Raw genomic sequence first — 113,727 nt, 5'->3', positions numbered from 1 at the left:
GGCGAAGTCGCCGGCCAGCTCCTTTCCGGCGCCATCAAGGTGGTCGACCTGACGGCGCCGCTCGGACCGGACACACCGCTGATCAAGCTCCCGCCGGAGCTCGCCGTCGACACGCCGAAGGTCGAGATCCACTCGATCTCCCGCTACGACAAGAACGGTCCGTGGTGGGCGTGGAACTGGCTGAAGCTCGGCGAGCATTCCGGCACGCATTTCGACGCGCCGCAGCATTGGATCAGTGGTAAGGACTATCCGGACGGCGCCACCGACACCATTCCAGCGCAGAATTTCATCGGTCCGGTCAATGTCATCGACTGTTCGAAAGAGGCCGCCGCCGACCCTGATTTCCTGCTCACCGTCGACCACATCAAGGCCTGGGAAGCCAAGCATGGCGCCATCAATGCCGGCGAGTGGGTGGTGATGCGCACCGACTGGTACAAGCGCAACGGCTCGGAAGCCGAGTTCCTCAACGCCAACGAGACCGGCCCGCACACGCCCGGCCCGACGGCTGAAGCCATCCAGTTCCTGATCAGCAAGAATATCAAGGGCTGGGGCTCGGAGACCATCGGCACCGATGCCGGCAAGGCCGGCGGCATGGAGCCGCCATTCCCGGCGCACACGCTGATGCACAAGGCCAACCGCTATGGATTGGCCAGCCTCTGCAACCTCGACCAGTTGCCGCCGAAAGGTGCCATCCTGATCGCGGCACCGCTCAAGATCGAGCACGGCACGGGCAGCCCGATCCGCGCACTCGCGCTGGTGCCGGGGAAATAGGGCGAAGGCGGTCTTCGGGAGAAGATCATGGTTGCAGCAGATGTTGTAGTGATGGGTGGGAAGGGGCAGCCTGGCAAGGCCGCCGCTCTACGGCGCCCCCCTCTGTCCTGCCGGACATCTCCCCCACGAGGGGGGAGATCGGCTGTCATCGTTGCCTTCGCCAATTTCCAACGTTGCAAGAACGAGCGGGGCGCCAAAGCTGCCAATCTCCCCCCTCGTGGGGGAGATGTCCGGCAGGACAGAGGGGGGCGCCGTAGAGGGCTGACCTCGCATGCCTACCAGCTGGCCCCGGGGAATCATCAATGAACGCCCCCGATCACATCATCGTCGGCAGCGGCATCAATGGGCTGGTTTGCGCGGCGATGCTTGGCGGCAATGGCGCCAGGGTGCTCGTGCTGGAGCGCAATGACCGCATCGGCGGCTGCATGCGCACCGAGGAGATCACCGCGCCCGGCTTCATCCACGACGTGATGGCGACGACCTTCGTGCTGTTCATCACCTCGCCGGCCTTCGCAGCACTGGGCGCCGACCTCGCCCGGCACGGGCTGGAATTCTGCCACACCGGCACGCCAACGGGCGTGCTGCGGCCGGATGGCAGCCACGCGGTGCTCACCACCGACCGCGCCGCCAACATCGCTGCGTTCAACGCGATCGCGGCCGGCGACGGTGACCGCCATGCGGAAGATGTCGGCGGCATCGAGCGCAATGCCGGCCTGCTGTTCGGCTTGCTCAGCGGCAGTCTGTGGTCCTATCCGACGGCCAAGCTGCTGGCCGGCGACGCCTGGCGGCGTGGTCCGCGCGGGCTTGCCGCCTTTCTCGGTGACGCCCTTGTGTCGGCGCGCGGCTGGCTGGAAAGCGCTTATCAGTCCGAGACCGTCCGCGCGCTCTGGGCGCCGTGGGTGCTGCATGCCGGGCTTGGCCCGGAAGACGGCTTTTCCGGCCAGATCGCCAAGGTGATCGCCTTCGCGCTGGAGGCTGCCGGCGCGCCGATCGTCAAGGGCGGCGCGAAGAACCTGCTGTCGGCTTTCGAGGCGCTCATCAAGGAGCGTGGCGGCGTCATTTCCACCGAAGCGGACGTTGCCTCCATCCTCCTGACCGGAGGTCGCGCCACAGGCGTACGGCTGGCCTCGGGCGAAACCGTTCACGCCACCAAGAGCGTCATCTGCTCGGTCACGCCGACGCAGCTTTATGGTCGCCTGCTCGGCACGGACGCTCCGAAGGACGACGTCGAAGCGACGCGGAAATACCGCTATGGCAAAGGCAACTTCCAGATCCACTACGCCCTCGACAAGCCACCGGCCTGGCGCGGCGGCGAGGGCCTCGACAAGGTGGCGCTGCTGCATCTGACGCCTGGCCTGGATGGTGTCTCGAAAGCCTGCAACGAGGCGGCGCGCGGCATGCTGCCTGATGTGCCGACCATCTGTGTCGGCCAGCCGCATGCGCTCGACCCGTCGCGCTGCCCGGAAGGCAAGGCGATCCTGTGGCTGCAATTGCCCGAGGCGCCGCGCCACATCAAGGGCGACGCTGCCGGCAAGCTGCAGGCGCCGGCTGACGGTCAATGGACCGAGGCGCTGCGAGAAGCCTATGCCGACCGTGCCGAAGCGATCCTCGCCAGCCATATCGACGGCTTCAAGGACAGCATCATCGCGCGCCGCGCCTATTCGCCGGCCGATCTCGAGGCGATGAACGTCAACCTGGTCGGCGGCGATCCCTACGGCGGCTCCTCGACCATTGACCAGTCCTTCCTGTGGCGGCCGTTCAAGACCAGCCGCAACCACCAGACCGGCATCAAGAACCTCTACCATATCGGTGCCTCGACCCATCCCGGTGCTGGCCTTGGCGGCGGCTCCGGTTTCCTGCTGGCGGGGAAACTGTGATGGAACAGAAGGTCGCCGAAAAACGCCAACGCATTTCGACCCTCGGTCAGATCGGCCTGCAGCAATTCGCGCCCTATCTGATGAACCGCATCATGGGCCGCTACAACGCCACCTTGCGTGAAGATTTCCGCAAGCAGGGCCTGACGATTTCACAGGTGCGCACGCTGGCCGTGCTGTCGGTCACCGACGGCGTCACCGTCAACGACCTCTCGGTCTATACCGTCATCGAGCAGTCGACCTTGAGCCGCACGCTGGACACGCTGGAGGGGCAAGGGTTCGTGCGGCGTGAGCAAGGTGTCACCGACAGCCGCATCCGCCACGTGTTCCTGACCGACGAAGGCCGCGCCGAGTTCACCCGCGCCTGGCCCGCCATGCATGACGCCTTCGAGGCGATGTTCGACGATATCGACGACGCCGAATATGCAGCACTTATCGCCACGCTTTTGAAGATGCTGAAGAACATTCGCAAGCACGACATCTAATGCATGTCGCCCAAAAGTGGACCCGGCTTTGGGGAAACGACATGCATAAACAAGGATTCTAGAATGCACGCGCCGCCGGCTGTCGGCGGCAACGGAAGGAGGCAGAGATGGCCGAACGGTCTTTTGCCAAGGAAGTCGAAAAACTCAGGCTCGGCGCCGGCGAGGAATTTGCCGGCGAGGGCATCCTCGCCATCACCAAGGCGCTGCTGCAATGCGGCGTCGGTTATGTCGGCGGCTATCAGGGCGCGCCGATCAGCCATCTGATGGACGTTCTGGCCGACGCGCAGGACATTCTGGGCGAGCTCGGCGTGCATTTCGAGGCCAGCGCCTCGGAAGCCACCGCCACCGCCATGCTCGCCGCCTCGGTGCACTACCCGATCCGAGGTGCCGCGACCTTCAAGTCGACGGTCGGTACCAACGTCGCCTCCGACGCGCTGGCCAATCTCGCCTCCGGCGGCGTCACCGGCGGCGCGCTGATCATCGTCGGCGAGGATTATGGCGAGGGCTCCTCGATCATGCAGGAGCGCAGCCATGCCTTCGCCATGAAGAGCCAGGTCTGGCTGCTCGACCCGCGCCCCAATCTGCCATCTATAGTCAAAGCGGTGGAGGACGGTTTCGAGCTGTCGGAAATCTCCAACACGCCGGTCATGTTGCAGGTGCGCATCCGTTGCTGCCATGTGCATGGCCATTTCATCGCCAAGGACAACAAGCGCCCGCCGATGACGGTCGCCGATGCGCTGGACGCACCGCGCCGCGACACCGGCCGCATCGTGCTGCCGCCCGCCTCCTTCCTGCACGAGAAGGAGAAGGTGGCGAAGCGCTGGCCGGCGGCGGTGGATTTCATCACCAGGAACAAGATCAACGAGTTCTTCGGCTCGGACCACGGCTCGGTCGGCATCGTCATGCAGGGCGGCATGTACAATTCGGTCATCCGCGCGCTGCAGCGGCTCGGCCTTGCCGACACCTATGGCGACACGGATGTGCCGCTCTACGTGCTCAACGCCGTCTATCCCCTGATCGACGACGAATTCCTGTCTTTCTGCGAAGGCAAGCAAGCGGTGCTGGTGGTGGAGGAAGGCCAGCCCAACTATATCGAACAGGCCTTTGCCGCGATGCTGCACAAGGCCGGGCGCGGCACCCGCCTGGTCGGCAAGGAGCATCTGCCGATGGCCGGCGAATATACCGGCCAGGTCATGCTCGACGGCATCGGCGCCTTCCTGCGCGCCGAGGCGCCGCATCTGTTGCCGGGCGAGGTGCGCGCGCCCAACAAGGTTGGCGACGGCGTCGACACGGCTGACCTGATCAACGTCGTGCCGGGCCGGCCGCCGGGCTTCTGCATCGGTTGCCCGGAACGGCCGATTTTTGCCGCGACCAAGCTGGTCGAGCAGGAACTCGGCAAGCACCACATAGCCTCCGACATCGGCTGCCATCTGTTCTCGATCATGCCGCCTTTCGAACTCGGCGCGACAACCATGGGTTACGGGCTGGGTCCGGCCTCGGCCTCGGCGTTCAATTCGCCCGACGCCAAGCGCCGCTCGATCTCCTTCGTCGGCGACGGCGGCTTCTGGCACAATGGCCTGACCTCCTCGATCGGCAATGCGGTGTTCAACAAGAATGACGGCGTCATCGTCATCGTCGACAATTTTTACTCCGCGGCCACTGGGGGGCAGGACATCCTGTCGTCGCGCGCCGGCAACAAGACGAAGTCGACCAAGCATCCGATCACCGAGGCGGTGAAAGGCATGGGCGTCAAGTGGCTGCGCCACGTCGACCGCACCTACGATGTCGGCAAGATGCAGGACACCTTGCGCGAGGCGCTGACGACGGACGAAAAGGGGCCAAAAGTCATCGTCGCCTCGTCGGAATGCATGCTCAACCGCCAGCGCCGCGAAAAGCCGCTGGTCGACAAGGCGATCAAAGGCGGCGAGCGTGTCGTCAAGCCGAAATTCGGCGTCGACGAGGACATCTGCACCGGCGACCATGCCTGCATGCGGCTCTCCGGCTGCCCGTCGCTGTCGGTGAAATCGCTCGACGATCCGCTGCGCGACGATCCGGTCGCATCGATCGACCAGAACTGCGTCGGCTGCGGCAATTGCGGCGAGGTGGCGGATGCGGCTGTGCTCTGCCCGTCCTTCTACCGCGCCGATGTCGTACACAATCCAAGCCGCTGGGATCGTTTCCTCGAAGCCACGCGCCGCGCGACGATCGGCTTCCTGCAGAGGCGGCGCGAAAGCCGTCGCCTGACATTCGCCGATGCTTGAGCCTGTCCCCTCCCTGCGTCCCAGCTCCGGTGCTGCCGATGAGCAGGTGATCAAGCTCGCCGTGCTGGCGGTTGGCGGCCAGGGCGGCGGCGTGCTCGCCGACTGGATCACCGATGTCGCCGAGCGCAATGGCTATGTCGCGCAATCGACCTCGGTCGCCGGCGTCGCCCAGCGCACCGGCGCCACCATCTATTATATCGAAATGGCCCGCGACACGGGCCGCCTGCCGGTCTTCGCCCTGTCGCCCTCGCAGGGCGATGTCGACATATTGATCGCCGCCGAACTGATGGAAGCCGGCCGCGCTATCATCCGGGGGTTCGTCACCCCCAACCGCACGACGCTGATCGCTTCCTCGCATCGCATCGCCGCCGTCTCGGAAAAGATCGAACCGGGCGACGGCCGAGCCTCGTCGTCCAAGGTCCAAGCCACGGCGGAAGCCGCGTCGAAGCGCTTCATCGCCTTCGACATGGAGAAGATCGCCGCCGACAACGGCTCGATGATCTCGGCCAGCCTGCTTGGCGCGCTGGCCGGCTCCGACGCACTGCCGTTTACCCGCGAGAGCTATGAGCAGGCAATCGGCAACGGCGGCCGTGGCGTCAAGGCCAGCCTCGCCGCCTTCGGCGTGGCGTTCGATCGCGCGCGCGGCGTGGCGATGCCGGCGCCGAAACCGGCGGAGCCAGCGATTGTCGAATCCGCCTTGGGTGCCGGGCACGTGAGTGGCCCGCAAAACATGTTGCAGGGATGGCTGGCGCTGGCCGCCCGCATCGACCAGATGCCGGTGGCGGTGCGCGACATGGCGCTTCGGGGTCTGAGAAAGGTCGTCGACTATCAGGACATCGCCTATGGGCGCGAATATCTCGATCGGCTGGACAAAGCCGTCGCGCTGGACAGCGCCGGCCACGCCCATGCACTGACAATCGCCGCCGCCAAGCATCTGGCCAATGCCATGTGCTACGACGACATGATCCGCGTCGCCGATCTGAAGACGCGCTCGACCCGCGACAGGCGCGTACGCAAGGAGGTTGGCGTCAAGGACGGTTCGGTCCTGCAGGTGACCGAGTACTTCCATCCGCGCATCGAGGAGTTCTGCGGCACGCTGCCGGCGGGGCTCGGCAGCTACATCGAGAACCGGCCCAAACTCGCCGGCTTCCTCGACCGCCGCATCAACCATGGCCGCCGCATCCGCACTGACAGTTTTGCCGGCTTTGCCGCCCTGTGGTTCATCGGCGGCCTGCGCCGCTGGCGTCGTGGCCTGCTGCGCCACAAGGTCGAGCTTGCCCATCTAGATCGCTGGTACGCACTAGCGCTCGACCATGTTGGGCAAGACTATGCGCTTGCCGTCGAAATCCTCAACTGCCGCCGGCTGATCAAGGGCTACAGCGACACGCATGTGCGCGCCCAGTCGAAATTCGACCGCGTACTCTCTGCTCTCGACCTGCTCGAGGGCCGCGACGACGCCGCCGACTGGATCCGCCGCTTGCGCGAGGCGGCGCTCAAGGACGAGAAGGGCGACATGCTCGACGGTGCGCTGAAGACCGTGGCGACGCTGGGATCATCTTCAGTCATCTGAGTTTCAACGGGCGGCCTCCGCCGATTGCGCCGCCAATCGCCTCCGTGACTCTAGCCACGGCAACACGGCTGGCCGCCACCGTTGCATCTTCTCTCCCATCAATCCGCTCTTCGTGAACGTCGTTCATTTTTCTCTTGAACACTGTTCACATTGTGGTACGTTGGCACCATGAACATTGTTCATAGGGAGAAGCGGAAATGTTGAACAACTCCACGTTGACGCGGGGCAGGGTCGCTGGCCGGAACGAGCCTGGGCCTGCGATCCCGGGGAAGATCTGACCGGTAAGAAGTTTAACCAGCTCACGCTATTACAACGATTGAAACAGCGCATGAACCCGCGGGGATCACCGGAGCATCGCCGCGTGGTTCCGCCAAATGGGAAATCGCCATGAACACGCATCTCATGCTTTCGCGGCGCTTCGCGCCGCTTTTCTGGACGCAGTTCCTGTCCGCCTTCAACGACAATTTCCTCAAGAACACGCTGGTGTTCCTGATCCTCTTCACACTTGCCGCCGATCAGGCGGCCTCGCTGGTCACTTTGGCCGGCGCCGTGTTCATGGCTCCGTTCCTGCTCCTGTCGGCACTGGGCGGCGAGATTGCCGACCGCTTCGACAAGGCGCTCATCGCCCGCCGGCTGAAATTTGCGGAGATCGGCGCCGCCGCCGTCGCGGTCGTCGGCATCGCGCTGTCCTCCATTCCCGTGCTGATGACGGCGCTGTTGATGTTCGGCGTCATCTCGGCACTGTTTGGGCCGATCAAATACGGCATCCTGCCCGATCATCTCGAACGCAAGGAGTTGCCCCGCGCCAACGCCTGGATCGAGTCGGCGACCTTCGCCGCCATCCTCGGCGGCACGATCGTGGGCGGCATCGTCTCCGCCGACGGCATTGGTGTCGCCGTCTTCGGCCCGATGATGATGATCCTGGCGGTCGGCTGCTGGGTCGTCAGCCGTTCCATCCCTTCGACCGGCTCGGCCGCGCCGAACCTTGTCATCGACTGGAACATCTTCCGCTCGACATGGCGGCAGGTCAGCGAATTGCGCACCGACACGCGCATCTGGCGCGCCGGATTGATGACCTCGTGGTTCTGGCTGATCGGCGCCATCGTGCTTTCGATCCTGCCGACGCTGATCAAGGATCAGCTCGGCGGCAACGAGATCGCGGTCACCGCCTATCTCGCGGTGTTCGCCGTCTCCATCGCCATCGGCTCGGCGATCGCCGCCTGGATGTCGCAGGGCCGCATGGTGCTGCTTCCGGCGCCGGTCGGCACGGCGCTGCTGGCGCTGTTCGGCTTGCACCTTGCCTGGACGATCTGGAGCATGCAGCCTTCGCCCAAGGCCGAAACCCTTGGCCTCTTCTTCGCCGGGCCGAACACGATCCGTGTTGCGATCGACCTTGCCGGCATGGCCATTTCCAGCGCCTTCCTGGTGGTGCCGACCTTCGCTGCCGTGCAGGCCTGGTCGCCCGAGGCGCGCCGCGCCCGCGTCGTCGCCGCTGTCAGCATCGTCAACGCCGGCTTCATGACGCTGGGCGGCATCCTCGTCGCCGCCATTCAGGCCGCCGGCGTCTCCATTGCCAGCGTGCTGTTCGGGCTTGCCGCCTTCAATGCCGTGGCCGCCTGGCTGATGTTGAAATATCTGCCGACCAACGCCTTCCGCGACTTCGTCTCCATTCTCTTCCGCGCCTTCCATCGTCTGGAAGTGGAAGGCCTGGAGAACCTCAAGGCCGCGGGCCCGGCACCGATCCTGGCGCTCAACCATGTCAGCTTCCTCGACGGCCCGCTGGCGCTGACACTGACCGATGAAGAGCCGGTCTTCGCCATCGACTACACGATCGCGCAGGCCTGGTGGATGAAGCCGTTCCTCAAATTGACCCGAGCCCTGCCGCTCAATCCGGCCAAGCCGATGTCGACGCGCACGCTGATCAAGATCGTGCAGAACGGCGACCCGCTGGTCATCTTCCCGGAGGGCCGCATCACCGTCACCGGCGGGCTGATGAAGGTCTATGACGGCGCCGCCATGGTGGCCGACAAGACCGGCTCGATGGTGGTGCCGATCCGTATCGAGGGGCTGGAGAAAAGCCCCTTCTCGCGGCTGACGGCGCAGCATGTCCGCCACCGCCTGTTCCCGAAGGTCAGGGTGACCATATTGCCGCCGGTCAAGCTCAAGGTCGACGACGAGCTGAAAGGCCGCAAGCGCCGGGCCGCCGCCGGTGCCGCACTCTACCAGGTGATGTCCGACCTCGTCTTCCGCACCCAGCATATCGACAAGACCGTGCTCGAAAGGATCATCGAGACGGCGACCGAGCGCGGCATGAAGCAACTCGCCGTGCAGGATCCGGTCGCCGGTTCGCTGAGCTACGGCAAGCTGCTCACTGGTGTCGCCGTGCTCGGCGAGAAGTTCGAAACGCTCTATGGCGGACAGGACACGCTCGGCATCATGCTGCCCAACGCCAATGGCGCCTGTGCTGCGCTGCTCGGCGTCATGTCGGCCGGCAAGGTCCCGGCGATGATCAACTTCACAGCCGGTGCCGCCAACATCCTGTCCGCCTGCAAGGCGGCGGAGGTAACCACCATTCTGACCTCTCGGGCTTTTGTCGAGCAGGCCAAGCTCGGCGCGACGGTCGAGGAGGTCGGCCGGTCGGTGAACATCGTCTGGCTCGATGATCTGCGTGCAACCATCGGCCTCAAGGACAAGCTGCTTGGCCTGTTGCGCAAGAGCACGCCCAGGGTTGCCCGCAAGGCCTCCGACCCGGCCGTGATCCTGTTCACCTCAGGCTCCGAAGGCACGCCGAAGGGCGTGGTGCTCACCCATCGCAACATCCTGGCCAATGCCGCGCAGGCCGCCTCGCGCATCGATTTCCACTCGGGCGACAAGGTGTTCAACGTGCTGCCGATCTTCCATTCCTTCGGGTTGACGGCGGGCACGGTGCTGCCGCTGGTGTCGGGAGTCCCCGTCTATTTCTATCCGTCGCCGCTGCACTACCGCATTGTGCCGGAACTGGTCTATGCCTCGAACGCGACGATCATTTTCGGCACCGACACCTTCCTCAACGGCTATGCACGCACCGCGCATCCCTATGATTTCCGCTCGGTGCGCTATTGCTTTTCCGGCGCCGAGCCGGTCAAGGCCTCGACCCGCGAAACCTATATGGAGAAGTTCGGCCTGCGCATTCTCGAAGGCTACGGCGTCACCGAGACGGCGCCGGTGATCTCCATCAACACACCGATGTACAACAAATCAGGCACGGTCGGAAAAATCATGCCCGGCATGGAATACCGCCTGGAACCAGTGATCGGCGTCGAAGGTGGCGGACGGTTGTTCGTGCGCGGCCCCAACGTCATGGCGGGCTATCTCAGGGCCGAAAAGCCTGGTGTGCTCGAACCCCTGCACGACGGCTGGCACGACACTGGAGACATCGTCAGCATCGACGAGGCCGGTTTCGTCAGCATCCGTGGCCGCGCCAAGCGCTTCGCCAAGATCGGCGGCGAGATGATTTCGCTGGCTGCCGTCGAAGCATTGGCGGGCGAGCTGTGGAAAGGCTCGCTCTCGGCGGTCGCGACCGTGCCGGATCCGCGCAAGGGCGAAAGACTGGTGCTCATCACCGAAGCCGAAAGGGCGACGCGCGCCGAGTTTCTGGCCTTCGCCAAGGCGAACGGCGCCATGGACCTGATGGTGCCGGCCGAAGTGCGAGTCGTGTCGCATGTGCCGGTGCTTGGCTCGGGCAAGATCGACTTCGTCGGCGTGACCAAGCTGGTGCGCGGCGAAGACTTCGCGCCCGCCAAGGTCGAGGCCGCCTGATCACCGGCAACAGCGAGGCGACGCCGCGTCAGGAAACGCGGCGTTGCCAGAGCCTCAGGCGATCAGGTTCATCATCGGCTTCACCGCACCCGAGTCCGGAAACACCTTCTCGCCGAGCACGGCGGCCGAAAGTCCGAACTGGTCGGCGAGCAGGCCTTTCAGCACCGCCCTGACATCGCTGGTCGGCGCAAGGTCGCGCTGCTGGTAAAGTTGCGCCGGCTTCAGCCCCGGCCAGTCGGCGATGACGCGGCCGCCCTTGATCGCGCCGCCGGCGAGCAGCACCACGGTGCCGGTGCCGTGATCGGTGCCGACCGTGCCGTTGATCCGCGCCGTGCGGCCGAATTCGGTGATGGCGACGATCGCCGTATCCTTCCAGCGCTCGCCGAGACCTTTTTCGAATTCCTCGAAGGCACCGTCGAGGCCGCCGAGCAAAGTGGCGAGCCGGCCGGTCGCGCCGCCCTCGTTGACATGCGTGTCCCAGCCGTCGAAGGCGAGTGCCGCGACGCGCGGCCCGTCATCGGCCGCGATCAGCCTGGCCGCACCTTGCGCGGCTTGCCGCATGCCGGCGGCGCTGTCGAGGCCGCCTCTAGGCTTCATCGCCTTGGCGCCGATCTGGTCGTCGAGCGCCATGCGGTCGGCGTCGAGGCCCTTTTGCAGCGCCACCGCCAGAACCGGGTCGCGGTGCTGGTAGAGATCGAGAACACGCGTCACGAGGTCGCCGGCGGGCGCCGGTAGCGATTGCGGCGCCCAGCCGAGTACTGGTGCAGCGCCACGGATCACCAGCGGCGTCGACGGCCCGACGGCCAGGCCGCCAAGCGTCGCCACGCGGTCGCCCGCCGGCAGGTTCTCGAGCGCCCGGTTGAGCCAGCCGGTAGCGACATGGCCGGGACCGGCAAAGCCGCTTTCCAGCACATCCTGTCCGTCGAAATGCGAGCGCTCGCGATAGCCGGTCGCCGCCGCATGCACGACCGCCGCCTGGTTCGCCTTGAACAGGCGCGCGAACTCCGGCATCGCCGGATTGACCGCGAAGAAACCATCGAGCGGCAGCGCCGCATGCGGGCCGGAAAGCGATAGCGCGATGTCACCATGCAGGCCGGCATAGTCGGGATCGCCGACCGGACCGATCGCCGACAGGCCGTCCAGCGCGCCGCGCAGTACGATGACGATCAGGCGCGGGTCGCGATTGTCGGCGGCGCGGGCGAAGCGCGGCAGATAGGCCCAGGCGAACAGCGAGCCGCCGGTCATCAGCACGGCGCGGCGGGAAGGATGAGGTGTTTCACACAGCAGGCTCATGACATTGTCTCCATTGTCCGCGCTGGCGCTATCGGCGCTGGAATTCGGGCGCCATCAGCAACAGCGCCAGGCCTTGCTGCTTGGACTCGGCGCGGGCGACCGCCTGGCGCGTTTCCGGCGAGGCGGAGGGACCGATGACCGCGTCGAGCATGTCGTTGGGATTGCCGATGTCTTTCACTTGCCTGGCAGCCTGCCAGGCGATGTCGAGCCGTGTCTTCATGCCCTCCGCCGATGCCCAGCTGTCCGCCTGGTCGGAAAAGCCGTTCGGTCCCGGCGGCCGCCAGAGCGGCTCGCCCAGCGCGTTGAGCCAGTTGAGCGACTGGCCGGGATCGTTCGGTCCCGGGCCGGCCGCCCGCCTGATGGCGGTGACATAGTCGAGGGGCGAGCGCATCTTGGCCAATGGTGTCGACCACGCCTCCGGCAGGTCGATGAGCGCCGCCGCCAGTGCCCTGAGATTGCCGTCGTTCTTGATGAACACCTTGGCGAGACGGGCGACCACCGCCGGCGGCGGGGCGTCGGCTATGAAATGGCGGGCAAGTTGCGTGGCGATGTGTTGCGCGGTCGCCGGATGACGGGCGATGTCATCGAGCGCGGCCTCGGCCTGGCCCATGCCGCCGGCCGGATAGGTCTTGCCGAGCAGCATCGCGTCGCCCGGCTCGTGCGCATTGGCGTTGAAGACGAAACTGCCGGGTTCGCCCAGCCGTCCTTCCCGTCCGGCCATCGTCCAGCCGGTCAGGATGCGCGCGAAGCTGGTGACGTCGGCCTGGCTATAGCCGCTGCCGACACCGAGCGTGTGCAGTTCCAGGATCTCGCGGGCGAGGTTCTCGTTGAGGCCGCGCTGGCGGTTCTTGCCGGCGCGCGAATTCGGGCCGATAGAGTGCTGATTGTCGAGATAGAACAGCATCGCCGGATGCCGCTCCACCGCCATGAGCATGTCGGCGAAACGCCCGAGCACGAAGGGCCGGATGGCTTCCCGTTCGAAGGCCCCGGCGCTGGCGCGCACGATGTTGCCCTTCGCCACGGAGACGCAGAAATGGTTCGACCAGAAATAGACCAGACGCTCGACGAAGCCGGCCTCGGCCCGCAAGGCTTTGTCGAAGCGCGCCTGTGCCTCGGCCCGGAACAAGGTGACCTCGACAGGCGGCACGGCGGGTTTGGCCTTGGCAGCGGGCGACGACACGCCCGATGCGGCCGGTGGCGGCATAGCCGAGGCCGAGGCTGGCGTGCCCGTTGCCGTTGCCGGCTGCTCTGTCGCCATCCGCTCCCGGTCCAGCTTGCGCTGGAGGTTTGCCGCCATGCTGGCCTGGATGGCAGACGTGCTTCCCTCGAGATCGGTGTAGGCCGGATCGTCAGGCGAGATCATGGCGACGTCCGGCCGTCGCAGTTCCGCCTTGAGATAGCCGCGAGGATCGTCCGCCAGCCCGTCGCGGTCGCCGGGCCGGGCCCCGAGCCCGAAGCGATTGAAGGCAATCAGGGCTGGATCCAGCAGGGCGGAACCTTTAGCCGGGGCTGCCATGTCAGCTCTCCATGGTTGGATATCACGGGAGGCGCGCGACGCCCGACTGGGCTGTTTCCCAGCTCAAGTTGGGAATAGGCGGCCGGGCCGGCGTGTGTCGCCCGGCCCTCCACGCGCCTACCAGCGATGCCAGCGATGCCAGTGGCGGTGCGGATGCCAGCCGTAATAGGCCGGGCCGTGCCAATAGCGGTAGCGCGGATACACCACGACACGGTTGGGAACGCAGCGCCCCCAGTGATTGGGATGCCAGCCGGGCCCGCAGCCCCAGGCCACATGCTCGATCAGCGCCGGGGCGGCCGGTTGCACCGTCATCGGCATGGCGGCGGAGGTCGCGACGGTTGCGCCGGTTCCGGTCAAGGCGAGGACGGCTGCTGCCGCGTATTGTGTCAGACGGTTCATGACGTTACTCCGAATGTTGTCCGAGAATGAAAACCTGTTCGTACCGATTGGTCCGGCAGGTCTGCCCTTCCCCTAGTTAAACGGCCTTGCGAGCGTTTTCCGTCGGTCGTCACGGCGATTTTTTTGGTGCTACGGCCGCGCGGCGTTCCACATGGCGCATCAGTGCCGCGGCCAGCGCGCTCCGGTTCTGCGGCGATGTGTCCGCCGCGAAGTCGACAATGGCCTGTTCAAGCCGCGTGCGCACGGTCACGTCAGCGTTGCGCGCCCGCTCCAGGGCGGCGGACAAAGCCACGGTGTCCACAACGGGTTGGCGCAACAGGTCCGCCGCCTCCTGCCTTGACTGCTGGCCGTCAAGAATAGTCTGGCGGGCTTCAATGCGTACTTGCCGCAGCGCCTTGCGAAAGGACTTGCGATCTTTTTCGGGAAGCTGTCCGCCAACCGACTCCAACGAGTACCCGGCGCCTGCCCTGGCATTTCTCAGCCAGACGGCCCCGCTGACAAATGCCCCGGCAAGAAAGACGTTCAGCACGACCGAGGCGATGACCAGACCACGAACCCAGCGCGCGCTCATAGGCTCTCCTCACCATTTTCGGCATCGGGGCCGGCATCGCCGAACGCCGTCGCGTTGGCATCCAGCACATAGTGATCCGATCCGGTTTCCGGCGTGACAACGCTCACCAGCGCCAATCCGGCAACGGCGCCCGCCAGGCCAATGCCGGCGAGACCCAGGCCCAACCACCAGAACCGATGGTGTCGGCGCTGGACGAGGTGCCGGTCGGCCGCGCGCAGGATGCTGCCGTGCAGCGCCTTGCCGGGATGCTGGACCCGATAGCTGTCGAGCAGGGCGTCAAGTCTGCCGGCGTGTCGCGAAATGGCCTGGCCCGCTTCGCTTGACGCAAAGGCCCAGGCGGCTTCGCGTTCCGCATCCGGCCAGCGGCGCACATCGCCGCCATAGGCTTCCGCCAGCGCCGCGAAACGCTTGGCATCCATTGCCGGCCCGTCTTCGATGTCTTCAGCCATTTGTTTTCCCCTTGCCCCTTGGTGCCGGGTGCCCACGCGGGTTGGAAACGACGCAGACCACCCGGACACCCGTAAGGCGGGTTGAATGTACAGTATTCGGGCGCGCGCCTTTCTCAGTCATCGCAGCCATCCCTGGCCAGCATCGCCTGCAGCGCCCGCCGGCCGCGCGACAGCAGGCTCTCCAGGGCATCGACACTGATCTCCAGGGTCGCGGCCGCCTCGATGTTGGACATCTCCTGGTAGTAGACCAGGATGATCGCCTCGCGCTGGCGTGGCGCGATTGCCTGCAAGGCCCGCTCGACCCGATGCGCCTCGTCGCCAGGATGGGAATCGGGAAGCGAGGCGGGATCGACAATGTCCGGCACTTCGTCGGTCACCCATTCGCGGCGCCGACGCAGCCGGTCGTAGCAAAGGTTGAGCGTGACGCGGTGGATCCAGGTGTCGAAGCGTGCATTGCCACGCCGCCACTTCGAGGCATGACGCCAGATGCGCATAAAGGTTTCCTGCGCGACATCCTCGGCCTCCGCCGCATCGCCCAGCATGCGCACGGCAAGCGAAAGGATGCGCGGCAACTTCCGCGCGACGAGCGCCTGCACCGCCGCGGGATCGCCAGCACCGACCCGACGAACCAACTCCTCGTCCGGATCGCCGCTCATCGGCTGGCGCACTTCCGATATCCATCACACGTCATAGCCTCTTGGTCACTGCTCCGGCTTGGGAGCGGATTTGTGGCCCGGCATCTCGTCGGCCGTCAGCATGCCGTCGCCATTCTTGTCGAGCCGGGCAAAGCGCTTGGCGAAGAACGCATCGAGCTCGGCCCGGTCGATCAAGCCGTCATGATTGGAATCGATGCGCGCGAAGGATTTGGCCGGATCGCCCTTGACGTTGCGCTTGGCCTGAAAAGCCTCCCACTCCAGCAGGCTGATCTTGCCGTCGCCGTCCGTGTCGGCGGCCATGATCGCCTTCTCCCGCCGTTTCTGGAACTTGGCCAGTGTGATGTCGGACTTGGCGGCCGACGATGTAGCAGCGGGCGACGCGGCGGCCGGTGGCGTCGCGGCCGGTGGCTGTGCCGCTGTCTGGGCCGGAGCCGCGGTGGTCAGCAGGCTCAAGGCAGCGGCAAGGATCGAACGGCGTATCATGGCTTTACGTCTCCGGTTGGCGCATGCCATGGCCCAATGCCATGGTCACGCTTCAACCGTTAAACGTCGCGATCGGAGAAATCCGTCGGTCACCCATGCCGATCACGCCGCTTGCCGGCGATGACGGACCTTCGCGGCCCGGGGAGCAGCAGAACACCTCCTCCGGCGCGTCTGGATACGCCCGGGCCGGCCATTCCTTGGCGAAAGCGGGAATTACGTCGATTGGTCGGCGGCTACCAGCTGCTCCTGCTTGAAGCCGGCATGCTGCGGCGTCCACACCTCGCCCTCTTTGTTGAACCAGTGGCACAGATACATGCCGGAAGCGGCGCCGTCGCTGACCGTCATCTTCGGGCCTCCCGACCTCAGCTTGACGACGTCTCCGGTCTTGAAAGTGTTGGGCATTTGGACCTCCCATGCTGACGCCTGTTATTTCATACCAAAACCGGTGTCCCGACAATGGCATATGGGTCTTCTGGGTTGCCGCCTTATGCGGCAACGCGGATCGCGCTCCAGGGGCGAACCGGCGACCTCCGCGGATCAGTCCACCTCGATCACACGCCGCGCCGGCTTCCTGACCGGCTCGCGTCGGCGCGCAGGCGGAGACTTGTCCGCCAATGCCTCCTGCTGCAGTCTCTGCTCCCTCAGGCGAGTTGTCTTGGCGTCCCTTGCGTGACGCTCGGCATCCAGCACCCGCTTCGCCTCGCGGTCCGCCCTTTCGAGCCTTTCCTTGTCGACACGCCTTGGCAATTTGAAACCTCCTGTCCGTAGAAACCACGGCAGGAAATGTGCGACCCAAGCGTCTGTTCCAAAAAACAAGCGTCTGTTCCAAAAAAATAGAAATGCGCGGTCCGCTATTGTGATTTGAAAAAGGCCCCATCGCACCTTGTCGACGCGTTTATAGGGCCCGAGGATCTCGCGCCTGGGCCGGTATCTGCAAGTCGCACGACTATCCGGCCTGGCAGAAGCAAACGGCCAGGATTCGGGCCATCTTCTGCGCATCCAAGCTGCTTCGACCATCGGCTTGAAAAACTGGTGCCGCTTAGGTGACTCGAACACCTGACCCCATCACTGCGAATTACGAAAACAGGCGTAGGACAGCGTGTCGGCTAGGTAGAGAGACTGGTAGTTGTCACCAAAACGGTTACTGGTTGGCAGTGTAACCAAAATGGTTACTTGATTGTCAGTTGTAACCAAAATGGTTACACTGCATTTGCGAAGGTAAACCCAACCATATTGGATTGTTTTTATTTGGCGGCGTGATAGGAATCAAGGCAGACTCTTCAGTAAGGGATTCGCACGATGACGTCCGTCCAAATTTCCCACGTGATGCTCGCACTCGCCCATTTGGCAGCAGCGTATGCGCTCTACTGGTCGCACTAGGCGCCGCACAGCAGCAAGCCGCGTGCCACCCGCACACTTGGGGCGAAGCGCATGCTTGTCGTGTTACAGGCGGCGGCTTTGGCCGAGCACCATAGCAAAAGGGCACCCCGTTGCCGGGATGCCCTTCCGTTCAGAACAACCGGGTCATGAGTAGGAGAACCGAAGCCCACCTAGGATGCATGAAGCATCCCATCTCAAGTCGGTAGCATGAGCTACCACCCGACTGGCTGGCCTCGATCGCGAAGAAAATGCTCACGGCATTCTCCGTTGCTATCGTGTGCGAGGACCCTTGGTGTAGCCGCCATCGCACATTTGACCATCGTCTGAGGGTTCTCTCCGTAAGCCATCTAAGGAACCCACAACCCGTGCGGCTATTTCGTAGTTGGTGGTGAAGTGGCTACGCGCTCACGCCACGTCAAGGCCGGCCACGAAACTTTCCACGTCGTCCAATGTGTCCGTGTACTCGCGACCGTGGATACCGCTCACCACGGTATTGTTTTTGGTGATCATATAGCCGGGGCCATAGTAGGCACGGAGCCATGAGCGAGCCGGCGTCTTGCGAAGCCCAATAAGTTTTGTCTACCATAACGGCGCAACATATTGTTTTTATTGGAGTTTTTGGTGCCGCTTAGGTGACTCGAACACCTGACCCCATCATTACGAATGATGTGCTCTACCAACTGAGCTAAAGCGGCCCGGGAGGCCAGGACCTCCAAGATGGGCAGGGTGATAGACTCAACGGGCCGCGAATTCAAGATGCGACTTGGCAAATCATGCGAAGAGCGCCGCCGCAATCGAAACCGGGGTTCTAGCGCCCCTGCATGCTGGAATCGGCGCCATGTCCGATTTTGTTTGCCGGAACATCGCGAAGATGGACTTTGGACGGCACGTCGAGGCAGAATGCGGCCGCCCGCCCGTTGATTGATTGGTCGCCTGCCGCTAACCATCGTGAAAGCTTGTGGCAATTTGCAGAGGGATCTCGCTTGGACGCGATCGAAAAAGCGATCCGGAACGCCTTGGAAAAGGGCAATGCCGAGAACCGAGCGTTCCGCGAGAGGGTCTATCGGTCGGCCTTCGCCGCGCTCGACCGTGCGCTCCAGGCCAATCCCGGCGTGACGGTGGAAGTCGCCATCAAGCGCCGCAAGGCGATTCAGGCGAAAATCACCGAAATCGAATCGGAGTACCTGCCGGCGGTGCCCGGCGTCGCCCCGCAGATCGACGCGCCGGCGGGCGAGGCCGAGGGCGGCGCAGCGCCTGCGGTCGAGGCCGGCCCGAGGGCGCCATCGCCCGCTGTCACCGTCGACGGCCCCGTGCAGCCCGCCTCCGATGCACCGCGCTCGCGCGTGCTGCCGGTGGTTCCCGACATCATGCCCGACGCCAACCTTCCCGGCGCGCCAGCCATCGACATGTCGGCTCCCGCAGCGCCGGGAGCCGCGACGGAAGTGACCCCAGACCGCGATGAGCGGCGCATTCGCGGCCGGCGCCTGCCGCTGACCGCCATTTTCTTCACGGTCACGCTGCTCGCGGCGATTGGCATCGGACTGTACTTCGCCATGCAGACCGGTGTGTTCAAGACGGCCGCGCAGCTCAACACCGCGCCGCCGGAAGCGCCTCCGACGGTCGAGGACCCCGATTTCACCCCGGCCGACGGCGCCAACGCGCCGGCAAAGCCCGGTGCCGCGGACCAGTCGCGCGCCTGGATCAATGTGTTTTCACCGACAGATCCGACCCATGTCGCCGCCCCGTCGGACGCCAAGGCCGAGGCCGTGAAGGATGACAGTGGGCCGTTCCTGCGCATCCAGTCCGGCGCCTCCGGCTCGGCGATCGCCTTCGATGTCGGGCAGGGCGTGCTGGAAAAGCTCGCCGGCAAGCATGCCGTGTTCGACATCATCGCCCGCGCCGAGGACGGCAAGGACACGCAGATCTCCGTCGACTGCAATTTCGGCGAACTCGGCGACTGCGGCCGCAAGCGCTACGCGGTCGGCCAGCAGAAAAACGAATATCTGTTCGACGTGAAGTTCCCCGACAAGCATCCGGGCTCGGCCGGAACCATCGCCATCAATTCCGATTTCGACAAGCAGGGCAAGGCGGTCAACATCTACGAGATCCGCGTGTCGATCGAGCCTTGAACTGAATCGCGACCGACATATCGACGGTCCTTAGAGCGGTTCAGTGTTTGTTGGAATCGCCGAACCGCTCTAACTCTTTATTTTCACGCAATTCCCTAGGGAAAGCGCTACGCGCTTTTCCCGGGAAAGCCGCTACGCACTTTTCCTGGAATTGCTCTAGCGGTCGAGCAGCGCCTGCAGGGTTTCTATGCGGTCGGCCTCGTTGGCCGGCTTGTCCCAGCGCAGCCGTGAAATCCTGGGGAAACGCATGGCCACACCCGATTTGTGCCGGGTCGAGCGGTTGAGCCCCTCGAAGGCGACTTCCAGCACCAGGCCATTGTCGCGATCGGCGCGCACCGAGCGCACCGGTCCGAAGCGCTCGACGGTGTTGTCCCTGACATATTTGTCGATCTGCTTCAGCTCCTCGTCGGTGAAGCCGAAATAGGCCTTGCCGACCGGCACCAGTTCCTCCTCGCCCGTGGCTCCGGACCAGACGCCGAACGTGTAGTCGGAATAGAAGCTCGAGCGCTTGCCGTGGCCGCGCTGGGCATACATCAGCACGGCGTCCACCGTGTGTGGATCACGCTTCCATTTGAACCACGGCCCCTTCGGCCGGCCAGCGACATAGGGCGAATCCCAGCGCTTCAGCATCACCCCTTCGATGATCGGATGCGGCGGCGCGCGGCGCAGGTCCTCGAGCGCCTGCCAGTCCGTGAAGTGGACGAAGGGGGAAAGATCGAAGCGGCTGGGGTCGAGCGTCCCGACGAAGGCTTCGAGGCGGCCGCGCCGCTCGCGGAAGGACAGTGGGCGCAGATCCTCCGCGCCGATCTGCAGCAGGTCGTAGCAGCGCATGAAGGCCGGATACTGCTGCTGCATCTTCGGCGTCACCGTCTTGCGGTTCAGCCGCTGCTGCAGGTCCGAGAAGGTGCCCGTCGCCTCTCGCGGATCGCCGACGAGCAATTCGCCATCGAGCGTCGCGGAAAAGTTCATGGCGTCGGCGAGATCTGGAAAGGCGCCCGAGACATCGTCGCCGGTGCGCGAATAGAGCCGGCGGATGCCGCCTTCGGCCACCGCCTGGACGCGAATCCCGTCCCATTTCCATTCCGCCGCATAGTCCAAGGGATCGAGCTTTTCGAGATCGCCGTCGCCGATCGGATTCGACAGCATGACCGGGCGAAACAGCGCCATCGCCGTGTTGCGCGGTTTTTCGGCCTTGCCTTCCAGCCAGGCGAACAGCGCCGTGTAGGGCGGCGATAGCCCATGCCAGAGCTCCTCGATCTCGGCCACGTCGACCTTGCCGAAATCGGCCAGCGCCTGTTTGGCCAGCCGCGCCGAGACGCCGATGCGCAGGCCGCCGGTGACCAGCTTGATGATGGCAAAACGTGCCGAGATGCCGGCGCTGTCGAGCAGCCCCGCCAGCACCTTCGGCCCATCGGAGCGGCTCGCCGCCTGCAGCTTCGCCACAACTTCGCCAAGCGTCGGCTCGCGGTTCGCGATCCCGCCAGGCGTTTGCGGCCAGACCAGCGACACCGTCTCGGCGAGGTCGCCGACATAGTCGTAGGAATAGCCGAACAGCACCGGGTCCATGCGTTCGATGACCAGCGTGCGCAGCATGGCCGGCTTGACCGCGGCAATCTTGGGATCGCCGGTGATGGCGGCCAGCGCCAGGCCGCGATCGGGATCCTCGACGCTGCGGAAATAGTCGGTCAAAAGGGTCAACTTGCCGTTGCGTGATGGCATCAGCACCAGGCGGTCGAGAAGCTCGGCGAAGCGGTTCATGGCTGGACGCACCACGCCAGTAGTGAAAGCCGGCGCGAGGCGCCCCCCTCTGTCCTGCCGGCCATCTCCCCCTCGAGGGGGGAGATCGGATGTCGCGACGGCTTTCGCCAATCTTCAACGCAGAAGCAAGGGCGCAGCCGCCAAAACTGCCAATCTCCCCACTCGAGGGGGAGATGGCCGGCAGGCCAGAGGGGGGCGCCGAAGGGCGCGGCATCGATGGGTGTCATCCTCAGTCGCCCTCGTCCTCATAGCCCACCAGATGCAGTGGCCTGGCCGCTATCCCTTCCAGTTCGCACCAGCGCACCAGCGCTTCCTCTCGGCCGTGCGTGACCCAGATTTCCTCGGCGCCGGTCTGCTTGATGGTGACGATCAGTTCGTCCCAGTCGGCATGATCCGAGATGATGAGCGGCAGTTCGACGCCGCCTTGCTTGGCGCGCTGGCGGATGCGCATCCAACCCGACGCAAAGCACGAGATCGGATCGGGAAAGCGCCGAGCCCAGCGGTCGGCGAAGGCCGATGGCGGGCCGACCACGATGGCCCCGGCGAAATCCTGCTTGCCGCCGCTCTCCACCGTCGCCGGCTCGAGTTCGCCGAGATCGATGCCCTGGCTTTGGTAATACGCGCTGAGCTTGGCCAGCGCGCCATGGATGTAGAGCGGCTTGTCGTAACCGGCGTCGCGTAGCAGCCGCATCACGCGCTGCGCCTTGCCCAGCGCATAGGCGCCGACCAAGTGCGAGCGCTCCGGAAATTGCGCCGCCGATTTCAAGAGGCGGGCGATCTCTTCCGTGTCGGGTGGATGGCGAAACACCGGCAGGCCGAAGGTTGCCTCGGTGATGAAGACGTCGCAGCGGATCGGCTCGAACGGCGCGCAGGTCGCATCCTTCTGCCGCTTGTAGTCGCCGGAGGCGACGATGCGCCTGCCCTGGTGCTCGACAGCAATCTGCGCCGAACCCAGCACATGGCCCGCCGGATGAAAGGTGACATCGACGCCGTCGATGGCAATCGTCTCGCCGAGCATGGCTGCCTGCGTCGTCCCGGCAAAATCCTCGCCATAGCGAAGTCCCATGATATCGAGCGTCTGCTGCGTCGCAAGCACCGAGCCGTGGCCGGAACGAGCATGGTCGGAATGGCCGTGGGTGATCAGCGCCCGGTTCACCGGCCGCACCGGGTCGATGAAGAAATCGCCCGGCGGGCAGTAGAGGCCTTCGGGCCGGGGATGAAGCAGGTCGCTGGCGCGCATGGTCCCAAGATAGGATATAATTCCGCTGCGAGAAGCCCGTTGCCCCAGACTGCTGACTCCCCGGGCAAAGCCAGCTCAATTCGGTTCAGCTTCGGCATGCTTTGCTCTACAGAGATGGCGGCTGGCTACCCTGCCGGTGGAACCATCATCATGAAACCGCTTCAGACCTCGTCGGGCGACCCGAACGCCGATCGCCGTGCAGATTATGCCGAAATGCTCTTTGCCTCAGGCGATCATACTGCTGCGGCCGAGTTGCTGCTCGGTGCGCTGGAACTGGCGCCGCAATGGGCAATGGGCTGGTTTCGGCTCGGCGAGATGCAGGAGGCATCAGGCAGGCTCGACCTGGCGGCGCAAGCCTGGACGACATCGCTGAGACTCGATCCGGCCGATCGCCAGGGCGCGGCCCTCAAATTGCAGCTGATCGGCAAGGGTCCGGTCTCCATGGCGCCGCCCAGTGCCTTTGTCGAAACGCTGTTCGACCACTATGCGGAGACATTCGAGGAGATGCTGGTCGGTAAGCTCGACTACCGGCTGCCCGAGGTACTCGACGCCGCCATCCGCAAGGCAAGGCCGGGCCGCTTCCGCCTTGCGCTCGACCTGGGCTGCGGCACCGGATTGATGGGCGAGAGGCTGAGGCCGATCGTCGACCGGCTGGAGGGGGTCGATATCTCGGCAAGGATGCTGAGGAAGGCGCGGGCAAAAGGTATTTATGACGCGCTGACAAAAGCGGATTTGCAGGACTTTTCCTATTCCGGCGACATGGCCGATCTGGTGATGTCAGCCGACGTGCTGATCTACATCGGCGGGCTCGAAGGTTTTGTGGGAACGGTCGCCGGCCTGCTCGCCGAGGGCGGCCTGTTTGCCTTTTCCGTCGAGAGCTTGGCGGATGGCGGCGACTTCGCGCTGCAGCCGTCGCGGCGCTATGCCCATTCGGAGGGCTATGTTGGACGGACCCTCGAGGCCAATGGCTTTTCAATTGTGGCATTGGAGCCAACCACCATCCGGCAGGATCGCCGCGAGCCCGTCAAAGGCCTGGCCGTCGTGGCACGGAAAGCTCATGCCATGTGAGGGCAGCCCTTTGTACTGCTGCGAAAAAGTCCGATTTGCGTGCGCGACTGATATTTGCGATCTGGTCGCGTCAGGGCGGGATACCAGGAGGAGCACTTCGATGCGCTGGAACATGATGATCTTGGCGTCTTGCCTGGCAACCACCGGCTGCGTCGGCAATTCAGCGTCCGAGCGGCAGGACGCCAACGTAGAGTCCTCGCTGCAATATGACAGCGTGCCATGCGATCAGTTGCTGGCGCAACGCAACGGGCTGGCGCAGCAATACAACCTCCCGACGACCGCCAAGCCGGCCTTCTCCAATCCCGCCATGGGCTTCGGCCCGTTCACGCCCGACATGCGCTCCAAGGCCCAGCGCGACAGCGACAAGGCGTCAGGCGAGATCGATGCCATGAACCGGTCCATCGATCGCCGCGACTGCGGCAAACCGGACAAGCAGAAGAAGTTCGCTCTGCCCGGCTGATGATCCAATCGTCCGTCTAATATCCCGCCTTGCGGTCCACCAGATTGTCGAGCTTCTCGCCGCGCTCGAAAGCGTCCATCTGGCGCAGCATGATCGGCGCCAGGTGCACGGGATCGGAGGTCGCCGCGGCATGCGGCGTCACGAACACTTTCGGATGGCGCCACAGCGGATTGGTCTTCGGCAGCGGCTCGACTTCGAACACGTCGAGGCTGGCTTCCTTCAGCGTGCCGTCATCCAGTGCCCGCACGATGTCGGCGTCCTTCTGCAACCGCCCACGCCCGGCATTGATCAGCACCGAGCCGCCAAGCCCGTTGCGCTTGCGCAACTCCTTCAGCACGCCGTAATTGATGATGCCTTGCGTGTCCGGAGTGAGCGGCAGGAGCACCACCAGAATGTCGGTGGCGTTGAGGAACGGGATCAGGCCCGCTTCGCCGGAATAGGTCGCCACCCCCTTCATCGGCCGGTCGCTCCGCGACCAGCCATTGACCGCGAAGCCGAGCGACAGAAGAACCGAGGCCGCGGCCCGGCCGAGACTGCCGAGACCCATGATGCCGACGGAAATGTCGCCGGCCGGCCTCTGTTGCGGTTCGTGCCAGATCTTCTTCAGCTGCTGCGACCGGTAGAGCAGGCCCTGGCGATGATGGTCGAGCACCCGCCAGACGACGTACTCGGTCATGTACTGCGTCAGGTTATCGGCGACGACCTTGACGATCGGCACGTCGGGCAGGCCGGGATCGGCGAAGATATGGTCGACGCCGGCGCCGATCGAGAAGATGGCGCGCAGATTGGGCAGCGACGACATCAGATTGGGCTTGTGCTTCCACACCACCGCATAGGTGATCGAGGGATCCTTGGCGCCGTCCGGCTCCAGCACCACCTCGCGCTCGGCCGACAACAGGTCGCGCCAGCGCTGCGGATGAAAGCCGGTGACGGCAAGCAGGATACGGCCTTTTTCCATCGCGGTTCGTTCAGTCCTTCCTTGTGCGGATCACTCGCTGACCACGCCTGTCGGCGCCGTCTCGATCTTGAAGGCGGCCGATATCAGCGCCCGAGTATAGTCGGTTTGCGGATTTCCAAAAATCTGTTCGGACGTGCCGGCTTCGACGATCCGGCCGTTGCGCATGACGATGACGTCGTTGGCCAGCGCCCGGATGACCTTGAGGTCATGGCTGATGAAGAGATAGGCGAGGTCGTGCTTGGCCTGCAAATTGCGCAGGAGATCGACGACCTGCGCCTGCACGCTCATGTCGAGCGCCGATGTCGGCTCGTCCAGCATGACGAAGCGCGGGTTGAGAACCATGGCGCGCGCGATGGCGACACGCTGGCGCTGGCCACCGGAAAATTCGTGCGGATAGCGGTTGCGGGTCGCCGGGTCGAGGCCGACTTCCTTCAGCACGGCGGCGACCTTGTCGTCGCGCTCGTCGGGTGACAGTTTCGGCTCGTGGATCTTCAGGCCTTCCTCGATGATCTCGGCGATCGACATGCGCGGGCTGAGCGAACCGAACGGATCCTGAAAGACGATCTGCAGTTCGCGCCTGAGCGGCCGCATGGCGTTGAAGGTGAGCTGGTTGATGTCGCGGCCGTTGAACTGGATGGCTCCGGTCGACGAGATCATGCGCGCCAGCGCCAGGCCGAGCGTCGTCTTGCCCGAACCGGATTCCCCGACCACGCCCAGCGTCTGGCCGGCGCGCACCGTGACATCGATGCCGTCGACCGCCTTCACGTGATCGACGACACGCCGGAAGAAGCCCTGCTTGATCGGAAACCAGACCTTGATGTCCTTGCCGGTCATGACAGGCTTGGCGCCGGCATTGGCGGCCGGCGGCTTGCCTTTCGGCTCGGCGGCCAGAAGGTGGCGCGTATAGGGGTGCTGCGGGTTGGCGAAGATGTCCTTGGTCGGTCCTGTCTCGACGATCTTGCCCTTGGTCATCACGCAGACCCGGTCGGCGATCTTGCGTACGATGCCGAGGTCATGGGTGATGAACAGCATCGACATGCCCTTGCGGCTTTTGAGGCCCGCGAGCAGTTCGAGGATCTGCGCCTGCACGGTGACATCGAGCGCCGTCGTCGGCTCGTCGGCGATCAACAGTTCCGGCTCGTTGGCGAGCGCCATGGCGATCATGACGCGTTGGCGCTGGCCGCCCGAAAGCTGGTGCGGATAGGCGTCGAGCCGTTTCTGTGGATCGCGGATGCCGACCTCGTTGAGCAGGGCCAGCGTCCGCGCCTTGGCCGGACGATCGCCCATGCCCTGATGCAGCTTCAGGATTTCGACGATCTGGTGCTCGATCGTGTGCAACGGATTGAGCGAGGTCATCGGCTCCTGGAAGATCATCGTGATCTTGTTGCCGCGCACCTGCCGCAATTGCTTCTCGCTCATGGCCAGCAGGTCGGCGCCCTGGAACAGGATCTTGCCCGAGGGATGGCTGGCGCTGGGGTAGGGCAGCAGCTTCAGCACCGACAGTGCCGAGACCGATTTGCCGGAGCCGGATTCGCCGACCAGCGCCACCGTCTCGCCCCTGGCGATGTCGAACGAGATGTGGTCGACGGCGACAGACTGGCCGCCGTCCTGGCTGAAGCCGACGCTGAGGTCCTGGACGCTGAGCAAGGTGGTTTCGCTCATTTGAACGTCTTGCGCGGATCGAAGGCGTCGCGCGTGGCCTCGCCGACAAAAACCAGCAGCGACAGCATCAGCGAGATGACGACGAAGCCGGAAATGCCGAGCCAAGGCGCGTTGAGGTTGCGCTGCGCCTGCTTGAGCAGTTCGCCGAGCGAGGCCGAACCCGGCGGCAGGCCGAAGCCGAGATAGTCGAGCGAGGTCAGCGTCGAGATCGAGCCGCTCAGCAAAAAGGGCAGGAACGTCAATGTCGCCACCATCGCATTGGGCAGCAGATGCCGGAACATGATGGTGCGGTTGCGCACGCCGAGCGCGCGCGCCGCGTTGACATATTCGAAGTTGCGGGCGCGCAGGAACTCCGCCCGCACCACGCCGACCAACGCCACCCAGGAGAACAGCAGCATCAGGCCGAGCAGGATGAAGAAGCCCGGCGGCAGGATGGCGGCGACGATGAGCAGCAGATAAAGCACGGGAATGGCCGACCAGATCTCGATGAAGCGCTGGAACAGCAGATCGGTCCAGCCGCCGAAATAGCCCTGCAAGGCACCGGCGCCGACGCCGATCAAGGCCGAGCCCGCGGTCAGGATCAGGCCGAACAGCACTGAAATGCGGAAGCCGTAGATGACGCGCGCCAGCACGTCGCGCGCCTGGTCGTCGGTGCCGAGCCAGTTCCAGTTGCCGACATTGCAGGCCGGGTCATCGGCTCCTTGCGGATACTGGTTGCAGCGCGTCTTGGCGTCATATTCCCAGGACGGCTTGGCGGGTGCTGCTTCCGGGATGGCGTTGTTGACGGTCTGGTAGGAGTAGCGGATAGGCGGCCAGACCATCCAGCCATGGGCGTTGATCTCGTCCTGGATCACCGGGTCGCGGTAGTCCGTGACGGCATAGAAGCCGCCGAATTTTTCTTCCGGGTAGGCGACCATCACCGGGAAAAGGATTTCGCCCTTGTAGGACGCGATGATCGGCTTGTCGTTGGCGATGAACTCGGCAAACAGCGACAAAACGAACAAGACGAGGAAAATCCACAAAGACCAGAAGCCGCGTTTATTAGCCTTGAAATTCTGCAGACGGCGCTTGTTGAGCGGCGACAGGAACGGCCGTGGGAGCCGCTCCGGCAAGACACCGGCGGTAACGCTTGCCTCCGACATCAGACGTCTCTCCGCTCGAAATCGATACGCGGATCGACCCAGGTGTACATCAGGTCGGACAGGAGCCCGATGAACAGGCCGAGAAGCGAGAAGATGTAGAGATTGGCGAACACCACGGGATAGTCGCGCTCGACAACGGACCTGAAGCCGAGCAGGCCGAGGCCATCGAGCGAAAAGATGTTCTCGATCAGCAGCGAGCCGGTGAAGAAGGCCGAGATGAAGGCGCCCGGGAAGCCGGCGATGACGATCAGCATGGCATTGCGGAACACATGGCCGTAAAGCACCTGCCGTTCCGACAGGCCCTTGGCGCGCGCCGTCACCACATACTGCTTGCGGATCTCCTCCAGGAACGAGTTCTTGGTCAAAAGCGTCGTCGTGGCGAAGGCCGACAGCACCAGCGCCGTCAGCGGCAAGGTCATGTGCCAGAAATAGTCGGCGATCTTGGCCGGCCACGACAACTGGTCCCAATTGTCCGAGACGATGCCGCGCAACGGGAACCAGTCCCAGAACGAGCCGCCGGCGAACAGCACCATCAAAAGGATGCCGAACAGGAAGCCCGGAATGGCATAGCCTACGATGACGACGCCGCTGGTCCAGACGTCGAAGGGGGTGCCGTCCTTCACCGCCTTGCGGATGCCGAGCGGGATCGAGATCAGATAGGACAGGAGCGTGATCCAGAGCCCGATCGAAATCGAAACGGGCATCTTCTCGAGGATCAGGTCGAGCACCGAAATATCGCGGAAATAGCTGTTGCCGAAATCGAACCTGGCGTAATTCCACAGCATCATGCCGAAGCGTTCGAGCGGCGGCTTGTCGAAGCCGAACTGCTTCTCCAGCTTCTTGATGAATTCCGGATCGAGGCCCTGGGCGCCGCGATATTTCGAACCGACATCGCCGGCGGCGTCGAAATTGGAGCCGCCGGCGTCACCGCCACCACCGCCGAGGCGGTCGCTGCCGCCCTGGTTGGTCAGCTTGGCGATGACCTGCTCGACCGGGCCGCCAGGCGCGAACTGGATGACGGCGAAGGAGATCGCCATGATGCCGAACAGGGTCGGGATCATCAAAAGGATACGGCGCAGTATATAGGCGCCCATCAGATGGTATCCTCCTCAAGGAGAGCCACCGTGTCCGGCGGCACCCCCAAGGCAGTCGCCTCAGTCCAATTGTCGACGCTGGCGCCGCCCCTCATTGTCCTGCCGGACATTTCTCCCCGTATAGTGACGGGGAGAAAGGCCGCAGCCTCGGCGCTCTTATCGCGACGTTTGCTGTTGGCGAAATCACCGATGAGAGCGCCCTTCTCCCTGTCACTATACGGGGAGAGGATGCCGGCAGGCAGGTGAGGGGCAGCGCCAACACCCGCAAGAAATTCAGCCTTTGCCAATTTTTGCCGCCTTGCCCTTGTCGAACCACCACAGCGTCTCGACCGGAAAGCCGAAATCGGGCTTTTGCTCGACAAAGCCGAACATGTCCCAATAGGCGACGCGGTGATTCGCCAGATAGTATGTTGGTATCCAGTCTAGCCGCGCGCGCAAGACCCGGTCGAGCGCCCTGAGCGCGGTGACCAGTTCTACGCGGCTTTGTGCCTTGCCGGCCGCCACGATCAGCGCATCGATGGCCTTGCTTTTCGTACCCGGATAATTGCGCTGCCCCGGTATGTCAGCCATCCGGGAATCATAGAGCATTTCCAGCCCGTCATCGGTCGGTGTCGCTCCGATCGACCAATGCAGCATGTCGAGATCGAAGTCGAAATCGCTCTGCCGCTGTTCATATTGCGCTGAATCGACTTGCCGGATCGATGCGTCGATTCCGATCGCCTTCATATTCTCGGACCACGGGGTGTAGATGCGAACGATGCCGTCATCCTCCGCCAGCATTTCAACCCGCAGCCGCTCACCCTTGTCGTTGACGAGGAAACTGCCGGCACGTTTCCAACCGGCCTGCGCAAGCAATCGCGAAGCCTCGCCCAGCTGCTTGCGGTCATGGCCCGAACCGTCGGAGAGGGGCTGCGTCACCGCTTCACCAAAGACTTCTGGCGGCAACTCGGCCCTGAACGGCTCCAGCAGGGCCAATTCCTCGGGCGAGGGCGGCCCTTCTGCCTTGTAATCCGACCGTTCGAAATTCGACTGAGCACGTTCGTAGGAGCCGTAAAACAGAGCCCGCTTCATCCATTCGAAATCGAAGCATCTGGCGATCGCCCGTCGCACCCGTTCGTCGCGAAATTGCGGACGACGCTGGTTCAGAGCGACGCCCTGCATGTCCGGCGTCTTCTCGCCGGGAAATTCCCGTTTGACGACCTTGCCGTCCTTCAACGCTGGAAAGTCGTATCCGGTCGCCCATACGCGCGCGGTGAATTCCTCGCGAAAATGCGTGTCGCCTTTTTTGAACGCTTCGAAGGCCGCCTGCCGGTCGAGGTAGAAATCGATGCGGATGCGGTCGAAATTGTACAGGCCGCGGTTCACAGGGAGATCGCGGCCCCAATAGTCGGCCACGCGCTCATATTCGACAGTCTGTCCGGCCGCCACGCGCCCAATCTTGTAAGGCCCGGAGCCGAGCGGCGGTGTCATCGTCGAGGCGTCGAATTTATTGGCCGTATAAAAGGCCTTGGACACGATCGGCATTACCACGACCGCCAGGATGTTTTGCGCCGACTGCTCGCCATTGAAGGTCAGCTCGAGCGTGGTCGGATCGACCGCGACCGCTTCCGTCATATGCCGCAGTGCCTTGGAAAGGTTCGGGTGACCTTGGTCCTTGTAAAGCTTCAGCGCGAAGGCGACGTCCTCTGCGGTCAGCGGCGAGCCGTCGTGGAAACGCGCTTGCGGCCGAAGCACGAAGCGGAAGCCGTTGCGGTCTTGCGACAGCGTGACGGACTCGGCAAGCAGGCCGTAGACCGCATCCGGCTCATCGAGGGCGCTTGTCATCAGGGAATCGAAGCAGAGTTCGGCGCGCGGCGGCGCCTCCCCCTTCAACACCAGGAAATTCAGCGTGTTGAAAGTCAGGAAGCTCTGATTGAGGGTTGCGTTGGGCGGCGCGAAATTCATCTGGCCGCCCTTGGGCGCGTCAGGATTGACATAGTCGAAATGCGGGAAATCAGGCTTGTATTTGAGGTCGCCGTAGGCGGACAGACCGTGCAGCTTGGTCCCGGTCGCAATGCTTGCGAAGGCTTTGCCCGGCATCAGGGCGGCGGCAGCGGCGGCGCCGCCCAAAGCCAGGAAATCGCGGCGGGGTAGCACCGCCATCAATTGCCGCCCTTGTATCTGGCCGCCAGCGCTTTTTCCTTGTCGAGATCGACCCACCAGGAATCGATGTCAACGCCCACATAGGCAGGCTGCTTGTCGGGGAACTTGAACTTGTTCCAATAGGCCAGCCAGACCGCGGAACGGTAATATTGCGGCACCACGTAGAAGTTCCACAGCAGGACGCGGTCGAGCGCATGGGTGGCGGCGACCAGATCATCGCGGTCGGTGGCAAAGATGATGCGATCGACCAGCGCGTCGACGATTGGATTCTTGATGCCCATCAGGTTGCGCGAACCAGGCGCATCGGCGGCTTTCGAGCTCCAGAAATCGCGCTGCTCGTTGCCGGGCGAATCCGACTGGCCGAACAGACCCGTCACGACATCGAAATCGAAGTTGTTGACGCGGTTGATGTACTGCGTCTGATCGATGATGCGCAGAGTAGCGTCGACGCCGATCTTGCGCAGGTTGGCAATGTAGGGGCTGGCGATCACCTGGTCTGTGTCGTTCCACCCGAGGATCTCGAACTTGAACGGTGCGCCTGTCTTGGCGTTGACCATCTTGCCGCCCTTGATGACCCATCCGGCCTTTGCGAACAGATCGACGGCCTGCTTTAGGTACTTTCGCTCCGCTTGCGGAGAGTCGTAGACAGGCAGCTTGAATTCCTGTGTGAAGAGTTCCGGCGGCAGCTTGTCGCGATATTTTTCCAGGATCTCCAGTTCCTTGCCTTGCGGCAATCCACTGGACGCCAGTTCGGTGCCCTGGAAATAGCTCGATGTGCGGGTATTGAAACCGAAGAACAACGTACGATTCATGCTTTCGAAATCGAACGGCATGGTCAGTGCCTCACGCACCAGCCGGTCCTGGAACAGCGGCCGCCGCTGGTTGAGAACGAAGCCCTGCATCGGCTGCGGCGACTGGGTCTGGAAGTCCTTCTTGATGACATCACCGGCTTGGACAGCCGGAAAATTGTAGGCCGTCGCCCATTTACGCGAGCTGTTTTCGCGGTGGATGTCTTCCAGCCCGCCCTTGGTGAAGGCCAGCCAGGCGGCATTGTCGTCGAGGATGTAGGTGTATCGGCGCGTATCGAAATTCTCGCGGCCGACCTTCACCGGTAGTTTGGCAGCCCAATAGTCCGGCACGCGCTGCCAGATGATTTCGGAGCCAGGCTTGAAGCTGGCGATCTTGTAGGCAGCCGAGCCGAGTGGAATTTCCAGCGTCGACTTGGTGATGTCGCGCTTCTTGCCGTTGGCATCGGTACCCTCCCACCAGTGCTTCGGCAGCACGGCAAGATCGCCCATGATCTTGGGCAGTTCGCGGTTGCCCTTCTGGTTGAAGTGGAATTCGACCTCGCGGTCGGAAACCGCCACCGCATCGGTGACATTCTCGAAATAGCGGTTGTATTGCGGGCTGTTCGCCTTCAGCACCTGGAACGACCAGATCACGTCGTCGACGGTGATCGGCTGGCCGTCATGCCATTTGGCGCGCGGATCGAGCCGGTAGGTCGCCGAGGAGTAGTCGGCCGGATATTTATAGGCGTCGGCGATCAGCGGATGGCTGACGCTGCCCTCATCGGTCGCCTGCTCCATCAGGGTGTCGTAGAGCAGGCCGCCGCCGAATCCGACGAGACCTGCCGCCGGCGTTCCCTGGACGATGTAGGGGTTGAAACTATCGAAGGTGCCGAGCACCACTGAATTCAGTGTGCCGCCCTTGGGCGCGTTCGGGTTGACGTAGTCGTAGTGCTGGAAATTGTCGCCGTATTTGGAGTCGCCGATCAGCGATGAGGTGGTGCGCCACTCGTCGGCCAGGGTCGTCTGCAACCCCGCCGCCAGCAGGGCCGCCGCCAGCAACGACATGAGAAGCGTTCGGCCAACCGTCATGCACTATCCTCTTCGCCATGCCTGCGGATCATCCAGACGCAATCTAGATGATTTGGCGCTCGTGAAAACCGCCATGCGCGGCTTTGTCGCCGCATCGGAGCTTTTCCTAACGAAAAAGCCGGGCAGAACCCGGCTTTTTCAAGATGATCACCGCATTTCCGGTTATTTTGCCGGTGCGGCCGGCGCAGGCGCGGCGGGAGCCGCGGGTTTGGCCGGTGCGGCGCCGTCAGCCGGTTTCGCCGGAGCGGCCCCATCGGCCGGCTTGGCGGGCGCGGAGGCGTCCGCGGCGGCACCCGGTGCCGGCAGCGGCTTGGGGTTGTCCGACAGCGTGCGCAGATAAGCGATGACGTTGGCGCGATCTTCTTCCTTGGGCAGGCCGGCAAAGCCCATCGCCGTGCCCTTCACGAATTTCTTCGGCGAGGTGATGAAGTGGTTGATGTTGTCATAGGTCCACTTCTCGGTGCCGCCCTTGGAGAATTCCTTCATGCCGGCCGAATAGGCGAAGCCTTCATGCTCGGCGACCGGGCGGTCGACGAGGTCCCAGAGATCCGGACCGACCTTGTTAGGGCCGCCCTTTTCGCCGGAATGGCAGGCCTGGCACTTCTTGAAGATGGCAGCGCCCTTTTCGACGCTGGCGCTGGCCAGGAGGTCGGCGATCGGCTTTTCGGCTGCTGCCGGAGCGGCGGGGCCACCTTCGGCGGGCTCCGCGGCCTCGATGGCGAAGCCGGGCTTTTCCGGGGCCGGCGAGGCAAACAGCGCGTCCGATACCAGCCCGACCGAGAAGACGACGAAAACGGTTCCGAGCAATCCGGCGAGCAGTTTGTTGACTTCGTTGGAATCCATTCGCCCCTTGCTCCCTTTTCCGGCGGACTGATCCGTCCACTCCGTCCGTCGGTATCGAGACCTGCCCTCCAGAGCCGGTCAAATCGGGCGGAAACTAGGTCTTTTGCTCGGGCGTTGCAACACCTATAAGGGCGCTGCCAGTGAGACCTTTTGCCACTTTTCCCCTCCTCGTTTCGGACGCCTTGCCAGACCGATGTCCACCTTGATCCTGATACCGGCCCGCATGGCCTCGACACGGCTGCCGGGCAAGCCGCTGGCCGATATATCAGGCGCGCCGATGATCGTGCATGTCGCCCGCCGTGCGGCCGAAGCCGGCCTTGGTCGGGTGGCGGTGGCGACCGACACGCAAAGCGTGGCCGAGGCGGTGCGCGCGCATGGTTTCGAGGCGGTGATGACGCGCATGGACCACGAATCGGGTTCCGACCGCATCTTTGAAGCTCTGCTCGAACTTGACCCCGGGCAAAAGGTCGAAACCATCGTCAACGTGCAGGGCGACCTGCCGACCATCGATCCCGCGATCATCGCGGCCTCGCTGAGGCCGTTCGAGGACGCCTCGGTGGATATCGCCACGCTCGGCGTCGAGATCATCCGCGAGGAGGAAAAGACCAATCCCAACGTCGTCAAGATCGTCGGGTCGCCGCTCTCCGGCACGCGGTTGCGGGCGCTGTACTTCACCCGCGCCACGGCACCTTGGGGCGACGGGCCGCTTTATCACCATGTCGGCCTCTACGCCTATCGCCGCGCCGCGCTCGAGCGCTTCGTCGCGCTGAAGCCGTCGCCGCTGGAGCGCCGCGAGCGGCTGGAGCAATTGCGGGCGCTGGAAGCCGGCATGCGCATCGATGCCGAGATCGTCCAGTCGCTGCCGCTTGGCGTCGACACGCCACATGACCTGGACCGTGCCAGGGAAATCCTTTCAAACTGAGATATCAGCATGCCTGAAAAGACCAACAGAATATCCTTCCAGGGCGAGCCGGGCGCCAATTCCGACACAGCCTGCCGCAACGTCTATCCCTCGATGGAGCCATTGCCGTGCCCGACCTTCGAGGATGCGTTCAATGCCGTCGAGACCGGCAAGGCCGATCTCGCCATGATCCCGATCGAGAACACCATCGCCGGACGTGTCGCCGACATCCATCATCTTCTGCCGGAATCGAGGATGCACATCGTCGGCGAATATTTCCTGCCGATCCATTTCCAGCTGATGGTGCTGCCGGGCGTCAAGCGCGACGAGATCAAGACCGTTCACACCCACATCCACGCGCTCGGCCAGTGCCGCAAATACATCCGCAAGAACGGGTGGAAAGGGGTAGTCGCTGGCGACACGGCGGGCGCAGCCAAAATGGTCTCCGAGGTCAAGGACCGCACCATGGCCGCGCTGGCCCCGGCGCTGGCCGCGACGCTCTACGGGCTCGACATCATCGAGGAGAACGTCGAGGACACCGACAGCAACGTCACCCGCTTCGTCGTCCTGACCAAGAGCAAGCAATGGGCCGAGCGCCCATCACCCGACGTCAAGATGATGACGACCTTCATCTTCCGCGTCCGCAACGTGCCGGCCGCGCTCTACAAGGCCATGGGCGGCTTCGCCACCAACGGCATCAACATGACCAAGCTCGAGAGCTACCAGTTGGGCGCCTTCACGGCGACGCTGTTCTACGCCGACATCGAGGGCCACCCCGACGATCCGCTGGTCAAGCTGGCGTTGGACGAACTGCGGTTCTTCTCGCGCGAGGTGCGGATTCTTGGCGTCTATCCGGCCAGCGAGTCACGCGAGCAGTGGAAGGTGGCGGATTGAACTACCAGCCCAACGGCACGTAGTCGATCTCCATGAAGGTCTCGACCTCCGGCACCCAGCGGTCGCGCACGAAGGCGACATGGTCCGGATGGTCGTTGTACCTGGTGTAGGCGGCCTGGTCGGCGAACTCCATCGAGAAGCCGAACTGGTAGTCGTTCTTGGGGCTGATCTGCCGCAATTGCTCGAAATGCGTGACGCCCCGGATCGCCGAGAGGATCTTCCTGGCGTCGACGAGGAACCGCTTTTCCTCCAGCGAATGCGGCGGATGCTTCAGCGTGAAGACGACGGTGTGACGGATCATTTGTCTCTCCTGCAATGACTTCGATATTCGCTATTCGCTGTCGACCCAGGCGCGGATGAGGTGATGCGCGATGGCGCCCTTTGGCGGCGTGACCAGATTGTCGGGGTGCGTACGCTCCAGCATCAGGCGCACCTCGTCGCGCAAAAACCAGCGGCAGTCCTCCAATTCGTCGAGATCGGCCTGGATGTCTTCGTTGAGCGGCTCGCCGAAGCAGCCGATCATCAGTGAATAGGGAAACGGCCACGGCTGGCTGGCATGGTAGACGACGCGGCCGAGCCGTATCCCGGCCTCCTCCAGCGTTTCGCGGCGCACCGCCGCCTCGATCGTCTCGCCGGGCTCGATGAAGCCGGCAAGCGCCGAATACATGCCCGGCCCAAAATGCCGGCCGCGCCCGAGCAGGCATTTCTCCCGCGTCGCCGTCAGCATGATCGCCACCGGGTCCGTACGCGGAAAATGCTCGGTGCCGCAATTCGGGCAATGGCGCTTGTAACCACCCGCGCGCATCTGCGATTCGGTGCCGCATTTGCTGCAGAAGCGGTGACTGGCGTGCCAGGCGAGCAGGGCGGCGCCTTGTGCCATCGCGCCGGCGGCGGCCTCGTCGATCAGCCCTTGCATATAGACCGAGCGGTAATCGATCGCCTTGACGGTTTCGGGCAACTGTTCGGGATCGATGCCGGCCAGGACCGCCAGCACCGGCCCCTGTTCGGAAAAGCCGAGCAGGACGCCCTGGTCGAAGGAAGGGCTGAAGGGCTCGCTCTCGGCGACGCGGTGCCACGGATCGAAACCGCCATCCGCCAATTTCAGGTGGAGCCGGCCGCCATTCATCAAAAGCAGCCGTGTCGTCGGATCGGCCAGCGCCTTGTCGACCGAATCGTCGGCGCGGTTCTCGGATTGCCGGTCGATCGTGTTGCCGGCAAAGCCGACGAACTGGCTCGGCTCGCGCAGAGGCGCGTCAAACAGGCGGAAGCTCATATGGACTCTGGTGCTTTGGGATGGACATGCTTGGGATGGACACGGGGAAGGCTTATAGCGCCGCCCTTATCGTTTCGGCAAACCGGCGCAGGTCGGAACGCTCATACGGCTCGCGCAGGCCATGCCCCCACACCGGGCCGGGCCAGCCGGGATCGCCCTCGGACCGTGCGATGATATGGACATGCAGTTGGCGCACGATGTTGCCGAGCGCGCCGGTGTTGATCTTGGTGCAGCCGCTCACCTTCTTCAGCGCCTGCGCCACCATATTGGTCTCGAAGGTCAGCATCGCCTGGTCGAGCGGCGTCATGTCGTGGATCTCCTCCGCGCCCGGGCGCTGCGGCACCAGGAGCAGCCATGGCCAGCGGCGGTCGTTCATCACCCGCAATTCGCACAGCCCAAGCCACATCAACTGCTCGCTGTCCGCCTCCAGCCGGGCATCCAGCGTGAATCCGGCCTTCAGGCCCGGCAGCATCGGCGTTTCCCTTGCTTTTCTTGGTTTCCTCAAACCCTGAACGCTAGAGCGGCCGCATCGGGGCTGCAAGCGAATCCAGTGCTTCGCGGTGCCGATTTGCCTGCGCACTTGCATTTCGTCGCGCAATTGCCGATATGGACAGCGGGAGGTTGGTGGTGGACGATCCACTCGCCAACCGGGTCAGGTCCGGAAGGAAGCAGCCCTAACGAGCCCGGAACGGGTCATTGTTCCAGCCTCCCACCTCATCGGCCCTCCTCGCGACATTGACGACGCATTGCAGCGCGGGCGAGACTATGCGCAGGAATCGGCGCCTTCGGGCGCGGCCTTTTGGAGCTTAACGGGCGAATGAGCGAAGCCGGAAATTCGGGGTCCGATAGTCTGGCGACGGGCAAGGCCGCGGCCTACCGCGTGCTGGCGCGCAAATACCGTCCGTCGAATTTCTCCGAGCTGGTCGGCCAGGAGCCGATGGTGCGCACCCTCACCAATGCCTTTGCCACCGGCCGCATTGCCCAGGCATGGATGCTGACCGGCGTGCGCGGCGTCGGCAAGACCACGACCGCGCGCATACTTGCGCGAGCGCTGAATTATAAAACCGCCACCGTTGACCAGCCCTCGGTCGATCTCGCCGTGCTCGGCGAGCATTGCCAGGCGATCATGGAAGGCCGCCATGTCGACGTCATCGAGATGGACGCCGCCTCGCACACCGGCATCGACGACATCAGGGACATCATCGAGCGCGTGCGCTATGCGCCCGTCTCGGCCCGCTACAAGGTCTACATCATCGACGAAGTGCACATGCTGTCGACGCAGGCCTTCAACGGCCTGCTGAAGACGCTGGAAGAACCGCCGCCGCACGTCAAATTCATCTTCGCCACCACCGAGATCCGCAAGGTTCCGATCACCGTCCTGTCGCGCTGCCAGCGTTTCGACCTGAGGCGCATCGACGCCGGCGCGCTGGTCGCGCATCTCTCCTCGATCGCCGGCAAGGAAGGCATTTCGGTCGACGATGACGCGCTGGCCATGATCGCGCGCGCGGCGGAAGGCTCTGCCCGCGATTCGCTCTCCATTCTCGACCAGGCGATCGCCCATGGCGCCGGCTCGGTCAGCGCCGAGGCCGTGCGCGCCATGCTGGGCCTGGCCGACCGCGCCCGCATCGTCGATCTGTTCGAACATGTGATGAAGGGCGACGTGGCGGCCGCACTCGGCGAATTCCGCGCGCAATATGACACCGGCGCCGATCCGGCCGCCGTGCTCACCGATCTGGCGGAGTTCAACCATCTCGTCACCCGGCTGCGTTTCGTGCCGAGCGCCATGGACGATGCCTCGCTGTCGCAGGACGAGCGCCAGCGCGGCGCCGATTTCGCCCGGGCGCTATCGGTCCGCGTGCTGTCGCGGACCTGGCAGATGCTGCTCAAGGGCATTCCCGAGGTGCAGTCGTCCAACCGGCCGGTCAGCGCCGCCGAAATGGTGCTGATCCGGCTGGCGCACGCCGCCGACCTGCCGACATTGGACGAGGCGTTGAGATCGCTGGAGAACGGTGCCTCGGCAACTGGCGCCGCGCCGCGCCCGAACGGCGCGCCCGTGAACCCCGGCAATGGCGGTACTGGTGGCCACGGCGCCAGCACCGTGGCGCAGGCGCGCATGCCTGGTGGGTCGGGCGGCGCGCAGACCATGCGGCTGGTCGAGGCCACGCCGGCCCCGGCCGCCTTCGTCGCGCCCCCGCAACCGGCGCCGGAGACGCAAGCCGTACCGCTGAAATCGCTGGCCGACATCGTTGCCCTCGCCGACGCGCAGCGCGACATCGCCTTCAAGGTGCTGGTCAAGCGCTGCATCCGTCTCGTGCGCATCGAACCTGGCCGCATCGACGTCAGCCTGACCGATGATGCGCCCAAGATGCTGCTCAACGAGCTGACGATGAAACTGCGCGCCTGGACAGGCCGCAGTTGGCTGGTGTCGCTGTCGAAGGAGGAGGGCGGCCAGACCCTGGCTGAAATGGAATCGACGAAGCGTGAAAACGCCTTCCTCGATGCCAGGAACGACCCGACCGTGGCCGCCATCCTGGCCCGCTTTCCCGGCGCCAAGATCATCGACGTGCGCATTCCCGACACGCCGGACGCCGAAACGAGCGAGGCCGAAATGCCGGTCGAGCCGCCGGCCGATGACGATGAACCCTGATATCCAGCACTAATCCGCAAAGGATCGGACCATGAAAGATCTTCTCGGCCTGATGGGCAAGGCGAAGGAAATGCAGGCCAAGTTCCAGGCCATGCAGGATGAGATCGCCACTGTCGAAGCCGTCGGCCAGGCCGGCGGCGGCTTGGTCAGCATTACGTTGAGCGGAAAGTTCGACATCAAGTCGCTGAAGATCGACCCGTCTTTGTTTAGGGAAGACGAGGTCGAAATCCTCGAGGATTTGATTCTTGCCGCGCACAATGACGCCAAGGCCAAGGTCGAGCAGATCATGCAGGAAAAGACCAAGGCGCTGACCGCCGGCCTGCCCATCCCGCCAGGAATGAAACTGCCTTTCTAATGCATGTCGCCCAAAAGTGCGCAGCGGTTTTGGGGCAACGATATGCATGAAGCTGAGACCGGCGCGGCCATGATCGGCGAGCCGTCCGAAAGGCTGATCGAGCAGCGTATCCGCAACAGGATCTACGAGATTCTGGAAATCCTCGCCGATTGCGATGCGGGCGTCGATCTCGTCGGCATCAAGGGCTATTTCAATCTTTTCGAGGATTTCGTGCACCGCCCTTCGATCGAGGCCGGCACGTCGGCGCTTTCGAAGGACGAACGCGCCATCGTGCTGGAAATCGCCGAATTCCTGGAGGCGGCGTCCGAAACAAATCCTGATTTCACCAAGGCCGAGTTCATCGACAGCGACTGGCCGGGCAAGATCGCGCCGACGGCCAGGGAGGCGCGGGCGCTGTTTCTCGGGCGGGGCCTGTTTTCAGAGACGGTCGAAGAGGTCGAACCCGGTCGACCGGCAGCAATCGCCGCCGGGCGATAGGCTGTTTTTGAGAAAGCGTGGCGCGGCTTTCCCGGGAAAAGCGCATGGCGCTTCCCCAAGGGAATTGCGGCGAAACGAAGAAAAGGTGGTCATCGTCTATGTGAAACGACGGCTCGATCCATCTGGAAAGCCTCGATTTGTGTCAATTCGGCAACAGTCCGCCGTTAATAACGTTTTGGCCATCATTTTGCCCGAAAGTGTCTCATTCTTGCCGCAGCCTGGGGGCGGGCATTGAAGTGAGAGGGTTACCTGTTGATCGCCATGCGATGGAAGACGCCGCTGTTGCTCGGCGTCGTCACGTCTCCCCTTTTCTTGGCCGCTTGCAGCCAGACCACCTCGCACGGCATGTCGGTCGCCAGCCTGACCGACGCCATCACGCCGAGTTTCCTGAGTTCGCGCGCCTACAGCCACACGCCGAAGGACAGGGAATGCCTGGAACGGGCAATGTTCTTCGAATCCAACCGGTCGAGCCGCGACGGCATGATCGCCGTCGGCACGGTGGTGATGAACCGGCTGCGCTCGGGCAATCATGGCAGCACCATCTGCCAGGTGGTGGGTGAACCCGGGCAGTTCGCGCCGGGCGTCATGACCAGGCCGATGAATTCGCGCGCAATGCCCGATGTCGAGGAGGCCGCCGACGCCGTGCTCAAGGGCGAGCGCAAGGCCAAGCTCAAGAACACGATGTATTTCCACACCGCCGGCCTGCGCTTCCCTTACAAGAACATGCACTACACCATGGTTGCGGGCGGCAATGCCTTCTACGAAAAGCGCGGCCGCAACTGGCAGCCGCTGCCGGATGAGCCGATGGTCGCGTCGGCCGAGCCGCCGACCGCGTTGCCGGGAGTACCCGCGACGCGTGTCGCGTCGGTCGAGATGGCGCGCCCGGCCAAGACGCCCGCTCGCAATGCTCCGGCACAGCAGGTCTACATGACCGCTGCGGCGGAACCGTCACGCCCCAGCAAGACGGCAACCGCTCACACCGCTCCGGCACAGCAGGTCTACGTGACCGCCGCCGCGGAACCGGCGACCAAGCCGTCGCCCGCCCGCATCGCCCCCGCGCAGCAGACCTATCTGACGGCATCCGCAGCACCGACGGCAAAGTCCGCGCGGATCCAGGCCAGGCCGATCGAAGTTGCCATGCAGGAGCCGATGGAAGAGCCGGATGCCGCCCGTTTTGGCGGAACCTTGAACAGCGGAACCTCGAACAAAAGGGTCATCTCCTCGGTTGAGGACGCTCCGCAGGAAGCGTCGATGGGCTTCCAGTCGACGCCTGAGAACACCGATGCCATCGGCGCGATGATCGTCAGCCAGGGCCGCCCGCTCGAAGCCAACTGATTCCCTTCGCATGGCAGCATGGCGGGTCATGCGTCATGGGGATGTTTCAAAGCGTTCTGAAAAATCCTAGATCAGAGCGATGTCCAAGCGAATCGCCGGTCCCGAGATCGAACGCCTGATCCAGCTCCTGGCCAAGGTGCCGGGGCTTGGCCCCCGTTCGGCCAGGCGCGCGGCGCTGCACCTGATCAAGAAGAAGGAACAATTGCTGTCGCCGCTCGCCGCCGCGATGGGCGAGGCGGCCGACAAGGTGCGCATCTGCTCGACATGCGGCAATGTCGATACGTCGGACCCCTGCATGATCTGCACGGACGCCCGTCGCGATGCCGCCACCCTGATCATCGTCGAGGACGTCTCGGATCTGTGGGCCCTGGAGCGGGCGGCGGCGATGAATGTGCGTTACCACGTGCTCGGCGGCACGCTGTCGCCGCTCGACGGCATCGGCCCCGATCAGCTCAACATCCGTTCGCTGATCGACCGCATCGCCGGGGGCGAGGTCAAGGAGGTCATCCTCGCCGTCAACGCGACGGTCGAGGGCCAGACCACCGCGCACTACCTCACCGATCAGCTCTCCGGCTTCGAGGTCAAGATAACCCGGCTGGCGCACGGCGTGCCGGTCGGCGGCGAACTCGACTATCTCGACGAAGGCACGCTGGCCGCCGCGCTGCGCTCGCGAACGGCGTTTTGACAAGATCGGCGGGGCGGATGGGCACGATGATTGCGTCTCCTTCGAAGTTGGTGGTGCACGCCACAGAGCGCGGCATTCGCAAATTCGGCTTTATTTTCTTTATGGCCGCGCTCCTCGCCATCTTTCTCACCATCCCCGCCTCCGCCGCCAGCATCGACGATCAGTTCCGCGCCTGGCTCCAAACCGACCTCTGGCCCGACGCCAAGGCGAAAGGCATTTCCAAAAAAACGTTCGATGCCGCGTTCAACGGCATCAAGCCCAATCTCAATCTCCCCGATCTTGTCATGCCGGGCGAGAAGCCTAAGACGCCGCAGAAGCAGCACCAGGCCGAGTTCGGTTCGCCCGGCGCCTATTTTGCGGAGAAGACGGTTCGTGCGGTGACATCAGGCGGACGCGCCCGCGAAGCCGCCAATGCCCGCACGCTTGCCGCGATCGAAAAGCGCTATGGCGTGCCGGGCGAAATCCTTCTGGCGATCTGGGGCCGCGAGACCGGCTTCGGCGCGGCGAAGATGCCCTACGATGCCTTCGAGGTGCTGGGCACCAAGGCGTTCATGTCGACGAAAAAGGATTTCTTCCGCACCGAACTGCTGGCGGCGCTCGAAATCGTCGAGCGCGGGCTGGCCCCGGTCGGCGCGATGAAATCGTCCTGGGCCGGTGCGCTCGGCCAGCCGCAATTCATGCCGACCTCCTTCCTCAAGCATGCGGTCGATTTCGACGGCGACGGCCGCGTCGACATCTGGAATTCGACTCCCGACGTGCTGGCTTCGATCGCCAATTATCTTGTCCACTACGGCTGGGTGAGGGGACGCGGCTGGGGTTTCGAGGTGACCGTACCTCAGAGCGTGTCCTGTTCGCTGGAAGGTCCGGACCAGGGCAAGGAGATTTCGCAATGGGCCGCCATGGGCATCGAGCGCGTCGGCGGCAAGGCCTTCCCGGCCGCCGAGATGAAGGCGGAAGGCTTCCTGCTGATGCCGGCCGGGCGCAGCGGCCCGGCCTTCATCGCGACCCCCAATTTCTACGTGCTGAAGGAATACAACACCAGCGACCTCTATGCGCTGTTCATCGGCCATGGCGCCGACCGCATCGCCCATGGCGATCAGAATTTTTCCGGTAGCTGGGGTCCGGTCGGCGACCTCCACCGCTCCGACATCGCCGCCTTGCAGCGGACCCTGGAGGCCAAGGGCTATGACGTTGGCAGCGCCGATGGGCTGCCCGGCTTCAAGACCCGCCGCTCGATCGGCAAATGGCAGGAAAAGAATGGTCAGGCCGCCACCTGTTTTCCCGATGCCGGCCTGGTCACCGCGCTGAAATAGCTTCGAATTTCAGCAGATTTTTCCCGATCCGCGGCATCGATCGGCCGGCGCATGCATGGACACGCCACAGCGGATTTTGATCCACTCATGCTGTTTCATAAATCCTCGTTGCCGGCCCCGGAGTCGCCGGATATGGTGTTGACCAACTGGACAAAAACCACGACGGTAGTGGGCCAGGGCTATCGTTGGAGCCCTGAAAGAACACCGCAACCCTGAGCCGGGAACTCAGGTCGACAAACAACAAAACAGGGAACAATCATCATGATGATGGAAAAGCTTGCTCTACGATCCCGCATCCTGCTTGCGGGCGCCGCCATGTCGGCGCTGCTTCTGGCCGGAGCGCCGGCTGGCGCGGTCACCCCCGCCGACACGCTTGTCGAAGGTTTTGCCATCGACGACATCATCTCGATGGATCCGGGCGAGGCGTTCGAGCTGTCGACCGCCGAAGTCACCGGCAACACCTATGACCTTCTTGTCCGCCTCGACCTCAGCGACACCTCCAAGGTCAAGCCCGACCTCGCCGAAAGCTGGACCGTCTCCGACGATGGCCTGACCTATACGTTCAAGCTCAAGCCGGGCCTGAAATTCGCCTCCGGCAACCCGATCACAGCGGCCGATGTTGCCTACTCGTTCGAGCGCGCCGTCAAGCTGGATAAGAGCCCCGCCTTCATCATCGACCAGTTCGGCATCAGCGGCGACAACGTCACCGAAAAGGCCAAGGCGGTCGACGACACCACCTTCCAGTTTACCGTCGACAAGGCCTACGCGCCAAGTTTCGTGCTGAACTGCCTATCGGCCACCGTTGCCTCCATTGTCGACGCCAAGCTGGTCAAGGAACATGTCGCCGCAGTGACGCCGAGCGCCGACTACAAATGGGACAACGACTTCGGTAATGCCTGGCTGAAGACAGGCTATGCCGGCTCGGGCGCCTACAAGCTGCGCGAGTGGCGTGCCAACGAGGCGGTCGTCATGGAGCGCAATGACAATTATCACGGCGAGAAGGCCAAGCTCGCCCGCGTCATTTACCGCAATATGAAGGAAAGCTCGGCGCAGCGCCTGGCACTCGAAGCCGGCGACATCGACGTTGCCCGCAATCTCGAGCCGAACGACCTCGACGCCATCGCCAAGAACGCCGACCTCACCACCACGAGCGCGCCGAAGGGCACGGTCTACTATATCAGCCTCAACCAGAAGAACCCGAACCTCGCCAAACCCGAGGTTCGCCAGGCCTTCAAATACCTTGTCGACTATGATGCCTTGAGCACGACCATCCTCAAGGGAATCGGCGAAATCCACCAGACCTTCCTGCCCAAGGGCGACCTCGGCGCCATGGACGACAATCCCTTCAAGCTTGATGTCGCCAAGGCCAAGGAATTGCTGGCCAAGGCCGGCCTGCCGGATGGCTTCAGCGTCACCATGGACGTACGCACCGGCCAGCCGACCACCGGCATGGCGGAATCGATCCAGCAGACGCTCGGTCAAGCCGGCATCAAGCTGGAGATCATTCCGGGCGACGGCAAGCAGACGCTGACCAAATATCGCGCCCGCAACCACGACATCTATATCGGCAATTGGGGCCAGGATTATTTCGATCCGAACTCCAACGCCCAGACCTTTGCCTCGAACCCGGACAATTCGGATTCCGGCAAGTCGCATACACTTGCATGGCGCAATGCCTGGGACATTCCGGACCTGACCAAGGAAACCGAAGCAGCTCTCCTGGAGAAGGATTCGGGCAAGCGCGCTGATATGTACAAGGATCTCGAGAAGAAGGTCCTCGACACCAGCCCCTTCGTCATCATCCACCAGCAGCTGGAGGTCGCGGGTCTGCGCAAGAACCTCCAGGGTTTCAAGCTTGGGCCAAGCTTCGACACCAACTTCGTCGGGCCGGTCTCGAAAGAATAGCGCCCGCGGACGCGCCGCATGAGCGCGGTTGAACACGAAAGCGGGCGCGGCAGCGCCCGCGCCGTCGCCCTTGCATCATCGCTCGGCCGCTTCCTGGTCATCGCGGTGACGACCTATCTTGGTCTTCTCGCGGTCACCTTCTTCATTGGCCGCGTCATCCCGATCGACCCGGTGCTCGCCGTTCTGGGCGACCGGGCACCTGCCAATGTCGTGGAGCGCACGCGCCGCGAGATGGGCCTCGATCTGCCATTGATCGAGCAGTTCTATATCTATGTGAAACACGCGCTGAGCGGCGATTTCGGTATCTCGGTGCTGACCACAAACCCTGTCATGACCGACATCCGCCGCGCTCTTCCCGCAACGACGGAACTGGCGACATTGGGGACACTGATCGGCGCGTTGTTTGGCGTACCGCTCGGGGTGCTGGCCGCGGTCAAACGCGGCAGCTTCGTCGACCAGATCGTGCGCGTCATCGGCCTGATCGGTTATTCCGTGCCGATCTTCTGGCTCGGCCTGCTTGGGCTCGTCCTGTTCTATGCCAAGCTGCAATGGGTGGCCTTCCCGGCACGGCTCGACGTCGTCTACGAGTACACTTTCACGCCGATCACCGGTTTCTACTTGCTCGATTCCGCGATGCAGGGACAGTGGGACGTCTTTTACGACGCCTTTCGGCACATCATCCTGCCGGCCTCGCTGCTCGGCTATTTCTCGCTCGCCTATATCAGCCGCATGACGCGCTCGTTCATGCTCAATGAACTCGCCCAGGAATATGTCGTCGCGGCGCGCGCCAAGGGCCTGTCGGAAACCCGCATCATCTGGGGCCACGCGCTGCGCAATGCCGCCGTGCCGATGGTGACGGTAATCGCGTTGTCCTATGCCGGGCTGCTCGAAGGCTCGGTGCTGACCGAGACCGTCTTCTCCTGGCCGGGCATCGGCCTCTACATCACCAACTCGCTGCAGAACGCCGACATGAACGCGGTGCTTGGCGGTACCATCGTCATCGGCTCGGTGTTCATCGGCATCAACCTTCTGTCCGACCTGCTCTATCGTGTGCTCGATCCGAGGACCAAGACAGGATGAGCGCCGAGACCATCCAGAGCCGTCGCGAATGGTTGCTGTCGGAGCGGCCGGCATCGCGCATGCAGGCAAGGCTCGGCCGCGCCTATGTCGCGTGGCGGCGCTTTTCCGCCAATCGTCTGGCCTTTGTCGGCCTGCTGATCATCATTGCCCTGCTGCTCGTCGCCGCCCTTGCCGGTGTGCTGGCGCCGTATTCGCCGACCTTCGGTGATCTGAAGAACGCGCGGCTGCTGGCCCCGAGCGGGCAGCACTGGTTCGGCACCGACGACCTCGGCCGCGACATCTATTCGCGCATCCTCTACGGCTCCCGCTGGACGCTTTATGTCGTCGTCTTGGTCGCCATCATCGCCGCACCCATCGGTCTTCTGGTCGGCGCCGTCGCCGGCTATGCCGGCGGTTGGACCGATGCCATCCTGATGCGCATCACCGACATCTTCCTTGCCTTCCCCAAGCTGGTGCTGGCGCTGGCCTTCGTCGCCGCCCTTGGCCCAGGCATCGAGAACGCCGTGCTGGCGATCGCCATCACCTCCTGGCCGCCCTATGCGCGCATCGCTCGGGCCGAGACGCTCACCGTGCGCAACTCGGACTACATCAAGGCGGTGCAATTGATGGGCGCCTCGCCGTTCCGCATCGTGCTGCGCCACATCATGCCGTTGTGCATCTCCTCGCTGATCGTCCGCGTGACGCTCGACATGGCCGGCATCATCCTGACGGCCGCGGGCCTCGGCTTCCTCGGCCTCGGCGCGCAGCCGCCGCTGCCGGAATGGGGCACCATGATCGCTTCGGGCCGCCGCTTCATCCTAGACCAATGGTGGGTGGCCGGCGCGCCTGGCTTCGCCATCCTGATCGTCAGCCTTGGGTTCAACCTGCTCGGCGACGGCCTGCGCGACGCACTCGATCCCCGCAGCGGTGACCAATGAGTGGCTCCCCTGATCAGCCGCGATCAAAGAGCACGCTTCTCGACGTCGAGGATCTGCGGGTCACCTTTCCGACCCGCACCGGCATGATTGAGGCGGTGCGCGGGGTTTCCTTTTCGCTCGGCCGCGAGCGGCTCGGCATCGTCGGCGAATCCGGCTCGGGCAAGTCGCAGACGGGCCGTGCCATCATGGGACTGACACCGCCGCAGGCCCGGATATCGGCCAACAAATTGACCTTCGACGGCATCGACCTGCTCGGCGTCTCGGCACGCCAACGCCGGGCGTTGCGCGGCAACCGCATCGCCATGATCCTGCAGGACCCGAAATATTCGCTCGACCCGGTGATGAGCATCGGCCGCCAGATCGTCGAGACTTTGCGCACCCATGAAAAGGTCGGCAAGGCCGAGGCGCGCGAGCGCGCGCTGGCCATGCTGGAGGCGGTGCAGATCCGCGATCCCAAACGTGTCTTCGACCTGCATCCGCACGAAGTGTCCGGCGGCATGGGCCAGCGCGCCATGATCGCCATGATGCTGATCGCCGGGCCGGAAATGATGATCGCCGACGAGCCGACCTCGGCGCTCGACGTCACTGTGCAGCTCGATGTGCTCGGCATCCTCGACCGGCTGGTCGCAGAGCGTGGCATGGGACTGATCTTCATCTCGCACGATCTGCGCCTGGTTTCCTCTTTCTGCGACCGCGTCATCGTCATGTATGCGGGCAAGGTGGTCGAGCAGCTCAAGGCTTCGGAACTCAGCCAGGCCCAACATCCCTACACGCGTGGGCTGCTCAACTGCATGCCCAAGATCGGTGCCGACCGTCACCCGCTGCCGGTGCTCGACCGCAAGCCGGAGTGGGCGGCATGAAATCAGCGATTGCCGTCGACAGGCTGGAGGTGATCTTCGACCGCTTCCGCGCGCTGAAGGGTGTCAGCCTCGACGTGCAGCCGGGCGAATCCTTCGGCCTTGTCGGCGAATCCGGTTCCGGCAAATCGACATTGTTGCGGGCCATCGCCGGCCTCGCGCCGGTTGCCTCGGGCAGCATTGTAGTCAACGGCAAGACGCTCGGCGCGCGCCGCGACAAGGCGTTTTACCGCGAAGTGCAGATGGTCTTCCAGGATCCGTATGGCTCGCTGCACCCACGCCAGACCGTCGATCGACTGCTGCAGGAGCCGCTTGCCATCCACGGCTTTGCCGATGGTGAAAAGCGGATCGAACGCGCACTCGACGAAGTCGGCCTCGGCAACGGCTTTCGCTTCCGCTACGCGCACCAATTGTCGGGCGGCCAGCGTCAGCGTGTGGCGATCGCACGCGCGCTGATCCTCGAACCCTCGATCCTGCTGCTCGACGAGCCGACCTCGGCGCTCGACGCCTCGGTGCAGGCGGAGGTGCTCAACCTGCTGGAAGAAGTCCGCCGCCGGCGCAAGCTGACCTTCCTGATGGTCAGCCACGACCTCGCCATCATCACCCATATGTGCGAGCGGCTGATGGTGATGCAGGGCGGCGAGGCGGTGGAGAATCTGGTGGCGAACGACCTCGTCGAGCGCCGCGTTTCGAAGGACTATACGCGCAACCTGCTCAGGGCGAGCGACGGGTTTGTGAGAACCGCTCCCGAGCAAGTTTGACGATAGTTGTCCGACGCAGAGTGTATTTCCCGCCTCAGGCCGCTCCGCTTTCCGGCAGGATCCCACCCTTCGCCTTGCCCCGCTCTTTCGGCTCCTTGATCCGGAACCACGTCAAATAAAGCGCCGGCAGGAACAGCAGGGGTGATCGCCGTGCCGGCGATGATGCCGCCCATCGTGGCGTACCACAACGCCGATCAGGCCCAGCGGCTCCGTCGCCACCGCCAGGAACAGGCGCTGGAAGCTCTGCAATTGCAACCATCAGGATGATCGCCATGACGAACAGCATCAGCGGCACCACCGCGCCTATCGCCGGACCGGTTAAGTCAGGCCCAATCGACGCGGTGATGGTGCCGACTTGAGGAAAATCTGAAATAAGGCCAGAAGGGGAATTCAACGACATCAAACAGAACGGGCGCGCCGGCCCGGTGAGGGATATTATGAAGAACTCCGCCATTTCCGAACGCAAGAACCAGTCGATCTCGCGCGGCGTCGGCATGACCACGCAGATCTACGCCGATCGGGCTGAGAATTCGGAAATCTGGGATGTCGAGGGCCGCCGCTATATCGACTTCTCCTCGGGCATCGCCGTCGTCAACACCGGCCACCGCCACCCCAAGGTAATCGAGGCGGTCAGGGCGCAGCTCGACCGCTTCACCCACACCTGCCATCAGGTCGTGCCTTATGAGAGCTATGTGCGGCTGGCCGAACGGCTGAACGCCATGCTGCCCGGCAAGTTCGAGAAGAAGACCATCTTCGTCACCACCGGCGCCGAGGCGGTGGAAAATGCCATCAAGATCGCTCGCAACGCCACCGGCCGCCAGGCCGTCATCGCCTTTGGCGGCGGCTTCCACGGCCGCACCTTCATGGGCATGGCGCTGACCGGCAAGGTCGTGCCCTACAAGGTTGGCTTCGGGGCCATGCCGGGCGACGTCTACCACGTGCCGTTCCCCGTGCAACTGCATGGTGTCTCGGTCGCCGATTCGCTGGCGGCGCTCGACAAGCTGTTCAAGGCGGATGTCGATCCGGCCCGCGTCGCAGCGATCATCATTGAGCCGGTTCAGGGCGAGGGCGGCTTCTACGACGCGCCGCGTGAACTCCTGACGGCGCTGCGCAAGCTCTGCGACCAGCACGGCATGCTGCTCATCGCCGATGAGGTGCAGACCGGCTTTGCCCGCACCGGCAAGATGTTCGCCATGGACCATCATGAGGTGGCGGCCGACATCACCACCATGGCCAAGAGCCTCGCTGGCGGCTTCCCGCTGTCGGCGGTCACCGGCCGCGCCGAGATCATGGATGCGCCCAGCCCCGGCGGCCTTGGCGGCACCTATGGCGGCAGCCCGATCGGCGTTGCCGCGGCACATGCCGTGCTTGACGTCATCGAGGACGAAAAGCTCTGCGACCGCGCCAACACGCTGGGTGCGAGGCTGAAGCAGCGTCTGCAGTCGGTCCGTGACGACGTGCCCGAGATTGTCGACATCAGGGGTTTGGGCTTCATGAACGCGGTGGAGTTCAACGACGTCAAGAAGGGGCTGCCCTCGGCCGAGATCGCCAATGCGATCCGCCTGAAGGCGCTCGACAAGGGCCTGATCCTGCTGACCTGCGGCGTCTACGGCAACGTCATCCGCTTCCTGGCGCCGATCACCATCCAGGACGAGGTCATGAACGAAGCGCTCGACATTCTGGAAAGCTCGATCCGCGAAGTCTGCGCCGCCTGATCGGCGCCGCCCGTCTCTCCTGACGGTCTACGCCGAAGTCGGTGGCCGTGCCGTCAGGAGCTCGGATTCTGCAACCAGGCTGGGATGTTCATTCTGGCGTGCAGCACCCGCCAGACGTCGATATGGTCGGTCCGCTCAAGATAGAAAATCAGGTATGGATAGCGCTTGAGTTCCACGCTGCGCAGGCCGGGCAATCCAATTTCGTAGCCATATCTCGGAGAGCCGATGCCGGATGGCTGGCTATCAGTTCGTGGGCGTTCTGGAGATCGTCGACATAGCCCAACGCCATTTGCGAACCAACTTCGCGGGCAAAATAATCAACAGCCTCCTCGATATCGCGCAGAGCAAGGCTTCGAGGAATAATTGCCTTTGCGGCCACCTGATCTATTGGCCCTGCGCCTGCTTTCGCAATGCAGCAAAATAATCATCGTCAACGGGAGCGCCTGGCGCGGATGATGCGCCCTCGAGGAGCAAACTGCGGAGAAGCTGGCGATCCTGGTCACGGCGGATCAATTCACGCACATACTCGCTGCTCGTGCCGAAGCCGCGATCCGTCACTTGTTGATCGACAAAATGCTTCAGGCTGTCAGCCAGCGAGATGTTCATTGTGCTCATTGCGAGATTTTATTGCCCATGGCAAAATTGGCAACCCTAGGCCCTAACCTTGACTGACTCCATGTTCTGAAATGCGGCCAACGCCGCCTTTAGCCCCTCGGGACCCGTGGCTACCGTCTGCGGCGTCGGCGAGAAACCGGCGCCGAGCATCTTGCGGCCAAGCATGTGGTCGCCGGGGCGGTTGACGGATTCGATACCGAGCAGGCGGTCGCCGGCATAGTGGTAGATCGAGAATTTGTTGTCGGGAAGATCGCCGAGTACGACATGGCTGTCGCCGCCAGCGGTCAGGCCAACCATCTGCAGCTTCATGTCGCCAATGTCGGACCAGAACCATGGCACCGCCGAGTAGGCGTCGGTGTGACCGGTAATTGTCCTGGCGGCAAGCCGTGCCTGGTCGGTGGCGTTTTGCACCGATTCCAGCCGCACGTCGCCGCCCGTGAACCAGTGCCGGTACGAGGCGGCGTCGCCGATGGCTAGAATCTCCGGAGCCGAGCTGCGCATCTGGTGATCGACGCGGATGCCGTTGGCGACGGCAAGGCCCGCGGCTTGCGCCAGCTCGACATTCGGCACGGCGCCGATGCCGACCACGACCATACGCGCCGGCAGTCTTTCGCCTGACGAGGTGATCGCGGCCGTGACATGGCCGTTTTCGCCTTCGAGCCTTGAAATCGAGGTCCCGGTGAGAATGCGCACGCCTGTCGCTTCCAGCCTTTGCCGGACATGGCTCGCCACCACCGGCGCCACGGCGCGGCCGAGCAGCCGGTCGACGGCTTCGACAACCGTCACGGTGCGGCCGGCAGCCCGCAGCGTCGCTGCGATCTCCAGCCCGATGAAGCCGCCGCCGAGGATGACCACATCTTCGCTCCGCGCGCTCAGCTCCCGGATCAACCGCGCATCGGCCAGCGAGCGCAGCGACACCACGCCGGACAGATCCGCCCCGGGCAGCGGCAGGGCGCGTGGGCGCGATCCGGTCGCCAGGATCAGATGGTCGAAGGCAAGTGCGCCGCCGCCCGCAATGTCGAGACTGTGGCTGCCGGCATCGATACGCTCGATCCGGATCCCTGGCCGGTAGTCGATGGCGCTGCCGGTATAGAAGGCCTCGCCCCGAAGCGGTTGAGGCTTGGCTTCGGCATCCTTGATGAAGGTCTTCGACAGCGGCGGCTTGTGGTAGGGCAGTTCGTTCTCGTCGCCGACCAGGATCACCGGCCCATCGTAGCCATCCTCGCGCAGACTGGCGGCCGCCTGCACGCCCGCATGACCCGCACCGACAATGACCACGCCGTTCTTCATCGCATTCCGATCCCGTTCGATCCTAGGACGTCTCGCCAAGTGGCAATTGTCTGGCGCCGCCGCAAGAGGGGGGTTGCGGGTCGCACCCGGGATGGCGACTGTCAATCGTACAGTTCGTCCGCAAAGCCGGTGCAGCGGGCGTGTAAAGTTGACAATCGTAGTTTAGAATAATTCTAAACTATTGTTTCAATTGAGTTTTCCAGAAATTGTCCATTGACTTCCTTCGGACTCAAAGCTTTAAGGAAGCTCGCGCATTGGCGCATCCCTTTGATGTCTGGGCCTTGAACCCGTTCGATTGGAGGCATTTTGGTGTCTTTCTTCCCTGAGCCGCGCGATCGCGCGGCATGTCTTGCGCCCAATGGCATGAATGTGGCCTGGCGCGGGTCGGCGCGCGCGCCGCTTGGAAAATTCCCGAGAAACTGGAGACCGATAATGACAGCACGATATGGCGGCAGGCTGATGGCGATCGGCGCCACGGCGCTGCTGACGGGAGCGGTGTTCGTGCTGCCCGCCAAGGCGGAAACCGATGCGAAGGCGGTCATCAAGACCTATGCCGACATCGGACTTGCCAAATACGAGGATTCGCTGACCACGGCGCAGGCGCTCGACAAGGCGGTCGACGCGCTGCTTGCCAATCCGTCGGCGGAAACGCTCAATGCCGCCCGCGACGCCTGGAAGGCATCGCGCGTGCCCTACCAGCAGACCGAGGTCTATCGCTTCGGCAACAAGATCGTCGACGACTGGGAAGGCAAGGTGAATTCCTGGCCGCTGGACGAAGGCCTGATCGACTATGTCGCCAAGAGCTACGGCACCGAGTCCGACGCGAATTCGCTCTACACAGCCAATGTGATCGCCAACAAGGAAATCGAGATCAACGGCAAGAAGGTCGATGCCTCGAAGCTCTCACCGGAGTTCCTCTCCGGCACGCTGCAGGAGGCCGGCGGCGTCGAGGCCAATGTCTCCACCGGCTATCATGCCGTCGAATTCCTGCTCTGGGGCCAGGACCTGCACGGCACCGGCCCGGGCGCCGGCGAGCGCCCCTACACCGACTATGACCCAAAGAACTGCACCAGCGGCAATTGCGACCGCCGCGCCGAATATCTGAAGTCCGCCAGCACCCTTCTGGTCTCGGACCTGCAGGAGATGGTCGGCAACTGGAAGGAAGACGGTGCGGCGCGCAAGAACCTGCTCGACGGTGCGCCGAACACCTCCATCTCGGTCATCTTCACCGGCATGGGCTCGCTCTCCTACGGCGAACTGGCAGGCGAACGCATGAAGCTCGGCCTGTTGCTGCATGACCCGGAAGAGGAGCAGGACTGCTTCTCCGACAACACCTACAATTCCCACCTCTATGATGCCGTCGGCATCCGCGCCGCCTATCATGCCAGCTACACCAGGCTGGACGGCACCGTCGTTTCGGGTCCTTCGGCGTCCGATATGGTCAAGGCCGCCGATCCGGCGATCGACAAGGAACTGTCTGATAAACTCGATGTCACCGTCGCCAAGATGGAGGCGATCAAGGCGCGGGCCGAGGCCGGCGAGGCCTATGACCAGCAGATCGCCGAAGGCAATACCGCGGGCAATGCCACCGTTCAGGCGGCGATCGACGCGCTGATCGACCAGACCAAGTCGATCGAGCGCGCGGTCGGTTCGTTGAAGTTGAACGCCATCGCCTTCGAAGGCTCCGACAGCCTCGACGCACCCGACAAGGTGTTCAAGTAGACCCTACCATCCCCAGCCAAACGGCGCCGCACCGGCGCCGTCAGCTAGAGCGACGAAATGCTGATCTGCCATTGCAACATCATCACCGAGAAGGAGATCGAGCAGACGATCATCGGCCTGCTGGATCAGGATCCCTGGCAGCTCATCGTGCCGGCGAAGGTCTATCACGCCATGCACAAACGGGGCCGCTGTTGCGGCTGTTTCCCAAATGTGGTCGAAACGATCATTCGGGTCACCGAGAACTACCATGCCCGCTCGCAGGCGAGCGGCGTGGACATCGTTTCACATCTGGATCGCGTCAGAGGCCTGCGCGTCCAATACGGGAGCAGAACCCATGAAAGGCGAACCACAGGTCATCGAGCGGCTTAACGAGGCTCTTTTTTTGGAGCTCGGCGCCGTCAACCAGTATTGGGTGCATTTCCGCCTGCTCGAGGATTGGGGATATGCCAAGCTGGCCAAGAAGGAGCGGGCGGAATCGATCGAGGAGATGCACCACGCCGACAAGCTGGTCGCCCGCATCATCTTCCTCGAAGGCCATCCCAACCTGCAGTCCGTGGCGCCGCTGCGCATCGGCCAGAACGTCAAGGAAGTGCTCGAATCCGATCTTGCCGGTGAATATGACGCGCGCACTGCCTACAAGCGCTCGCGCGAAATCTGCGATGAGGCGGGCGACTACGTATCGATGAAACTGTTCGAGGAACTGCTGGCCGACGAGGAAGGCCACATCGACTTCCTCGAGACGCAGCTCGACCTGCTGGCCTCGATCGGCGAGGAAAAGTACGGCCAGCTCAACGCCGCATCGGCGGACGAGGCGGATTAAGGATATGCGGGAATGCGGCGCCTCTTAGACTTCCTGCGCCGCTTGCGGCGGGCCAAAGCCCCGCTGCCCCTCCGGAAAGCGCCAGCCATATCGGCTGGTCGGCGCGGCATCATTCTCATGCTGGCGTTGACATCCTCCGCGATCGCCGGCGACCTTCAACCCGCCGGCCTCGCCACCACGCGCACCGATCTCAATGCCAAGGATCAGGCGCGCGTCACCGCCGTCACCAGGCCGACCACGGATTTCTCCCAACCCGAGGCTTTCGAACTGATGCAAGGTGGCGCGGGCACCTCGCGGAAGGACGTCAGCCGCGATTCCTTCTCGCAATCCTCGGCCAACATCAGCTTCGAGGAAGAAGGCACCTTCAAGCTCGGCAACGCCCTGTTCCGCAAGAACTGGGTGTCGTCGCCATCCTCGACGCAGGCGTCGGATGGGCTTGGCCCCCTGTTCAACGAACGCGCCTGCCAGAACTGCCATCTGAAGGATGGCCGCGGCCGGCCGCCGCAAGGCGATGCCGGCACCACCTCGATGTTCCTGCGGCTGGCGCGCGACGCAAGCAGCGCGGAAGAGAAGGCGGCGTTCGCCGACCACAGGCTGCTCAATCTCCCGGACCCGGTCTATGGTACGCAGTTGCAGGAACTGGCCGTCCCTGGCCTCAGGGGTGAGGGCAGGATGCGTGTCGACTATCAGGAACGTAAGGTGGAGCTGACGGATGGCGCCGTGGTTTCCCTGCGCAAGCCCAGTTATTCCGTTACCGATCTTGCCTACGGGCCGCTCGATCCACGCACCACCCTGTCGCCACGCCTGACTCCGCCCGTGATCGGGCTTGGCCTGATCGAGCAGATCGCGCCCGGCGACATTCTGGCCCTTGCCGACCCGGACGATAGGGATGGCGATGGGATCTCCGGCAAGCCGAACATCGTGCGCGATGGCCTGAGCGGCGAGCTGACGCTTGGCCGTTTCGGCTGGAAGGCGCAGACGGCGTCGATCCGCCAGCAGGCGGCGGATGCCTTTGCCGGCGATATCGGCATCTCGACGCCGCAAGAGCCGAAACACTGGGGTGATTGCACCGCCGCGCAGGAAAAATGCCTCGCCATGCCCAACGGCGTGCAGGCGCGCCTCGGCCCTGCCGCGGCGCCGGCGCCGGTGATGGATCTCGTCACCTTTTATTCGCGGAACCTGGCAGTGCCGGCGCGGCGCGACCTCGCCTCGCCTGATGTGCTCGCTGGCAAGAAGGTCTTTTACGAAATCGGCTGCGTTGCCTGTCACACGCCGAAATTCGTCACCCGTCGCGATGCGCCCGACAAGGCGCAGGCGTTCCAGTTGATCTGGCCTTATTCCGATTTCCTGCTGCACGACATGGGGCCGGATCTTGCCGATGGCCAGGCCGTGGGCGAGGCGACTGGCAATGAGTGGCGCACCCCGCCGCTATGGGGCATCGGCCTCACCGAGACGGTCAACGGCAATTCCTTCTATCTGCACGATGGCCGTGCGCGCTCTTTGGTCGAGGCTATCCTGTGGCATGGTGGCGAGGCGCGGAAGGCGCGCGATCGCTTTGCCGCCACCAGCGCCACCGAGCGCGATGCATTGGTCAAATTCCTGGAGTCACTTTGATGCCGAAGCGTTTCGCGCTGGTTCTCCTTCTTCCGCTGGTTCTGCTGAGCGCTCTCCCCGCATCGGCCGCGGTGAAAGCCTCTGACGTCATCCAGCGCGCGATCGACGGCTTTGTCCGCCCGGCATATGACGGCCTGCACCAGCATGCGGAGGCCCTCGCCAAAGCGATGCACAAGCTCTGCGAGGCGCCCTCGCAAGCCGACCTCGAATCCGCGCGGGCTGCGTTCTCGGCTACCGTCCATGCCTGGTCATCGGCCGAGATCATCGGTTTCGGGCCGATCAAGGAGAACAACAGGCTGGAGCGCATGCTATTCTGGCCGGACCGCAAGAGCATCGGCCTGAAACAGGTGCAGGCGGCGCTGTCGGACAAGGATCCCGCCGCCGCCGACCCTGTCCAGCTCGCCGGCAAGAGCGTTGCCATGCAGGGGCTCGGCGCGCTGGAATTCGTGCTTTACGGCGAGGGCGCCGATGCCTTGACGGGCAAGGCTGAACCCTATCGCTGCGCTTATGGCGCGGCTGTTGCCCGCAACATCGAAACCATAGCAGCGGATGTCAGTGCGGCCTGGAACAAACCGGACGGCTTCGCGGCGCTCTGGGCCAATCCGGGGCCGCAAAACGCGCTCTATCGTGATGGCAACGAGGCGGTCACCGAACTGGTCGGGGTCTTCATCAACGAGCTGGAAATGGTCCGCGATGTGCGCCTGAAGGGTTTTCTGGGTGCCAAGCCCGAGGCCGACAAGCCAAAACAAGCTATCTACTGGCGTTCGCAAAACACCGCCAATGCGCTGGCCGGAAATCTGGCCGGCGTCGATGCGCTGTTCCAGGTGTCGAAGCTTGGCGACGCGCTGCCGCCGGATGCGCGCTGGATGGCGGAATCGATCCACATCCAGCTGCTCAACGGCGTCGCGATCGCCAAGGCCGTCCAGAGCCCGATCGACAAGGCGCTCGCCGATCCGGCGCTGCGCGAAAAACTCGAGCATTTCGTCCTGATCACCTCCAGCCTGTCGACCCTGATCGGCACCAGGTTGACCGCCGAATTCGGCCTGACCGCCGGCTTCTCGTCGCTGGATGGGGACTGAGCATGAAGAGATTGCTCATCGACCGCCGCGATTTCCTTAAAGTGGCAGGTGCAAGCTTTGCCGCCGCCCTGACGCCCTCAGCCTGGGCGAACACGCTTGCGGCGGATGCCGTCTTTGCCACCGCCTTCGTCAAGCGCGACGGCAGTTTTGGCGCTGCCGTCCTGTCCGAAGCCGGCAAGGTGCTGCATGCGATCGACCTGCCCGATCGCGGCCATGACGTCACCTTCGATCCCGTATTGAAGCGTACGGTGGTCTTTGCCCGCCAGCCCGGCACTTTCGCCGTCGTTTTCGATCACACGGGACGCGATGCTCCGCTGACCATCGCCAGCATCACCGGCCGGCACTTCTTCGGTCACGGCGTGTTCTCGCCCGACGGCGCATTGCTCTACGCCACCGAGAACGATTTCGACAACGCGGCCGGCGTGGTCGGCGTCTATGACGCGCGGGCGAAATTCAATCGCATCGGCGAATTCCCGACCTACGGCATGGGCCCGCACGAACTTCTGCTGCTGGGCGACGGCAGGACGATCGCGGTCGCCAATGGCGGCATCGAGACCCATCCCGACTATGGCCACGCCGAGTTCAACATTGCCACTATGAAACCCTCCTATGTGCTGGTCGACCGCGTCACCGGCGACCTGATCGAAAAGCATGAATTGCCGGCCGCACTGCACCAATTGTCGATCCGCCACATGGATATCGACCAGACCGGCGCCGTCTGGTTCGGTTGCCAGTACCGGGGCCCCGGCACCGATCGTCCGCTGCTGGTCGGCCGCGCCGCGCGTGGCAAGGAGTTGGCTTTGCTCGACATGCCGCAGGACGTGCTGTCCGGTTTCCGCAACTATATCGGCTCGGTCGCCGCCAATCCTGTTGCCGGTACCGTCGCCATCTCCTCGCCGGAAGGCAATTCACTGGTCGTGATCGACGCGGGCAGCGGCGGGGTCGTCTCCTCCAGCGCGCTGGTCGAAGTCTGCGGCGTGGCGCCCGACGGGGCCGGTTTCATGGCGACAACGGGCGCTGGCGAGATCATCGAGGGCAGTGGTGCCACGCGGTCGGAACCGGACTATGTCTGGGACAACCACATGCTGCGCATAGGCCTGGCGGCATAAGGTCCTCTGCCAGGCCAAACCGAAGTCGCTTAACAAATTGTGCACTATACCCTTGCGGTTGCGCGCTATGGCGGGCACAGGGAATTGTTTCTCGAACCGGTCGTTTCATGAAAGTTCTCGCCATCGACTGTGCCGCCAGCCTCTGCGCCGCCTGCGTCTACGACGCGGCGGTCGGGCGGGAGCTCGGCCGTTCGGTGCTTGACCTGGGCAAAGGCCATGCCGAGCACCTGATGGCCGTCATCGCCGAAGCGTTGAAGGCCGGCGCAACCGACTACGCCGGCCTTGGCGCCGTTGCCGTCTCCGTCGGCCCCGGTTCCTTCACCGGCCTGCGCGTCGGTGTGTCGACCGCGCGCGGCCTGGCGCTGGCGCTCAAGGTTCCGGCAATCGGGGTGACGACCCTCGAGGCGCTGGCCGCCGAGGCAGCCACCGCATTTCCAGGCCGTGCCGTGCTGGCGGCGCTCGATGCCGGACGCGAGGAAATCCATGCCGCGCTCTACGATGAAATGTCAGCCTTGACTTACGGTCCGGCGGTGGTCACGCTTGCGGACGCGGTGACCATGGCGTCGGAATGTTCCGCGGTGCTCGCTGGCACGGCGGCGACGCCGATCGCCGAAGCGGCCGGCCGCACCTTCGATGTCGGGCCTCGGACGGCCACCGCCGACATTCTCACCTACGCCCGGCTGGCTGCCGCAAAGGGGCAGGGCGAAAGGCCGAAACCGCTTTATCTGCGTGGTGCCGATGCCAAGCCGCAGGCCGGATTTATACTTTCGAGGCAAAGACCATGATCCCGAACCGAAGGACCGCGTTAGCGGAAAGTGGAAGCCGGTTTTCGCGGACAAACGGTCCCGTTTGTCCACAGATCATGGTCAGACGAGAAAACGAGAATTGATGCGCATACCTTTTCTCCAATCGCGCCGCCGGGAGTACGCGCTCGAGCCGCTCAGGATTACCGACAGCCCAGCTGTCTCGGTGCTGCACCGCGAGGACTTTGTCCGCCCATGGACCGACGGTGAGTTCGCCGCCCTGCTCGAACAGGATACCGTGTTCGGTTATGCCGCGCGCGAAACCGGGCAGGGCGCCAAACCGCCCGTCGGCTTCGTCCTCGCTCGATTGGCCGCGGGCGAGGGTGAAATCCTGACCATCGCGGTGGCGCGGTCGCATCGCCGCCAGGGCCTGGGCTGGCAGTTGATGGACGCGGTGCTGCGCGAGCTGCATTCGCAGCGCGCCGAAGCCCTGTTCCTGGAGGTAGATGAGACCAATGCCGCCGCGATCGCCCTCTATCGTCGGCTGGGTTTTCGGGAAGTCGGCAAGCGACCGGATTACTACAAGTCGCCGGATCGGGGGCCGACGGGCGCGCTTGTCATGCGCCGCGATCTTCGCTAGCGAGGGATCGGGTAGGGCCAGGACATATGATCGGAAAAATCAGGATTTTCCTGGCGCTGGGCCTTGTCGTCGCCGGGTCGCTGGTTCTCGTGCCGCTGCAGATACTGTCGATGAAAACCGGCTGGTGGCCGGAAACCGTCATCCTCAAGACCTGGCACAGGCTGATCATCCGGGCGCTCGGCATGCGTATCCATGTCAGGGGTACGCTGTCGGCCAAGCGTCCCTTGCTGGTGGCCTCCAACCACATCTCCTGGACCGACATCATGGTGCTGGGCTCCTTTGCCGATGTGAAGTTCATCGCCAGGGCCGACATGGAAGGCTGGCCGCTGATCGGCATGCTGTCGAAGCTGCAGCGCACCGTCTTCATCGAGCGCGAGCGCAAGCGCTCCTCGGGCGACCAGGTCAGCGAGATCGCCAATCGTATGGCCAAGGGCGATGCCATGGTGCTGTTCGCGGAGGGGTCGACCGGTGATGGCAATGTTGTGCTGCCCTTCAAGAGCACGCTGTTCGGCGCCGCCTCGATGGCGATCTCGGAAGGTGCCGCGCAGGAAGTGTTCATCCAGCCGGTGGCGATCGCCTACACGCGCCTGCACGGCGTGCCGCTTGGCCGCCGCCACCGCCCGATCGCCGCCTGGATCGGCGACGAGGACCTGATGCCGCATCTCAAGGTGCTGATGGCCGAGGGCGCGCTCGACGTCGAGGTGCATTTCGGCGAACCGATCGCCTTTGCCAAGGGTTCCAACCGCAAGGAAACGGCCAAGCTGATGGAGGGCCGGGTGCGCGAGATGATGCAGGCGGCCCTCGCCGATCCGCACCTGAGCCGTTAGCCGCCGGCATGCGCCAGCCGGCGCATGCGGAGAATCGTCTGTTTTTTGTCACGGAAAGGCGTTAGAAGCCGCCGGATGGACTTGAACACGATTGAAAGCGACGACATCGGCACCGTGGCCGGACAGCCGGCTGTGCATGCCACGGCAGTGAGGAAGGTCTTCATCAAGACCTATGGCTGCCAGATGAACGTCTATGATTCACAGCGCATGACCGACGCGCTGGCCGCCGACGGCTATACCGCGACCGATGCCATCGGCGAGGCCGATCTGGTGCTGCTCAACACCTGCCACATCAGGGAAAAAGCGGCCGAAAAGGTCTATTCCGAACTTGGCCGCATCCGTGACATGAAAGCCGAGCGCGCCAGCGCCGGCCGCGAGATGCTGATCGGCGTCGCTGGTTGCGTGGCGCAGGCCGAGGGCGCCGAGATCGTCCGCCGGTCGCCGGCCGTCGACCTGGTCATCGGTCCGCAGACCTATCACCGTCTGCCCGACGTATTGGCCCGGGTTCGCGGCGGCGAGAAGATCGTCGAGACCGACTACGCCATCGAGGACAAGTTCGAGCATCTGCCGCAGCCCAAGCGCGCCGAGGTGATCAAGCGCGGCGTCACCGCCTTCCTCACCGTCCAGGAAGGCTGCGACAAGTTCTGCACCTTCTGCGTCGTGCCCTATACCAGAGGCTCGGAAGTGTCGCGGCCGGTGGCGCAGATCGTCGCGGAGGCCGAGCGCCTGGCGGAGGCCGGTGTGCGCGAGGTGACGCTGCTCGGCCAGAACGTCAACGCCTGGCATGGCCAGGGCGAGAACGGTCAGGAATGGGGTCTCGGCCGCCTGCTGTTCAGGTTGTCCGAAATCCCCGGACTGGCGCGGCTGCGCTACACGACCAGCCATCCGCGCGACATGGACGACGAATTGATCGCGGCCCATCGCGACCTGCCGTCGCTGATGCCCTATCTGCATCTACCGGTGCAATCAGGCTCGGATCGCATTCTGAAGGCGATGAACCGCAGGCATACGGCGCAAGACTATCTGGCGCTGCTCGACCGCATCCGGGGCGCCCGGCCCGATATCGCACTGTCGGGCGACTTCATCGTCGGGTTCCCCGGCGAGACGGAAACTGATTTCGAAGCGACCATGGAACTGGTGCGCCGGGTGAACTACGCCTCGGCCTTCTCGTTCAAATATTCGCCGCGTCCCGGCACGCCGGGCGCCGACATGCCCGACCACGTGCCGGAAGCGGTCAAGGACGAGCGCTTGCAGCGCCTGCAGGCGCTGCTGTTGAAACAACAGCAGGATTTCGGCTTGAGTTTGGTCGGCAGCACCATAGATACGTTGATCGAGAAGCCCGGCCGTCAGGCCGGCCAGAAGGTTGGTCGCTCGCCTTGGCTGCAGCCGGTTATTGTTGATGAAAAGGCCGGCGAAATCGGTGACATTATCAAGGTGCGAATCACGAAGACGGGCTACAACAGCCTGTTCGCCGAATTGGCCTGATGGTCTCGGCAGATGAGGAGAGACGGTTGAGCGCAGCGGAGCTGAAGAATCTGCCCCCGGTACCGGCATCCGGGGCTTCTGACATGGCGCACATCGTTCTGACTTTCGACAACAACAAGCTTGCCAGCGCCCTTTACGGCCAGTTCGATGAGAACCTGGCCCGGCTCGAGCAGAAGCTCGGCGTCGACATCCGCTCGCGCGGCAACCAGCTGACCATAAAGGGGTCCGCTTCCGCCGCCGAACAGGCACGCCGTGCCTTGGACAATCTCTACGGCATCCTGCAGAAGGGCGTCGACATCGGCCAGTCCGATGTCGACGGCGCCGTGCGCATGGCGGTTGCTGCCGACGATCAGCTGACGCTGCCGACGCTGGAGCGCAAGGGCAAGGTTTCCGCCGCCCAGATCGCCACCCGCAAGAAGACCATCTATGCCCGTTCGCTGAACCAGGACGCCTATATGCGGGCGCTGGAGCGTTCGGAGCTGGTGTTCGGCATCGGTCCGGCCGGCACCGGCAAGACCTATCTGGCGGTGGCGCATGCGGCGATGCTGCTCGAGCGCGGCATGGTCGAGCGCATCATTCTGTCGCGGCCGGCCGTCGAAGCCGGCGAACGGCTGGGCTTTCTGCCGGGCGACATGAAGGAAAAGGTCGATCCGTATCTGCGCCCGCTCTATGACGCGCTCTACGACATGATGCCAGCCGACAAGGTCGAGCGTGCGATTGCCGCCGAAGTGATCGAAATCGCGCCGCTTGCCTTCATGCGCGGCCGCACGCTGGCGCACGCCGCCGTCATTCTCGACGAGGCACAGAACACCACGCCGATGCAGATGAAGATGTTTCTCACCCGTCTCGGCGAGAACTCGCGCATGATCGTCACCGGCGATCCCTCCCAGATCGATCTTCCTCCGAGCACCAAGTCAGGCCTGGTCGAAGCCTTGCGTGTCCTCGACGGTGTGGCTGGCGCGGTAACCGTGCGCTTCAACGATGTCGACGTCGTTCGCCATCCGCTGGTGGCGGAAATCGTCAGGGCCTATGACCGGGACACCAAGCTGGCTCGTGGCCTCGGTGCCGAGAATTGATGTGACGATGCGGCCTCATGCCTGAGGACAACATATCCGGCGGCGGGAGCCTTCCGGTTCCCGTCGAGATCGATATATCGGTTGAAGCGGGCGACTGGCCCGATGAAGCAAGCCTGGCGCGGCTGGTCGATCGCGCGGTTGACGCCGCCTTTGCCGAGACCGGCGCGACGGGTCGTTCCGAACTCAGCGTTGTTTTTTCCGACGATGCCCATATCCGTAGCTTGAATGCGGACTGGCGCGGCAAGGACAAGCCCACCAACGTCTTGTCTTTCCCGGCTTTTCCGCATGCGAAAGGTGGTCCGCTGCCGCCGATGCTCGGCGACATCGTGCTTGCCGCCGAGACCGTGGCGCGCGAGGCGGCACTGGAAGACAAGCCGCTGGAGAACCATATCTGCCATCTCGTCATCCATGGCCTGCTGCATCTGATGGGCCATGATCACGAGACCGACGCCGAGGCCGAGGAGATGGAAGCCATCGAGCGCGCCGCGCTTGCAAGGCTTGCCATTCCCGATCCCTACGCGTAACTAAAAAAGATCAATTGACCGGACGACGATGAACGACAAACCAGAGACTGCCGCCCGCCCCGATGCCGGCAGTGCGATCAAGGCTTCCGATACGTCGGAAGAGGGATCAAGTCCGAGTACCGTTACCCCTGGTGTTGCCAACACCGGCAGCGCCGCCGTCGAGCAGTTGCCTGCCGGTCCCTCCCTGTTCAACCGCGTGCTGGGCCTGTTCCGGCAACGCAACGGCACCAGCCTGCGCGAGGAGATCGCCGGCGCGCTCGCCGAGACGACGAGCGATGTCGAATCCTTCTCGCCTGGCGAGCGCGCCATGCTCAACAACATCCTGCGGCTGCGCGAAGTGCGCGTCGAGGACGTCATGGTGCCGCGCGCCGATATCGAGGCGGTCGAGATCGCCACGACGCTCGGCGATCTCCTTGGCATGTTCGAACAATCCGGCCATTCCCGCATGCCGGTCTATTCCGAGACGCTCGACGACCCGCGCGGCATGGTCCATATCCGCGACGTGCTGGCCCATATCACCAAGATCGCGCGCGTCAGGAAGGGCCGTGCAACCCGCAAAACGCCCGTCGCCACGGTTCTCGATCTTGCCAAGGTCGACCTGGCGCGCACCATCGGGGAGCTCAACCTGATCCGCCAGGTCCTGTTCGTGCCGCCGTCGATGCTCGCTTCCGACCTGATGGGCCGCATGCAGACGACACGCACGCAAATGGCCCTGGTCATCGATGAATATGGCGGCACGGACGGCCTCGTCTCGCTCGAGGACATTGTCGAAATGGTGGTCGGCGACATCGAGGATGAGCACGATGACGACGAGCCGATGATCACCCAGACCGGCGACGGCGTGTTCATCGTCGACGGCAAGGCCGAGATCGACGAGGTCGCCAAGATGATCGGCGAGGATTTCACCGCGGGCGAACATGGCGAATATGTCGACACCATTGGCGGCATGATCTTCAACACGCTCGGCCGCGTGCCGGCACGCGGCGAGGTGGTACAGGCCATTCCAGGCTTCGAGTTCCATGTGCTCGATGCCGATCCGCGCCGCGTCAAGCGCGTGCGCATCGTGCAGAGCCAGAAGGGCGAGCGCCGCCGGCGCGCCACGGCGCGCACCGAACAGGCTTGAGAAGCTGCCGCGCCATGACGGTCGAGGATCCGTTCAAGCATCCGGTCCTCGGTTCTGGCCTGTTCTTCCGCGACCCGCGTGCGGCGATGGATTGGCTCGAAGCGGCCTTCGGCTTCGAGCCCAGCATGGTGGTCAGCGATACCGGCGGAAAACTGGTCCATGCCGAGATGCGGTTCGGGGATGGCTACATCATCGTCGATTCCGAATGGGCCGATCATGTCGCGAGCCCCGCATCGGTCCGCGGCAAGAACACGCAGTCGGTCTATGTCAGGCTGAAAGACGGTCTGGATGCGCATTGCGAGCAGGCCCGCGCGGCCGGTGCTGCCATAATCCAGGAGCCGGCGGACCAGTTCTACGGCGAACGCCAGTATCGGGCGCGCGATCCCGAAGGCCATGTCTGGACGTTCACGCAGCCAATCCGTTCTGTTTCCCGTGAAGAGGCCGAACGGTTGGGTGGCTTGCACATCGAAGGCTGGCACCGGTAGAACCGCAGCCGGGTCGTCGCGCCGGCGTTTGGAGTGCAGGCCACAGCCTGATAAATCTTGCGTCCTGATTCGCGCGACTCGGAAGTATTCATGGTGCGCCTTGCCGGCCGGATAATTCTGCTCTGGGGCTGGCGCCGTGCGCTGGTGGCCTTTCTCGCCGGGGCGCTGGCGGTGCTGGGCCAGGCGCCTTACGATTTCTTCGCCGCCTGTTTCATTTCGTTTCCGGTTCTGGTCTGGCTGCTCGACGGCGCGACCGGCGAAGCTTCGGGCAGCCTGTTGCGGCGCCTGCGACCGGCTTTCGCCATCGGCTGGTGGTTCGGCTTCGGCTATTTCCTCGCCGGCCTCTGGTGGATCGGCTCGGCGCTGCTGGTCGAGGCCGACGACTTTGCCTGGGCGCTTCCCTTCGCTGTGGTCGGCATTCCTTTCGCGCTCGCATTTTTCTATGGCTTCGCAACGATGGTTGCCCGGCTCCTGTGGAGCAGCGATATCGGCCGCATCGCTGCCCTTGCCTTCGGTTTTGCGCTGGCGGAGTGGCTGCGCGGCTTCCTGTTCACCGGTTTTCCGTGGAATGCCATCGGCTACGCGGCGATGCCTGTACCCCTTTTGATGCAGAGCGTCTCGGTGACCGGCATGATCGGCATGAACGCGCTCGCGGTCTTCGTTTTCGCACTGCCGGCGCTGCTGGCGGCGCGCCGGCATCTTCGGCTGGGCGCCGCACTGTTGGTCGCGCTCGCCGCCGCCCATGCCGGCTTTGGCTATGTCAGGCTCACCGCCCCCGAAAAGCCGGCGACGCGCAGTCTCGATGTCCGCATCGTCCAGCCGGCCGTCGACCTGTCGGAAAAATGGGATGCCTCGGTGCGCGACCGTATCTTCGCCACCTTGCTGGGCCTGTCCGCCAAGGCGCCGGACCCAGGTCACGAAAAACCGCAACTGATTCTCTGGCCGGAAACCTCGGTGCCGTTCCTTTTCACCGAGCGCCCCGATGCCTTGACGGCCTTGGGCGACATGCTGGGCGACGGCCAGATGTTGATCGCCGGCGTCGTGCGTGAGGAGGGCGGCTCGGCGGCAAGCGCCGACAGCCGCTACTACAACTCCGTGGTGGCGATCAACGACAAGGGCGAGATCGCCGATGCCGTGGACAAGGTCCATCTGGTGCCGTTCGGCGAGTACCTGCCTTTTGCCGACCTGCTCGGCCGTTTCGGCATCGAACAGCTCGTCGCGGGGCCCATGACGTTCACGGCCGGCAACGAGCGTCATCCCATCACGCTGCCGGGCGGCATTCGTGCCCTGCCATTTATCTGTTATGAGGTGATCTTTCCCGATCTAGTGGCAGTTGACGCTACGTCAGCGCAGCTTATTGTAAACGTTACCAATGATGCGTGGTTCGGCGACACGCCGGGACCGTATCAGCATTTCAGGCAGGCCCAGATTCGCGCGGTGGAAAACGGATTGCCCTTGTTGCGTGCCGCAAACAACGGCATTTCAGCCGTTGTCGACCCACGTGGCCGCGTTGTCGATGCGCTGGCGATAGACGCGCGCGGGGCCATCGATGTGAAGGTGCCTGTTTCCGAACAGACGGTCATTTCGCCCAGCCAGCGGCGCATTAACGGAATGCTGATCATGTTGCTGTTTGCGCTTGTAGGGGTGCTGTCGAACGTAAGGCGAAGGCTACGGGTGAATTGACAGTTGGCACATTAGAAACCCATACTGTACCGCCTGAAAATTTCTCGAAGCCGGTGGATCGTTCTGTTGGGGCAGTCGCCTCCGGCTTTGTTTGGGCAGGAAAAAATCAAAAGCCGAAAAAATTCGGCGAGGAAAAAATGACAGAAGAAAACAAGAAGAAGCCCAATCCCATCGATATTCACGTTGGAAGCCGGGTCCGGCTTCGCCGCAATATGCTCGGAATGAGCCAGGAAAAGCTGGGCGAGAATCTCGGCATCACTTTTCAACAAATCCAGAAATATGAAAAGGGCACCAATCGCGTCGGTGCCAGCCGTCTGCAGGCGATAGCCTCCATACTCGGCGTGCCGGTCGCCTTCTTTTTCGAGGATGCGCCGGGCCAGGAACTGACGGCCAACCGTGGCTTTGCCGAGGATAGCTCGATGGCTTTCGCCGTCGAATTCTGCGGCAGTCCCGAAGGACTTCAGCTCAACCGGGCTTTTGTCAAGATCGCCGATGTCAAGGTGCGCCGCAGGATCATAGACCTGGTGAAATCGCTCGCCGAGGACGATCTCGACTGATCCGCAATGCGCCTTGCACCGGCGGCGTGCGCCGCCGGTGGCACAAGATATCGCCTCCGACATTCGGGCCAGACCCGCGGCAACGCTTGACGAGCAGCGCTTTGCCCCGCTAACACGTGGCGCGCCAAAATCGGCAGCCTGCCGATCGTTTTTCGAGAGGGGACACCCGTGACGCGGCAGAACTACTTCTTTACCTCGGAATCCGTTGCCGAGGGCCATCCCGACAAAGTCTGTGACCGGATCTCCGACGAAATTGTCGATCTGGTCTATCGTGAAGCCAAGAAGACCGGCATGGACCCGTGGAAAGTCCGTGTCGCTTGCGAGACCCTGGCGACCACCAACCGCGTCGTCATCGCCGGCGAGGTGCGCGTCCCCGAGACGCTCTTGAAGAAGGACAAGGCCGGCAACATCCTCAAGGACGCCGCGGGCCACCCTGTCGTCAACCCGGCGAAGTTCAAATCCGTCGCCCGCAAGGCGATCCGCGAGATCGGCTACGAGCAGGCCGGCTTCCACTGGAAGACGGCCAAGATCGAGGTCCTGCTGCATGGCCAGTCGCCCGACATCGGCCAGGGCGTCGACAACGCCGCCGACCGTCAGGGCGAGGAAGGTGCCGGCGACCAAGGCATCATGTTCGGCTATGCCTGCCGCGAGACGCCGGACCTGATGCCGGCGCCGATCTACTACAGCCACAAGATCCTCGAACTCCTGGCCGCTGCCCGTCACGAAAACAACGGCGAGGCCGGCAAGCTCGGCCCCGATGCCAAGAGCCAGGTCACCGTCCGCTATGTCGACGGCAAGGCCGCCGAGGCGACGCAGATCGTGCTGTCGACCCAGCATCTCGATTCGACCTGGGATTCCAAGAAGGTCCGCAAGGTTGTCGAACCCTATATCCGTGAAGCACTCGGCGACCTCAAGATCGCCGACGACTGCATGTGGTATATCAACCCGACCGGCAAGTTTGTCATCGGCGGCCCGGACGGCGATGCCGGCCTGACCGGCCGCAAGATCATCGTCGACACCTATGGCGGCGCGGCCCCTCATGGTGGCGGCGCCTTCTCCGGCAAGGACACCACCAAGGTCGATCGGTCGGCTGCCTATGCGGCGCGCTATCTGGCCAAGAACGTCGTGGCGGCAAAACTTGCCGACCGCTGCACCATCCAGCTTTCCTACGCCATCGGCGTCGCCCAGCCACTGTCGGTCTATGTCGACCTGCATGGCACCGGCAAGGTCGACGAGGCCAGACTCGAGGATGCGTTGCGCAGCGTGATGGACCTGTCGCCGTCCGGCATTCGCCGTCATCTCGATCTCAACAAGCCGATTTACGCCAAGACGTCGTCTTACGGCCATTTCGGCCGCAAGGCCGGCCGTGACGGGTCTTTCTCCTGGGAAAAGACAGATCTCGCCAAGGCGCTCAAGGATGCTGTCGCGGCCTGATCGCCACGACGGACCCACGCGACCAGATGAGCCAGCAAGACAGGCCAAGCCGCACGACCGAAGCCTTCTTCGGCCGTCGGCGCGGCAAACCCGTTCGCCCGCAGCAGGCGGCGGCGCTGGAAAGCGGCCTCGGCGCCTACCGGCTCGATCTGACGGCTGAAGTCCCATCGGATCTGCGAACCTTGTTCAAAACCGACGTTTCGGCGGTTCGGCTCGAGATCGGCTTTGGCGGCGGCGAACATCTCCTGCATCGCGCGACCGAGGCGCCGACGATCGGCTTCATCGGCGTAGAACCTTTCGTCAACGGCATGGCCAAGATGATGATGGCCGTGCGGGCAGCGCCGCTGGCCAATCTCAGGGTCTACGACGACGACGCCACCCAGCTGCTTGACTGGCTGCCACCGGCCTCGCTCGACGGTATCGACCTTCTCTATCCCGACCCCTGGCCGAAGAAGAAGCACTGGAAGCGGCGTTTCGTCAGCCCGGTCAATCTCGACCGTTTCGCGCGCGTCCTGAAGCCGGGCTCAAAATTTCGTTTCGCGTCCGACATCGACACTTATGTGAACTGGACCTTGCTGCATTGCCGCGCGCATGGCGCCTTCGCATGGCAGGCCGCGGAAGCGGCGGACTGGCATCGCTCCTATGAGGGCTGGCCGGGTACGCGCTATGAGGCGAAGGCCATCCGCGAGGGCCGCCGACCGGCCTATCTGACCTTCATCAGGACGTAAGCGAGCCCAACCGGCAATGGCTCCAGCAAGCTGTCGGGAGTCGGGATCGAACGCTTATCGCAGTCAGAAACGACCGATCCTGTTGAATACGGCTGGGTCCATGCCGAGATTGCGCAGGTCGTCGGCTCTCGGCTTGCGCCCGGCTTCCACGGCGCGCGATGCGGCAACGGCGCTGCCGAATGTGGTGAAGAGATCGCCCAAGGTGGAAAATATCCGGCGCTTGCTCATGGCCTTGTCCTTTCGCGCGCCAGCGCGCGCCAATTCAATTCGTTTGATGGCTAACAAATAAGAGCGCCCCGCAGGCTCTCACAGGGGGATTGCCGCATGGCGGCCATGCGCCTGCAACAACCCTGGAGCCACAGGCTTTTGGCCGGTTGGGACTTGAAACATCAGCCCGGATCGTTTATATCAACCTCAAATTCTTGGTCGGTATGACGAAGAGTGGGTCCACCCGGTCCCGCTCTTTTTTATTACCTGCCGATAGGTTCGAAACGAACGACAGGCAATTGATGACTGCAACGGCAAGCGAAGGTGACGACCGCATCATCCGCGAAAGCGGCATCGATGCGCGCATTGCGCTGATCGTCCAGCCGGTGCTGCGCGGCATCGGTTTTCGCCTCGTGCGCGTGCATCTGTCCGGCCAGAACGGGCTGACGCTGCAGATCATGGCCGAGCGCGAGGACGGCACCATGACCGTCGAGGATTGCGAAGAGGTCAGCCGCGCGGTATCGCCGGCGCTCGACGTCGATGATCCGATCGAAAAGGCGTATCATCTCGAAGTTTCCTCGCCCGGAATCGATCGGCCCTTGGTACGCAAATCGGATTTCGTGACCTGGACCGGTCATCTGGTGAAGATGGAGACGTCGGTCGTCGTCGCTGACCGCAAGCGCTTCAAGGGCAAGATCGCCGAGGCCGGTGAGAACGACGTGCTGATCGAGCGCGACAAGGCGGCCTATGGTGAGGAGCCGATGGTGCGCGTGCCCTACGATGCCATTGCCGATGTCCGGCTGATCCTGACCGACGACCTCATTCGCGAAGCGTTGTCGAAGGACAACCGGGAGCGTAAGGAAGCCAAGAAACGCCGCGGTGAACCGGACGACGATGTGTCCGACGGTGCGGAGCCGGACGCCACGGAAGAACACGAACAGGAAATTTGATTGAGCTGCCGGGCGCAAAGGTCCGGCGAACAAGCTCGGGAGAAAGAACATGGTTGTAAGCGCCAACAGACTTGAACTGCTGCAGATTGCCGATGCGGTCGCGCGTGAAAAGTCGATCGACAAGTCGATCGTCATCGCCGCCATGGCCGATGCGATCCAGAAGGCGGCGCGTTCGCGTTATGGCCAGGAGACCAACATCCGCGCCGACATCAACCCGAACACCGGCGAGATGAAGCTGCAGCGGCTGATGGAAGTGGTCGAGAAAGTCGACGACTACGCCACGCAGATCGCCATTTCCTCGGCCCGCGAGCGCAATCCCGACGCCCAGCTTGGCGATTTCATCGCCGAACAGCTGCCGCCGATGGATTTCGGCCGCATCGCCGCCCAGTCGGCCAAGCAGGTCATCGTCCAGAAAGTGCGCGAGGCCGAGCGTGACCGCCAGTATGACGAATACAAGGACCGCATCGGCGAAATCGTCAACGGCACCGTCAAGCGCGTCGAATATGGCAACGTCATCGTCGATCTCGGCCGTGGCGAGGCGATCATCCGCCGCGACGAGCTGATCCCGCGCGAAAACTACAAATACGGCGATCGCGTCCGCGCCTATGTCTACGACGTGCGTCGCGAGCAGCGCGGCCCGCAGATCTTCCTGTCGCGTACCCATCCGCAGTTCATGGCCAAGCTCTTCACCATGGAAGTGCCGGAGATCTATGACGGCATCATCGAGATCAAGTCGGTCGCCCGTGACCCGGGCTCGCGCGCCAAGATCGCCGTCATCTCGCGTGATAGCTCGATCGATCCGGTCGGCGCCTGCGTCGGTATGCGCGGCAGCCGCGTCCAGGCCGTCGTCGGCGAATTGCAGGGCGAGAAGATCGACATCATTCCGTGGTCGCCTTCGGCCGCCTCCTTCATCGTCAACGCGCTGCAGCCGGCGGAAGTCGCCAAGGTCGTGCTCGACGAGGATGCGGAGCGCATCGAAGTGGTGGTTCCCGACGATCAGCTGTCGCTGGCCATCGGCCGCCGCGGCCAGAATGTGCGCCTTGCCTCGCAGCTCACCGGCTGGGACATCGACATCCTGACCGAGGCCGAGGAATCCGAGCGCCGTCAGAAGGAATTCGTCGAGCGCTCCGCGCTGTTCATGGAAGCCCTCGATGTCGACGAGATGGTCGGCCAGGTGCTGGCCTCCGAAGGCTTCACCAGCGTCGAGGAAGTCGCCTATGTCGATGCCGGCGAAATCGCCTCGATCGACGGCTTCGATGAGGATACCGCCTCTGAAATCCAGACCCGCGCCCGCGAATATCTGGAGAAGATCGAAGCCGAGCATGACGAGAAGCGCAAGGCGCTGGGCGTTTCGGATGATCTGCGCGAAATTCCCGGCGTCACCACCGCCATGATGGTGACGCTCGGCGAGGACGGCGTGAAGACGATCGAGGATTTCGCCGGCTATGCCGCCGACGACCTCACCGGCTGGAAGGAACGCAAGGACGGCGAGACCAAGGTCTATCCCGGCGTGCTGGCCAATCACGGCGTTTCGCGCGCCGATGCCGAGCAGATGGTTCTGGCCGCTCGCCTCAAGGCCGGCTGGATCACAGAAGACGAGCTTGCGGCCGAAGAAGAAACGGCTGACGAAGCCGTTGGTGCGTGAGGTGAAACCGCATCGCACACAACCCGCCCTTGGACGAGATGAACGATCGCACCTGCATCGTCACCCGAAAACAGGCCGAACCGGATGAACTGATCCGGTTCGTCGTCGGTCCGGATTCGGCCGTCGTTCCCGATCTCAAGAGAAATCTGCCCGGCCGCGGTTGCTGGGTGAGTGCCGACCGCCTACATATCGACAAGGCGGCGGCCAAGAACCTTTTTGCCCGCGCCTTCAAGGCACAGGTGGTCGTGCCGCCCGATCTCGGTGGCATGGTCGACGGGTTGCTCTCCAGATCCGCTCTGGGCATGCTGGGCCTTGCCCGCAAGGCAGGCGCGATTTCGCTCGGCGCTACCAAGGTCGAGAGCGCGGTGCGCGGCGGGCTGGCGCTTTTCGTGCTCCACGCAACCGAAGCGTCCGAGGATGGCGTACGCAAGATCAGCCAGGCGCGGCGGGCGACCGTACATATCGGCGGCCCTTCCATCCTTGCCTACAAACTTTTCTCCGAGGCCGAGTTGAGCTTGGCATTGGGGGGTACAAATGTGATACATGCTGCCGTCCTCGCGGGAGACGCGGGTAAGGCGGTCCAGAAGCGCATGGTTGCGCTCGACCGATATCGGGGCGGAACCCCGGACGATCTTGCAATGCTTGCGGCCGTTGCTGACGAAGATGATGCTGCAGAGGATATGGAATGAACGATACGAAATCGGGCGACGACAAGACGTTGAGTGTTACGCCGAAGAAGACCTTGACGCTGAAGCGCCCCGGCATGGAACAGGGCACTGTGCGCCAGAACTTCTCGCACGGCCGTACCAAGTCGGTCGTGGTCGAGACCAAGAAGCGCAAGTTCTCGCTGCCCGGCGACAAGCCGGAGCTGGCTGCGGCTCCGCCTGCGCCCGTCTTCACGCCGAAGCCCGCGGTCGTGGCGGCACCCGTCGTGCAGGAAGCGCCCAAGGCGCCTCCGCCTCCGCCGCCTCCGGTCGAGCGCAGCGGCATGGTGCTGAACGAACTGTCGCGCAGCGAAATGGAAGCGCGCCGCAGGGCGCTCGAGGGCTCGAAGGTCCGCGAGGTCGAAGACCGTCAGCGCGCCGCCGAAGAGGCCAAGCGCCGCGCCGAGGACGAAGAGCGTCGCAAGCGCGAACGCGAGGACTCCGCGCGCCGCCAGGCCGAGGAAGAGGCACGGTTGCAGACCGAGGCCGAATCGCGCCGTCGCGCCGAGGAAGAGGCACGCCGTCGCGCGCCGCAAGCCGCTGAGTTGGCGACCGCCGACGAGGAGGAAGAGGCCAAGCCGAAGCGGGCGACCGCCGGTGCGCCGGTGCGCCGCCTGGTCACGCCCGAAGTGGCGCGCCCGGCCAAGCCCACCAAGAGCGAGGAAGACCGCCGCCGTGGCAAGCTGACGCTGAATTCCGCGTTGTCCGACGAGGATGCGCGGGCCCGTTCGCTGTCGTCGATGCGTCGCCGCCAGGAAAAATTCAAGCGCGCGATGCACAACGAGCCGCGCGAGAAGGTCATGCGCGAAGTGATCCTGCCCGAGACCATCACCATCCAGGAACTGGCGCAGCGCATGTCCGAGCGTGCTGTCGACCTGGTCAAGTACTTCATGAAGCAGGGCCAGATCCTGAAGCCGGGCGACGTCATCGACGCCGACACGGCCGAACTGGTGGCCACCGAATTCGGCCACACGGTCCGCCGCGTCGCCGAGTCCGACATCGAGGAAGGCCTGTTCAACATCGCCGACCGTCCGGAAGACCTCGTGTCGCGTCCGCCGGTTGTCACCATCATGGGCCACGTCGACCACGGCAAGACGTCGCTGCTCGATGCCATCCGCAACGCCAATGTCGTTTCCGGCGAGGCGGGCGGCATCACCCAGCATATCGGCGCCTATCAGGTCGAGAAGAACGGTCAGAAGATCACCTTCATCGACACGCCCGGCCACGCCGCCTTCACGGCGATGCGCGCCCGTGGCGCACAGGCCACCGACATCGCCATCCTGGTGGTGGCCGCCGACGACAGCGTCATGCCGCAGACGATCGAATCGATCAGCCATGCCAAGGCGGCCGGCGTTCCGATCATCGTGGCGATCAACAAGATCGACAAGCATGATGCCGATCCGCAGAAGGTGCGCTCGGAACTCTTGCGCCACGAGGTGTTCGTCGAATCGATGGGCGGTGAAGTGCTGGACGTCGAGGTGTCGGCGACCAAGGGCACCAATCTCGACAAGTTGCTCGAAGCGATCCTGCTGCAGGCCGAAATCCTCGATCTCAAGGCCAACCCCGACCGCACCGCCGAAGGCGTCGTCATCGAGGCGCAGCTCGACAAGGGCCGTGGTCCCGTCGCCACCGTGCTGGTGCAGACCGGCACCTTGATGCCGGGCGACATCCTTGTCGCCGGCAACGAATGGGGCCGTGTGCGCGCGCTGGTCAACGATCGCGGCGAGCAGATCAAGGAGGCGCCGCCGGCAATGCCGGTCGAGGTGCTCGGCCTTCAGGGAACCCCGCAGGCCGGCGACCGCTTCGCCGTGGTCAACAACGAGGCCCGTGCCCGCGAGATCACCGAATATCGCCAGCGTCTGGCGCGCGAGAAAGCGGTGGCCAGGCATGCCGGCCAGCGCGGCTCGCTCGAACAGATGATGTCGCAGTTGCAGACGAGCGGGCTGAAGGAATTCCCGCTGGTGATCAAGGGCGACGTGCAGGGTTCGATCGAAGCGATCAATGCTGCCCTGGACAAGCTCGGCACCGACGAAGTGCGTGCGCGCATCGTCCATTCCGGCGCCGGCGCCATCACCGAAAGCGACGTCTCGCTAGCGGAAACGTCCGGCGCGGCGATCATCGGCTTCAACGTCCGTGCCAATGTGCAGGCGCGTGCCGCGGCCGCGGCCGCTGGCATCGAGATCCGCTACTACTCGATCATCTACAACCTGGTGGATGATGTGAAAGCGGCTCTGTCGGGCCTGCTGTCGCCGGAGCGTCGCGAGACCTTCATCGGCAATGCCGAGATCCTCGAGATTTTCGACATCACCAAGGTCGGCAAGATCGCCGGCTGCCGTGTCACCGAAGGCAAGGTCGAGCGTGGCGCGGGCGTACGCCTGATCCGCGACAACGTCGTCATCCACGAAGGAACGCTGAAGACCCTGAAGCGCTTCAAGGACGAGGTTTCGGAAGTTCCGGGCGGCCAGGAGTGCGGCATGGCCTTCCAGAACTACGAGGACATGCGCGTCGGCGACGTCATCGAGTGCTTCCGCGTCGAGATGGTGACCCGCACGCTCTGAGTTCGAGTGGCTTGTCGATATCGGGCGGCGGTCGAAAGACCGCCGCCCCAGTGCTATTGAGAATGACCGTTTGAGACATGCGGCACGGTCCTATCCCGCGCCTCACGCTTTCAGGATTGAGAACAATGCCCCGTTCCACGACATCAAGCCCATCCCAGCGCATGCTGCGCGTCGGCGAGCAGGTGCGTCATGCGCTCTCCGAAACCTTGCAGCGCGGCGAGATCATCGACCCGTTGATTGAAAACTCGGTCGTTTCGGTCTCCGAAGTGCGCATGTCGCCCGATCTCAAGATCGCCACTGCCTTTGTTTCGCCGCTCGGCGCCAAGGATGCCGACGCGGTGATCGAGGCGCTGAACAAGCATGCCAAGTTCGTGCGCGGCCGTGTCTCGGGCGCGCTCAGGCAGATGAAATACATGCCGGAGTTCCGCTTCCGGCTGGATACCTCCTTCGACAATTTCGCCAGGATCAACGACCTCTTGAAGTCGCCCGAAGTGGCGCGCGATCTGGATAGCGACGACAACAAGGAAGAAGAATAATGGCGCGTCGCGGCAAGAAGAAGGGCCGGCCAGTCTCCGGCTGGGTGGTGCTGGACAAGCCGGTCGGCATGGGCTCGACCGAGGCTGTCTCCAAGATCAAATGGCTGTTCCAGGCCGAAAAGGCTGGCCACGCCGGCACGCTCGACCCACTTGCCTCCGGCATGCTGCCGATCGCGCTCGGAGAGGCCACCAAGACCGTGCCCTACGTGCAGGACGGCGCCAAGGTCTATCGTTTCACCGTTGCCTGGGGTGACGAGCGCTCCACCGACGATCTTGAAGGGCCGGTGACGAAGAGCTCCGAGCTGCGTCCGGCGGAAGCCGAAGTGCGGGCGCTGCTGCCGAAATACACCGGCGTCATCATGCAGACGCCGCCGCAATTCTCGGCCATCAAGATTGCGGGTGAGCGCGCCTACGACCTCGCCCGCGAAGGCGAGACGGTCGACATACCCGCACGCGAGATCGAGATCGGCCGGCTCGATATTGTCGAGCACAAGCCGGACCAGACGATTTTCGAAGTCGAATGCGGCAAGGGCACCTATGTGCGTTCGCTGGCCCGCGACATGGGCCGCGACCTCGGCTGCTTCGGCCACATCAGCGAGCTGCGCCGGGTCGAAGTCGAGCCGTTCACGCCGGACGACTTCGTCACCATCGCCGAACTCGAGGCCGCCCGCTTCGGCGCCACTGGCGATGAGAATTTGGAAGCGGCCGACGAAGCCGACCCGGCTGACGCGGTGGCCAAGCCGATCGACTTCGGCGCCATCGACACGCTCCTAGTCGACACCTCGGCTGCTCTCGACTGCCTGCCGCAGATCGCCATAAGCGACGATGCGGCGACAAAGATCCGCCTCGGCAATCCGGTCATCATCCGTGGCCGTGACGCGCCGGTGGAGGCCGAAGAGGCCTGCGCGACGTCACGCGGCAAGCTGGTCGCCATCGGCGCGATCGAGCAAGGCATGTTCAAGCCCAAGCGGGTCTTTGCCGGGTGATCGGTCTGATCCCCATGGCGGCATAGGCACGGAGCTTGCGGAACAGCGGATAGTGAAGGCGGCTCGCGAAGCTCGTTCTACTTTTCTTGTGTGTAGATTAAGTGCATAATCCGATCATGACAGACCTTCTTGAAAAAGCCGTGGCCGTGGCAAGGGTCCTTTCTCCGGCCATGCAAGATGAGATTGCTCGCGCCATGCTTATGCTTGCTGCCGAGGAGTCGGAGCCGGTGCTTTTGACACCCGATGAGCGTGCGGCTATTGCGAGATCGCGATCGGCTGCTGCACGCGGCGAATTTGCAACCGATGACGAGGTGCGTGCTATGTGGGCCAAGTACGATCTGTGAAGGTTCGCTTCACCAGTCCGGCCCTTGCTGACCTGAAGAATATCGTTGATCACATCAATGTCCACTCGCCGCGAGGCGCCCATCGTGTCCGGCAACGCATCAAGCTTTTGTTGGAGCGGATTGCGGGTCAGCCATTTCTTGGCAAACGAACGGACGATCCGGCCATCCGTCGTCTCGCAACCGTCCCCTATCCCTATCTAATTTTCTACGAAGCGGCTGACGACGAAATCATCGTTCATGCCGTACGTCATGGTGCCCGAGACCCATCGTCCATGCCAGGTCAATCATAGGCATTCGATCATACGCATCTATGGCAACAAGCAGCTTTCGACGGGTGGTGGCATGGCAAAGGCCGAGGTGGTGAAAAAACGTGCGCCGGTGAAGACGAGGCGGCCGCCTGTCGGCGCCTCGCCGGGCACGTTGATCGCCGACCCGGCGGCGCGGCGCTCCGAATTGCGGCTGACCCTGATCTCGCCGCAGAAGTTCAAGACGATCGAGAATGCCAGCATTGACGATGTCGCGGCCAATTGCCGGAAATGGCCCGTCATCTGGCTCGACTGCACCGGCCTCGCCAACATCCAGTTGATCGAGGAGATCGGCCGCATCTTCAGCCTGCATCCGCTGGCGCTGGAGGATGTCGTCAACACCGGCCAGCGGCCGAAAGTCGACTTCTTCGAGGATCATGCCTTCGTCGTCATGCGCATGATCGACGATGTCACGTCGCATCGCTACGAACAGATCGCTCTCTTCCTCGGCGAGAACTTCGTCGTCACCTTCCAGGAGCGCGAGGGCGATCCGTTCAATCCCGTGCGCAAGCGCATCGAGAGTTCGGCGCCCAACCGGTTGCGCACGCGCGGCGCCGACTATCTCGCCTACGCGCTGATCGACGCCATCGTCGACAGCTATTTTCCGCCGATCGAGGCTACCGGCGATCTGGTCGACAGCATCGAGGACCAGATGCTGCATTCGACGCACAAGCACCAGATGCGGCAGCTGCACGAATTGCGGCGCGACGCCAATGTCCTGAAAGGCGTGCTGTGGCCGATGCGCGATGCGCTTGCCACGCTGATCCGCAACGACGTGGCCTATGTCAGAGCCGAGACCAAGGTCTTCCTCAACGACACGCTCGACCATTCGCTCAGGCTGATCGAGCTGGTCGAGACCCAGCGCGACATGCTGACCGGCCTGATCGAAATGCATCTGTCGCTGAGCCAAGCGCGCACCAACGACGTCATCTCCTATCTCACCATCGTCTCGGTCATCTTCATGCCGCTCACCTTCCTGGTCGGCATCTGGGGCATGAACTTCGACCCCGCGAGTTCGCCTTGGAACATGCCGGAGTTGAAGGCGTACTACGGCTATCCCTTGTCGCTGCTGTTCATGGCTGCCATCGTTGTCGGACTGATTGCATTCTTCAAATGGAAGAAGTGGCTTTGACTGGGATTGAACCTGCCATTTGAGCGTCAAAAGCCGGCTTGTGAATTGGGCTGGTGTTTTTCGGGGAATTGCACTATATGCGCCGCAGCATAGCGCCTTGACGCTTTGCATGCACGGCCCCTGCTGGACGACATCCCGGCTGTGGGCGACCCGTTTCCTCGAACAGATAAGGAAAAACACGATGTCGATTACTGCCGAGCGCAAACAGGAATTGATGGGTGAATTCGCAACCGCCAAGGGCGATACCGGGTCTCCGGAAGTCCAGGTGGCCATCCTTTCCGAGCGCATCAAGAACCTGACCGATCATTTCAAGGACCACAAGAAGGATAACCATTCCCGCCGTGGTCTGCTCGCTCTCGTGTCCCAGCGCCGCAGCCTGCTTGATTATCTCAAGCGCAAGGACGACGCGCGCTATCAGACACTGATCGAGAAGCTCGGTCTGCGCCGTTGACGAATTGACCGGCGGACTTTCCCAGGGAAGTCCGCCGGTCACGCATTCTGCCAGTCATATCGGCTGGCCAGACCCGGTTTCGAGCGTGCAGAGGGCCACTCGAAACCGCCCATGGACGGTCATGGGGCAGGATTGCAGGACGCTCGTGCGCGCTCGTCGCGCCTAAATCATCCGAGCTTCCCGTTGTCTTGCCCGTGGCTGCCCGAGAAAGGAAGCCAGGGAAAGGGCATCCGCGCACCGTGAAACGGCGCGCCCCTTTCCGCTTATTAAGGACAAGACATGTTCAATCACCACAAAGTGGAAATCGAATGGGGCGGCCGTCCGCTCATCCTCGAAACCGGCAAGATCGCGCGCCAGGCCGACGGCGCGGTGCTCGCCACCTACGGCGAGACCAAGGTTTTGGCCACCGTCGTTTCGATGAGGGAGCCCAAGCCCGGCCTCGACTTCTTTCCGCTGACCGTCAACTACCAGGAAAAGACCTATGCCGCCGGCAAGATCCCGGGCGGCTATTTCAAGCGCGAAGGCCGTCCGAGCGAAAAGGAAACGCTGGTTTCCCGCCTCATCGACCGCCCGATCCGCCCGCTCTTCGCGGCGGGCTACAAGAACGACACGCAGATCGTCGTCACCGTCGTCCAGCATGACCTCGAAAACGACCCGGACATCCTGTCGATCGTTGCCACCTCGGCCGCTCTGACGCTCTCCGGCGTTCCGTTCATGGGCCCGGTCGGCGGCGCCCGCGTCGGTTACATCAATGGCGAATATGTTCTGAACCCGCATGTCGACGAGATGCAGGAATCCAAGCTCGACCTCGTTGTCGCCGGCACCGCCGACGCCGTTCTGATGGTCGAGTCCGAAGCCAAGGAACTTGGCGAAGAGCTGATGCTCGGCGCCGTCATGTTTGGCCACAAGGGTTTCCAGCCGGTCATCGACGCCATCATCAAGCTGGCCGAAGTTGCGGCCAAGGAGCCGCGCGACTTCACCGCGCCGGATTATTCCGCGCTCGAGGCCGAGATGCTGAAAATCGTCGGCGACGAGCTCAGCGATGCCTACAAGAACGTCGACAAGCAGAAGCGTTACGCTGCCGTCGACGCCGTCAAGGCGAAGGTCAAGGCAGCGTTTGCCCCGGCCGAAGGCGAGGACGCCAAGTACACCTCCGAACAGATCGGCTCGGTGTTCAAGGAACTCCAGGCCAAGGTCGTGCGCTGGAACATTCTCGACACCGGCTCGCGCATCGATGGCCGCGACCTGAAGACGGTTCGCAAGATCGTCTCCGAAGTCGGCGTCCTGCCGCGCACGCACGGCTCGGCGCTGTTCACCCGCGGCGAGACCCAGGCGCTGGTCGTTGCCACGCTCGGCACCGGCGAGGACGAGCAGTACGTCGATTCGCTGACCGGCATGTACAAGGAGAAGTTCCTCCTTCACTACAACTTCCCTCCCTACTCCGTTGGTGAGACCGGCCGCATGGGTTCGCCGGGCCGTCGCGAAATCGGCCACGGCAAGCTCGCCTGGCGCGCTATCCGTCCGATGCTGCCGACCTCCGACCAGTTCCCCTACACGCTGCGCGTCGTCTCGGAGATCACCGAGTCCAACGGCTCGTCGTCGATGGCCACCGTCTGCGGTACCTCGCTGGCGCTGATGGATGCCGGCGTGCCGCTGGCCAAGCCGGTCGCCGGCATCGCCATGGGCCTGATCAAGGAAGGTGAGCGCTTCGCCGTGCTCTCCGACATCCTTGGTGACGAGGATCACCTCGGCGACATGGACTTCAAGGTCGCCGGCACCGAAGGTGGCATCACCTCGCTGCAGATGGATATCAAGATCGACGGCATCACCGAGGAGATCATGAAGATCGCCCTTGGCCAGGCCAAGGACGGTCGCCTGCATATCCTCGGCGAAATGGGCCACGCGCTCTCCGGCGCGCGTTCGGAACTCGGTGAGTTCGCGCCGCGCATCGAGGTCATGCACATCCCGACCGACAAGATCCGCGACGTCATCGGTTCGGGCGGCAAGGTCATCCGCGAGATCGTCGAGAAGACCGGCGCCAAGATCAACATCGAGGACGACGGCACGGTCAAGATCGCTTCCTCGAACGCCAAGGAGATCGAGGCGGCGAAGAAGTGGATCCACACCATCGTCGCCGAGCCGGAAGTCGGCGAAATCTACGAAGGCACGGTCGTCAAGACCGCCGACTTTGGCGCCTTCGTCAACTTCTTCGGTCCGCGTGACGGCCTCGTCCACATCTCGCAGCTCGCCAACGACCGGGTCGCCAAGACCTCGGACGTCGTCAAGGAAGGCGACAAGGTCTGGGTCAAGCTGATGGGCTTCGACGAGCGCGGCAAGGTTCGTCTGTCGATGAAGGTCGTCGACCAGGCCACCGGCAAGGAAATCGCCCGCGACAAGAAGACCGAAGGCGAAGAAAACGCCGCCTGAGCGATCTGACGGAAAAATAAGACGGGCGCGGCTTAGGTCGCGCCCGTTTTTGTTTATGGAGCACGGCTATGTCCGCTGAAGCGCTGAAGACGCTTTTTCACCCGTTCGAGGCCGAGGCTCTTTCCTTGCCGCGGAAGGGCGAGCACGTTCTCTTCCTTGGCGCCGAAGCCGGCCTGCGCTTGCCGCCGGCTTTCGAGGCGACGCTCGATCTCGTACAGGGCTTCCGGCCGCATTTCCGTGCGTTGCAGGCGGCGGGCTTCACGGTCACGCCGCAATCGACCGGCGATGGTTTTGATGCCGCGCTCCTGCTTGCCGGCCGCCATCGCGGCCAGAACGAACTGCGCATCGCCGAGGCTCTCGAGCGCGTGGCCGAGGGCGGATTGATCCTCATTGCCGGTGGCAAGGAGGATGGCGTCGCCAGCCTGCGCAAGCGCGTCGGCGATCTCGTGCCGATCGAAGGCCACATGCCGAAATATCACGGCATTGCCTTCTGGCTGCGCCGCCCGGCCGCCATGCAAGCCGCGGCCGCGCTTCGCACCGCCAATCCCGCCTTGCTGGTCGGGGACCGGTTCCACACCGCACCCGGCATGTTCTCCTTCGACCGCATTGATGCCGGTTCGAAACTCCTGGTCGACAACCTGCCCGGCGATCTGCGTGGCAGTGCGGCCGATTTCTGCGCCGGCTGGGGCTATGTGGCAGCCGAGATGGCGGCCCGCTCGTCGGGCTTGTCGGCCCTTGATCTTTACGAGGCCGATTTCGATGCGCTGGAGGCAGCCAGGGGCAATCTCGGCAACACCGTGGCGCAGGGCTTCTTCTGGATGGATCTGCTCGCCGAGCCTGTCGAGCGCCGCTACGACGTCATCGCCATGAACCCGCCCTTCCATCGCAGCGGTGCGGCGGAGCCCGAGATCGGTGCCGGCATGATCCGCGCGGCCGCCAAGGCCCTGAAGCCCGGTGGACGCCTGTTCATGGTCGCCAACCGCCAGCTTCCTTATGAGCAGGTGCTGTCGGCCGCCTTTGCCAGTCATGCGGAGCTTGCCCGCGACGGCATGTTCAAGGTGTTTGTCGCGCGCCGGTAATACGGTGCGGAGGGTTATCAATGCAGATTGGCGACGCGCCTCATGTCTTTGGCGACATGCCCGTCGCCAACGCTGATCTTGAGCGGCGCTGGCCGGCCGAAGAGATAACCCTGCACCACCTCGCAGCCGGCTGCCCGCAAGAGCGTCGCCTGGCTTTCGGTCTCGACGCCTTCGGCGATGATGCTGACGCCGAGCGCCCGCGACAGCCCGACAATGGTCGACACGACCGCGCCGGAGCTGGCATCGGTATCGATGCGGCTGACGAAGGAACGGTCGATTTTCAGTTTGCCGAACGAGAAGTCGATCAGATAGCTGAGGTTGGAATAGCCGGTGCCGAAATCATCGACGGCGACCGAGATGCCCATCTCGGCAAGCTCTTTGAGGATGGCGGCCGCGCGGTCGCGGTCCTGCATCATCGCCGTCTCGGTGACTTCCAGCTCCAGCCGTGACGGCTTGATGCCGGTGGCCCGCATCGTGTCGCGCACAATGCCGACGAAGTCCTTGGTCATGAACTGGACCGGCGAAATGTTGACGGCGACGAAGCAGTCGTCCGGCAGGTGGCGGGCATCGCTGCAGGCCTTGCGCAGCACCCATTCGCCGATCGGGTTGATCATGCCGGTCTCCTCGGCGATCTGGATGAACTCCATCGGCGGGATCATGCCGCGTTCGGGATGCTTCCAGCGGATCAACGCCTCGTAGCCGACGATGCGGCCGGTCGGGAGGTCGAGCTGTGGCTGATAGTGCAGGTCGAAATCACCGCGTTCAAAGGCGCTATGCAGTTCGGATTCGACCCATTGGCGATGGTCGGCGACGCGCCCCATCTCGCTGTCGAAGACCGACCAGTTGCCAACCCCTCTGGCACGCGCATTCTGTAGCGCCAGGTTGGAGCGCCGCAGGATAAGGACCGGATCGATACCGTCCTTGGGCATCGCCACGATGCCGACCGACAGGCTCACCGATTGCTGGTGACTGCTGAGCTCATACGGCTCCATCATCTCGTCGATGAGCCTCTCGACCATGCTTTCCAGGGTCCCCCGAATCAGATGGTCCGGGAGCAGCACCGCGAACTCGCCGGCCCCGATGCGGCCGATCAGGGCGCGCGCGGGCACGCAGCTGCGCAGCCGCTTGGTGAAGGCGCGGATCAATTCATCGCCCTGGGTGTAGCCAATCGCGTCGTTGATCTGCTTGAACCGGTCGATGTCGATGTCGATCAGGAACACCGGTTCCCCGGTGCGGCTAGTCGCGCATGCCGCCTCGGCGATCTTGCCGACCATTGCCGGGCGCGCCAGCAGTCCGGTCAGCTTGTCGAAATGGGTTTCGTTGAAGACGAAATCCGCCGATTCATCGACGCCGGCGAAGAAGGACATCGCCGCCACCGATGCCGCCAACGCGCAAAGCGCGGCCATCACCGACGCCATCATATCAGCCGATATGCCGGCAAACCCGTCGCCGAGACCGTGCTTCAGGCCCCAGATGCCGAGGACGAAACTGCCAATGCCCGAACTTGCTATCGTGAGCAGTCGGAACACAGGTGTTCGCTTCGGGTTGCTGACGGCAGGCATGAAAAGGTCCCCCAGATCGGGGATCTCTATAGCGGAAACCTCCTTAAAATGAGTTTCCGCGAATGAATCCAATTTTACTGGAGAGGATTATTTTCTTTACTGGCAAAGACCCGGTTGGCGGGCCCGCTTTTCAGTCACGCCCGCCATCCGTCTGCTTCAACTCGTCGAGCGTCGGCATCGAGACGATATGGTAGCCGGAATCGACATAGTGGATTTCGCCGGTGACACCAGAAGCAAGGTCGGACAGGAGATAGAGCGAGGAGCCGCCGACCTCGTCGATCGTCACGGTCCGGCGCAATGGCGAGTTGCGCTGCTGGTAGGAGAACATGTGGCGGGCGTCGGAAATGCCGGCGCCGGCCAGTGTGCGCACCGGACCGGCCGAGATGCCGTTGACGCGGATGCCGCGCGGACCGTAATCGTTGGCGAGGTAGCGCACGCTGGCCTCGAGCCCAGCCTTGGCGACGCCCATGACATTGTAGTTCGGCATGACGCGGACCGAGCCGGCATAGGTCAGCGTGATCATCGAGCCGCCATTGGTCATCAGCGGCGCGGCATTGCGGGCCACCTCGGTGAAGGAATAGCAGGAGATCACCATGGTGCGGACGAAATTGTCCCGGCTGGTGTCGGCGTAGAGGCCCTTCAACTCGTTCTTGTCTGAGAAACCGATGGCATGGACGACAAAGTCCAGGCCGCCCCAGGCCTTGCCAAGCGTCTCGAACGTGGCTGCGACCGAAGCGCTGTCCTCGACGTCGCAAGGAACGACCAGCGAAGCGCCAAGCTTGTCGGCGAGCGGCTTGACGCGGCGACCGAAAGCCTCGCCCTGGTAGGTGAAGGCGAGTTCCGCCCCATGTTCGGACAATTTCCGGGCGATGCCCCAGGCGATCGAATGATCGTTGGCGACACCCATGACAAGCCCGCGCTTGCCTTTCATCAATCCGTCCATGGCCGGCAAATCCTTGTATAAAAAACTTGGCCCTATGCGGAATAGCGCTGGAAAACGAGCGTTGCGTTGGTGCCGCCGAAACCGAAGGAATTCGACAGGACAGTGTCGATCCCTGCGTTGTCGATGCGCTTGCGCACGATCGGCATCCCCTCGAATTCCGGATCGAGCGTCTCGATATGGGCGCTTTCGCCGATGAAGCCGCCTTGCATCATCAGGATCGAATAGATGGATTCCTGCACGCCAGCCGCGCCCAGCGAATGGCCGGTCAGCGACTTCGTCGACGTGATGAACGGCATCTTCTCGCCGAACACTTCACGGATCGCGCCCATTTCCTTGGAATCCCCGACCGGCGTCGAGGTGCCGTGGGTGTTGATGTAGTCGACCGGCGTGGAGACCGTCGCCAGCGCCTGGCGCATGCACCGGACCGCGCCTTCGCCCGAGGGCGCCACCATGTCGTAGCCGTCCGAGGTCGCGCCATAGCCGACGATCTCGGCGTAGATCTTGGCGCCGCGCGCCTTGGCATGCTCCAGCTCTTCCAGCACCAGCACGCCGGCGCCGCCGGCAATGACGAAGCCGTCGCGATTGGCGTCATAGGCGCGCGATGCGGTCGAGGCCCTGTCGTTGAACTTCGACGACATGGCGCCCATGGCATCGAACAGGTCCGACATTGTCCAATCGAGATCCTCGTGGCCGCCGGCAAAGACTATGTCCTGCTTGCCCCATTGGATCAACTCGTAGCCGTTGCCGATGCAATGCGCCGAGGTCGAGCAGGCCGACGAGATCGAATAGTTGACGCCATGGATCTTGAACCATGTGGCCAGCGTCGCCGACGCGGTCGACGACATAGCCTTCGGCACCGCGAAGGGACCGATGCGCTTGGGGCTGCCGTTCTTGAGCGTGGTTTCGGCCGCCTCGACGATGGTGCGGGTGGAGGGGCCGCCCGAACCCATGACGATGCCGGTGCGCTCGTTGGTGATGTCGCTTTCGTCAAGGCCGGCGTCCGCGATCGCCTGGTCCATGGCGACGTGATTCCAGGCCGCGCCCTGGCTCAGGAAGCGCATCGCGCGGCGGTCGATCATGGCGGTAGGGTCGAGCGTCGGCGCGCCCCAGACTTGGCAGCGGAAGCCATGCTCGGCAAAGGAATCGGAAAAGCTGATGCCGGATCTGGCGTCATGCAGCGAGGTCTGCACCTCGTTGGCATTGTTGCCGATCGACGACACGATGCCGAGGCCAGTGACTACGACACGTCTCATTCGCAACTCCTTCCAGGGATACTGGCCAATGGGCGGGCCAGGGCTGCGGTCAAGCGACCGCCGACTGCTTCGACAGGCCGACCTTCAGGTCTGTCGCCGCATATATGGGCTCGCCATCCGCCTTCATCCAGCCATCGGCGATGCCGAGCACCAGCCGGCCGCGCATCACACGCTTGAAATCCACGCCATACTCGACCTTCTTGACCGACGGCGTGACCATGCCCTTGAACTTGACCTCTCCGGTCGACAGCGCCATTCCCTTGCCGGGTTCGCCTAGCCAGCCGAGATAAAAGCCCGTCAATTGCCACAGGGCGTCCAGGCCGAGGCACCCTGGCATGATCGGATTGCCGATGAAATGGCAGGCAAAGAACCACAGGTCGGGCTTGATATCGAATTCCGCGCGAATGAAACCCTTGTCGAAGGCGCCGCCGGTCTCGCTGACCTCGGTGATACGGTCGAACATCAGCATCGGCGGGTAGGGCAACTGGGCATTGCCCTCTCCGAACAGCTCGCCGCGGGCGCAGGCCAGCAATTCTTCGTAGTCGTAGCTGGATTTCGAACCCGCCATCAATTTCTTCCCCATATCGTCCGGGCGGTAGCGCGCCCTTGTCGTTGGTGTCCTAACACAATCTGTTTCAGGCCGGAAACCGGCGTTTGCGCTTAACCCGCCAGTCTGCCCGGGTCAATGCGCGCTATTGATCGCATTCGGGCGACAGAATATATGTCAACAGGGGTCCGGTTTCGGCAGACATTCATTTTTTTGCCATTCTGGGCGTGTCTTGAAGCGGGACTGTGAGCTTGGAAGACCAGATGGACCGGGGCTGCCGGAAGGAAAATGTCGCTGTGGACAAGCGGGTACGTGAAGCCGGCCTGAGGCCGACGCGTCAGCGTATCGCGCTGGCCGACCTGCTTTTCGCCAAGGGCGACCGCCATTTGTCGGCTGAGGAACTGCACGAGGAGGCGCAGGCCGCCGGCGTGCCGGTGTCGCTGGCCACCGTCTACAACGCGCTTCACCAGTTTACCCAGGCTGGGCTGCTGCGTATCCTCGCCGTCGAAGGTTCCAAGACCTATTTCGACACCAACACCTCCGACCACCATCATTTCTATATCGAAGGCGAAAACAGGATTTTCGACATCGCCAACGGTCCGGTAACGGTCTCCAATCTGCCGGACCCGCCCGAGGGTATGGAAATAGCCAATGTCGATATCGTGGTGAGGCTCCGTCCCAAGCGTCCGGAATGACCGGCGAGGCCGAAATAATTGGCTATGCTGGAACAATCAGCCGGGCCGGAATAATCGGCCTGGCCGGAATAATCCGTCTGGCCGGAATAATCCGTCTGGCCGGAATAATCCGTCTGGGATGAAGTCCCTCGATTGGATAGTCCGGCTCGAATGGGCCGTCGCGGCGGTTGCCGCAATCGTCTTCTATTGCGCGACAGGCGTCTCCTGGTTGCTCTTCGCGTTGCTCATCCTGGCGCCGGACCTGTCGATGGTCTTCTATCTGGCGGGCCCGCGCCTCGGAGCCATTGCCTACAACGCCTTGCACACCCTGCTCGTACCGGTGCTTCTGCTGCTTGCCGGGCATCTCGCCGGCAGTGCGGTCGGCAGCGCCATCGCACTGATATGGATCGCCCATATCGCGATCGACCGTGCACTCGGCTACGGCTTGAAGCTGTCGACAGGGTTTCAGGACACCCATCTTGGCGCTATCGGGCGCAAACGCGAAACGTTCAGTCCTTGACCCGCTCGCCCGGATAAGCACCCCAGACGACCGACTGGGCAAGCCAGCCGGTGTGGCCGTCGAGCGTCATTTCGCACCACTGGCCGTCGCAGGACTTGATCGTGCCCATCACGCCGGGTTCGACGATCGCCACCACCCTTGCATCCTTGTCGGGACCTTTCAGAAGATTGACCTGGCCGCCCTTGCCGCGCTGCCAGGGCGCGATGATCGCCGTGCGCCGGCCCGACAGCAGCGACTGGTTGATCCATCCTTCCGAGCCATCGGCGTCGCGCACACGCCGCCACGTATCGAACTCCTGGATGATTTCCATCGGCAGGCCAGCCTTCATATACATCCAGTCGACCGAATAGTTGGCGCCGGGGCCGACGCGCGAGTTGACGCGGCCGGATTTCAGGCTGACGAATCGCGGCAGCGGCAGGCCGCTCGGTCCGAGCGTGATGGCGCTCTGGGCAGGGGCGGCCGCGCTCTGCGCGCCGGCAAGCGGAGAATAGAGGAAAGCGCCGAGAAATGCTGCGCTGAAGGCCAGGCGAAGCGACGCGAAACCAGACACTTTCGTTCCTTTCGGCGCCGGCCCGACGGCTGCGGCACCCCTTTTTCTTTGTCTTCGGCGGCACCGCTTGTTACATGGGTAAATCGGCTGCCGCGACCAGCTTTCAGTTTCGCCGGTCTTGGTTAAAGAGGTCTCAACGAGGGAAACAATGCCAGGCAAAAAGAAGCCTCTCGTGGTCATCACGCGAAAGCTGCCCGACCCGGTCGAGACCCGCATGCGCGAACTGTTCGACGCAAGGCTGAATGTCGAGGACAGGCCGATGACGCAGCCGGAACTGGTCGCAGCGGTCAAGGAAGCCGACGTGCTGGTACCGACCGTGACCGACCAGATCGATGCCGCGCTGATCGCCCAGGCCGGCGACAACCTCAAGCTGATCGCCAATTTCGGCAACGGCGTCGACAAGATCGACGTGGCGGCGGCGGCCAAGAGAGGCATCACGGTCACCAACACGCCCAATGTGCTCACCGAAGATACCGCCGACATGACCATGGCGCTGATGCTTGCGGTGCCGCGCCGGTTGGCCGAAGGCGCCAGCGTGCTTACCGGCGACAAGAAATGGGCCGGCTGGTCGCCGACGTGGATGCTTGGCCGGCGCATCTGGGGCAAGCGGCTCGGCATTGTCGGCATGGGCCGCATCGGCACGGCCGTTGCCCGGCGGGCCAAGGCTTTCGGCCTATCCATCCACTATCACAACCGGCATCGCGTGCTGCCGGCGGTCGAGGACGGTCTGGAGGCGACCTATTGGGAGAGTCTCGACCAGATGCTCGCCCGCATGGACATCATCTCGGTCAATTGTCCGTCGACGCCGGCGACCTTCCATCTTCTGTCGGCACGGCGGCTGGCGCTGCTGCAGCCGACCGCTTATATCGTCAACACCGCCCGCGGCGATATCATCGATGAAGAAGCGCTGGTCAAGCTGATCCAGGACGGCAAGATCGCCGGTGCCGGCCTCGACGTCTACGAACACGAGCCGGCCCTGAACGGCAAGCTCTTGAAGCTCGCCGCCAGGAACAAGGTCGTGCTTCTGCCGCATATGGGCTCGGCCACGCTCGAGGGCCGTATCGACATGGGCGAGAGGGTCATCATCAACATCCGCGCCTTCGTCGACGGCCATCGCCCGCCGGACCGCGTGCTGCCGCTCAGAACCTGAAACCTTCCAGGCTCAGCCGCCGTTTACGAGATCGTTTTGCGCATGGTGATGGACGTCGGCCTGTCATAGCCCTCATGCGCCGTCCGTTCGGTCTCATGAAAGCCGAGCCGTGCAAAGGCGGCATGGTTGGCGGTGAGCTCGATCCTAGTCTCGAGCTCGATGGCCGCCTTGCCGCGGCTGCGGGCCAGATCCTCGGCCGCTTGCATCAGCCGCCGGCCAATGCCTTGCCCCTGGAGGTCCGGGGCGACGGCGAGCTTGCCGAAATAAAAGCCGTCAGCCCTTTCGAGAGCAAAAACGCAGCCGACGATCCTGTCGCCGTCGAGTGCCAGAAAGCCTGTCTCCCGCAGGGCCTTGGCGCGCAGCGCATCGACTGTGAGCAGGTGAGCCGACGACGGCGGGTCGATGATGCCGTCCATGAAGGCGAAGGCACGCGTGATGAGGGTAAGCACATCGCCCCAGCGGCCGAAATCGGCGGGGATCCGGGTGATCGAAACACGGCATTGTTCCAAGGTCAGCGTCTCTTGTAGCGGATAGTCTCGAAGCGCGCGGCCAGCGCATCATAGAGCAGCAGCCGGCCGATCAGCGGCTCGCCTATGCCGGTGATCAGCTTGATCGCCTCCATCGCTTGCAACGTGCCGATGACCCCGGTCAATGCGCCCAGCACCCCGGCCTCGGCACAGGACGGCACCAGGCCCGGCGGCGGTGCTTCGGGAAACAGATCCCGATAGCTCGGGTTCGGCTTGCCGTCGCTGCCGCTTTCAAAAGGCTTCAGCACGGTCACCGAGCCGTCGAAACGTCCGACGGCTGCATGCACCAGCGGTCTCCCTTCGGCCGCGCATGCATCGGCCACCACATAACGCGTCTCGAAATTGTCGGACCCATCGACGACGATGTCGTACTTGGCGACGAGGGCGGGGGCGTTCTCCGCCGTCAGCCGGAATGTGTGCGTTTCGACTGATATGTTGGGATTGATACGGGCGATCGCCGCTCCGGCGCTCTGGGTTTTCGGCATGCCGATCGTATCGGTGCCATGGATGACCTGGCGTTGCAGGTTGGAGAGCGAAACTGTGTCGTCGTCGACAATGCCGAGCGTGCCGACACCGGCCGCGGCGAGATATTCAAGCACCGGCGCACCGAGCCCGCCGGCGCCGATCACCAGGACCCGCGCCTGCTTGAGCTTCTGCTGGCCCGCGCCGCCGACCTCCGGCAGCACGATGTGGCGGGCATAGCGTTCGATCTCGTCGGCGGTGAGTGCAGTGGTCATATCAGGACCATATAGCGGTCGAAAAACCTTGTCAGGGGTCTTCGGTTGGCCCAACCATGCCGTGGTCGACCGTCAGGAACTGCGCGCGGCCATGCAGGCTGGAAAACAGCGCCGCATCGGTTCCCGTCATGAAAGCCTGGCAGTTCAGGTCCTCCAGGATCGAGAACAGCGCCGCGCGCCGACCGCCATCGAGGTGCGCCGCGATCTCGTCGAGCAGCAGGATCGGCGTCAGGCCGGACATTTCGCCGGTCAGCCGCGCATGCGATAGCACGATGCCGACCAGCAGTGCCTTTTGTTCGCCGGTCGAGCAGAGTTCGGCCGGCATCGCCTTGGGCCGGTGCCGGACCATGAGGTCTGAGCGGTGCGGGCCTTCGAGGGTACGCCCGGCGGCACGGTCACGGTCTCGGCCATCGGCAAGCGCCCGTCGGAACCGCTCCTCGACATCGACCGCCGGTGCACCGGCAATCTCGGCCTCCAGGTCTCCCGAAAGGCCGATATCGGCCTGCGGAAACGGCCCCGTGTCGGGCAGCCTGCCGATCATGGCGGCCAGCAGCCGAACCATCTCGGCGCGCGCCGCGGCGATCGCCACGCCGGTCTCCGCCATCTGCATCTCTATCGCCTCGAACCAGCCGACATCGCGTGAGCCTTCCGTCAGCAAACGGTTACGACCCCGCATCGCCTTCTCATAGTCGAGCGCACGCTGGCCGTGTCCGGGATCGATCGCCAGCACCAGCCGGTCGAGAAAGCGCCGTCGATCCGCGGCCGGTCCAGTGAACAACGAATCCATCGCTGGCGTCAGCCACACGACCCGCAGCCATTCCAGCATTTCCTCGGCCCGCGCGGCGGCTCCGTTTATACGCACCCGCCTGCCGCTCTCCGCCGTGTCGCCCCCGGAGATGCCCGTACCGATCTCGACCTCGCCGTCAGGTCCGTCGAGCCGGGCATGCAGGGCAAAACCGCCATCGCCACCCTCACGGGCCACATCCCCGTAAGGCGCGCGGCGCAAGCCGCGCCCCGGCGTCAAAAAGGAGATCGCTTCGAGGAGATTGGTCTTGCCGGCACCATTGTCGCCGGAAAAGACTACGGCGCCCGGAGCAACATCTATCGCCAGGGTCGCATAATTGCGAAAATTGGTAAGCGTAAGCTTACTTATGTGGGTTTGTGCCGGCAACCGCTATCCACCTGTAGAAGTCACCGCAACCAATGCCCGCCGCCGGTCGTATCGTCGGGCGACCCCGCGCCGGCTATACCCGCATCGGCATCAGCACGTAAAGCGCGGTCTCGTCGGCCATGTCGTGGATCAGCGTTGGCGAACCCGCATCGGCGAGCATGAATTTGGCTTCCGTGCCGGTCAGCTGCGCGGCGACATCGAGCAGATATTTCGCGTTGAATCCGATCTCGATCGGGTCGGACGAATAGTCGGCCGCCAGTTCTTCCGTTGCGCTGCCCGAATCCGGATTGTTGACGGCAAGCGTCACCTGGCCTTCGCTGATCGAAAGCTTCACAGCGCGGCCGCGTTCGGAAGAGATGGTCGAGACGCGGTCGACCGCGGCCGCGAAGCTCTGGCGGTCGAGGATCAGCTTCTTGTCGTTGCCGGTCGGAATGACCCGCTGATAGTCCGGGAAGGTGCCGTCGATCAGCTTCGAGGTCAGGACGACGCTGCCGATGGTGAAGCGGATCTTGGTGTCGGACAGTTCGGTGGTCACGGCGACATCCGGATCGTCGACCAGCTTCTGCAGTTCGCTCACCGTCTTGCGCGGAATGATGATGCCAGGCATGCCCTCGGAGCCAGCCGGCGCGTCGATCTCGGCACGCGCCAGGCGATGGCCGTCGGTCGCCACCGAGCGCAGCTTCAGCTTGCCGCCGACTTCATGCGTGTGCAGGTAGATGCCGTTGAGATAGTAGCGTGTCTCCTCGGTGGAGATGGCGAACTGCGTCTTCTCGATCAGGCCCTTCAGCGCCACCGAGTCGAGACGGAAGATATGCGAGAAGGATCCGGCCGAAAGCTCGGGAAAGTCGGATTGCGGCAGGCACTGCAGGCGGAAGCTCGAGCGGCCCGACGTCACCGTCATGGCGTTGCCGTCCTCATCCGTCTTCAGCATCACCTCGGCGCCGTCGGAAAGCTTGCGCACGATGTCGTAGAGCAGGTGCGCGGGCACCGTCGTCGCGCCGCCGCGCTCGACTTTGGCGGGCGTCGCTTCCGTCACCTCCAGGTCGAGGTCGGTGGCCTTCATTTCGAGGCTGGCGCCTTCGGCGCTGAGCAGCACGTTGGACAGGATCGGTATGGTGTTGCGCCGTTCGACCACGCGGTGCACGTGGTTGAGCGACTTCAGGAGATTTGACCGTTCCAGGATAACACGCATGACGAAACAGGCTCGCTTGAATGAATGAACGGGTCTCCGGCTGACGGCGCCCCGCAAAAGGTCTGAACAGGCTTCAGAATCTACGCAAACTGACAGGAAAAAACCAGTGAACGCAAGCCCGCGCCACCGGTTCGGGCCGGTTACGCGGGCTTTCTGGGGATAACGCTGGCCAACCCTGCAAGCGGGCGGTTTCCGGCCGGTCACGCCTGGTCGTTGATCAGCCTTCTCAGCAATTCCAGTTCCTGTGCCAGTGTGTTGTCGGCGCCGGAAAGGTCTTCGATCTTGCGCACGGCGTGCAGCACCGTCGTGTGGTCGCGGCCGCCGAAGCGCCGCCCGATCTCCGGCAGCGAGCGCGGCGTCATCACCTTTGACAGGTACATGGCGACCTGCCGCGGCTTGACGATGGTGCGCGTGCGCCGGTTGGACAAGAGTTCCGTCTTCGAGACGTTGTAGTGGCGCGCCACGATGCGCTGGATGTCCTCGATGCGGACCCGCTTCGGTTCGCCCGTGCGATAGATGTGGCCGAGGATCTCGTCGATGCGGTCGATGGTGATCTGCGGCTCGAACGACTGGCGAAACAAGAGCTGGTTGAAGGCGCCTTCCAGTTCACGTCCGCTGCCCGTCACGGTGCGGGCAACGTGGTTGAGGATCTCTTCGGAAATGTCGAGCGACGCATCGTCGACCCTGGCTGTGGCCAGGCGCAGTTTGAGCATGCCGAGCCGCATGGCGAAATCGGGTGCCGACATTTCGAGCGCGACGCCGCCATTGAGGCGCGAACGGACCCGCGGTTCGAGCGATTCCAGCTCCGACGGTGGCCGGTCGGCCGCGACGACGACCTGCTTGGCGCTGTCGAGCAGCATGTTGATCAGATGGCAGAATTCGTGCTGGATCGACTTGCCCTGCAGGAACTGCATGTCGTCGATGATCAGGAGGTCGATGTCGCGCAGCTGCTCCTTGAGCGTCAATGCGTTGTTGTCGCGGATCGCGGTGGCGAAGCGCCACATGAAATACTCGGCGGTGAGATAGACGACGCGCGACTTCGGATTCTGCTTCAGCGATTCCGCGGCGATGGCCTGCAAGAGATGCGTCTTGCCGAGCCCGACGGTGGCATGCAGGAAAAGCGGATTGAAGCGCACCGCGCTCGATTGAGATTCCGCCACGGCCTTGGCGGCGGCGAAGGCCACGCGGTTCGAGGGCCCTTCGATGAAGGAGCCGAACGTGTAGCGCGGATCAAGGGGTGACCCCAGCACATTGTGGCGGAACTCGCTCTCGACCGGCGCACCCGGACGCGGCACGGGAGACCGCTCGACCCTGCCTGGGCTGACGGTGCCGGCGGCAAGCGCAGTCTGCGTCTGCCGCGTCATCTTGCGCGCCGGCGCCAATTCCGGTTCGGGCTGGCTGCGCCCCTGACGGGTCGCGGTGCGCACGACGATCTCGATCTTGAGAAGCTCGGGATCCTCGTGCTTCCACAGCTCGGAAATGAGATCGTGATAGTGGCCGTTGATCCACGAGCGCAGGAACGCGGTAGGCACGGAGATGCGGACAATGCCCTTGGAAGCTTCCGCCACCTTCATGCGGCCGAACCAGCTTGAATAGACTTCGGTTCCCAGGCGCGCCTTCAACTGGGCCTTGACCCGGTCGAACTTCTGTTCCGCGTCGCTGGAGACCGCCATCTCGTTTGCTCCGACCAAAGTTCCAGGAAATGGGAGGTCGCCCGTAAGCTCCCTTTCGATGCCGCTCTGCATGATCGAGTTCCTTAGCCTTTCTGTACCTGTTTTTCGCCGGCGATGCGCCTCCTGCATCTTTTTCCAGCGACCGTGTCTTCGCTACGATGCCCGTTGCCGCCGCCGGCAATGAACGTCGCCCACCATCCAAGGGAACCGGTGCCGGCCCATGGAAGCCAGTCCGCGTCGGGTATGTCAGGGCAATACGACACCGTCCGGCGAAAGAGCGCCGGCGCGCCGTCTACCTGCCATGTCTAGTTACGCCAGTCCCCTACCGTATCGAAAAAGAGCAAACCATACCCGTCCGCGGACTTGATCCGCGTCGCAAATCCCGCCAATTTAAGCTTGCCGCGTCAGGCTGGGTTAGGGCCAGAGGCCCGTCCCTTTCGATAGATCGACATTACCGAAATCGCTGTGGATAGGGCAAGGCCACGTCTAACGGATTTTTAAGGAATCTGGTTACCTCGGGCGCGTCGGAGCGCCATGCCGCAGTGGCGTATTTTGACAAAGCCATTGTGATTCAAACCCTTTTCCGACGAATATGAAAAAGCCGGGCCGGCGTGAAATTTTCTGAAATAATTCTCTTGACAGCCGGTTGTCCTCCCGTCCCTTCGGCGCGTTGTGGACAAGTTGTGGATGACTGTCGCTAACCATTTGAAAAGCTGCAGCTATTTCTGCCGGACATGGTTTTTTAAGTCGACGCTTTTCAAGCCTATCGATCATCAGTGGGCATGAATGTGCCGGCAAACCATTTCAAACTGTTGAATCTGCATTTGCAGCTGTTTGCGGCTATTCTTTTTAAGTACTTGCCGGCAAACGAAAAAACCCGGCACGATCGGCCGGGTTCGAAAGAAGATCGTCCTGAGAAGGCGATGTCAGGCCGACAGCACCTTGAGGCGCTGGGCGAGACGCGACACCTTGCGGGAGGCCGTGTTCTTGTGGATCACGCCCTTGGTCGCGGCGCGCATCAATTCCGGCTCGGCTGCCTTGAAGGCGGCCTGTGCGGCAGCCTTGTCGCCCGAGGCGAGTGCCTCCTCGACCTGGCGGACGTAGGTGCGGACGCGCGAGCGGCGGTTCTTGTTGATCGCTGCGCGGCGAGCGATCTTGCGCGTTGCCTTTTTGGCCGAGGATGTGTTGGCCATGATGCCTCTCTTCTGATCTGGTCGGCGCACGCGGCGTGCCGCAGGGCGCAAAAAACAAACGGGCAGCCACGGGGCCGCCTCGGTTGGTGCGGCTTATAGTTCAGCTTTTCCGGCGCGTCAACGCCGCCTGGCGTTCTTTTTGGCCGATGCCACGGGTTTCGGTCGCTGGCCCGCAATGCCCTACCGGTTGGTGAAATTCGGCTTCCGTTTTTCGGCGAACGCCGCCATGCCTTCCTTCTGGTCTTCGAGCGCGAAAAGCGAATGGAAAAGGCGGCGTTCGAAGCGCAATCCCTCGGCAAGCGTCGTCTCATAGGCCCGGTTGACGGCTTCCTTGGCCATCATCACCGACGGCAGGGAGAAATCGGCGATTTTGGCCGCCGCCTTGACCGCCTCCTCGACCAGCTCGCCGGACGGAACGACCCGCGACACGAGGCCCGAACGCTCGGCCTCGGAGGCATCCATCATCCGTCCGGTCAGGCACATGTCCATCGCCTTCGATTTGCCGACGAACCGGGTCAGGCGTTGCGACCCACCCATGCCGGGAATGACACCGAGCGTGATCTCGGGCTGGCCGAATTTCGCCGTGTCGGCGGCAATGATGAGATCGCACATCATGGCAAGTTCGCAGCCGCCACCGAGCGCATAACCGGCCACCGCCGCGATGATCGGCTTTCGCGCCCGCGTGAACTCTTCCCAGCCGACGAAGAAGTCCTGGCTGTAGGCATCCGCATAGGAGATTGCCTGCATTTCCTTGATGTCGGCACCGGCGGCAAAGGCCTTGTCGGAACCGGTAACGACCATGGCGCCGATGCCAGGATCGGCGCAGAAAACGTTCACGGCTGCGACGAGTTCGGCAAGAATCTGGGAATTCAACGCATTGAGCGCCTTTGGCCGGTTCAGCGTGATCAGCCCGACCTTGCCGCGCCTCTCGATGATGATCGTCTCATAGGCCATTGGCTGTTCCTCCTTGCTCGACACCGGTCTAGCTCACGTCTGACACGTCCGGCAATAGAAGGTCGAGCGCCCGCTCTGCACGATCCGTTCGACATGGCCGCCGCAGCCGGGCTTGGGGCAAGGCTCGCCTTCGCGGTCGTAGACGGCGAAGGAATGCTGGAAATAACCCAGCGATCCATCGGTGTGCATGTAGTCGCGCAGCGAAGAACCGCCTGCCGCGATGGCATCTGAAATGACCGAGCGGATCGCCTCGGCGAGGCGTTCGCTTTGTTCCCTGGCCTTCTTGCCCGGCCTGGCGATGGTGCCCGCCTCGCGCAGCGGTGACAGGCCGGCGCGCCAGAGTGCCTCCGAGACATATATATTGCCTAGACCGGCGATCAGCCTCTGGTCGAGAAGCGCTGCCTTGAGCGGCGACCTGCGGCCTTTCAGCAACGAGGCAAGCAGAACGCCGTCCAGCGCATTGCCGGTGGGTTCAACGCCCAGTCCGGCGAGCATCGGATGCGTCTCCGGCGGCTCTTCACCAAACAGCATGAAACCGAAGCGGCGCGGGTCGTTGAAGATCACACGTGACCGCCCGCCGGCCGCGGAAACGACATGGAACACGACATGATCGTGCGCCGCGCTCTTCGAGCGTTCATGGTGGAACACGCCCGGTGTCTCGCCGTCGTCGCCGGTCTCGATGCGAAAGGAGCCGGACATGCCGAGATGGCAGATCAGCACCGGACCGCCCTGAATATGCATGGTCAGGTATTTGGCCCGCCGCCCAAGCGCCGTGATCGTCCTGCCGGTCAGCCGCTCCGAAAACCGATCGGGGAAGGGGAAGCGCAGATCGGGCCGTCTCATCTCGACCTTGGCCAGATGGGCACCTTCCAGGACCGGCTGCAGACCGCGCCGGACCGTTTCGACTTCGGGTAGTTCAGGCATGGCCGCCAATCGAGGCATGGAAGGATATGCCGTTGCGGCCGCGCCTCAGCGCGAGATGTTCGGCAACCGTCTCGCCGATATCGGCGAATGTCGCCCTAAGCCCTATGTCGCCGCCTTTGAGGCCAGGTCCAGTGCCGATGACCGGAATGCGTTCGCGCGTATGATCGGTGCCGCGCCAGGTCGGATCGTTGCCATGATCGGCGGTCAGGATGAGAAGGTCGCCTTGCTTCAGCTTCGCAAATGCCTCCGGAAGCCTCCGGTCGAAGGCCTCGAGCGCGGCGGCATAACCGGCGACGTCGCGGCGATGGCCGAATTCGGTATCGAAATCGACGAAATTGGCGAAGACGAGGTCGCCGTCGCCGGCCTCGTCCATCGCGAGCAGCGCCTGGTCGAACATGGCCATGTTGCCCGCGGCCTTGCGGACTTGCGAGATCCCGCGATGGGCGAAGATGTCGCCGATCTTGCCGACGGCGATGACGCGGCTGCCGCGCGCCGTCACCCGGTCGAGCAATGTCGGCTCGGGTGGCGGCACGGCGTAGTCACGGCGATTGTACGTCCGCTCGAAGGTGGCTGATGTCTCGCCGACGAACGGACGCGCGATCACCCGTCCGATCCTCAGCGGGTCGACCAGCCGGCGCACCACCTGGCAGAATTCATAGAGCCGCTCCAGACCGAAATGGGTCTCATGCGCGGCGATCTGCAGGACGGAATCGACCGACGTGTAGCAAATCGGCTTGCCGGTGCGGATGTGTTCCTCGCCGAAGCGCTCGATGATCTCGGTCCCTGGCGCATGGCAATTGCCGAGGATGCCGGGCACCTTGCCCTCGCGGATGATCGCCTCGGTCAGGTCGGCCGGAAAGGAGGGAACCGTGTCGGGGAAATAGCCCCAGTCGAAGCGCACCGGCAGGCCTGCGATCTCCCAGTGGCCGGAGGGCGTGTCCTTGCCGGTCGAAATCTCTTGCGCCGCGCCATGGAAGGCATTGGCGAGCAGGTCCGTCCCGAAATGCGTAAAACCCAGTCCTGTCGCCGTCTCGGCTGCCTTGCCAAGTCCCAGCGATGCCATATGGGGGACGAACAATGGTCCCTGACGAAGCCCTTCGCGATCCGCGCGCCCTTCCGCGCAAGCTTCGGCGATGTGCGCCAGCGTGTTGGCGCCGGCGTCGCCATAGCTTTCGGCGTCGGCCGCGCCGCCGATGCCGAAGGAATCCAGGACAAAGAGAAAAGCACGCGCCATCGGGTCGTTTGTTGCCAGTGTGGACGCCCAGACATAGGGTTCCACGGCGGCCTTGGCAATTCGGAAACCAAACGGCAACGGCTTGGCGCGATAGTCAAGTCCATGTCGCCCAAAAGTGTCGCCCAAAAGTGCGCGGCGGTTTTGGGGCAACGAGATACAGGCACGAAAAATCAGGTGTCGAGACGAGTTGGGCATGTCCATGGACGGAACAAAGGGCAAAGGCGGTTCTGTCATGAAGGCTGCGCTCAAGGCATGGATTGCCCTCATGGCTGTGAACGGCGCGTTCTGGTGTGGACCGGCATGGGCGGACTGGCGCGACGATATCGGCACATTTCGCATCGGCATCGTCGCCGAGCCTGGCGCCGGCAACACCGTTCCGGGGCTGGCGGTGTTGACGCAAGCCTTTAGCAATGCACTCGGCATGAAGGTCGAATTCGTCGTTGCCCGCGATTATGCGGCACTGATCGAGGGACAGGCCAATGCGCGGATCGAATACGCCATCTATTCGGCGACCGCCTACGCCACGGCGCTGCAACGCTGCGGATGCATCGAGCCGCTCGTGGCTCCGGTCGATTCCGACGGTGCGGCCGGCATCCGCTCGGTGCTGCTGACCAGGAATGGCAAACTGCCCGGCCTGGCCGGCATGGAGACCCACCGGATCGCCATGCCGCCGCCGGACAGCGTCGGCGGTTCGCTTCTGCCCTTGGCCGGCTTGGCCGCCGAGCACGTCGAGATCGCCGAAGATGCACAGTTCCTTGTCCATGCCCCCTCGGCGTCGGCGGCCGAAACCATGCTCGTCGACGGTCAAGCCGACGCCATGTTCGGCTGGGTGAAGGCAGCGGCCGACGGACAGCCGCGAGTGGCCGGGGGCACGCAGGCGCGGCTCGAGGCATCAGGCCTTTCGGCCCTTCAGGTGGTGTGGATCTCGGCTCTGCTGAGATACGGTCCCCATGCAGTGCGCAGCGATCTCGATCCGGAAGCCAAGCGTCGGCTGACCGTGTTTCTCACCAACCTCAAGTCGACGACGCCGGATGTCTACGATCTTCTGGAATCGAAGCATACCGGCGGCTTCATGCCCGTGGCTTCAAAGGATTATGCGACGGCGGAAGCCATCGTGCGCCTGGTGTCGGTCGATGGCGGTCGGCGATAAGGTTTTCAGCAGTCGCTGCAAGGAATCGTGGCGCTCCTGCGGGGGCGCAGATAATAGGTTTCGCCCATCGGGATCGTCGTTGTGAGAGATGGGGTCATTCCAAGCTTCTGCGGGCTGTCCGTCGTCCAGCCGATGATCGGCGTATAGTTCAGATTGCTTTCCACGCGGATCAGGAAGGTCCCGGCGACCTTGAGGGTTGTCGGAACCGTGGTGGTCGCGGGCAGGGCGGTGGCGATACTGTAGACGCCATTGACCACCTTGCGTGACCACACCACGTTCACCTTGGGCGGCGTATCGGTGGTGACCTGTATTGCGGTGATGGTGATGTTCGGCGTCGACCGGTTGTATGGTTGAAGGGTTACGCTGCCGATCTTCATGATGGCATCGAGGTCCGCCTTGACGATGGTCGGCTGTTGCGTCACGAGATCGGCGACCATGCTGCCGACGCGGCTGACCTTCTTGCTCGTCTCTATGGCCTGCGAAGCCTCCATGGTCATGAAATACATGACCAGCAGGATAGGCGCGATAAGCGCGAACTCGACCGCTGCGACGCCGCGGCGATTGGACCAGAACCGGACCGATTTGCCCCAGAGCCCTGCAATTCCCAGATGTGCCCCCGCACGCATCATACTCATTGCCTTTTTTCTTGTTGTTGCTTCCGTGATGGTCTCAATTGTCGAACGGCTCGTTCTGCCAGGTCACCGAAGCGAAATGCAGGGTCTTGTTGCCTCCCATCGACTGCGCCATCAAATCGGTCATGATGGGCCATTTGTAAAAGACCCGCAGCATGTTCCTAGATTCCGCCGCACCCGCCGTGACGGTAAAGGGCACATCGGCGCCGCTGTTCGTCAACTTGATGTCACCGGCCTGAATCCTGAAGCCGGCCAGGGCCGCGTCGGCGAATGTCGTGTATTGGCGAAGATCGACGCTCAACTGATTGGGACAATCCTGGGAAACGATGATTTCCAGCTTGTCGCAGATCATGTTCTTCAAATTGTCTCCGGCGACGTCGGCGGCCTTCAACTGGCCGGTGCGCAGCCGGCGCGCGACATCGTCGGTGATGTTGGCCATCACCTCCTGGCTGGCAAACGAGATGCAGCTTTCGAGGATAGCGAAAACGAGGAGCGCGAATGGCATGGCAAGCAGCGCGAACTCCAGCGCCGTACTGCCGCGCCGGTCGCGCACGAAGCGTTGGAAAGACCTGGCGCGCTCCACCTTGTGCTGACCTGTAGAGCTGAACTGCTTGCTCATGCGATGTTCCTGCCATCCCTGGACGGTGCTGACAGGTGTGTTAGCGCAAACCAATTGAGGTCCGGTTTGAATGATCGTTAAAGTCGGCGCGGGCGTTTTAACCAGGCGGTAACCTGGGCCATGGCGCGCTCCGTGCAGCCTATTTGCTGGCGCCCATCTCGGCTTCGGACGATTTCTCCGCCTCGCTCTTGTAGGAGCTTTCGCAATAGGGCGTGCACGACATGGTCTGGACTTCCGCGCGCCGGTAAATGCGAACCGACGAGGCTGCCTGGCGGACCACGGTTACCTGTGCGTCGACGATCGGGCTGCCGTCCTGGTCGAGAACCACGAGATTGGTGACACCGAAACCTTTGCCGGTGAGCACGACCGTCGAGGCATCCTGGACGGAAGCATCGGCGATTGCCGGGTTGCCCACGACGATCGTGTCGGCGGGGCGTGACAGTTTCACGATCTTGGCCTGATTCATGGTGACCTCGATGTCGGCGCCAGCCCTGGCGGGTGTAATCGAGCTGGCGGCGGCAAGAAGCGCGGCAATCAGGATTGAGGATCTCGGCACGGCCATCAAGGCGCTCCACGCAAGCGGACTGTTCAACGGAACATGAACGAGATTGGTGAACCAACGGTTAAGTCGGGTCGTCGCCGCCGTATGTAGTGGTCGGCATGGCTGCCCCCATGGCCGGATCCGCGCAGGGGCCGCAAGCTTCCCCAAGCCCTTGCCTTTTACGGCGTTGACCCGCGAAGCGGGATATTAGCCAGCGCTTAGTATGGAGTTAACCACGCACTTGGTTCGGGGCGGGAAAGGAATCGGTAAGGCTGTTTATTAAGCCGATCGAAAGAGCTTCTCCCTAGATTGGCAGCATCCGATCAACCATCACAGAAGTTGACGGAAGTGCTGTAACACGTGGAGTAGGAGCTCTCGAATGTCTAACCTTTTTGCACGTTTCGTGAAGGACGAATCCGGCGCGACCGCTATCGAATATGGTCTGATCGCCGCTCTCATCGCGCTCGCCATCATCACCGGCGCCGGCGCACTCGGCAATGCCATCAACGCCAAGTTCACCTCGATCGGAAGCACGCTGAACAGCAGCGGCAGCTAATCTGCTTATTGCTGATCGCTCGGATTGCATTCTGGACAGGGGCCGCCCCATGGCGGCCCCTGTCTTGTTTTACCTGTCTCGGGGGCGCAGCGGAAACGGTCGTCTTTTCACTACGGACCTCATCAATCGTTAATCGAACCAGCCTAGATTGAGTTTCTGTGGAATCCGCACAATAGGCACAATCGCCGATGCTTGAAGCCCTGATCTTCGTCGTCTTTCCGTTCTGCATGCTGTTTGCCGCGATTTCCGACATGCTGTCGATGACGATCGCCAATCGCGTGCCAGTGCTGCTTGTCGTCGTCTTCGCGCTGGTGGCGCCACTGACGGGCATGGAATGGGCGGCCTACGGCTGGCATTTCGCCGCCGGCGCCATCGTCCTGGCCGTCACGTTCGGTCTGTTCGCCTTGGGTGGCATGGGCGGTGGCGATGCCAAGCTGCTGGCAGCCACGGCCGTTTGGATGGGGTTCAACGTAAATCTCGTCGAATATCTTGTCGCCTCGACAATCATCGGCGGCCTTCTGACAATCGCGATCCTGCTTTACCGGAAATCGCCGCTGGCGGTTTTCACCGGACGCAATCCATTCCTGCGTCATTTCGCGGAAGAGTCAGCCGGTGTTCCCTACGGGATCGCGCTGGGCCTGGGTGGCCTGCTGACCTACCCGGATTCGCCTTTGATGGTGTGGGCGCTGGCAAGGCTGGCGAGCTGAATTCATTAAATTTCTTCGGCTGACATGCCTTGGACGCCGGCTTTGCGGAGCGGCAGCCCAGCTTTTCCGCGCCTCGCGGCGCGATCCATTCTAATTTATATAAACCTTAAATTAATCACGATCGTAAGCATTGCATTAACCTTGTTTTGACGATTGCCGCTGCAAAGTCCGGCTTGGCTAGGTGGTTTGCCAAGGGCGAGGGTTCGGACAGATGCCAGCATCCCGATTGATTATTCTGAGCGTGGCGGTGGCCGCGGCGGGCGGTGCCGGCTATGTCGCGAAAAACATGGTCGCTCCGCCGCCCCAGGTCGTCGTCGATGCTGGCCCACAGGCGCCCGCGGTGTCCCTGCAGGACGTGCTTGTGCTCTCGGGCGATGTCGCAATGGGCAACGCGCTCGAGAACAACATAACCTGGCAATCCTGGCCCGCTGACGGCATCAACGCGAATTTCATCACCAAGGCCACCGCTCCCGACGCTTTGGAGAAACTGAAGGGGTCGATTGCCCGCGTGGCGATGTATGCGGGCGAGCCCGTGCGGCGCTCCAAGCTGATCGGCGAGGGACAAAGCTTCATGTCGTCCATCCTGCCTTCCGGCATGCGGGCGGTCGCAACGACGATTTCGGCGGACACTTCGGCCGGCGGCTTCATTCTTCCAAACGATTTCGTCGACGTCATCATGACCCGCAGGGCCGATGCCAACAGCGGCGGCGCCGGCTTCAACACCGAGACCATCCTCAAGAATATCCGCGTCCTGGCAATCGACCAGACCATCCAGGAGGACGAGGAGGGCAAGAAGACCAAGGTGGGCCAGACAGCCACGCTGGAGCTGACGCCCAAACAGGCGGAGATCATCACCGTCGCCCAGCAGATGGCGGATCGCCTGACACTGGCGCTGCGGGCGATTACGGACACCCAGGAAAAGAATGTGGGCGAGGCCGACTATCTCGTTTCCGGCAATGGCCGCAAGGGGACAGTGAGATTGATCAAGTCGGGCGAAGTCTCCGAAGTAGGGGCAAGGAAATGAGGCTAATCGCTAAACTGCCGGCAATCGTCGCCACGGCATTCGGCCTGCTGCTCGTTGGAGCGAATGTGCAGGGCGTCGAGGCGAAGAGCACGCAGGTATCGGCTACGACAGCCACCCAGCGCGTCAAGCTCGGCCTCAACAAGTCGGTGGTCATAGACCTGCCGAGCGATGCCTATGACATTCTTGTCGCCAACCCCTCCGTTGCTGACGCGGTGACCCGCACCGCAAGGCGTATCTACCTCTTCGGCAAGGCCGTCGGCGAAACCAACATCTTCGTCTTTGGGCCGAACGGCGAACAGATCGCCAGCCTGGACCTGGCCATCGAGCGCGACGTCGCCGGCCTGGAGGATTATATCAGGCGCTTCCTTCCGACCTCGGCCGTCAAGGTGGAACTGCTGAATGACAACGTGGTTCTGACCGGCACCGTGGATACGCCGCTGGACGCGAAACGCGCCGTCGACCTGGCGACGATCTTCGTCTCGGGCGGTGAAGCGACGACGGGACAGTATTCGCAGACTGCGGCAGGCGGCTCGGCCCAGAGCGGTGTCGACATCAACAACCCGGACCAGGAGCGCCGCGTTTCCAAGATCGTCAATCTCTTGCAGATCATCGGCGACGATCAGGTAACGCTCAAGGTGACAGTGGCCGAAGTCAGCCGTTCCGTGATGAAGCAGCTCGGCGTCAACTTGATCGGCAACGGCGGCAGCAATGGCATCAGCTATGGTGCGATCAGCGACAATTTCTCGGGATTGGGTAAGCAGCTGTCGCATTCAGGCCTCAGCATCGGCAACTCGGCACTGATGGCCTATATCAACGCCATGGAGGAGTCCGGGGTCATGAAGACGCTGGCTGAGCCGACCTTGACCGCCGTATCCGGCGAGAAGGCGACCTTCAAGGTCGGTGGCGAATACAACATGGTGACCGGGGTCTCCCAGAACGTATCCACTGACAACCAGACTGGCCTGACAACCTATTCCATCGACAAGATCGAGTATGGCATCGGCCTGGAATTCCAGCCGGTCGTGCTGTCTCCCGGCCGCATCAGCCTGAAGGTCAGAACCTCGGTTTCGGAGCCAACGACTGAAGGATCCGTGCCGCTTTCCAATGGTGTGACGAGCCCAGGTACGAATCTCCTATCGCTGCGCAAGCGCCTTGCCGATACGACGGTCGAACTGCCCTCAGGCGGTTCCATGATGATCGCCGGCTTGGTTCGCGACGATGTCAGGCAGGCCGTCAACGGCTTGCCCGGGTTGACAAAGATTCCCGTCCTTGGTGCGCTCTTCCGCAGCAGGGACTTCGTCCGCAACGAAAGCGAGCTCGTCATCATCATCACGCCCTATCTGGCTCGGCCGGTAGCACGCAATGATCTCGCCAAGCCGGACGACAATTTCAACCCGCCGAGCGACGGCGCCGGCATGTTCTTGGGCAAGGTCAATCGCGTCTACGGCACCATGCAGACCGACAGGCCCAACGGCCGCTATCACGGCGTTGTCGGCTTCATCTACAAGTGAACGGGAAAGCACACATGTCTCAGTCAGCATTGAAGGCAAGGACCATGGCGATGTGCTCCGGCCGTTCTCGGAGCCTGCGGGCGCTTCCGATCATGGCGGTGGCGCTGTCGGCTCTGCTGGCCGGTTGTGCCCAGCGCGACAGCGTTACCGTCGGCGCCATCCCCGATGACTATCGCACCAATCATCCGATCGTCATCGCGGAGAAGAACCAGAAGATCGATCTTCCTGTCGGCGCCGGCGACCGTGGCATGACCGGCTCGCAGCGCGACACGCTTCTTGGTTTCCTCGATGGCTACGACAAGAGCGCGGCTCCGGCATTGACGATCCAGGTTCCAAGCGGGTCGGCCAATGAGGTCGCCGCGACAGCGGCCGGCCGTGATTTCGCCCGGCTCGCGGTCGCCGCCGGCGTCAAGCGCAACCGGATCGTCGTGGTCCCCTATCAGGCTGGATCGAGCGAGGCATCGGCCCCCGTTCGCGTCTCTTATATCGCGGTGAGGGCACAGACCGACAAATGCGGACGCTGGCCCGCTGACCTGGTGGAAACGTCTGAGAACAAGCACTACGCCGACTTCGGCTGCTCCTACCAGAACAATCTTGCCGCCCAGATGGCCAATCCAAATGATCTTCTCGGGCCCCGCAAGCAGACCACCATCGACGCGGAAAATCGTGGTGCGGTTATAGACGTGTACCGAAGCAGGGGCATTTCGACTGAATTCCTCGGCAACTCGGAAGTGACTTACTAAGCCGCCCTCGGAAAGAAGCGACGCCACGAACAGGCCACGGAAAGAGCATGACCATGAGCAACCTTGCCTATGACGCCACCGTGGAGGGCGGTGATACCTCGCTGCAGGACGTCGCCGCGATGCAGGCGTTGCGGCCGGTTCCACGTATTTCGATCCAGGCATTCTGCGAAACGGAGGGCGTTGCCAATCCGGTCCAGCGCGCCGGCGAGGACCGCCGCATGACCAAGGCGCATCTCAAGGTTCATATGGGCGGTGTTCCCACCGCCATCGAGTTCTACCAGTCGGCGCCGACACCGAACCTGATTCTGCTGGAATCACGCAGCGAACCCAAGCAATTGCTGGAGCAACTCGCCCAGCTCTCGGAATATTGCGATCCATCCTCGAAAGTGGTGGTGATCGGCCACTACAACGACGTTGGTCTCTATCGCGAACTCATCCGCTCCGGCATCTCGGAATATGTCATCGCGCCGGTGTCGATGGCCGACGTCGTCAGTGTCGTGTCGTCGATCTTCGTCGATCCGGAAGCTGAACCGCTCGGCCGCTCGGTCGCCTTCGTCGGCGCCAAGGGCGGCGTCGGTTCTTCCACGATCGCCCACAATGTCGCCTGGGCAATGTCCTCCCTGTTCAAATCCGAGGTCGTTGTGGCCGACCTCGATCTCGCCTTCGGCACCGCCAACATCAATTTCGATCAGGATCCGGCGCAGGGCATCGCCGAGGCTGTGTTCTCGCCCGAGCGCATCGACGAAGTCTATCTCGACCGGCTGCTGACCCAATGCGCCGAACATCTGTCGCTGCTCGCGGCGCCCTCGACGCTGGAACGCGTATACGATTTCGATCCCGATGCCTTCGTGCAACTTGTCGATACCGCGCAGCGCAGCGTGCCGCTCCTTGTGCTCGACGTTCCCCATATCTGGACCGGATGGGCCAAGAACACGCTGGTCAAGGCCGACGAGATCGTCATCACGGCAACGCCGGAACTGGCCAATCTGCGCAACACCAAGAACCTGGTCGACATGTTGAAGCGGCTTCGCCCGAACGACCCGCCGCCGAAATTGATCATCAACCAGGCCGGCGTTCCCAAGCGGCCGGAGATATCGCCATCCGATTTCGCCGAGCCGCTCGGCCTGACACCGATGTCGGTCATCGGCTTTGATCCCGTACTGTTCGGCAATGCAGCGAACAACGGACGCATGCTGGGCGAGATGGACGCCAAGAACCCGGTTGTGGCCACCATCAACGAAATTGCTCATGTGCTGACCGGCCGCAGCGAAATCCGGGCGAAAAAGAAGGCTGGCCTGGGCAGTCTGCTCGGCAAGCTCTCGCGCAACAAGAAGTGACGCAATGGGGTCGGTAGTCGGTCATGTTCGGTAAAAGAGGCAACGACGACGGCAACCGGTTCACGCCGGAATTTCGCCAGCCGGCATCGGTCGCGCCGGCCGCCGCGGTTTCGGCGGACACCGCGGTTCTTGCCCGGCCCGCGCCCACGGCTCAGCCGAGCGCGCCTGTCGCGCCACCGGCCAGGCGCGCGGTCGAGGCGCCACCGATGGCGCCGGAACCAAGGAAAGGCCGCGAAAAGAGCGAAACCTACTACGATACCAAGAGCCAGGTTTTCTCGGCCCTCATCGATACGATCGACCTGTCGCAACTCGCCAAGCTCGATCCCGAAACCGCCCGCGAGGAAATCCGCGACATCGTCAACGACATCATCGCGATCAAGAACTTCGCGATGTCGATCGCCGAGCAGGAAGAACTGCTCGAGGACATCTGCAATGACGTGCTTGGCTATGGGCCGCTCGAGCCGTTGCTCGCGCGCGACGACATCGCCGACATCATGGTCAACGGGTCCAAGAACGTCTACATCGAAGTCAACGGCAAGGTCGAACAGACCAGCATCCGCTTCCGCGACAACCAGCAGCTGCTCAACATCTGCCAGCGCATCGTCAGCCAGGTCGGCCGCCGCGTCGATGAATCCAGCCCGATCTGCGACGCCCGTCTTCCCGACGGGTCGCGCGTCAACGTCATTGCGCCGCCGCTGGCCATCGACGGCACCGCGCTCACCATCCGCAAATTCAAGAAGGACAAGCTGACGCTCGATCAGCTGGTCAAGTTCGGCGCCATCTCTCCGCAAGGGGCCGAAGTTCTCAAGATCATCGGCCGTGTTCGCTGCAACATCGTCATCTCGGGCGGCACCGGCTCCGGCAAGACGACGTTGCTCAACTGCCTGACCAACTACATCGACCGTGACGAGCGCGTCATCACCTGCGAGGATTCGGCTGAACTGCAGCTGCAGCAGCCGCATGTCGTGCGCCTGGAAACGCGTCCGCCCAACCTCGAGGGCGAGGGCGAGGTGACGATGCGCGACCTGGTCAAGAACTGCCTGCGCATGCGGCCCGAACGCATCATCGTCGGCGAAGTGCGCGGACCCGAGGTCTTCGACCTTTTGCAGGCGATGAATACCGGCCATGACGGCTCGATGGGGACGATCCACTCCAACAGCCCGCGCGAATGCCTGAACCGTATCGAATCCATGATCGCCATGGGCGGCTATTCGCTGCCGCAGAAAACGGTGCGCGAAATCGTCGTCGGCTCCATCGACGTGATCATCCAGGCGGCGCGCCTGCGCGATGGATCGCGCCGCATCACCCATATCACCGAAGTGATCGGGATGGAGGGCGACGTCATCATCACGCAGGATATCGTCCTCTACAACATCAAGGGCGAGGACGCCAACGGCAGGCTACTGGGTGAGCACGTCTCGACCGGCATCGGCCGCCCCCATTTCTGGGAGCGGGCTCGATACTATGGCGAGGAGCAGCGTCTCGCCACAGCGCTCGAGGCTATGGAGAAACGTGCTGACTGACGCATCCGCAGGCGTGAAGGTTCTGGTCGATGTTTGGAATTGACGGCACCGTATTGGCGTTTGTCGTGCTCGCCGGCTTCAGCGCCGGCGCGGTCGCCTATGCATTCCTGTTCACCCAGATCAGCAATGAGAAACAGGCCGGAAAGCGGCTTGAAACGATCAAGGCCGCCGAGACGGACCGTTCTGTCGTCAAGGCGACGCGCGACCGCGCGGCGGACGCGGCCAAGCGCCGTAAATCGGTGCAGGATTCGCTGAAGGAACTCGACGAGAAGCAGAAGACCAAGGACAACGCCGTCAAGAAGCCGCCGCTGAAAGCCCAGCTTCGCCAGGCTGGGATGAAGGTGCCGATCGAGCGGTTCTATATCTATTCGGCCATATGCGGCCTCGCGCTGGCAATCGTCGCGTTCGTGGCTGGTGCGCCGATGATTGTCTTGCCGGGCGTGCTGCTCGCCGGAGCGCTCGGCCTGCCGCGTTGGTTCGTTTCTTTTCGTCGCATTCGCCGCGTCAAGGCATTCCTCAACGAATTTCCAAATGCGCTCGACATCATCGTGCGGGCGGTCAAGTCCGGCCTGCCGCTGAACGACGCCATACGCCTGATCGCCAATGAATCGCCTGAGCCCGTGAAGACCGAGTTTCGCCGGATAGTCGATTCGCAGCAGATGGGAATGTCGATCCCCGACGCGACCTTGCGCATGCCCGAAACCATGCCATGCACAGAGGCGAGTTTCTTCGGCATCGTCATCCAGATCCAGTCGCAGGCCGGCGGCAATCTCTCCGAGGCGCTGGGCAACCTTTCGCGCGTGTTGCGCGACCGCAAGAAGATGAAGGCCAAGGTCGCGGCCCTGTCGATGGAAGCGAAAGCGTCCGCCGCCATCATCGGCGCCTTGCCTTTCATCGTCGCCTTTCTCGTCTATCTCTCCAGTCCCAACTATCTGATGCCGCTGTTCACGACCAGCGTCGGCCATTTGATACTCGGTTTCGCCGCCGTCTGGATGTCGATCGGCATCTTCGTGATGCGCAAGATGATGAACTTTGAAGTCTAGGGCCGTGGCATGACCGAACAAGCCATCAAATCACTGACGGATCCCAGCTTCCTGATTGCGCTGCTGGTTGCCATCGCCGTGTTCGCAACCGTCTTTACGCTGCTGCCGGCGTTTGGCGGAAACCCGCTCAAGGCGCGCATGAAGTCGGTCGCGCTGGAGCGTGATGAGCTTCGCGCCAAGCAGCGCGCGCGGCTAGCGACCGAGGCCGATCGCCGCCGCAAGGGTCTGCGCGAGCAACAGTCGGTCGGCATGCGCAACATTGTCGACCGGCTCGATCTACGGCGTGCGTTGGCCGACGAGGCCACCTTGCAGAAGCTCAAGGTTGCCGGCTTTCGCGGACAGAACCCGCTGACGCGTTTTCTGTTCTTCCGCCTGGTGCTTCCTTTTGTCGGCTTCGCGCTCGGTCTGATCTATATTTTCGTGCTCGGAGGATTGCCCGACAAGCCGTTGGTGGTCCGGCTGTTCGTATGCATCCTGGTTGCCTATGGCGGCTTCTACACGCCGGTCCTCTACGTCAACAACCGTGCGACCAAGCGCAAGCAGTCGATCCAGATGGCGTGGCCGGATGCGCTCGACCTGATGCTGATCTGCGTGGAATCCGGTATGTCGGTGGAAGCCGCACTGCGCAAGGTCGCCGACGAGATCGGCGCGCAGTCGGTGGCCCTGGCGGAAGAATTCATCCTGACCAATGCCGAGCTCTCCTATCTGCAGGAGCGCAAGCAGGCTTATGAAAACCTGGCCAGTCGCACGGGGCTGGAATCGGTCAAGTCGGTATCGCAGGCGCTTGTCCAGGCCGAGCGCTACGGCACGCCGGTGGCGCACGCGCTGCGCGTGCTTGCCGCGGAAAGCCGCGACATGCGCATGAACGCCGCCGAGAAAAAGGCGGCCGCCCTGCCGCCCAAACTCACCGTGCCGATGATCTTGTTCTTCCTGCCGGTGCTGTTCGCCATCATCCTGGGGCCGGCGGGCATCCAGGTCAGCCAGCGCGGCATCTTCGGCGATCATTCCGGGGCGGCCGCGTCGACCAGCCAGTAAACCAACGCAGAATCCGTCCGCGGAAACAAAAGCCGCGCTGCAATCGAGCGCGGCTTTTTACGATTTACGGCAAGCGCGGCGATCAGTTGGTGGCGGTTTTCGCCGGTTTCGCCTTGTCCTGATCCTTCAGCTGGCTCCAGGCGTTCTGCTGGGCCAGCATCTGCCTGAGATAGGCGACGTTGGCCTGTGCCTGATCGGGCGAAAGTTCCTGCGAGGCGATCTTTTCGGCTTCGTCGAAACGGCCCTGCAGGCCGACGACGAGCGCCAGGTTCTGGCGCACCCGGCTATCGGCGTTCGGCTGCTGGGCCGCCGACCGCATATAGGTTTCGGCGGTGCGCAGATCCCCTTCCAGCACATAGGACATGCCGAGATTGGAAAGGATCGAAGGCTCGTTGGGCTTGAGTTCGAGGGCCTTGCGGTAAAGCTGGCGCGCTTCATCCTTCTGGTTGAGCTGATCAAGTATGGCTCCTTCGGCGGAGACCAGCCTCCAGTCGGGATATTCCGGCGTCTGTGCGCGGCGCACCGCATCGAGCGCCGCCTCGAACTGGCCGTTGGCGGCCAGTGCCTTGCCGTAGGCGGCGAGTACGTCGCGGTCCTTGGGATAGGCGATCGCCAGCTTGCGCATCACGG

General features: G+C 63.3%; 109 protein-coding genes, 1 tRNA gene, 1 other RNA gene and 2 pseudogenes (2 of these 113 running past the window's edge). 67 read left to right on the top strand and 46 right to left on the bottom strand.

All coding sequences use genetic code 11. The features are described from left to right. From LB536_RS16275 to LB536_RS16250, 6 genes are all read left to right on the top strand, one after another. Nucleotides 1-771, top strand: partial view of a cyclase family protein gene (locus LB536_RS16275; protein WP_140810880.1) — the 3' portion only. It extends 21 nt beyond the left edge of the window; 771 of the gene's 792 nt are visible here — the last part of the coding sequence; its start codon lies beyond the left edge, outside the window; it ends in the stop codon at nt 769-771. Nucleotides 772-1,073: 302 nt separating this feature from the next. Further along, the gene (locus LB536_RS16270; RefSeq protein ID WP_224594267.1) at nt 1,074-2,648 is read left to right on the top strand and encodes a phytoene desaturase family protein; all 1,575 of its coding nucleotides are present in this window, start codon (nt 1,074-1,076) and stop codon (nt 2,646-2,648) included. Beyond that, nucleotides 2,648-3,130 (top strand): MarR family winged helix-turn-helix transcriptional regulator, encoded by a 483-nt coding sequence (locus LB536_RS16265; RefSeq protein WP_140757942.1) that lies wholly within the window; start codon nt 2,648-2,650, stop codon nt 3,128-3,130. Before LB536_RS16270 ends, LB536_RS16265 begins: the two co-directional genes overlap by 1 nt. Before the next feature lie 107 nt (nt 3,131-3,237). After that, entirely contained in the window at nt 3,238-5,391 is a 2,154-nt protein-coding gene (locus LB536_RS16260) for an indolepyruvate ferredoxin oxidoreductase subunit alpha (protein WP_224594264.1), read from the top strand. Beyond that, nucleotides 5,384-6,961 carry an indolepyruvate oxidoreductase subunit beta family protein gene (locus tag LB536_RS16255; protein ID WP_224594261.1) on the top strand — a complete coding sequence of 526 codons (1,578 nt, stop codon included), beginning with the start codon at nt 5,384-5,386 and terminating at the stop codon, nt 6,959-6,961. Before LB536_RS16260 ends, LB536_RS16255 begins: the two co-directional genes overlap by 8 nt. A gap of 387 nt (nt 6,962-7,348) precedes the next feature. Next, nucleotides 7,349-10,759 (top strand): acyl-[ACP]--phospholipid O-acyltransferase, encoded by a 3,411-nt coding sequence (locus LB536_RS16250; RefSeq protein WP_224594258.1) that lies wholly within the window; start codon nt 7,349-7,351, stop codon nt 10,757-10,759. A gap of 54 nt (nt 10,760-10,813) precedes the next feature. Here the strand turns inward: LB536_RS16250 and LB536_RS16245 are convergent, their stop codons facing one another. From LB536_RS16245 to LB536_RS16200, 10 genes are all read right to left on the bottom strand, one after another. Continuing rightward, entirely contained in the window at nt 10,814-12,052 is a 1,239-nt protein-coding gene (locus LB536_RS16245) for a DUF1501 domain-containing protein (RefSeq protein ID WP_224594255.1), read from the bottom strand. A gap of 28 nt (nt 12,053-12,080) precedes the next feature. Further along, a complete protein-coding gene (locus LB536_RS16240; protein ID WP_224594253.1) occupies nt 12,081-13,568 on the bottom strand; it encodes a DUF1800 family protein in 1,488 nt (495 codons plus the stop codon). 117 nt (nt 13,569-13,685) lie between these two features. Further along, on the bottom strand, nt 13,686-13,967 hold the full coding sequence (locus tag LB536_RS16235; protein ID WP_140810889.1) for a GCG_CRPN prefix-to-repeats domain-containing protein: 282 nt from the start codon (nt 13,965-13,967) through the stop codon (nt 13,686-13,688). 109 nt (nt 13,968-14,076) lie between these two features. Then, the gene (locus tag LB536_RS16230) at nt 14,077-14,538 is read right to left on the bottom strand and encodes a periplasmic heavy metal sensor (RefSeq protein WP_224594252.1); all 462 of its coding nucleotides are present in this window, start codon (nt 14,536-14,538) and stop codon (nt 14,077-14,079) included. Further along, nucleotides 14,535-14,987, bottom strand: coding sequence for a hypothetical protein (locus LB536_RS16225; RefSeq protein ID WP_224594250.1), 453 nt, complete (start codon nt 14,985-14,987; stop codon nt 14,535-14,537). The genes LB536_RS16230 and LB536_RS16225 overlap by 4 nt, the downstream gene beginning before the upstream one ends. Before the next feature lie 113 nt (nt 14,988-15,100). Next, nucleotides 15,101-15,643: an RNA polymerase sigma factor gene (locus LB536_RS16220; RefSeq protein WP_224594248.1), complete on the bottom strand. Its 543-nt coding sequence runs from the start codon at nt 15,641-15,643 to the stop codon at nt 15,101-15,103. Between the two features lie 45 nt (nt 15,644-15,688). Continuing rightward, nucleotides 15,689-16,126, bottom strand: a complete 438-nt coding sequence (locus LB536_RS16215) for an EF-hand domain-containing protein (RefSeq protein ID WP_140757932.1) — start codon at nt 16,124-16,126, stop codon at nt 15,689-15,691. Between the two features lie 213 nt (nt 16,127-16,339). Next, complete coding sequence (locus LB536_RS16210) at nt 16,340-16,528, bottom strand: YodC family protein (protein ID WP_140757931.1); 189 nt, start codon at nt 16,526-16,528, stop codon at nt 16,340-16,342. Between the two features lie 135 nt (nt 16,529-16,663). Beyond that, nucleotides 16,664-16,873 (bottom strand): hypothetical protein, encoded by a 210-nt coding sequence (locus LB536_RS16205; RefSeq protein WP_224594246.1) that lies wholly within the window; start codon nt 16,871-16,873, stop codon nt 16,664-16,666. A 1,252-nt stretch (nt 16,874-18,125) separates the two neighbouring features. Then, nucleotides 18,126-18,201: transfer RNA gene (locus LB536_RS16200), tRNA-Thr, on the bottom strand. 288 nt (nt 18,202-18,489) lie between these two features. Here LB536_RS16200 and LB536_RS16195 point away from each other — a divergent pair. Further along, nucleotides 18,490-19,635, top strand: coding sequence for a hypothetical protein (locus LB536_RS16195; protein ID WP_140757929.1), 1,146 nt, complete (start codon nt 18,490-18,492; stop codon nt 19,633-19,635). 156 nt (nt 19,636-19,791) lie between these two features. Here the strand turns inward: LB536_RS16195 and LB536_RS16190 are convergent, their stop codons facing one another. Continuing rightward, nucleotides 19,792-21,393: a cisplatin damage response ATP-dependent DNA ligase gene (locus tag LB536_RS16190; RefSeq protein WP_224594238.1), complete on the bottom strand. Its 1,602-nt coding sequence runs from the start codon at nt 21,391-21,393 to the stop codon at nt 19,792-19,794. Nucleotides 21,394-21,622: 229 nt separating this feature from the next. Then, nucleotides 21,623-22,633 (bottom strand): ligase-associated DNA damage response exonuclease, encoded by a 1,011-nt coding sequence (locus LB536_RS16185; protein ID WP_140757927.1) that lies wholly within the window; start codon nt 22,631-22,633, stop codon nt 21,623-21,625. A gap of 150 nt (nt 22,634-22,783) precedes the next feature. Here LB536_RS16185 and LB536_RS16180 point away from each other — a divergent pair, with 150 nt between their 5' ends. Both LB536_RS16180 and LB536_RS16175 read left to right on the top strand, forming a co-directional pair. Continuing rightward, nucleotides 22,784-23,701 carry a class I SAM-dependent DNA methyltransferase gene (locus LB536_RS16180; protein ID WP_224594235.1) on the top strand — a complete coding sequence of 306 codons (918 nt, stop codon included), beginning with the start codon at nt 22,784-22,786 and terminating at the stop codon, nt 23,699-23,701. A 100-nt stretch (nt 23,702-23,801) separates the two neighbouring features. Next, nucleotides 23,802-24,161: a hypothetical protein gene (locus LB536_RS16175; protein ID WP_224594234.1), complete on the top strand. Its 360-nt coding sequence runs from the start codon at nt 23,802-23,804 to the stop codon at nt 24,159-24,161. Nucleotides 24,162-24,177: 16 nt separating this feature from the next. On the opposite strand, the gene LB536_RS16170 is transcribed toward LB536_RS16175, so the two are convergent. From LB536_RS16170 to LB536_RS16135, 8 genes are all read right to left on the bottom strand, one after another. After that, nucleotides 24,178-25,119, bottom strand: a complete 942-nt coding sequence (locus LB536_RS16170) for a 2-hydroxyacid dehydrogenase (protein ID WP_140757923.1) — start codon at nt 25,117-25,119, stop codon at nt 24,178-24,180. Between the two features lie 30 nt (nt 25,120-25,149). Continuing rightward, entirely contained in the window at nt 25,150-26,781 is a 1,632-nt protein-coding gene (locus LB536_RS16165; protein ID WP_224594233.1) for an ABC transporter ATP-binding protein, read from the bottom strand. Beyond that, nucleotides 26,778-27,923: an ABC transporter permease gene (locus LB536_RS16160; RefSeq protein WP_224594231.1), complete on the bottom strand. Its 1,146-nt coding sequence runs from the start codon at nt 27,921-27,923 to the stop codon at nt 26,778-26,780. Before LB536_RS16160 ends, LB536_RS16165 begins: the two co-directional genes overlap by 4 nt. Next, the gene (locus tag LB536_RS16155; RefSeq protein WP_140757920.1) at nt 27,923-29,017 is read right to left on the bottom strand and encodes a microcin C ABC transporter permease YejB; all 1,095 of its coding nucleotides are present in this window, start codon (nt 29,015-29,017) and stop codon (nt 27,923-27,925) included. The genes LB536_RS16160 and LB536_RS16155 overlap by 1 nt, the downstream gene beginning before the upstream one ends. After that, a complete protein-coding gene (locus LB536_RS16150; protein ID WP_224594228.1) occupies nt 29,017-29,304 on the bottom strand; it encodes a hypothetical protein in 288 nt (95 codons plus the stop codon). The genes LB536_RS16155 and LB536_RS16150 overlap by 1 nt, the downstream gene beginning before the upstream one ends. Further along, entirely contained in the window at nt 29,291-31,159 is a 1,869-nt protein-coding gene (locus LB536_RS16145; protein WP_224594226.1) for an extracellular solute-binding protein, read from the bottom strand. The genes LB536_RS16150 and LB536_RS16145 overlap by 14 nt, the downstream gene beginning before the upstream one ends. After that, nucleotides 31,159-33,036, bottom strand: coding sequence for an extracellular solute-binding protein (locus LB536_RS16140; protein ID WP_224594224.1), 1,878 nt, complete (start codon nt 33,034-33,036; stop codon nt 31,159-31,161). The genes LB536_RS16145 and LB536_RS16140 overlap by 1 nt, the downstream gene beginning before the upstream one ends. 162 nt (nt 33,037-33,198) lie before the next feature. Next, on the bottom strand, nt 33,199-33,879 hold the full coding sequence (locus LB536_RS16135; RefSeq protein WP_140757917.1) for a c-type cytochrome: 681 nt from the start codon (nt 33,877-33,879) through the stop codon (nt 33,199-33,201). A 193-nt stretch (nt 33,880-34,072) separates the two neighbouring features. Between LB536_RS16135 and LB536_RS16130 the strand changes: the two genes are divergently transcribed. Beyond that, nucleotides 34,073-34,801 carry a 3-deoxy-manno-octulosonate cytidylyltransferase gene (locus LB536_RS16130; RefSeq protein WP_224594221.1) on the top strand — a complete coding sequence of 243 codons (729 nt, stop codon included), beginning with the start codon at nt 34,073-34,075 and terminating at the stop codon, nt 34,799-34,801. Between the two features lie 9 nt (nt 34,802-34,810). Further along, nucleotides 34,811-35,674: a prephenate dehydratase gene (locus LB536_RS16125; protein WP_224594218.1), complete on the top strand. Its 864-nt coding sequence runs from the start codon at nt 34,811-34,813 to the stop codon at nt 35,672-35,674. Nucleotide 35,675: 1 nt separating this feature from the next. Here LB536_RS16125 and LB536_RS16120 read toward each other — a convergent pair whose 3' ends face one another. From LB536_RS16120 to LB536_RS16110, 3 genes are read right to left on the bottom strand one after another with little or no spacing between them, the layout of a single operon-like run. Then, complete coding sequence (locus LB536_RS16120) at nt 35,676-35,975, bottom strand: Dabb family protein (RefSeq protein ID WP_140757914.1); 300 nt, start codon at nt 35,973-35,975, stop codon at nt 35,676-35,678. Between the two features lie 30 nt (nt 35,976-36,005). Then, complete coding sequence (nudC, locus tag LB536_RS16115; protein ID WP_140757913.1) at nt 36,006-36,947, bottom strand: NAD(+) diphosphatase; 942 nt, start codon at nt 36,945-36,947, stop codon at nt 36,006-36,008. Nucleotides 36,948-36,999: 52 nt separating this feature from the next. Continuing rightward, complete coding sequence (locus LB536_RS16110; protein WP_140507712.1) at nt 37,000-37,419, bottom strand: HIT domain-containing protein; 420 nt, start codon at nt 37,417-37,419, stop codon at nt 37,000-37,002. 144 nt (nt 37,420-37,563) lie between these two features. Between LB536_RS16110 and ffs the strand changes: the two genes are divergently transcribed. From ffs to LB536_RS16050, 12 genes are all read left to right on the top strand, one after another. Further along, an RNA gene (gene ffs, locus LB536_RS16105) (signal recognition particle sRNA small type) lies at nt 37,564-37,660 on the top strand. A 104-nt stretch (nt 37,661-37,764) separates the two neighbouring features. Further along, nucleotides 37,765-39,594: a DNA polymerase III subunit gamma/tau gene (locus LB536_RS16100; protein WP_224594215.1), complete on the top strand. Its 1,830-nt coding sequence runs from the start codon at nt 37,765-37,767 to the stop codon at nt 39,592-39,594. 31 nt (nt 39,595-39,625) lie between these two features. Continuing rightward, on the top strand, nt 39,626-39,949 hold the full coding sequence (locus LB536_RS16095; protein ID WP_027142071.1) for a YbaB/EbfC family nucleoid-associated protein: 324 nt from the start codon (nt 39,626-39,628) through the stop codon (nt 39,947-39,949). 69 nt (nt 39,950-40,018) lie between these two features. Beyond that, nucleotides 40,019-40,426: a hypothetical protein gene (locus LB536_RS16090; RefSeq protein WP_140810943.1), complete on the top strand. Its 408-nt coding sequence runs from the start codon at nt 40,019-40,021 to the stop codon at nt 40,424-40,426. 252 nt (nt 40,427-40,678) lie between these two features. Further along, the gene (locus LB536_RS16085; RefSeq protein ID WP_224594212.1) at nt 40,679-41,761 is read left to right on the top strand and encodes a cell wall hydrolase; all 1,083 of its coding nucleotides are present in this window, start codon (nt 40,679-40,681) and stop codon (nt 41,759-41,761) included. A 79-nt stretch (nt 41,762-41,840) separates the two neighbouring features. Next, entirely contained in the window at nt 41,841-42,446 is a 606-nt protein-coding gene (gene recR, locus LB536_RS16080; RefSeq protein WP_140757910.1) for a recombination mediator RecR, read from the top strand. 101 nt (nt 42,447-42,547) lie between these two features. Then, complete coding sequence (locus tag LB536_RS16075; RefSeq protein WP_224594381.1) at nt 42,548-43,759, top strand: lytic murein transglycosylase; 1,212 nt, start codon at nt 42,548-42,550, stop codon at nt 43,757-43,759. Between the two features lie 261 nt (nt 43,760-44,020). Next, nucleotides 44,021-45,664 carry an ABC transporter substrate-binding protein gene (locus LB536_RS16070; RefSeq protein WP_224594207.1) on the top strand — a complete coding sequence of 548 codons (1,644 nt, stop codon included), beginning with the start codon at nt 44,021-44,023 and terminating at the stop codon, nt 45,662-45,664. An 18-nt stretch (nt 45,665-45,682) separates the two neighbouring features. After that, nucleotides 45,683-46,744 carry an ABC transporter permease gene (locus tag LB536_RS16065; RefSeq protein WP_140757907.1) on the top strand — a complete coding sequence of 354 codons (1,062 nt, stop codon included), beginning with the start codon at nt 45,683-45,685 and terminating at the stop codon, nt 46,742-46,744. Beyond that, nucleotides 46,741-47,661, top strand: a complete 921-nt coding sequence (gene nikC, locus LB536_RS16060; RefSeq protein WP_224594205.1) for a nickel transporter permease — start codon at nt 46,741-46,743, stop codon at nt 47,659-47,661. Before LB536_RS16065 ends, nikC begins: the two co-directional genes overlap by 4 nt. Further along, nucleotides 47,658-48,521, top strand: coding sequence for an ABC transporter ATP-binding protein (locus tag LB536_RS16055; protein ID WP_224594204.1), 864 nt, complete (start codon nt 47,658-47,660; stop codon nt 48,519-48,521). The genes nikC and LB536_RS16055 overlap by 4 nt, the downstream gene beginning before the upstream one ends. Next, nucleotides 48,518-49,279: an ABC transporter ATP-binding protein gene (locus LB536_RS16050; protein ID WP_224594202.1), complete on the top strand. Its 762-nt coding sequence runs from the start codon at nt 48,518-48,520 to the stop codon at nt 49,277-49,279. The genes LB536_RS16055 and LB536_RS16050 overlap by 4 nt, the downstream gene beginning before the upstream one ends. A gap of 34 nt (nt 49,280-49,313) precedes the next feature. Here the strand turns inward: LB536_RS16050 and LB536_RS16045 are convergent. After that, a pseudogene (locus LB536_RS16045) lies at nt 49,314-49,595 on the bottom strand (hypothetical protein); the annotation flags it as partial. A 121-nt stretch (nt 49,596-49,716) separates the two neighbouring features. Here LB536_RS16045 and LB536_RS16040 point away from each other — a divergent pair. Beyond that, entirely contained in the window at nt 49,717-50,994 is a 1,278-nt protein-coding gene (locus LB536_RS16040) for a 4-aminobutyrate--2-oxoglutarate transaminase (RefSeq protein WP_224594200.1), read from the top strand. Between the two features lie 53 nt (nt 50,995-51,047). Here the strand turns inward: LB536_RS16040 and LB536_RS16035 are convergent. The 3 genes and pseudogenes from LB536_RS16035 to LB536_RS16025 form a co-directional block, all read right to left on the bottom strand. Then, nucleotides 51,048-51,373: pseudogene (locus LB536_RS16035) on the bottom strand (type II toxin-antitoxin system RelE/ParE family toxin). Between the two features lie 5 nt (nt 51,374-51,378). Next, nucleotides 51,379-51,609 carry a type II toxin-antitoxin system ParD family antitoxin gene (locus LB536_RS16030; RefSeq protein ID WP_224594198.1) on the bottom strand — a complete coding sequence of 77 codons (231 nt, stop codon included), beginning with the start codon at nt 51,607-51,609 and terminating at the stop codon, nt 51,379-51,381. 36 nt (nt 51,610-51,645) lie between these two features. Then, on the bottom strand, nt 51,646-52,899 hold the full coding sequence (locus LB536_RS16025; RefSeq protein WP_224594196.1) for an NAD(P)/FAD-dependent oxidoreductase: 1,254 nt from the start codon (nt 52,897-52,899) through the stop codon (nt 51,646-51,648). Nucleotides 52,900-53,331: 432 nt separating this feature from the next. On the opposite strand from LB536_RS16025, the gene LB536_RS16020 reads away from it, so the two are divergent. The 18 genes from LB536_RS16020 to trmB all read left to right on the top strand — a co-directional run bounded on the left by LB536_RS16020 (nt 53,332) and on the right by trmB (nt 70,548). After that, nucleotides 53,332-54,621 (top strand): imelysin family protein, encoded by a 1,290-nt coding sequence (locus tag LB536_RS16020; protein ID WP_411966551.1) that lies wholly within the window; start codon nt 53,332-53,334, stop codon nt 54,619-54,621. A gap of 57 nt (nt 54,622-54,678) precedes the next feature. Further along, nucleotides 54,679-54,990, top strand: a complete 312-nt coding sequence (locus tag LB536_RS16015; protein WP_140507681.1) for a (2Fe-2S)-binding protein — start codon at nt 54,679-54,681, stop codon at nt 54,988-54,990. After that, a complete protein-coding gene (gene bfr / locus LB536_RS16010) occupies nt 54,956-55,441 on the top strand; it encodes a bacterioferritin (RefSeq protein WP_140757898.1) in 486 nt (161 codons plus the stop codon). The genes LB536_RS16015 and bfr overlap by 35 nt, the downstream gene beginning before the upstream one ends. Before the next feature lie 12 nt (nt 55,442-55,453). Further along, a complete protein-coding gene (locus LB536_RS16005) occupies nt 55,454-57,055 on the top strand; it encodes a di-heme oxidoredictase family protein (protein ID WP_224594194.1) in 1,602 nt (533 codons plus the stop codon). Further along, nucleotides 57,055-58,134, top strand: a complete 1,080-nt coding sequence (locus LB536_RS16000; RefSeq protein WP_224594191.1) for an imelysin family protein — start codon at nt 57,055-57,057, stop codon at nt 58,132-58,134. The genes LB536_RS16005 and LB536_RS16000 overlap by 1 nt, the downstream gene beginning before the upstream one ends. Before the next feature lie 2 nt (nt 58,135-58,136). After that, on the top strand, nt 58,137-59,243 hold the full coding sequence (locus LB536_RS15995) for a DUF1513 domain-containing protein (RefSeq protein ID WP_224594188.1): 1,107 nt from the start codon (nt 58,137-58,139) through the stop codon (nt 59,241-59,243). A gap of 107 nt (nt 59,244-59,350) precedes the next feature. After that, a complete protein-coding gene (gene tsaB, locus LB536_RS15990) occupies nt 59,351-60,028 on the top strand; it encodes a tRNA (adenosine(37)-N6)-threonylcarbamoyltransferase complex dimerization subunit type 1 TsaB (protein WP_140757894.1) in 678 nt (225 codons plus the stop codon). 103 nt (nt 60,029-60,131) lie between these two features. After that, nucleotides 60,132-60,626 (top strand): ribosomal protein S18-alanine N-acetyltransferase, encoded by a 495-nt coding sequence (gene rimI, locus LB536_RS15985; RefSeq protein ID WP_224594186.1) that lies wholly within the window; start codon nt 60,132-60,134, stop codon nt 60,624-60,626. 26 nt (nt 60,627-60,652) lie between these two features. Further along, nucleotides 60,653-61,453, top strand: coding sequence for a lysophospholipid acyltransferase family protein (locus LB536_RS15980; protein WP_224594184.1), 801 nt, complete (start codon nt 60,653-60,655; stop codon nt 61,451-61,453). A gap of 75 nt (nt 61,454-61,528) precedes the next feature. Further along, entirely contained in the window at nt 61,529-62,938 is a 1,410-nt protein-coding gene (gene miaB, locus LB536_RS15975; RefSeq protein ID WP_224594181.1) for a tRNA (N6-isopentenyl adenosine(37)-C2)-methylthiotransferase MiaB, read from the top strand. A gap of 83 nt (nt 62,939-63,021) precedes the next feature. Then, entirely contained in the window at nt 63,022-64,014 is a 993-nt protein-coding gene (locus tag LB536_RS15970; protein ID WP_224594177.1) for a PhoH family protein, read from the top strand. A gap of 17 nt (nt 64,015-64,031) precedes the next feature. Then, nucleotides 64,032-64,538 (top strand): rRNA maturation RNase YbeY, encoded by a 507-nt coding sequence (ybeY, locus tag LB536_RS15965; RefSeq protein WP_224594165.1) that lies wholly within the window; start codon nt 64,032-64,034, stop codon nt 64,536-64,538. A 28-nt stretch (nt 64,539-64,566) separates the two neighbouring features. Beyond that, nucleotides 64,567-65,661 (top strand): hemolysin family protein, encoded by a 1,095-nt coding sequence (locus tag LB536_RS15960; RefSeq protein WP_224594151.1) that lies wholly within the window; start codon nt 64,567-64,569, stop codon nt 65,659-65,661. Between the two features lie 14 nt (nt 65,662-65,675). Continuing rightward, nucleotides 65,676-66,146: a VOC family protein gene (locus tag LB536_RS15955; RefSeq protein WP_224594149.1), complete on the top strand. Its 471-nt coding sequence runs from the start codon at nt 65,676-65,678 to the stop codon at nt 66,144-66,146. A gap of 90 nt (nt 66,147-66,236) precedes the next feature. Continuing rightward, complete coding sequence (lnt, locus tag LB536_RS15950; RefSeq protein WP_224594146.1) at nt 66,237-67,829, top strand: apolipoprotein N-acyltransferase; 1,593 nt, start codon at nt 66,237-66,239, stop codon at nt 67,827-67,829. Nucleotides 67,830-67,966: 137 nt separating this feature from the next. After that, complete coding sequence (locus LB536_RS15945) at nt 67,967-68,386, top strand: helix-turn-helix domain-containing protein (RefSeq protein WP_127279029.1); 420 nt, start codon at nt 67,967-67,969, stop codon at nt 68,384-68,386. A 168-nt stretch (nt 68,387-68,554) separates the two neighbouring features. Beyond that, nucleotides 68,555-69,820 carry a methionine adenosyltransferase gene (metK, locus tag LB536_RS15940; protein ID WP_140810938.1) on the top strand — a complete coding sequence of 422 codons (1,266 nt, stop codon included), beginning with the start codon at nt 68,555-68,557 and terminating at the stop codon, nt 69,818-69,820. Between the two features lie 26 nt (nt 69,821-69,846). Then, nucleotides 69,847-70,548, top strand: a complete 702-nt coding sequence (trmB, locus tag LB536_RS15935) for a tRNA (guanine(46)-N(7))-methyltransferase TrmB (protein WP_140757885.1) — start codon at nt 69,847-69,849, stop codon at nt 70,546-70,548. Between the two features lie 63 nt (nt 70,549-70,611). On the opposite strand, the gene LB536_RS15930 is transcribed toward trmB, so the two are convergent. Further along, complete coding sequence (locus LB536_RS15930) at nt 70,612-70,776, bottom strand: hypothetical protein (RefSeq protein ID WP_224594144.1); 165 nt, start codon at nt 70,774-70,776, stop codon at nt 70,612-70,614. A gap of 281 nt (nt 70,777-71,057) precedes the next feature. On the opposite strand from LB536_RS15930, the gene rimP reads away from it, so the two are divergent. The 12 genes from rimP (at nt 71,058) to LB536_RS15870 (ending at nt 83,872) form a co-directional block, all read left to right on the top strand. Further along, nucleotides 71,058-71,705 (top strand): ribosome maturation factor RimP, encoded by a 648-nt coding sequence (gene rimP, locus LB536_RS15925; RefSeq protein WP_224594376.1) that lies wholly within the window; start codon nt 71,058-71,060, stop codon nt 71,703-71,705. Between the two features lie 49 nt (nt 71,706-71,754). Next, nucleotides 71,755-73,350, top strand: a complete 1,596-nt coding sequence (nusA, locus tag LB536_RS15920; protein WP_027142036.1) for a transcription termination factor NusA — start codon at nt 71,755-71,757, stop codon at nt 73,348-73,350. A gap of 38 nt (nt 73,351-73,388) precedes the next feature. Continuing rightward, a complete protein-coding gene (locus tag LB536_RS15915; protein ID WP_224594373.1) occupies nt 73,389-74,039 on the top strand; it encodes an RNA-binding protein in 651 nt (216 codons plus the stop codon). After that, nucleotides 74,036-76,612 (top strand): translation initiation factor IF-2, encoded by a 2,577-nt coding sequence (gene infB, locus LB536_RS15910; protein ID WP_140757880.1) that lies wholly within the window; start codon nt 74,036-74,038, stop codon nt 76,610-76,612. The genes LB536_RS15915 and infB overlap by 4 nt, the downstream gene beginning before the upstream one ends. A 125-nt stretch (nt 76,613-76,737) precedes the next feature. Further along, nucleotides 76,738-77,148, top strand: coding sequence for a 30S ribosome-binding factor RbfA (gene rbfA, locus LB536_RS15905; protein ID WP_027142034.1), 411 nt, complete (start codon nt 76,738-76,740; stop codon nt 77,146-77,148). Further along, nucleotides 77,148-78,134, top strand: a complete 987-nt coding sequence (gene truB / locus LB536_RS15900; protein WP_224594140.1) for a tRNA pseudouridine(55) synthase TruB — start codon at nt 77,148-77,150, stop codon at nt 78,132-78,134. Before rbfA ends, truB begins: the two co-directional genes overlap by 1 nt. Before the next feature lie 116 nt (nt 78,135-78,250). Further along, entirely contained in the window at nt 78,251-78,478 is a 228-nt protein-coding gene (locus LB536_RS15895; protein ID WP_224594137.1) for a hypothetical protein, read from the top strand. Further along, on the top strand, nt 78,457-78,768 hold the full coding sequence (locus LB536_RS15890) for a type II toxin-antitoxin system RelE/ParE family toxin (protein ID WP_318013457.1): 312 nt from the start codon (nt 78,457-78,459) through the stop codon (nt 78,766-78,768). The genes LB536_RS15895 and LB536_RS15890 overlap by 22 nt, the downstream gene beginning before the upstream one ends. A gap of 52 nt (nt 78,769-78,820) precedes the next feature. Continuing rightward, nucleotides 78,821-79,915, top strand: a complete 1,095-nt coding sequence (corA, locus tag LB536_RS15885) for a magnesium/cobalt transporter CorA (RefSeq protein WP_318013456.1) — start codon at nt 78,821-78,823, stop codon at nt 79,913-79,915. A gap of 109 nt (nt 79,916-80,024) precedes the next feature. Next, nucleotides 80,025-80,366 (top strand): 30S ribosomal protein S15, encoded by a 342-nt coding sequence (gene rpsO / locus LB536_RS15880; RefSeq protein WP_318013458.1) that lies wholly within the window; start codon nt 80,025-80,027, stop codon nt 80,364-80,366. Nucleotides 80,367-80,645: 279 nt separating this feature from the next. Continuing rightward, complete coding sequence (gene pnp, locus LB536_RS15875) at nt 80,646-82,793, top strand: polyribonucleotide nucleotidyltransferase (protein ID WP_224594097.1); 2,148 nt, start codon at nt 80,646-80,648, stop codon at nt 82,791-82,793. 68 nt (nt 82,794-82,861) lie between these two features. After that, the gene (locus tag LB536_RS15870; protein WP_224594083.1) at nt 82,862-83,872 is read left to right on the top strand and encodes a class I SAM-dependent methyltransferase; all 1,011 of its coding nucleotides are present in this window, start codon (nt 82,862-82,864) and stop codon (nt 83,870-83,872) included. Between the two features lie 17 nt (nt 83,873-83,889). On the opposite strand, the gene LB536_RS15865 is transcribed toward LB536_RS15870, so the two are convergent. From LB536_RS15865 to fabA, 4 genes are all read right to left on the bottom strand, one after another. Continuing rightward, nucleotides 83,890-85,434 (bottom strand): putative bifunctional diguanylate cyclase/phosphodiesterase, encoded by a 1,545-nt coding sequence (locus LB536_RS15865; RefSeq protein ID WP_224594081.1) that lies wholly within the window; start codon nt 85,432-85,434, stop codon nt 83,890-83,892. Nucleotides 85,435-85,564: 130 nt separating this feature from the next. Further along, nucleotides 85,565-86,377 (bottom strand): enoyl-ACP reductase FabI, encoded by an 813-nt coding sequence (gene fabI, locus LB536_RS15860; protein ID WP_224594079.1) that lies wholly within the window; start codon nt 86,375-86,377, stop codon nt 85,565-85,567. Between the two features lie 32 nt (nt 86,378-86,409). Beyond that, nucleotides 86,410-87,630 carry a beta-ketoacyl-ACP synthase I gene (fabB, locus tag LB536_RS15855; RefSeq protein WP_140757873.1) on the bottom strand — a complete coding sequence of 407 codons (1,221 nt, stop codon included), beginning with the start codon at nt 87,628-87,630 and terminating at the stop codon, nt 86,410-86,412. 49 nt (nt 87,631-87,679) lie between these two features. Beyond that, nucleotides 87,680-88,198 (bottom strand): 3-hydroxyacyl-[acyl-carrier-protein] dehydratase FabA, encoded by a 519-nt coding sequence (gene fabA, locus LB536_RS15850; protein ID WP_127276870.1) that lies wholly within the window; start codon nt 88,196-88,198, stop codon nt 87,680-87,682. A 242-nt stretch (nt 88,199-88,440) separates the two neighbouring features. Here fabA and irrA point away from each other — a divergent pair, with 242 nt between their 5' ends. Beyond that, a complete protein-coding gene (irrA, locus tag LB536_RS15845; protein ID WP_181178441.1) occupies nt 88,441-88,872 on the top strand; it encodes an iron response transcriptional regulator IrrA in 432 nt (143 codons plus the stop codon). Between the two features lie 118 nt (nt 88,873-88,990). Then, entirely contained in the window at nt 88,991-89,371 is a 381-nt protein-coding gene (locus LB536_RS15840) for a DUF4260 domain-containing protein (protein WP_224594077.1), read from the top strand. Here LB536_RS15840 and LB536_RS15835 read toward each other — a convergent pair. Beyond that, complete coding sequence (locus LB536_RS15835; protein ID WP_140757870.1) at nt 89,361-89,921, bottom strand: SH3 domain-containing protein; 561 nt, start codon at nt 89,919-89,921, stop codon at nt 89,361-89,363. The two genes, LB536_RS15840 and LB536_RS15835, sit on opposite strands and share 11 nt — an antisense overlap. A 148-nt stretch (nt 89,922-90,069) precedes the next feature. Between LB536_RS15835 and LB536_RS15830 the strand changes: the two genes are divergently transcribed. Continuing rightward, nucleotides 90,070-91,071 carry a 2-hydroxyacid dehydrogenase gene (locus LB536_RS15830; RefSeq protein WP_224594074.1) on the top strand — a complete coding sequence of 334 codons (1,002 nt, stop codon included), beginning with the start codon at nt 90,070-90,072 and terminating at the stop codon, nt 91,069-91,071. A gap of 23 nt (nt 91,072-91,094) precedes the next feature. On the opposite strand, the gene LB536_RS15825 is transcribed toward LB536_RS15830, so the two are convergent. The 9 genes from LB536_RS15825 to LB536_RS15785 form a co-directional block, all read right to left on the bottom strand. Next, on the bottom strand, nt 91,095-91,580 hold the full coding sequence (locus LB536_RS15825) for a GNAT family N-acetyltransferase (RefSeq protein WP_140757868.1): 486 nt from the start codon (nt 91,578-91,580) through the stop codon (nt 91,095-91,097). Between the two features lie 2 nt (nt 91,581-91,582). Then, nucleotides 91,583-92,335 (bottom strand): molybdopterin-synthase adenylyltransferase MoeB, encoded by a 753-nt coding sequence (locus tag LB536_RS15820; protein ID WP_224594072.1) that lies wholly within the window; start codon nt 92,333-92,335, stop codon nt 91,583-91,585. A gap of 31 nt (nt 92,336-92,366) precedes the next feature. After that, nucleotides 92,367-93,506, bottom strand: coding sequence for a DNA replication/repair protein RecF (gene recF / locus LB536_RS15815; RefSeq protein ID WP_224594070.1), 1,140 nt, complete (start codon nt 93,504-93,506; stop codon nt 92,367-92,369). A gap of 73 nt (nt 93,507-93,579) precedes the next feature. After that, nucleotides 93,580-94,698, bottom strand: a complete 1,119-nt coding sequence (dnaN, locus tag LB536_RS15810) for a DNA polymerase III subunit beta (protein ID WP_010913340.1) — start codon at nt 94,696-94,698, stop codon at nt 93,580-93,582. A 200-nt stretch (nt 94,699-94,898) separates the two neighbouring features. Beyond that, nucleotides 94,899-96,371 carry a chromosomal replication initiator protein DnaA gene (dnaA, locus tag LB536_RS15805; protein ID WP_224594067.1) on the bottom strand — a complete coding sequence of 491 codons (1,473 nt, stop codon included), beginning with the start codon at nt 96,369-96,371 and terminating at the stop codon, nt 94,899-94,901. A gap of 926 nt (nt 96,372-97,297) precedes the next feature. Continuing rightward, on the bottom strand, nt 97,298-97,564 hold the full coding sequence (gene rpsT, locus LB536_RS15800) for a 30S ribosomal protein S20 (protein WP_027026587.1): 267 nt from the start codon (nt 97,562-97,564) through the stop codon (nt 97,298-97,300). A gap of 180 nt (nt 97,565-97,744) precedes the next feature. Continuing rightward, a complete protein-coding gene (locus tag LB536_RS15795) occupies nt 97,745-98,518 on the bottom strand; it encodes an enoyl-CoA hydratase (RefSeq protein ID WP_224594065.1) in 774 nt (257 codons plus the stop codon). A gap of 33 nt (nt 98,519-98,551) precedes the next feature. Further along, nucleotides 98,552-99,442 (bottom strand): bifunctional DNA-formamidopyrimidine glycosylase/DNA-(apurinic or apyrimidinic site) lyase, encoded by an 891-nt coding sequence (gene mutM, locus LB536_RS15790; protein WP_224594062.1) that lies wholly within the window; start codon nt 99,440-99,442, stop codon nt 98,552-98,554. After that, the gene (locus tag LB536_RS15785) at nt 99,435-100,676 is read right to left on the bottom strand and encodes a phosphopentomutase (protein WP_224594060.1); all 1,242 of its coding nucleotides are present in this window, start codon (nt 100,674-100,676) and stop codon (nt 99,435-99,437) included. The genes mutM and LB536_RS15785 overlap by 8 nt, the downstream gene beginning before the upstream one ends. Before the next feature lie 232 nt (nt 100,677-100,908). Between LB536_RS15785 and LB536_RS15780 the strand changes: the two genes are divergently transcribed. Continuing rightward, the gene (locus tag LB536_RS15780; RefSeq protein WP_224594057.1) at nt 100,909-101,826 is read left to right on the top strand and encodes a phosphate/phosphite/phosphonate ABC transporter substrate-binding protein; all 918 of its coding nucleotides are present in this window, start codon (nt 100,909-100,911) and stop codon (nt 101,824-101,826) included. A 5-nt stretch (nt 101,827-101,831) separates the two neighbouring features. Here the strand turns inward: LB536_RS15780 and LB536_RS15775 are convergent, their stop codons facing one another. The 3 genes from LB536_RS15775 to LB536_RS15765 all read right to left on the bottom strand — a co-directional run bounded on the left by LB536_RS15775 (nt 101,832) and on the right by LB536_RS15765 (nt 103,639). Then, complete coding sequence (locus LB536_RS15775; protein WP_224594372.1) at nt 101,832-102,455, bottom strand: TadE/TadG family type IV pilus assembly protein; 624 nt, start codon at nt 102,453-102,455, stop codon at nt 101,832-101,834. A 40-nt stretch (nt 102,456-102,495) separates the two neighbouring features. Continuing rightward, nucleotides 102,496-103,077 carry a TadE/TadG family type IV pilus assembly protein gene (locus tag LB536_RS15770; RefSeq protein WP_224594054.1) on the bottom strand — a complete coding sequence of 194 codons (582 nt, stop codon included), beginning with the start codon at nt 103,075-103,077 and terminating at the stop codon, nt 102,496-102,498. A gap of 139 nt (nt 103,078-103,216) precedes the next feature. Next, nucleotides 103,217-103,639, bottom strand: coding sequence for a pilus assembly protein N-terminal domain-containing protein (locus tag LB536_RS15765; protein WP_224594051.1), 423 nt, complete (start codon nt 103,637-103,639; stop codon nt 103,217-103,219). A 358-nt stretch (nt 103,640-103,997) separates the two neighbouring features. Between LB536_RS15765 and LB536_RS15760 the strand changes: the two genes are divergently transcribed. From LB536_RS15760 to LB536_RS15720, 9 genes are all read left to right on the top strand, one after another. Further along, nucleotides 103,998-104,174: a Flp family type IVb pilin gene (locus LB536_RS15760; protein WP_056569967.1), complete on the top strand. Its 177-nt coding sequence runs from the start codon at nt 103,998-104,000 to the stop codon at nt 104,172-104,174. A 188-nt stretch (nt 104,175-104,362) separates the two neighbouring features. Next, nucleotides 104,363-104,881, top strand: coding sequence for a prepilin peptidase (locus LB536_RS15755; protein ID WP_140757858.1), 519 nt, complete (start codon nt 104,363-104,365; stop codon nt 104,879-104,881). Nucleotides 104,882-105,092: 211 nt separating this feature from the next. Continuing rightward, nucleotides 105,093-105,905 (top strand): Flp pilus assembly protein CpaB, encoded by an 813-nt coding sequence (gene cpaB, locus LB536_RS15750; protein ID WP_140757857.1) that lies wholly within the window; start codon nt 105,093-105,095, stop codon nt 105,903-105,905. Continuing rightward, entirely contained in the window at nt 105,902-107,416 is a 1,515-nt protein-coding gene (locus LB536_RS15745; protein ID WP_224594048.1) for a type II and III secretion system protein family protein, read from the top strand. Before cpaB ends, LB536_RS15745 begins: the two co-directional genes overlap by 4 nt. Before the next feature lie 14 nt (nt 107,417-107,430). After that, nucleotides 107,431-108,159: a CpaD family pilus assembly protein gene (locus tag LB536_RS15740; RefSeq protein WP_140757855.1), complete on the top strand. Its 729-nt coding sequence runs from the start codon at nt 107,431-107,433 to the stop codon at nt 108,157-108,159. A gap of 47 nt (nt 108,160-108,206) precedes the next feature. Continuing rightward, nucleotides 108,207-109,496, top strand: coding sequence for a CpaE family protein (locus LB536_RS15735; RefSeq protein ID WP_224594046.1), 1,290 nt, complete (start codon nt 108,207-108,209; stop codon nt 109,494-109,496). A 23-nt stretch (nt 109,497-109,519) separates the two neighbouring features. Beyond that, nucleotides 109,520-111,019, top strand: coding sequence for a CpaF family protein (locus LB536_RS15730; RefSeq protein WP_224594043.1), 1,500 nt, complete (start codon nt 109,520-109,522; stop codon nt 111,017-111,019). A 29-nt stretch (nt 111,020-111,048) separates the two neighbouring features. After that, on the top strand, nt 111,049-112,062 hold the full coding sequence (locus LB536_RS15725; protein WP_140757852.1) for a type II secretion system F family protein: 1,014 nt from the start codon (nt 111,049-111,051) through the stop codon (nt 112,060-112,062). A gap of 9 nt (nt 112,063-112,071) precedes the next feature. Beyond that, a complete protein-coding gene (locus LB536_RS15720) occupies nt 112,072-113,097 on the top strand; it encodes a type II secretion system F family protein (RefSeq protein WP_140757851.1) in 1,026 nt (341 codons plus the stop codon). A gap of 82 nt (nt 113,098-113,179) precedes the next feature. Here the strand turns inward: LB536_RS15720 and LB536_RS15715 are convergent, their stop codons facing one another. Then, a protein-coding gene (locus tag LB536_RS15715) for a tetratricopeptide repeat protein (RefSeq protein WP_140757995.1) crosses the window boundary here: on the bottom strand, nt 113,180-113,727 show its 3' portion. It continues 283 nt past the right edge of the window; 548 of the gene's 831 nt are visible here — the last part of the coding sequence; its start codon lies off the right edge, out of view — the gene reads right to left on this strand; the stop codon is at nt 113,180-113,182.

It is taken from the genome of Mesorhizobium sp. ES1-3 (genome assembly GCF_020164795.1).
Taxonomy (GTDB): Bacteria; Pseudomonadota; Alphaproteobacteria; order Rhizobiales; family Rhizobiaceae; genus Mesorhizobium.
This window is presented reverse-complemented; position numbering and strand designations above follow the sequence as displayed.

Bases quoted from the DNA above. Each gene is read 5' to 3' on its own strand.
- LB536_RS16090 (WP_140810943.1), top strand. From the start codon at position 40,019: ATGATCGGCGAGCCGTCCGAAAGGCTGATCGAGCAGCGTATCCGCAAC.
- LB536_RS16140 (WP_224594224.1), bottom strand. From the start codon at position 33,036: ATGACGGTTGGCCGAACGCTTCTCATGTCGTTGCTGGCGGCGGCCCTG.
- LB536_RS16260 (WP_224594264.1), top strand. From the start codon at position 3,238: ATGGCCGAACGGTCTTTTGCCAAGGAAGTCGAAAAACTCAGGCTCGGC.
- fabI (WP_224594079.1), bottom strand. From the start codon at position 86,377: ATGGACGGATTGATGAAAGGCAAGCGCGGGCTTGTCATGGGTGTCGCC.
- infB (WP_140757880.1), top strand. From the start codon at position 74,036: ATGAACGATACGAAATCGGGCGACGACAAGACGTTGAGTGTTACGCCG.
- LB536_RS16215 (WP_140757932.1), bottom strand. From the start codon at position 16,126: ATGATACGCCGTTCGATCCTTGCCGCTGCCTTGAGCCTGCTGACCACC.
- LB536_RS16075 (WP_224594381.1), top strand. From the start codon at position 42,548: ATGGCCGCGCTCCTCGCCATCTTTCTCACCATCCCCGCCTCCGCCGCC.
- LB536_RS16245 (WP_224594255.1), bottom strand. From the start codon at position 12,052: ATGAGCCTGCTGTGTGAAACACCTCATCCTTCCCGCCGCGCCGTGCTG.
- LB536_RS16065 (WP_140757907.1), top strand. From the start codon at position 45,683: ATGAGCGCGGTTGAACACGAAAGCGGGCGCGGCAGCGCCCGCGCCGTC.
- LB536_RS16230 (WP_224594252.1), bottom strand. From the start codon at position 14,538: ATGAGCGCGCGCTGGGTTCGTGGTCTGGTCATCGCCTCGGTCGTGCTG.
- LB536_RS15960 (WP_224594151.1), top strand. From the start codon at position 64,567: ATGAACGACAAACCAGAGACTGCCGCCCGCCCCGATGCCGGCAGTGCG.
- LB536_RS15755 (WP_140757858.1), top strand. From the start codon at position 104,363: ATGCTTGAAGCCCTGATCTTCGTCGTCTTTCCGTTCTGCATGCTGTTT.
- pnp (WP_224594097.1), top strand. From the start codon at position 80,646: ATGTTCAATCACCACAAAGTGGAAATCGAATGGGGCGGCCGTCCGCTC.
- LB536_RS16020 (WP_411966551.1), top strand. From the start codon at position 53,332: ATGACAGCACGATATGGCGGCAGGCTGATGGCGATCGGCGCCACGGCG.
- nudC (WP_140757913.1), bottom strand. From the start codon at position 36,947: ATGAGCTTCCGCCTGTTTGACGCGCCTCTGCGCGAGCCGAGCCAGTTC.
- LB536_RS16055 (WP_224594204.1), top strand. From the start codon at position 47,658: ATGAGTGGCTCCCCTGATCAGCCGCGATCAAAGAGCACGCTTCTCGAC.
- LB536_RS15740 (WP_140757855.1), top strand. From the start codon at position 107,431: ATGTCTCAGTCAGCATTGAAGGCAAGGACCATGGCGATGTGCTCCGGC.
- LB536_RS16145 (WP_224594226.1), bottom strand. From the start codon at position 31,159: ATGGCGGTGCTACCCCGCCGCGATTTCCTGGCTTTGGGCGGCGCCGCC.
- LB536_RS16210 (WP_140757931.1), bottom strand. From the start codon at position 16,528: ATGCCCAACACTTTCAAGACCGGAGACGTCGTCAAGCTGAGGTCGGGA.
- LB536_RS16190 (WP_224594238.1), bottom strand. From the start codon at position 21,393: ATGAACCGCTTCGCCGAGCTTCTCGACCGCCTGGTGCTGATGCCATCA.
- LB536_RS15785 (WP_224594060.1), bottom strand. From the start codon at position 100,676: ATGGCGCGTGCTTTTCTCTTTGTCCTGGATTCCTTCGGCATCGGCGGC.
- LB536_RS15760 (WP_056569967.1), top strand. From the start codon at position 103,998: ATGTCTAACCTTTTTGCACGTTTCGTGAAGGACGAATCCGGCGCGACC.
- LB536_RS16225 (WP_224594250.1), bottom strand. From the start codon at position 14,987: ATGGCTGAAGACATCGAAGACGGGCCGGCAATGGATGCCAAGCGTTTC.
- LB536_RS15945 (WP_127279029.1), top strand. From the start codon at position 67,967: ATGACAGAAGAAAACAAGAAGAAGCCCAATCCCATCGATATTCACGTT.
- LB536_RS15765 (WP_224594051.1), bottom strand. From the start codon at position 103,639: ATGGCCGTGCCGAGATCCTCAATCCTGATTGCCGCGCTTCTTGCCGCC.
- LB536_RS15730 (WP_224594043.1), top strand. From the start codon at position 109,520: ATGTTCGGTAAAAGAGGCAACGACGACGGCAACCGGTTCACGCCGGAA.
- LB536_RS16180 (WP_224594235.1), top strand. From the start codon at position 22,784: ATGAAACCGCTTCAGACCTCGTCGGGCGACCCGAACGCCGATCGCCGT.
- LB536_RS16135 (WP_140757917.1), bottom strand. From the start codon at position 33,879: ATGGATTCCAACGAAGTCAACAAACTGCTCGCCGGATTGCTCGGAACC.
- LB536_RS15980 (WP_224594184.1), top strand. From the start codon at position 60,653: ATGATCGGAAAAATCAGGATTTTCCTGGCGCTGGGCCTTGTCGTCGCC.
- LB536_RS15830 (WP_224594074.1), top strand. From the start codon at position 90,070: ATGCCAGGCAAAAAGAAGCCTCTCGTGGTCATCACGCGAAAGCTGCCC.
- LB536_RS16160 (WP_224594231.1), bottom strand. From the start codon at position 27,923: ATGTCGGAGGCAAGCGTTACCGCCGGTGTCTTGCCGGAGCGGCTCCCA.
- LB536_RS16015 (WP_140507681.1), top strand. From the start codon at position 54,679: ATGCTGATCTGCCATTGCAACATCATCACCGAGAAGGAGATCGAGCAG.
- LB536_RS15915 (WP_224594373.1), top strand. From the start codon at position 73,389: ATGAACGATCGCACCTGCATCGTCACCCGAAAACAGGCCGAACCGGAT.
- LB536_RS15780 (WP_224594057.1), top strand. From the start codon at position 100,909: ATGAAGGCTGCGCTCAAGGCATGGATTGCCCTCATGGCTGTGAACGGC.
- LB536_RS15775 (WP_224594372.1), bottom strand. From the start codon at position 102,455: ATGATGCGTGCGGGGGCACATCTGGGAATTGCAGGGCTCTGGGGCAAA.
- fabA (WP_127276870.1), bottom strand. From the start codon at position 88,198: ATGGCGGGTTCGAAATCCAGCTACGACTACGAAGAATTGCTGGCCTGC.
- LB536_RS15970 (WP_224594177.1), top strand. From the start codon at position 63,022: ATGGCGCACATCGTTCTGACTTTCGACAACAACAAGCTTGCCAGCGCC.
- LB536_RS16165 (WP_224594233.1), bottom strand. From the start codon at position 26,781: ATGAGCGAAACCACCTTGCTCAGCGTCCAGGACCTCAGCGTCGGCTTC.
- LB536_RS15995 (WP_224594188.1), top strand. From the start codon at position 58,137: ATGAAGAGATTGCTCATCGACCGCCGCGATTTCCTTAAAGTGGCAGGT.
- LB536_RS16005 (WP_224594194.1), top strand. From the start codon at position 55,454: ATGCGGCGCCTCTTAGACTTCCTGCGCCGCTTGCGGCGGGCCAAAGCC.
- LB536_RS16175 (WP_224594234.1), top strand. From the start codon at position 23,802: ATGCGCTGGAACATGATGATCTTGGCGTCTTGCCTGGCAACCACCGGC.
- ybeY (WP_224594165.1), top strand. From the start codon at position 64,032: ATGCCTGAGGACAACATATCCGGCGGCGGGAGCCTTCCGGTTCCCGTC.
- LB536_RS16070 (WP_224594207.1), top strand. From the start codon at position 44,021: ATGATGATGGAAAAGCTTGCTCTACGATCCCGCATCCTGCTTGCGGGC.
- truB (WP_224594140.1), top strand. From the start codon at position 77,148: ATGGCGCGTCGCGGCAAGAAGAAGGGCCGGCCAGTCTCCGGCTGGGTG.
- LB536_RS15895 (WP_224594137.1), top strand. From the start codon at position 78,251: ATGACAGACCTTCTTGAAAAAGCCGTGGCCGTGGCAAGGGTCCTTTCT.
- LB536_RS15770 (WP_224594054.1), bottom strand. From the start codon at position 103,077: ATGAGCAAGCAGTTCAGCTCTACAGGTCAGCACAAGGTGGAGCGCGCC.
- rimP (WP_224594376.1), top strand. From the start codon at position 71,058: ATGACTGCAACGGCAAGCGAAGGTGACGACCGCATCATCCGCGAAAGC.
- LB536_RS16050 (WP_224594202.1), top strand. From the start codon at position 48,518: ATGAAATCAGCGATTGCCGTCGACAGGCTGGAGGTGATCTTCGACCGC.
- LB536_RS16235 (WP_140810889.1), bottom strand. From the start codon at position 13,967: ATGAACCGTCTGACACAATACGCGGCAGCAGCCGTCCTCGCCTTGACC.
- LB536_RS16100 (WP_224594215.1), top strand. From the start codon at position 37,765: ATGAGCGAAGCCGGAAATTCGGGGTCCGATAGTCTGGCGACGGGCAAG.
- LB536_RS15820 (WP_224594072.1), bottom strand. From the start codon at position 92,335: ATGACCACTGCACTCACCGCCGACGAGATCGAACGCTATGCCCGCCAC.
- corA (WP_318013456.1), top strand. From the start codon at position 78,821: ATGGCAAAGGCCGAGGTGGTGAAAAAACGTGCGCCGGTGAAGACGAGG.
- LB536_RS15955 (WP_224594149.1), top strand. From the start codon at position 65,676: ATGACGGTCGAGGATCCGTTCAAGCATCCGGTCCTCGGTTCTGGCCTG.
- LB536_RS15865 (WP_224594081.1), bottom strand. From the start codon at position 85,434: ATGCCTGCCGTCAGCAACCCGAAGCGAACACCTGTGTTCCGACTGCTC.
- LB536_RS16185 (WP_140757927.1), bottom strand. From the start codon at position 22,633: ATGCGCGCCAGCGACCTGCTTCATCCCCGGCCCGAAGGCCTCTACTGC.
- LB536_RS16000 (WP_224594191.1), top strand. From the start codon at position 57,055: ATGCCGAAGCGTTTCGCGCTGGTTCTCCTTCTTCCGCTGGTTCTGCTG.
- LB536_RS16125 (WP_224594218.1), top strand. From the start codon at position 34,811: ATGCCTGAAAAGACCAACAGAATATCCTTCCAGGGCGAGCCGGGCGCC.
- LB536_RS16265 (WP_140757942.1), top strand. From the start codon at position 2,648: ATGGAACAGAAGGTCGCCGAAAAACGCCAACGCATTTCGACCCTCGGT.
- recR (WP_140757910.1), top strand. From the start codon at position 41,841: ATGTCCAAGCGAATCGCCGGTCCCGAGATCGAACGCCTGATCCAGCTC.
- LB536_RS16130 (WP_224594221.1), top strand. From the start codon at position 34,073: ATGTCCACCTTGATCCTGATACCGGCCCGCATGGCCTCGACACGGCTG.
- LB536_RS16095 (WP_027142071.1), top strand. From the start codon at position 39,626: ATGAAAGATCTTCTCGGCCTGATGGGCAAGGCGAAGGAAATGCAGGCC.
- LB536_RS16255 (WP_224594261.1), top strand. From the start codon at position 5,384: ATGCTTGAGCCTGTCCCCTCCCTGCGTCCCAGCTCCGGTGCTGCCGAT.
- LB536_RS16110 (WP_140507712.1), bottom strand. From the start codon at position 37,419: ATGCTGCCGGGCCTGAAGGCCGGATTCACGCTGGATGCCCGGCTGGAG.
- irrA (WP_181178441.1), top strand. From the start codon at position 88,441: ATGGACCGGGGCTGCCGGAAGGAAAATGTCGCTGTGGACAAGCGGGTA.
- LB536_RS15735 (WP_224594046.1), top strand. From the start codon at position 108,207: ATGACCATGAGCAACCTTGCCTATGACGCCACCGTGGAGGGCGGTGAT.
- LB536_RS16120 (WP_140757914.1), bottom strand. From the start codon at position 35,975: ATGATCCGTCACACCGTCGTCTTCACGCTGAAGCATCCGCCGCATTCG.
- cpaB (WP_140757857.1), top strand. From the start codon at position 105,093: ATGCCAGCATCCCGATTGATTATTCTGAGCGTGGCGGTGGCCGCGGCG.
- rbfA (WP_027142034.1), top strand. From the start codon at position 76,738: ATGCCCCGTTCCACGACATCAAGCCCATCCCAGCGCATGCTGCGCGTC.
- bfr (WP_140757898.1), top strand. From the start codon at position 54,956: ATGAAAGGCGAACCACAGGTCATCGAGCGGCTTAACGAGGCTCTTTTT.
- LB536_RS16155 (WP_140757920.1), bottom strand. From the start codon at position 29,017: ATGGGCGCCTATATACTGCGCCGTATCCTTTTGATGATCCCGACCCTG.
- dnaN (WP_010913340.1), bottom strand. From the start codon at position 94,698: ATGCGTGTTATCCTGGAACGGTCAAATCTCCTGAAGTCGCTCAACCAC.
- LB536_RS15870 (WP_224594083.1), top strand. From the start codon at position 82,862: ATGTCCGCTGAAGCGCTGAAGACGCTTTTTCACCCGTTCGAGGCCGAG.
- LB536_RS15930 (WP_224594144.1), bottom strand. From the start codon at position 70,776: ATGAGCAAGCGCCGGATATTTTCCACCTTGGGCGATCTCTTCACCACA.
- LB536_RS15725 (WP_140757852.1), top strand. From the start codon at position 111,049: ATGTTTGGAATTGACGGCACCGTATTGGCGTTTGTCGTGCTCGCCGGC.
- mutM (WP_224594062.1), bottom strand. From the start codon at position 99,442: ATGCCTGAACTACCCGAAGTCGAAACGGTCCGGCGCGGTCTGCAGCCG.
- nusA (WP_027142036.1), top strand. From the start codon at position 71,755: ATGGTTGTAAGCGCCAACAGACTTGAACTGCTGCAGATTGCCGATGCG.
- tsaB (WP_140757894.1), top strand. From the start codon at position 59,351: ATGAAAGTTCTCGCCATCGACTGTGCCGCCAGCCTCTGCGCCGCCTGC.
- LB536_RS16250 (WP_224594258.1), top strand. From the start codon at position 7,349: ATGAACACGCATCTCATGCTTTCGCGGCGCTTCGCGCCGCTTTTCTGG.
- miaB (WP_224594181.1), top strand. From the start codon at position 61,529: ATGGACTTGAACACGATTGAAAGCGACGACATCGGCACCGTGGCCGGA.
- LB536_RS16040 (WP_224594200.1), top strand. From the start codon at position 49,717: ATGAAGAACTCCGCCATTTCCGAACGCAAGAACCAGTCGATCTCGCGC.
- LB536_RS15795 (WP_224594065.1), bottom strand. From the start codon at position 98,518: ATGGCCTATGAGACGATCATCATCGAGAGGCGCGGCAAGGTCGGGCTG.
- LB536_RS16030 (WP_224594198.1), bottom strand. From the start codon at position 51,609: ATGAGCACAATGAACATCTCGCTGGCTGACAGCCTGAAGCATTTTGTC.
- LB536_RS16170 (WP_140757923.1), bottom strand. From the start codon at position 25,119: ATGGAAAAAGGCCGTATCCTGCTTGCCGTCACCGGCTTTCATCCGCAG.
- LB536_RS16270 (WP_224594267.1), top strand. From the start codon at position 1,074: ATGAACGCCCCCGATCACATCATCGTCGGCAGCGGCATCAATGGGCTG.
- LB536_RS16220 (WP_224594248.1), bottom strand. From the start codon at position 15,643: ATGAGCGGCGATCCGGACGAGGAGTTGGTTCGTCGGGTCGGTGCTGGC.
- LB536_RS15840 (WP_224594077.1), top strand. From the start codon at position 88,991: ATGAAGTCCCTCGATTGGATAGTCCGGCTCGAATGGGCCGTCGCGGCG.
- LB536_RS15720 (WP_140757851.1), top strand. From the start codon at position 112,072: ATGACCGAACAAGCCATCAAATCACTGACGGATCCCAGCTTCCTGATT.
- rimI (WP_224594186.1), top strand. From the start codon at position 60,132: ATGCGCATACCTTTTCTCCAATCGCGCCGCCGGGAGTACGCGCTCGAG.
- LB536_RS16025 (WP_224594196.1), bottom strand. From the start codon at position 52,899: ATGAAGAACGGCGTGGTCATTGTCGGTGCGGGTCATGCGGGCGTGCAG.
- rpsT (WP_027026587.1), bottom strand. From the start codon at position 97,564: ATGGCCAACACATCCTCGGCCAAAAAGGCAACGCGCAAGATCGCTCGC.
- fabB (WP_140757873.1), bottom strand. From the start codon at position 87,630: ATGAGACGTGTCGTAGTCACTGGCCTCGGCATCGTGTCGTCGATCGGC.
- trmB (WP_140757885.1), top strand. From the start codon at position 69,847: ATGAGCCAGCAAGACAGGCCAAGCCGCACGACCGAAGCCTTCTTCGGC.
- LB536_RS15745 (WP_224594048.1), top strand. From the start codon at position 105,902: ATGAGGCTAATCGCTAAACTGCCGGCAATCGTCGCCACGGCATTCGGC.
- lnt (WP_224594146.1), top strand. From the start codon at position 66,237: ATGGTGCGCCTTGCCGGCCGGATAATTCTGCTCTGGGGCTGGCGCCGT.
- nikC (WP_224594205.1), top strand. From the start codon at position 46,741: ATGAGCGCCGAGACCATCCAGAGCCGTCGCGAATGGTTGCTGTCGGAG.
- dnaA (WP_224594067.1), bottom strand. From the start codon at position 96,371: ATGGCGGTCTCCAGCGACGCGGAACAGAAGTTCGACCGGGTCAAGGCC.
- rpsO (WP_318013458.1), top strand. From the start codon at position 80,025: ATGCACGGCCCCTGCTGGACGACATCCCGGCTGTGGGCGACCCGTTTC.
- LB536_RS16240 (WP_224594253.1), bottom strand. From the start codon at position 13,568: ATGGCAGCCCCGGCTAAAGGTTCCGCCCTGCTGGATCCAGCCCTGATT.